We start from the raw sequence: 81,418 nt of genomic DNA on the forward strand, positions 1-81,418 counted from the left end.
CGCGGGCAGATACGTGCAGCCCGAGATCGCCGTCATGGCGAGCAGAGCGAGGGGGAGTTTGCGCATCCAGATGTTGCCCATCGGTTTTGCCGAGCCCGTGCCTAGCCCATAGCGGCTAGGGTGTCCGTAGCGGGTGGGCCACACTTCGCCCGCGACGGGCGAGAGGACGGTTTCATCCTCGCTAAGCACAGCTTTTTCGAGGCGAATCAGGGAAACGTGCCTGGTGCGTTCGGCAAACGGCCCGCCGGCGCGCCGCGGCGGCGACCGATCGAGGCGGCCCCGGATCGCCCCATTCAGTCGGCTTGCGTGACGGTGGCGCTGATCTGGTTGTAGATCGGGATCATCCGGGAGCCGTAATAGCGGATGCTGCCGGCCGCGACGATGAAGATCAGCGCGCCGATCAGCGCGTATTCCATCGCCGTGGAGCCGTTCGCATCGCGGGCGAACCCCATGGCCCGGCCGGTCGCGCGGAGGCGGGATCGTCCGTCGGGCGCCCCAGACCTGTCGCAGCTCGGCTCGCCCATCCGTGACTCCGACATCCGCCGCGTCCGGCCGGCCCTTACGCGCTGGCTTCAAGTCTAGCCCGGTCCCATTGCCGCCGGCTTAATGGAATCTCCGAAACGCGGCGCATGCGGCGCCCGGCCCCGAAGCGGCGAAGGGCCGGAACCTGGACAGGTCCCGACCCTCGCGGATGCATCGGCGTGAACCTAACCCCGCCGAACGGCGAGACCCTGGAGAAACCTCAGGCGTGGCCGGCCTTGTGCCGCAGGTCGTCGATCCGCTTGGAGGCCTCGGCCTTGTCGAGATCGGCGTCGAACGCCTCCGGCTCCTTGGCCTCCTCCGACAGGGTCTTGAGATACGAGGCCTGCGCTCCGGTCATCGGCTCGCCGCCGGTGGTCCACTGATCCGGATCCTTGATCTGGTTCGACACGTCCTTCGGATCGGTCTTCGGGTTCTCCTGGGTGGTGTCGTGCTTGTCGGCTGCCTTGGCCATGGGATTCCCGTTCCTGAAATGTTCCGTCTTCGCTATCGAGAACGCGGCGCCCTCTCCCGGGGTTCCGGGCGATGTCGGGGTGCGGCCCGGTGTTCCCCAGAAACCTTTTCTTCCCGATCCCCGATCCTATTGATGAGGCGCCGGCGCACGGTTGCGCCCCTGAACACGGTGATCCGGATGACCTCGGAGAGGCGGATTCATAAAGGGGCGGGCGCGGCCGCCCGCACGGCGCAGGTGCTTGTGGTGATGGGGGTCTCGGGCTCCGGCAAGAGCACGGTCGGCGCGCTGATCGCCGAACGGCTCGGCTGGATCTTCGTCGACGGCGACAGCTTCCACACCCCCGAGCACATCGCGAAGATGCATGCGGGCCACGCCCTCGACGACGAGGACCGCGCGCCGTGGCTCGCCCGGATCGCGACCTGGATCCAGCACCGGCTCGAGGCCGGGGAATCTGGGGTGGTGGTCTGCTCGGCCCTGCGCCGGGCATACCGGGACGTGCTCACCCGCGGCAGCCGGCGCGTGCGCATCGTCTATCTCGAGGGCGACAGGGCCCTGATCGCCAAGCGCCTCACCGAGCGCCACGGCCATTTCATGTCGCCCCGCCTGCTCGACAGCCAGTTCGCGACCCTCGAAGCCCCCGGCCCCGATGAGCGCCCGATCGTCGTGGGGATCGATGAACCGCCGGACGCGATCGCCGATCGCGTCGTGGCGCAGCTCGCCGAAGAAGCCCGCACCACCGCCGGAAGGACCTGAGCCATGGATGCGGGATCGCGCAAAGCCTCGGGGATCGCCCTGGTGATCTCCGACGTCGACGGCACGCTGGTGACCGACGACAAGAGCCTTGCCGCCTCGACCATCGCGGCGGTGAAGCGGCTGCGGGCGGCCGGGATCGGGTTCAGCATCGCGTCGGCGCGCCCGCCGATCGGCCTGAGGGCCCTCGCCGCCGAACTCGCGCTCGACCTGCCGATGGGGGCGTTCAACGGCGCCAGCGTGGTCCGGCCGGACCTCTCGACGATCGAGGAGCGGCTGATCCCGGAGGCCGCCGCCCGCGAGGCCTTGCAGCGCCTGGAGGCCGAGGGCCTCGACGCCTGGGTCTTCGCCGAGGGGGCCTGGTTCCTGCGTGACCCGGACGGCCCCTACACCGACCTCGAGCGCCGGACGATCGACGCCGAGCCCCGCGTGGTCGCCGATCTCGGCACGCTCATGGGCGCGGCCTCGAAGATCGTCGGGGTCAGCCGCGATCACGCCCATCTCGCCGCCTGCGAGGCGCGGATCGGCGCGGCCCTCGCCGAGCGGGCCACGGTGCACCGCTCCCAGGCCTATTACCTCGACGTGACGCCCCCCGGCCTCGACAAGGGACAGTTCGTGACCTGGATGAGCCGCCATCTCGGCATCCCGCCCGAGCGGATCGCGACCTTCGGGGATGCCGGCAACGACCGGCCGATGTTCGCCCGCAGCGGCTTCTCGGTGGCGATGGGCAATGCCGAGGATGCCGTGAAGGCCGCAGCCAGCGCCGTCACGGAGAGCAACGGTGCCGACGGCTTCGCCCACGGGATCGCGCGATTCATCCTGCCCTGACGGGTCCGACCCCGCAGCGTCCTGTGGATAACCGGGATGGTTAACCGACGGCGCGCGCCTGTGGCCCGCGAGGCACAGATGCGCGCCGGGCGGCGGTCGCCCACAGGCTGCCGAATCCGGGCCGCTTTCCGGCCTCATTTCCCCGCGACCTAGCTTGACCACAGAACAAGCAGGACCGGGTCTCGGAATGCATCGCCTTCTCCTGGCTGCCGCTCTCGCGGTCGCGCCCGTCGCCGCCTTCGGGCAGGCCCCGCGCGACAACATCGACGCGCTGATCGAGCAGCAGGCCAAGGCGAACGGTGTCCCGGCGAGCTTCGTCCACGCGGTGGTCAAGCGCGAGAGCAACTACAACCCGAACGCCAAGGGCGGCAGCGCACTCGGCCTGATGCAGATCAAGCACGCGACGGCGCGCAGCCTCGGCTATACCGGCGACGCCGCCGGGCTCCTCGATCCCGCGACCAACCTGCGCTACGGCGTCGCCTATCTGGCGGGGGCCTATCGCACCGCGCAGGGCAACGTCAGCCAGGCGTACCAGTACTACAACCGCGGCTATTACTACGCCGCCAAGCGCCGGGGCATCTCCAGCGAGGTCGCCTCGGTGGTGGCCCCCGTGGCGGCCTCGGCCAGCGCCCTGGCCAGCCTGTTCAGCGGCGGCGTCACGGATTCCAGCGCCGCCTCGACGGCCCTGGCCTACGCGCCCACCGCCGCCACGGTGGCCGCCGCGCCGACCGAGACGGTCGAGGTTCCGCTGCCGCCCCGGCGTCCCGCCGCCCTCGGCGCGGCGGTCGATTACGCGAGCCTCTCCGTCGAGCCCGCCTCCGCGAGCCCGGCGCCGAGCGCCGCCGCGCAGAGTGCCGCGGTCGAGACCGTGGAGGTGCCGCTGCCGCCGCGTCGCCCGGCCGGCCTCGGCACCGCCGTCGCGGAGGCCGCCCCGGCCCAGCTCGCCGAGCTGCGCCTGACGTCGCAGCCGGAGGCCGCCGCGGCACCGCAGGCCGCCCCGATCTCCGAAACCGTCGAGGTGCCGCTGCCGCCGCGCCGGCCGTCGATCCAGCTGCTCGCCGCCGCCGCGCCGCGCCGGGCCCCGGCGGCCGCGCCGGTCCGCGAGGCCACGGCGATTCCCGTCGAGTGATGCCGCACGCGGCAGATGGGCCATCGGACAACCACCGCTTGTCCAACATCTGCCCACACGAGGATCCTGCTCAAGGCTTGACCACCGGGCCGTTCCGCAACACATAGGCGCCACGCCAGCAACAGGGTTGGATCGCCGCCGCAACGGTCCGTCGATCGGTCGAGGCGGCCGGACACAGGCGGCGCAATACAGACTTCAGGGCAGGACTCGCCAGGCTTCACACGAACGGTCGGGCAAGCACCCGCTCGATCCCAGGTTGCGAAGCAGAATTCATCTTGAAGTGGCAGACATGCAGGGCAAGCACTCTGCTTTCGGGCTGGCAGGAAAGCGGACGACGCCATGACCGGCGTGTTGGAACAGGAATCACTCTTTCTCACGGATCTCGGGCGCCGCGTCAGGCACGCCCGCACCGTGCGCGGTCTGTCGCGCAAGGTCCTGTCCCAGACCTCGGGCCTGTCCGAGCGCTACATCGCGCAGCTCGAGGGCGGTCAGGGCAACGTGTCCATCATCCTGCTCCGGCGGGTCGCCAACGCGATGGGCGTGCGCCTCGACGACCTGATCACCGGCAATGACGGCCTGCCCGACTGGCCGGTGGTGCGCGACCTGCTCGGCCAGGCGACGCCGGCCCAGATCGCCGCCGCCAAGGAAGCTCTGTCCGGCGGCAGCCGACCGGAATCGAGCGGCCGCCTGCGCGTGGCGCTGATCGGCCTGCGCGGCGCCGGCAAGTCGACCCTGGGCAAGCTCGCCGCCGAGCGCCTGGGCTGGACCTTCGTCGAGCTGAACGCCGAGATCGAGCGCGAGAACGCCCTGTCGGTCCAGGAGATCTTCGCGATCTACGGCCAGGAGGGCTACCGCCGGCTGGAGCAGGCGGCCCTGCGCCGCCTCACCGAGCATCCGGGCCCGCTGATCCTGGCGACCAGCGGCGGCATCGTGGCCGAGCCGCTGACCTACGACCTGCTGCTCCAGGCGTTCTACACGATCTGGCTCCGCGCCCGCCCGGAAGAGCATATGAGCCGGGTGCGCGAGCAGGGCCACCTGGCCACCACGGGCGACCATGCCTCGGCGATGCAGGAATTGCGCGCCGTGCTGGCGAGCCGGGAACCGCTCTACGCCCGGGCCTCGGCCACGGTCGACACCTCCGACATCCCGCTCCAGACCATGGTCGACCGGCTCACCGCGGCGATCGAGGCGCGGTTCGGCGAGACGGCGGTCGCGGGCTGAACCGCGCCCGGAACCGGTGACAGCGCCGCCGGTGCGGCATCCCCGGCAGCCCCCCATACCCTTGATCGTCGCATTGCGGCGCACCACGCTATGGCCTCATCCCGACGGGGCCAGCCGGGCTGCGGAACGCACGATGCATGAGACCAAGCGCCTCGCGCATGGCTTCGCGTGTAGGACGATGTGCTAGGATGACCCGCGACGGCGGGGTCCTTCACCTCGCTGGCGGCTGCACCGGAGCTTTGCTGCAGCGCCGGCCGGACCCGTCGTCGGAACAGCGCGGTGCGAGCCCGACAACTCGATCATGAGCCATCGTCCATGAGCGCCAGTCCAGCCCTCAGCCCTGCCTTCAACCACGATTCGGCCGACCTCTCGGTCTGCGATCCGGTCTGGTCGCGGCTGCGCGCCGAGGCCGAGGACGTGCTGCGCACCGAGCCGCAACTCGCCTCCTTCATCGTCGCGACGATCCTCAACCACGCCACTCTCGAGGGCGCGGTCGCCCACCGGGTCGCGGCGCGGCTGGGCCATCCGTCGCTGCCGGCCGAGCTCGTCGCCCACGCGTTCCACGAGGCGATCGGCGCCGATCCTGCCATCGGGCAGGCGTTCCGGGCCGATATCGGCGCGGTGATCGACCGGGATCCCGCGACCCTGCGGGCGCTGGAGCCGGTCCTGTACTTCAAGGGTTTCCACGCGCTCCAGGCCTACCGCCTCGCCCACCACGTCTGGACCCGGGGCCGGCGCGACCTCGCGCTCTACCTGCAGAGCCGGGTCTCCGAGGTGTTCCAGTGCGACATCCACCCGGCCGCCCGCATCGGCCGGGGGGTGTTCCTCGACCACGCCACCGGCCTGGTGGTCGGGTCGACCGCGGTGATCGAGGACGACGTGTCGATCCTCCACGCGGTGACGCTGGGGGGCACCGGCAAGCAGCGCGGCGACCGGCATCCTAAGATCCGCCGGGGCGTGATGATCGGCGCCGGCGCCAAGATCCTGGGCAATATCGAGGTCGGTGCCTGCGCCCGGGTGGCGGCGGGCTCGGTGGTGCTGCGGCCCGTCCCGGCCAACACCACGGTGGTTGGTGTCCCGGCGCGGGTCGTCGGCACCGCGGGCTGCGACGATCCGGCCCGCGCGATGGATCAGCTGGTCGCCCTCGACCAGTTCATCCATGTGGGCGACGGGATCTGACCCCGACGCCGCCGCGCTTGCCGCTCCGCCGTGGGCGTGGCAAGCCCTCCGCCGATCCGGGCGTCAGCGCCGACAGGGGAGGCCAGACAGCGTGACCAAAGCCGAGACCGCGAAGCTGCAGGACTACCTGCGCCGCAAGTTCGCCAACAACAACATCCGCCTGACCGCGATGAAGACCGGCGATTCCGCCGAGGTGTTCATCGGCGAGGAGTCGATCGGCGTCATCGCCGACGACAAGGAGGACGGCGACGATTCCTTCGTCTTCCGCATGGCGATCCTCGACATCGACCTCGAGGAAGAAGCCTGACGCGTTCATCGCGGGCCGGGTTCCGCCGGCCCGCGCCTGTGCACGGGTTAAGGCTAACCGGCGTGATTGCTTAACAACCGGTAAATCGTGTGGCTAAACTGCGCCCAACCTTTTTTGGAGCGCGAATAATGGTCCTCACGCCCGCCGCCCTCGAATCCATCCGGACCCTGTGCATCGGTCTGGCGCTCTCGGGGCTGATCGCCAGCGCGTTCGAGCTGTTCGCCGCGCGCCGCGCGAGCTTCAGCCTGCTGGAGCGGGGCGGCCTGCCGGCGGTGGCGGCCCTGCCGATGCTGGCCTTCTCGGCCCCGTTCATCATCCTGCGCAACACCCTGCGCGGCCGCAAGATCGAGGGCCGCCCGATGCCGTTCGTGATGCTGGCCACCGTCATCGCCTGCGGCTGGGGCCTGCTCTCGGGCCGGGTCGCCCTCGACCTCGCGGCGATGCTGGTCGGCGCCTGACGTCCCATCAGGGCTCCGCGGTCGCCACCTGGGCAGCGCCGTCCCGGCCCTCCAGGGAGACCCAGGCCTGGCCGTCCTGGCCGGCGCGCTTGATGAAGCTGTAGCCGGTGCGCCGCCACGGGCGGATCGCGTCGGTCTTGTTGTCGAGGATGAAGTCGCCATGGTCGGTGCGCACCGTCAGCACCGCGTGGCCGGCATTGGTCTCGTCGATCACGACGGTCATCAGCAGGGCCCGCCGGGGCAGCCCGCGCTCGGCCAGCATCCGGCGCTTGAGCAGCTGGTAATCCTCGCAATCGCCGAACCCGTCATCGGGAAAGTCCCAGCGGTCGACGACGCCCCAATGCGCCTGGTCGGTGATCGGCCGGATGCGGGTGTTGACCCGGTGGTTGACGCTCCGCAGCGTCCGCCACACCGCCACGGTCAGCGGGATCACGGCGGGCTCCGCGACATCGAGCGCGCATTCCTCGGGCATGCGCGCGCAGAACGCGGTCCAGCCGGCAATCGGGCTGATCGGGCCGTTGGCTTCGTGGGCCGGCGCCCCATCGGGCAGGGTCAAGCGGGCATGGGCGTGGGTGTTGGCGCCGCCCAGCATCAGGATCGTGCCGACTAGGGCGAGGCTCGCGGCCTGTCGGGCTCGGCGCAGCGGCGTGGCCCATCCGCGCCAGTGCGGCGCCACGAGCGCGAGAGCCGGAATCCCACCATCCGCGTGCCGCATGGATCACGCCCCATCGACCGATGATGACGGGAAGGTGACACGCAGGCGTGCGACGCACAATGGCACGGAGGGTGGAAGAAACGCCCGAGGCCGCGTATCGGTTCCGCTTTAAAGGAGTGTTGCATCCGCGTTGCTGCCGCTCGGCGTATGCGCTGGCGGAATGCCCGCCCTGCCCGCTCACGGAAGAGCTTGATTCGAACCAGCTTTGCCGGCTTGAGACAGGGGATGCCCGCGCGTGGATTCGCGGGTCGATCGATCATTTCGCAAGAACCCGGCCATCCCCGCGCGGGATTGCCTCAGGCCAGAGAAGGATTTCACGATGCAGCCCGCCATCCAGCAGGTGATCAGAGCGCTCGCCGAGGATGGTCGGGCCGGTGCAATCGGCATCGCCGAGCACGCCGTGGAAGCCTATCTCGCCGGCTCGCCCACCGAGGGCGACCGCGCCCTGTCGCGCGACATCCTGGTCCGCGACCTCGCCAGCCTCCGGGGCATCGCCCCGCACCTCGCCGGCTTCATCGGCCGGGTCGAGACCTTCGTGGCGAACCTCGCGCAGCCGTCGCTGAGCCGCGCCGCCTGAACAGGCTTCGCGGAAGCGGGGTTTCAAGGTCCGGAGCCTGAACCTTTCGAGGTTTTGAGGGAGGCGGCGGGCAGTTCACTGTCCCGCCTGCGCGACGACGCGCGGCCTTCGCGAAGGCTATCTGACACTAATCCCGTCATCCCGGGGCCGCGCAGCGGAGCCCGGGATCCAGAACCACCGTGGCATCAGGATTTTGCGCTGTCGGCGGCTCTGGATCCCGGGCTCGCCTTCAGCGCCCCAGGGTGGAGGCTGCTATGGTGGGAGGATCGCTTTGCGACGCGTCTCCCGCTTCCTCGCCCGCCAAAAGGTCGAGCCTTCTCGAAAACCGTGATCGGTTGAAGATCGAGGACCGGATCAGCGGTTGGCGGTGGTGACCGGCGAGGTGACGCCGCCGAGGGAGACCCAGGCCGTGGCGTCCTGGCTCTCGCGCTTGATGAACACGTAGCCGGTCTTGTGCCAGGCCTCGATCACGTTGGTCTTGTTGTCGAGGATCAGGTCGCCCCGGTCGGTGATCAGGGTCAGCACCGCGTGGCCCTCACCCTTCTCGTCGATCACCACGGTCATGCGCATCGCCCGGCGAGGCAGGCCGGCCTCGGCCAGCAGGTGGCGCTTGAGCAGCTGAAAATCCTCGCAATCGCCGATGCCGTCCTCGGCAAGGTCCCAGCGGTCGGCGACGCGGAGATGCTCCATGTCGGTCATCGGCTCGACCGACTTGTTCACCCGGCGGTTGACCGAGACGATCGTCGCCCAGATCGTGGGGTTGAGGCTGATGCGGGCCGGCTCGCTCCGGTCCACCGCGCATTCGGCCGCGTAGGCCTGGCAGAACGTCACCCAGGCCGCGATCGGGCGGGCATCGCCGAGCACCTTGGCGCCGACCTCGGTGGGCAGGCTCGCCAGGGTCTGGGCCTCGGCGGTCGCCGCGAGGCCGAGCAGCACCAGCGCGCCGGCGAGCGTTACCCGAACCGTCTTGAGAAGCCCCGCGCCCATCGAACCGTCCTCGTTGTTGAGGACAGGATTGCGCCGCAGAGCCTCCGCGGCGCTGAAGCGGATCGGCGCAATTTTATCGATTCGCCGATGGCGGCGGCGTCTAGCGCGACAACGTCGACGGGGGGCTTGGGAACCCCGGCAAATCCGCGGCTTCCGGTTCGGAAACCGGAAACCTTGAGGGCGCCTTACGGGTCCCGAGCCGTCCGGATCACCCCGCCGTCTGATCGAGCTTGCGCTCCGTCTCGCCCTTCAGCTCGGGGAAATCCGACTGCGTGTAGGCCCGGCCCCGGTGCGGATCCTCGGTCACGCCGTCGTGCTCCAGGCGGCGCAGCTGGACCCGGCGGATCTTGCCCGAGATGGTCTTGGGCAGTTCGGTGACGAATTCGAGGCCGCGCAGGCGCTTGAACGTCGCCAGCCGCGCATTGGTGAAGCGGAAGATGTCGAGCGCCGTCTCGGGGCCGGCCGAGGCGCCGGCCACCAGCGAGACATAGGCTTTCGGAATCGTGTGGCGCATCGGATCGGGGATCGGCACCACCGCGGCTTCGGCCACCGCCGGATGCTCGATCAGCACGCTCTCCAGCTCGAACGGGCTGATCCGGTAGCCCGACGACTTGAACACGTCGTCGGCGCGGCCGACGAAGGTGTAGCAACCCTGATCGTCCACGAAGGCGACGTCGCCGGTGTGGTAGAGCGCGCCGTCCGCGCCCGACAGGTTGCCGCTGCCGTCGTCGTAGCCCTGCATCAGGCCGGCGGGGCGGTGGGCGCCGAGTTCGAGGCAGACCTCGCCCTCGCTCGCCGGCTCGCCGTCAGCGTCGAGCACGCGCACGCGATAACCCGGCAGCGGCCGGCCGAGGGCGCCGGGCACCACCGGCTGGCCAGGCGTGTTGGCCATCAGGGCCGTGGTCTCGGTCTGGCCGTAGCCGTCGCGGATCGTGACGCCCCAGGCGTCCTTCACGCGCTCGATCACCTCGGGATTCAGCGGCTCGCCGGCGGCGCAGACCTCGCGCAGAGCCAGCGTCCGGCCGGTCAGGTCCTCCTGGATGATCATCCGCCAGACGGTGGGCGGCGCGCAGAGCGTGGTGGCGCGGGTGCGCTCCAGCTGCGTGAGCAGCGCCGCCGCGTTGAACGGCGCCTGGTTGATCACCAGGATGGTCGCGCCGGCATTCCAGGGGGCGAAGAACGACGACCAGGCGTGCTTGGCCCAGCCGGGCGAGGACACGTTGCAATGCACGTCCCCGGGCTGCAGCCCAAGCCAGTACATGGTCGAGAGCGCCCCCACCGGATAGGAGCGGTGGCTGTGGCGCACCAGCTTCGGCTTCGCGGTCGTGCCGGAGGTGAAGTAGAGGAGCAGCGGGTCGTCGGCCGCGGTCGGCCCGTCGGGCGTGAAGGTCTCGGAGGCGCCGAACGCGTCATCGTAGGCGCTCCAGCCCTCCGTCGCCGGGCCGGTGACGATGCGGATCGCGCCGCCGGTCTCGAGGCCGGAGAAGCGCCCGAGCTGCTCCGGGCCGGCGACGATCGCCCGGGGCCGGCCGCGGGCCAGGCGGTCGCCGAGCTCGTCCGCGGTGAGCAGGGTGGTGGCCGGGATGACCACCGCCCCGAGCTTCATCGCCGCCAGCATGGTCTCCCACAGGGCCGGGACGTTGCCGAGCAGCAGGAGCAGGTGGTCGCCGCGCTTCAGCCCGAGCCCGCGCAGGTGGTTGGCGACCTGGTTGGACCGCCGCGCCATCTGCTCGAAGGTCAGGCTCTGCTCGGCGCCGCTGGCGGCCTCGACGATGTGGAGCGCGGTGCGGTCGCGGCTCTCCGGGCCGGCGAGCTCGGCGTCGAACCAGTCGAGCGCCCAGTTGAACGGCACCGGGTCCGGCCAGGTGAAGGCCGAAACCGCCGCCGCGTAGTCTGTGCGATGGGCCAGCAGCAGATCGCGGGCCTCCCGGAAGCTGGGCATGGTCGTTCCCCCCGTCGTTCTTGTCCGGCCGGAAGACCCGGCCCATCCCGCCCTCAGGCGGGAATCAGATCCTCGCCGGCCGCGCCGCGCGCGAGGCGCTGCACCATGCCGGCGTGGAAATGGCGGATCTCGTCGGCGATCGCCTCCACCGCGCGGCCGTTGCGGGGGAAGTCGTCGGCGTTGAGCCCGATCAGGCCGGCGGTGTAGCCGGTCTCGTTGTTCTCGAATGGGTCGGCGTAGAGCCAGGTCCACCAGTCTCGGGCCGGGACGAGGCTTGCGCCGGGCTTGACCCGCAAAGCCGCCAGGAACCGGACGTGGCGGCGCAATTCCTTGCGCCAGACCGCACGCGTCTCCGGGGCCACGTCGAAGGCCAGCAGCGTCACGAGATGCGCGTTGATGGTCTCCTCTCGGCCGCGCGCCTTCTGGGCCACAATCGCGCGCGGGAAGGCCATCTCGAAGCGGGCTTCGCTATCGCGGTCCAGGACGTCCATCGCCCATGCCCCAGCTCAGGTGTTCTCGAACCGGGCCGGCCGCTTCTCCACGAAAGCGGCCATCCCCTCCTTCTGGTCCTTGGTGGCGAACATCGCGTGGAAGACCCGGCGCTCGAAGCGCACGCCCTCGGCGAGGGTGGTCTCGTAGGAGCGGTTGACCGCCTCCTTGGTCATCATGGCGATCGGCAGCGACATGGACGCGATGGTCTCGGCGGCCTTCAGCGCTTCGTCGAGAAGCTGGTCCGCCGGGATCACCCGGGAGACCAGGCCGGCGCGCTCCGCCTCGGCGGAATCCATCATCCGGCCGGTCAGGCACATCTCCATGGCCTTCGACTTGCCGACGAAACGGGTGAGGCGCTGGCTGCCGCCGATCCCCGGCATGACGCCGAGCTTGATCTCGGGCTGGCCGAACTGCGCCGTGTCGGCGGCCAGGATGAAGTCGCACATCATGGCGAGCTCGCAGCCGCCGCCGAGCGCGTAGCCCGCCACCGCGGCGATGATCGGCGTGCGCACCCCCGTGAACCGCTCCCAGTCGGCGAAGCGGTCTTGCGCATACATCTCCGCGTAGGTCGCGTGCTGCATCTCCTTGATGTCGGCCCCGGCCGCGAAGGCCTTGGCCGAGCCGGTGATGACGATGCAGCCGATGCCCGGATCGGCATCCGCCTCGGTCGCCGCCTGGATCACCTCGCGGGTGAGCTGCGCGTTGATGGCGTTGAGCGCCTTCGGGCGGTTCAGGGTGATCAGCAGGACGCGCCCGCGCGTCTCCGTCAGGATCGTCTCGTACGCATCCATCACGACTCACTCCCTGGGCCGCGAAGCATACGGATGATCGCGGAAAAGTCCTCTCCCCCATGGCCGAGGCCCTCGAACAGCCCGTAGATCTGCGCGGCCTCCGCGCCCAGCGGCGTCGCAGCCCCCGAGGCGAGGGCGGCGGCCTGCGCCAGCCGGAGGTCCTTGAGCATCAGCGCGGCGGCGAAACCCGGCTTGTAGCCGGCATTGGCCGGCGAGGTCGGCACCGGGCCCGGCACCGGGCAGTAGGTGGTGAGCGACCAGCACTGGCCCGAGGAGACCGAGGCGACGTCGTAGAGCGCCTGGTGTGACAGGCCGAGCTTCTCGCCCAGCGCGAAGGCCTCGCTGACGCCGATCATCGAGATCCCGAGGATCATGTTGTTGCAGATCTTGGCCGCCTGCCCGGCACCGGCCGCGCCGCAATGGAACATGTTCTTGCCCATGGCCTTCAGCAGGGGCTCGGCGCGTCCGAAGGCGGCCTCGGTGCCGCCGGCCATGAAGGTCAGCGTCCCGGCCTTGGCGCCGCCGGTTCCGCCGGAGACCGGCGCATCGACCGACAGGCAGCCCCGCGCCTCGGCGAGGTTGTGGGCCTTGCGCGAAGACTCGACATCCACGGTCGAGGAATCGATCAGCAGGGTGCCGGCGGGCAGCGCATCGGCGAGCTGGGTCCAGACCTCGACCACGTGCCGGCCGGCGGGCAGCATGGTGACCACCACCTCCGCGCCCTCGGCCGCCTCAAGGGCCGAGCCCGCCACCGCGACCCCCGCTTCCCGGGCCGCCTCCAGGGAGGCCGGCGCCAGGTCGAACCCGCGCACCGTGTGCCCCGCCTTCACGAGGTTGGCCGCCATGGGGCCGCCCATGTTGCCGAGACCGATGAACCCGATGGTCTGTGCCATCATACCCCTCCCATTCGCTTGTTCGTGCCCCTCCCAACCATCCCCTCATCCTGAGGTGCGGCGAAGCCGCCTCGAAGGAGGGCTCCAGGGATCGCGCGGCGACTGGAGGGCTCCTTCGAGGCCCGCCGATCCTATGGATCGCCGGGCACCTCAGGATGAGGGCGTGGTCGGGAGACGCCGCTCACATCACACCGGCCCCGTTCGGCCTTGCGAGAAAACCGGCTCCGCCCGTGGCTCAAGCCAGCGGGCGATCCTGGCCGGGTCGACAGCGTCGAGGCTCGGCGGGTTCCAGCGCGGGCTCTTGTCCTTGTCGATCACCGCCGCCCGGATGCCCTCGCGGAAATCGCCTTCCTCCAGCAGCGCCAGCGAGGCGTGGAACTCGCGCTCCAGGCAGGCTTCGAGGTTGGGCGAGCGCCGGCCGAGGCGCAGCAGGCACAGGGTCAGGACCAGGCTCGACGGGGATTTCGTCAGCAGCGTCTTGCGGGTCGCCGCCGCGAACTCGGAGCCGTCCGCCGCCAGGGCGGACAGGATCTCGTCGATCATGTCGAAGGCGAAGCAGCGATCGATGGTCTCGCGATGCTGTGCCAGGGGCGGCGCGCCGGGATCGCGCGCCAATCGGTCGATCGCCTCCCGCACGCCGGCATCCCCGGCATCGGGCGGCAGCGCCGAGAGCGCGTCGATCAGGTCCGGCAGGGACTGGGACGGCACCATCACGTCGGCGAGCCCGCAATAGAGCGCGTCGGCGGCGCCGACCGGCTCGCCGGTGAGGCCGAGATAGGTGCCGACCTGGCCGGGCGCCCGCGGCAGCAGCCAGGTGCCGCCGACATCCGGCAGGTAGCCGATGCCGGTCTCCGGCATGGCGACGCGCGAGCGCTCGGTGACGATCCGGTGGGCGGCATGCCCCGCGAGGCCGACGCCGCCGCCCATGGTGATGCCGTCCATCACCGCCACGAACGGTTTTTCGTAAGCCGCGATCCGCGAATCCAGCCGGTACTCGTCCCGCCAGAAGGTTTCCGCGAAGGCGGTGCCGGGGTTGTCGTACAGGCCGCGCAGGTCGCCGCCGGCGCAGAGGCCGCGCTCGCCCTCGCCGGTGAGCAGCACCGCGGCGAGGCCGGGATCGGCGGAGAACTGGTTCAGGGCCGCGTCGATCTCCCGGACCATGCCGTGGGTCAGGGCGTTCAGGGCCTTGGGCCGGTCGAGGCGCAGGCGCCCCAGGGCGCCGACGCGCTCGACGATCACATCCGCCATCAGCGTCCCCCGGTCAGCGCGCGGGCGATGATCACCCGCATGATCTCGTTGGTGCCTTCGAGGATCTGGTGCACGCGCAGGTCGCGGACGATCTTCTCGATCCCGTACTCGGCGAGATAGCCGTAGCCGCCGTGGAGCTGCAGGGCCTGGTTGGCGACCTCGAAGGCGGCGTCGGTGACGTGGCGCTTGGCCATGGCGCAGAGCTGCGTGGCCGCCGGGTCCTTGGCGTCGAGCGCTGACGCGGCGTGGCGCAGGAAGGTGCGCGACACCTCCAAGGACGTGGCCATGTCGGCCAGCCGGAACTGCAGCGCCTGGAAGTCGCTGAGCCGGGACCCGAAGGCGCGCCGATCACCCATATAGGCCAGCGTCTTGTCGAGGGCCGATTGGGCACCGCCCAGCGCGCAGGCGGCGATGTTGAGCCGGCCGCCATCAAGGCCGCTCATGGCGATGCGGAAGCCCTGGCCCTCCTCGCCCAGGCGGTTCGCCACCGGCACACGGCAGCCGTCGAACCGCACGGAGCGGGTCGGCTGCGCGTTCCAGCCCATCTTGCGCTCTTCCGCGCCGAAGGAGAGGCCGGGCGTCCCCTTCTCGACCACGATCGCCGAGATGCCCTTCGGTCCCGCCGCGCCGGTGCGGACCATGCAGACGTAGAGGTCGCTGACGCCGGCGCCGGAGATGAACTGCTTCTCGCCGGTGAGCACGTAATGGTCGCCGTCGCGCTCGGCGCGGGTGCGCAGCGCCGCCGCGTCGGAGCCCGAGCCCGGCTCGGTCAGGCAGTAGCTGGCGATCGTCTCCATGCCCATCAGGGCCGGGATCCAGCGCTGGCGCTGATCCGCGTCACCGTAGGCGTCGATCATCCAGGCGCACATGTTGTGGATCGACAGGAACGCCGCCACGGTCGGGCAGCCGGTGCTCAGCGCCTCGAAGATCAGGGCGGCGTCGAGCCGCGACAGGCCCGAGCCGCCGACATCCTCGCGCACGTAGATGCCGGCCATGCCGAGCGCCGCGGCCGCCCGCAGGGTCTCCACCGGGAAGGTCTTGTCCCGGTCCCAGTCGAGAGCGTGCGGGGCGATATGCTCGGCCGCGAAGCCGAGCGCCATGTCGCGGATCGCGGTTCGATCCTCATCGAGCCCGAAACTCATGGGCGTAGCTCCAATAGATCAGAACTGGCGCGTTCCCTCCCCCCTTTGCGGGGGAGGGTGGCCCCCGAAGGGGGTCGGGAGAGGGGAGCGACGCTTCCGGAAAGGTCGTGATGGGCGCAAGATCCTGCACCGTCGCGCTGCCCCTCTCCCGCCGCGCCCCCGCGCGGCACCCTCCCCCGCAGAGGGGGGAGGGTTGAAAAGGCCCTACCGCATCGTCGGGATGGAGAACTCCGCCCCGCTCTTGATGCCGCTCGGCCAGCGCTGCGTGACGGTCTTGGTCTTGGTGTAGAAGCGGATCGAGTCCGGCCCGTGCTGGTTCAGGTCGCCGAAGCCGGAGCGCTTCCAGCCGCCGAAGGTGTGGTAGGCGATCGGCACCGGGATCGGCACGTTGACGCCGACCATGCCGACATTGACCCGGGCGGTGAAGTCGCGGGCCGCGTCGCCGTCCTGGGTGAAGATCGCGACGCCGTTGCCGTATTGGTGGGTCGAGGGCAGCGCGAGCGCCTCCTCGTAGTTCTGGGCCCGCACCACCGACAGGACGGGGCCAAAAATCTCTTCCTTGTAGATGGTCATGTCGGGGGTCACGCGGTCGAACAGCGAGCCGCCCATGTAGAAGCCGTTCTCGTAGCCCTGGAGCTTGAAGCCGCGGCCGTCGACGGCGAGATGCGCGCCCTCGGCGACACCCTGGTCGATATAGCCCGCGACCTTCCGGACCGCCTCGGCGGTGACCAGCGGCCCGTAATCGGCCGAGCCGTCATGCGACGGGCCGATCTTGAGCGACTCGACCCGCGGGATCAGCTTCTCCATGAGCCGGTCGGCCGTGGCCTCGCCCACCGGCACCGCCACCGAGATCGCCATGCAGCGCTCGCCGGCCGAGCCGTAGCCGGCGCCGATCAGCGCATCGACCGCCTGGCCCATATCGGCGTCCGGCATGATGATCATGTGGTTCTTGGCGCCGCCGAAGCACTGGGCGCGCTTCCCCGTCTGGGCGGCACGCACGTAGATGTACTCGGCGATCTGCGAGGAGCCGACGAAGCCCACCGCCTTGATGTCCTCGTCGTCGAGGATCGCGTCGACCGCTTCCTTGTCGCCGTTGACGACGTTGAGGATGCCCTGCGGCAGGCCGGCCTCGAGAAAGATCTCGGCGATGCGCAGCGGCACGCTCGGGTCTCGCTCGGACGGCTTCAGGATGAAGGCGTTGCCGCAGGCGATGGCCGGGGCGCATTTCCACAGCGGGATCATGGCCGGGAAGTTGAACGGCGTGATGCCGGCGACCACGCCGAGCGGCTGGCGCAGGGAATAGACGTCGATCCCGGGCCCGGCGCCCTCGGTGTACTCGCCCTTGAGCAGGTGCGGGATGCCGCAGGCGAACTCTACCACCTCGACGCCGCGCTGGATGTCGCCCTTGGCGTCCGGCACGGTCTTGCCGTGCTCCGAGGCGAGCAGCTCGGCCAGGGAATCGTTCTCGCCGCGGATGAGCTCGAGGAAGCGCATCATCACCCGGGCGCGCTTCTGCGGATTGGTGGCGGCCCAGGCCGGCTGGGCCGCCGCGGCGTTCTCGACCGCGGCGCGCATCTCGGCCTTGCTGGCGAGCGCGACCTTGGCCTGGACCTCGCCGGTCGAGGGGTGGAACACGTCGGCGAAGCGCCCGCTCTCGCCGCCGACGAGACGGCCGCCGATGAAGTGTCCGATCGTGCGCATGAGCGCCTCCCTGTTGTCGTTATCGATTTGGTTTTGGCGCAGCCTAACAGGATCGCTTGAACGATAAAGCCGGATGCGCTTACAGCCGCCGTGCATCGATGCACAGCGGGTTTGCGATCATGAGCCGGACGGGGCGCAACTGGGACGACCTGCGCTTCTTCCTGGCAGTGGCGCGCACCGGCACCCTGAGCGCCGCGGCAGCGCGGACCGGCACCGAGCACACCACGGTCGGGCGCCGGATCCGCGCCCTGGAGGAGGGGCTCGGCGCCCGCCTGTTCCACCGCAGCAACCTCGGCTACGCGCTCACGGAGGACGGCGCCAACCTGCTGGCCGTGGCCGAGACCATGGAGAGCGCCTTCCTGTCGGCCAGCGCCGCCGCGCAGGCCGGCGCGCAATCCGTCTCCGGCACGGTGCGGATCGGCGCCCCGGACGGGTTCGGCAGCGTGTTCCTGGCCTCGCGGATGCACCGGCTGACCGAGCGCCATCCGGGGCTGGAGGTCGAGATCATGGCGACCGCCCGGATCTTCAGCCTGTCGAAGCGCGAGGCCGACATCGTGATCGGCCTCTCGACCCCGCAGCAGGCCCGGGTGGTGGCGCGCCGGCTCACCGATTACCGGCTGTTCGTCTACGGGGCCGAAGCCTACCTCGCCGCGGCGGCGCCGATCACCGCCGTCTCGGACCTCACGGCGCATCCCTTCGTCGGCTATATCGAGGACATGCTGTTCGCGCGCGAGCTGAACTATCTCGGCGCGCTGGAGCCCGCGGTCTCCGCGCGGCTGCGCTCGACCAACCTGCTGGCCCAGGTCCACGCGACCCTGAACGGCGCCGGCCTGTGCATCCTGCCGGCCTTCATCGCGGCGGCCCATCCCGGGCTGGCGCCGGTCCTGCCCGGGGCGGTGTCGCTGACGCGCTCGTTCCACATGCACATCCACGAGGACCACCGGAAGGCGGCCCATATCCGGGCGGTGGCAGGCTTCATCGCCGGCGAGGTCGAGGCGGCGGGCGCGCTGTTCGCCGGGCCGGCGGTGTAAGCGGCGGCGGTTTCGCGGGCCGGCGCCGTGGCCTAAGATCGGCGGAGACCGGCCGACGAGACAAAGCGCCGGGTGGGAGGATCAACAGATGGTCGCCTCGATCGCCCTGCCCCGGCTGATGCGCATCGGCGCCGGCGCCTCGCGGCTGCTGCCGGAGATCCTGGGCCAGCTCGGCCTGTCGCGCCCCTTCGTGGTCACCGACCCGTACCTGGTCAGCAGCGGCCGCACCGACACATTGCTCGAGCGGCTCAACAGCGCGGGCGCCCGCGGAACAATCTTCTCCGAGACCGTGCCGGACCCGACCGTGGCCTCCGTGGAGGCGGCGCTGGCCGCGCTCCAGGCCGGCGAGTTCGACTGCGTGGTCGGCTTCGGCGGCGGCAGCCCGATGGACACCGCCAAGGCGGTGGCGGTTCTCGCCCGCCACGGCGGCCACATGCGCGACTACAAGGCGCCCCGCCTGCAGGACGAGCCCGGCCTGCCGATCGTGGCGATCCCCACCACCGCCGGCACCGGCTCGGAGGCGACCCGCTTCACCATCGTCACCGACGAGGCCTCGGACGAGAAGATGCTCTGCATCGGGCTGGCCTACCTGCCGGTGGCGGCTCTGGTCGATTACGAGCTGACCTTGACCAAGCCCAAGCGCCTCAGCGCCGATACCGGCATCGATGCGCTCACCCACGCCATCGAGGCCTATGTCTCGCGCAAGTCCAACCTGTTCTCGGACGGGCTCGCCCTCCAGGCGATGCACCTGATCGCCCCGAACCTGCGCCGGGTCTGGACCGATCCCAGCGACCGGGCGGCCCGCGAGGCGATGATGCTGGGGGCGACCCAGGCCGGCATCGCCTTCTCGAACGCTTCGGTGGCGCTGGTCCACGGCATGAGCCGGCCGATCGGCGCGCATTTCCACGTGGCGCACGGGCTCTCGAACGCGATGCTGCTGCCGGTGGTCACCGCCTTCTCGGCCCCCGCCGCGGTGGCGCGCTACGCCGCCTGCGCCCGGGCCATGGGCATCCCCGGCGTCGACGGCGACGACCGGGCCGCCGTCAACGCCCTGGTGGCGGAACTCGAAGCCCTCAACGACGATCTCGACGTGCCCGGCCCCCGGGAATACGGGATCGACCCGGCCCGCTGGGAAGCGCTGCTCCCGACCATGGCCGCCCAGGCTTTGGCCTCCGGGTCCCCGGCCAACAACCCGGTCGAGCCGACGGCCGAGGAGATCCAGGCTTTGTATCGGCGGGTCTGGGCGGCGTAACCATCGCCCGTTAAAGGCGCGGGTCCCCTCTCCCCGTGTGGGAGAGGGAGCGCGTAGCGCGCGGCAAAAGCGATGGCCCTTCAACCCCGTGACAGCCGTCGCCTTGCGAGGCGAGCGCTTGTTACTTCGCCGCCGCCGTCAGCGGGCAGCCGCTCTCGGCCGCGGTGGCGTAGGCTTCCTTGCCCGGGATGGTCGCGAGCTGCCGGTAGAGGTCCCAGGGGCCCTTCGACTCGGCCGGCTTCTTGACCTCGAACAGGTACATGTCGTGCACCATGCGTCCGTTCGGCTGGACGATGCCGCCATGGGCGAAGACGTCGTCCACCGGGAGCGCCTTGAGCTTGGCGTTGACCGCCTCGGTCTCGTCGGTGCCCGCGGCCTTCACGGCCTTCAGGTAGGACAGGACCGCCGAGTAGGTGCCGGCCTGGATCATGTTCGGCATGCGGCCGGTGCGCTTCATGTAGCGCTGCCCGAAAGCCCGGGTCTCGTCGTTGGCGTCCCAGTACCAGCCCTCGGTGAGCGTCAGGCCCTGCGCCACCTTGAGCCCGAGCCCGTGCACCTCCGAGAGGGTGAACAGCAGCGCCGCGAGCTTCTGGCCGCCCTCGACGATGCCGTACTCGGCCGCCTGCTTGATCGAGTTGGAGGTGTCGAGGCCGGCATTGGCGAGCCCGATCACCTTGGCCTTCGAGCCCTGCGCCTGGAGCAGGAACGAGGAGAAGTCCTGGTTCGAGAGCGGGTGGCGGACGCTGCCCAGCACCTTGCCGTTATTGGCGAGCACCACGCGGCTGGTATCGGCCTCGAGGGCCGAGCCGAAGGCGTAGTCGGCGGTGAGGAAGTACCAGGTGTCGCCCCCGGCCCGGGTCAGCGCGCCGCCGGTGCCGACCGCGAGCGCCCGCGTGTCGTAGGCCCAGTGGTAGCCGTAGGGCGTGCAGGCCTTGCCGGTGAGGTCGCTGGAAGCCGCCCCGGTGGTGATCGTGATCTTCTTCTTTTCCTTGGACAGGCCCTGGACCGCCAAAGCCACGGAGGAGGTGGTCAGCTCCATGATCGCGTCGACGCCGTCGCGGTCGTACCATTGCCGGGCGATGGCCGAGGCGATGTCGGGCTTGTTCTGGTGGTCGGCCGAGAGGATCTCGATCGGGACGCCGTCGATCTTGCCGCCCATATCCTCCACCGCCATCTTCGCGGCCTCGATGGAGCCCTGGCCGCCGAACTCGGCATAGAGGCCGGACTGGTCGTTAAGCACGCCGATGCGCAGGGCGTTGCCGGAGAAAGCGCCGGACGCGGCACCTTGGGCGGAGGCCGGGCCCGAGCTCAGCACCGTGCCCGCCAGGGCGGTGGCCAGCACCGCACCGCCAATTCGTCTGATCATGTCACTCCCCGGCATGTTTTGCCCGGATGATCCGAGCACCCGATTCTGACGCGGGTTCGGGGGCAGAATATTGCAGGTGCGGATCCCGCGCCACGGCCAGGATTGGGTCGAGATTGAGAGATTGCGCCGGTTGTGACGCGTCCCGGCAACCGCCCCGTTTCCGGACCGTATCCAGCCGGCGCAGTTATAATACCTTAACCATAAGTACACGAATGGCCGCGCAGGGTCTGGTGATGGACGGCAATTCGGCCGTCTCCGGCGCGTGGCGATGCGATGAATCCAGCCCGTCTCGCCGTCCTCGGCATCGCCCTCGCAGCGGGCGGCGGGGCGGCGTTCCTGATGAGCGGTGGCGATCCGCCCCCGCCGCCGCCGGCCCCCAAGGCCGAGCTGCCGCCGCCTCCGATGACCGAGGTGCTGGTGGCCGCCGCCGACATGCCGATGGGCCAGGTCCTGCGGGCCGCCGACCTGCGCTGGCAGCCCTGGCCGGACGGCGCCATGACGGCGGGCTACATCAGCCGCAAGGACAACGCGAAGGCGCTGGACGAGACCGTCGGCGCCTCCGTGCGCTCGGGCTTCCTCGCGGGCGAGCCGATCCGGGCGCAGAAGCTGGTCCGGCCCGACAGCGGCTTCATGGCCGCGATCCTGCCCGCCGGGATGCGCGCGGTCGCCATCGTCACCGACAGCCGCGGCACCAACTCGGCCGGCGGCTTCATCCTGCCCAACGACCGCGTCGACGTAATCCGCACCTTCCGGGACGATGCCAATTCCCGCGCCAACAACAGCGAGGTGCAGCTCTCCCAGACCATCCTGACCGACATCCGCGTCCTCGCGATCGGTCAGCTGATCCAGGAGAAGAACGGCACCAACGTCGTCACCGGCGAGACCGCGACGCTCGCCGTCACCCCCGCCCAGGCGGAGACCCTAACGCTCGCCCAGAAGGTCGGCTCGCTGTCGCTCTCGCTGCGCAGCCTCGCGGATGCGGGGCGACCGGTCGAGGCCCAGCCGGTCGATGCCGCGATGGCGCAGATGCCCGAACCCGGATTGACCGTCGTGCGCTTCGGCGTCGCGCGGCAGCAGACGCCGTGATCCCCATGATTGCCCTGCCGCGTTTCCTCCGCCCGGCGCGCGCGCTGGCGCTTCTCACGCTGATCCATGCCGGCCCGCTCCTGGCGCAGGAGCGTCCGGCCCTCGGCCCAGCCCCGGTGCTGACGGTGGGCTCGGCGGAAGCCGCCTCGTCCCGCCGGGTCGAGCTGACCGCGGGCCGTTCGGTGATCGTCGACCTGCCGCGGGACGCCAAGGAGGTGTTCGTCGCCAACCCGGCGGTGGCCAACGCGGTGGTCCGCTCGACCCGCAAGGTGTTCGTGATCGGCATGGCGGACGGCGCCACCTCGATCTTCATCATGGATGCCGAAGGCCGCCAGATCGCCGCCCTCGACGTGACCGTGGCCCGGGACCTCAACCTCGGGACGCTGCGCGAGCTGCTCGGCCAGAGCATCCCGGGCGGCCGCTTCGACGTGCGCTCCTCGGGCGCCTCGGTGCTGCTCTCGGGCTCGGTGAACTCGTCCTCCGACGCCCAGCAGGCGATCGACATCGCCAACGCCTTCGTCGGCCTGGGCGGCGGAGCCGCCGCCACCGGTGCGCCGAGCGGTGGCGTCTCGGCCGGCGCACGCGGCGCGGTGATCAACAACCTGACGATCCGCAACAAGGATCAGGTGATGCTCCGCGTCACCGTGGTCGAGGTGTCCCGCAACGTGCTCAAGCAGTTCGGGATCAACATGACCGGCAATTGGTCGGCGTTGAATCCGGTGAGCACGGCGACCGACGCGGTCACCGGTCTCGTGACCTCGCCGGCACTCAACAACACCCTGCCCTTCCCGATCACCGGCGGCGGCACGCCCTCGGGCAACCAGCTCCAGGCCTCCGTCAAGGGAGCCGGATTCTCGCTGCAGGCGACGCTGAAAGCCTTCGAACAGGCGGGCGTGTCGCGCATCCTGGCCGAGCCGACGCTGACCGCGATCTCCGGGGAGGCCGCGAAGTTTCTGGCCGGCGGTGAATTCCCGGTTCCGTCCTCGGCGTCCTGCGTGGTCGGCGGCATCTGCACGCCCGGCATCACCTTCAAGCCCTACGGCGTCTCGCTCTCTTTCACGCCCGTGGTTCTGGCCGACAACCGGATCTCGATCCGCGTAGCCACGGACGTGACCGAGATCGATCCGCAGCAGAGCTTCAACTACACGGTCGGAAACAACACGGTGGCCGTGCCCGGGACGCGCGTGCGCCGCTCCGAGACCACCGTCGAGCTGCCCTCGGGCGGCGTGATGATGACCGCCGGCCTCATTCAACAAGTGAACAAGCAGGCGATTTCCGGCCTGCCCGGCCTGATCAATCTGCCGATCCTCGGCGCGCTGTTCCGGTCCCGGGACTACCAGCGCATGGAGACCGAGCTGATGATCATGTGCACCCCCTACATCGCCCGGGCGATGGAGCCCAAGCAGGTGACCCGGCCCGACGACAACTTCGTCGACGCCACCGACGGGCAGGCGGTGCTGCTCGGGCAGGTCAACCGCCTCTACGGCAAGGTCGGCGCCGCCCCGCTCGGGCGCACCTATCGCGGCCGCGTCGGCTTCATCGTCGAGTAGCGCCGCGCTTCCAGGACCGGATCCATGACCCGACGTCACCCGCCCGCCCCATCCTGCCGGCCAGCCAGCCTCCTGGCCGCCTGCGCGCTCGGCCTGCTGGCCGCTGCCTGCAAGGGCGAGCCCGCCACCACGGGCGGCATCGACCTGTCCGATTACCGCGCCCGGCACCCGATCGTCCTGGCCGACGGCACCCGCAGCCTCGACGTGTTCGCCACCGGCCCGGGCCATCTCGACCCGCGCCAGGCCGGCGACATCGACGCCTTCATGCTGGAATACCGCCGCTACGGCCGCGGCGGCATCCTGATGGAGGTGCCCCAGGGCCTGCCGCCCGCCCAGGCCGCCGCCGTGGCGCGCACCGCCGCGGCCGTGGGCCGGCGCGGCGCCGAGGACGGCGTCGGCGCCCGCGAGATCGCCCAGTCGCCCTACCCGGTGGCGGCACCGGGGCTGGCCGCGCCGATCCGGCTGAGCTTCCAGCGCATGCAGGCCAAGGTCGCCGACCAGTGCGGGCTCTGGCCCCAGGATCTCGGCACCTCGAACTTCGCCTCCGACTACGGCAACCGGCCGAGCTGGAACCTCGGCTGCGCCACCCAGGCGACCGTGGCCGCCCAGGTGGCCGACCCGGTCGACCTCGTGCGCGGCCGGCCCGAGGGCCGGATCGACACGGTCAAGCGCGTCCGGGACATCGGCCAGTTGCGGGACGGCAAGGATCCGTCAACCACATGGCGGCAAGATGGGACCAACGCCGTCAAGTCCCAGGTCAGCAACTAGGACAGGCGGTGCCACTCCCCCCGTCCCCACCATTCACGCCGCGACCCGAGCACGGACCCGAAAGTGTCGTCATGGCGGACCTGTCCGAGACATCCGAGCGTACGATCGCCCCGGTGCCCCGGATCACGATCCAGGCCTTCTGCGAGACCGGCGAGACCGCCACGATGATCGAGGGCGCGTCCCTCGACCGGCGCATGCAGAAGGCGCAGGTCAAGGTCCGGATGGGCGGCGGCGCCGCGGCGATCGAGGCCTACCGCCACGCGCCGACGCCCAACGTCATCGTCATCGAGACGCAGGGCGTCCGCTCGAAGCCGGTCGAGTGCCTGGATGCCCTGGCCGAGGTCTGCGACGAGGGCACCCGCGTCCTGGTGATCGGCCACGTCAACGACGTGACCCTCTACCGGCAGCTGATCCAGCGCGGGGTGTCCGACTACCTGATGGCGCCGGTCGCGCCGCTGACCCTGATCGCGGCGATCTCCGACCTGTTCACCGCGCCCGGCGTCAAGCCGGTGGGCCGCACCGTGGCGGTCTACGGGGTCAAGGGCGGCATCGGCGCCTCGACGGTGGCGCATAACTTCGCCTGGTCGGTGGCCCGGAACCAGGGCGTGCAGACGGTGATCGCCGATCTCGACATCGCCTTCGGCACCGCCTCGCTCAACTTCAACCAGGACCCGCCGCAGGGCATCGCCGAGGCGGTGTTCGCGCCCGAGCGCCTGGATTCGGCCCTGGTCGAGCGGCTGCTGTCAAAATGCAGCGACAACCTCAGCCTGCTCTCGGCCCCGGCGAGCCTCGACCGGACCATCGACCTGTCCGAGCCGGCCTTCGATTCCCTGATCGAGTACCTGCGCGCGAGCGTGCCCTGCGTGGTCCTCGACATTCCGCACCAGTGGAGCGCGTGGTCGAAGCGCGTGCTCACCGCGGCCGACGAGATCCTGATCGTCGCCGGTCCCGACCTCGCCTGCCTGCGCAACGCCAAGAACCTGCTCGGGGCGCTCAAGCACGGCCGCCCGAACGACCAGCCGCCCCGGATCCTGCTCAACGGCGTCGGCATGGCCAAGCGGCCGGAGATCGGCACGGCCGAGTTCGCCAAGGCCCTCGATGCGCCGATCACGGCCACGATCCCGTTCGAGCCGACCCTGTTCGGCACAGCCGCCAATAACGGCCAGATGATCGCCGAGATTCAGGCCGGCTCGAAGGTGGCGGAGCTGTTCAACGACCTGGCGGCGGTCACCCTGGGGCGCCCGGAGACCCGGCGCAGCCGGTCGAGCCTGCTGGAGCCGCTGCTGGCCAAGCTCGCCGGCCGCAAGGCCTCGTGATGCGCGGGACCTTCGCCGGGACGATGCCTCACGCGGGCCGCTGGGATCTGACCCATGTTCGGTAGGCGACAATCCGGAGCCGCCCCGACGGCGCCCGCGCCGGTCCCGCAGATGCGGGCCGCCCTGCCGGCCGCGCCGGTGCTGCGCGACGCCGCGCCGGCACCGAAGCCGCCCAAGCCCGCCGCCCCGGTGGTGGTCGAGAACCTGCGCTCCGAGGATTACTACCGGACCAAGAGCCTGATCTTCGGCGCCCTGATCGAGGCGATCGACCTCACCCAGCTCGCGCGCCTCGACGCCGAGACCGCCCGGGAGGAGATCCGCGACATCGTCACGGAGATCATCGGGCTCAAAAACATCGTCCTGTCGATCGCCGAGCAGGAGGAGCTGCTCGACGACATCTGCAACGACGTGCTGGGCTACGGCCCGCTGGAGCCCCTGCTCGCCCGCGACGACATCGCCGACATCATGGTCAACGGCGCCAACCGGACCTTCATCGAGGTCGACGGCAAGATCCAGCTGACCAATGTCCGCTTCCGCGACAACCAGCAGCTGATGAACATCTGCCAGCGGATCGTCAGCCAGGTCGGGCGACGCGTGGACGACGCCTCGCCGATCTGCGACGCGCGCCTGCCGGACGGCTCCCGCGTCAACGTCATCGCGCCGCCGCTGGCCATCGACGGGCCGGCGCTCACGATCCGCAAGTTCAAGAAGGACAAGCTCACCCTGGAGCAGCTGGTGCGCTTCGGGGCGATCTCCCCCGAGGGTGCCGAGGTCCTGAAGATCATCGGCCAGTCCCGCTGCAACGTCGTCATCTCGGGCGGCACCGGCTCGGGCAAGACCACGCTGCTGAACTGCCTCACCGCCTTCATTGAGCACGACGAGCGGGTCATCACCTGCGAGGATGCGGCCGAGCTGCAGCTCCAGCAGCCCCATGTCGTGCGCCTGGAGACGCGCCCCCCGAACATGGAAGGCCAGGGGCAGGTCACCATGCGCGACCTCGTCAAGAACTGCCTGCGCATGCGGCCCGAGCGGATCATCGTCGGCGAGGTCCGCGGACCCGAGGCCTTCGACCTGCTCCAGGCGATGAATACCGGCCATGACGGCTCGATGGGCACGCTCCACGCCAACAGCCCGCGCGAATGCCTGTCGCGGATCGAGTCGATGATCTCGATGGGCGGCTTCACGCTGCCGTCGAAGACCCTGCGCGAGATGATCTGCGGCTCGATCGACGTGGTGATCCAGGCCATGCGCCTGCGCGACGGCTCCCGGCGCATCACCCACATCACCGAGGTGCTGGGCATGGAGGGCGACGTCATCACCACCCAGGACGTGTTCCTCTACGACATCGTCGGCGAGGATCCGAACGGCAAGCTGATCGGGCGCCATCGCTCGACCGGGGTCGGGCGGCCGAAATTCTGGGAGCGGGCCCGCTATTACGGCCTGGAGCGCCGCCTCGGCGAGGCGCTCGACGCCGCCGAAATCGTCGACGGGGCGTGACCGTGGCGGATGCGTCCCAGATGCCGCTCGCGGCCGGCCTGATCGGCGTCGCGGTGGCGGCCGTCGCCTATGTGGCGGTGCTGCCGCTGCTGGGCGGCCAGCGCCGGGCGAACCGGCGGCTGAAAGCGATCGGCGTCACGGCCTCCGGGGCGGCGGTGCGCGGCGTCGCGGTCAACCGGCGCGAGCAGGTCGCCAAGACGCTGAGCGAGATCGAGGCGAAGGCCAAGAACGCCAACAAGGCCACGCTGGAGCTGAAGCTCGCCCGCGCCGGCCTGAGCTGGACGAAGCGAACCTTCTACACAATCTCGGGCGGCTGCGGCGGCGTCCTCGGCCTGCTGCTGTTCCTGATCACCGACAGCCCGGTGGCGGCGGCCGGCGCCGCCTTCGCGGGCGGCTTCGGCCTGCCCGCCTGGATGCTGCGCCACCTGCGCATCCGGCGCATCGCGAAGTTCAACAAGGAACTGCCCAACGCCGTCGACGTGGTGGTGCGCGGCATCCGCACCGGCATCCCGGTGGGGGACTGCTTCCGCATGGTCTCGCGCGAGGCCGAGGAGCCGGTGCGCAGCGAGTTCAGGACGGTGATCGAGACCCAGGCGATGGGCCTCTCGCTGGGCGAGGCCGTCTCGCGCCTGTTCGAGCGGGTGCCGACCGCCGAGGTGAACTTCTTCGCGATCGTGATCAACATCCAGCAGCAATCGGGCGGCAACCTGTCGGAGGCGCTGAACAACCTCTCGGTCGTGCTGCGCGACCGGGCCAAGATGCGCGGCAAGGTCCAGGCGATGAGCATGGAGGCCAAGGCCTCGGCCTCGATCATCGCGTGCCTCCCCTTCGGCGTCGCCGGCATCACCACGCTGACGAGCCCGGATTACATCTCGCTGCTCTGGACGACGGATGTCGGCACGATCGCCCTCGTCGGGGCGGCGATCTGGATGTCGCTCGGCGTCTTCACGATCCGCAAGATGATCGCCTTCGACTTCTGAGCCCGCCCGGATTCGGACCCCGTTCCATGATCGACGCCATCGCGGAGAAGCTGTTCGATCCCCGCTTCATGGGCACGCTGCTGACCGCCATCGCGGCGGCCGCGACCGCCTTCGCGGTGGCGCAGCCCTTCTTCGAATCGGACAAGCTTTCCAAGCGGATGAAGCTCGTCAGCGACGAGCGCGAGCTCATCCGGCGGCGGGAGCGCCAGGCGGACCGGGCCCGGCCGAACGAGCGGGCGACCCTGCGCGTGGCGCCCAAGGCCTACATGAAGTCGATCGTCGACCGGTACCAGCTGCACCGCTGGCTCGGCACCGATACGGCCAAGCGCAAGCTGATGATGGCGGGTTATCGCGGTCAGGGCGCGGAGACCACGTTCCTGTTCTTCCGCTTCGTCGTCCCGGTCGCGTCGGTGATCGGGTCCGCGTTCTACCTGTTCGTGCTAGAGGTGATCGACGCCTCCTACCTGATGCGGATCGGGATGGTGATCGGCGCGGCCTATACGGGCATCAAGGCGCCGGAGCTGTTCCTGGTCAACACCGCCAAGAAGCGGCAGGCCGAGATCCGCCGGGCCTGGCCGGACGCCCTCGACCTGACGCTGATCTGCGTCGAATCCGGCATGGCGATCGAGAACGCGTTCCGGAAGGTGAGCACCGAGATCGCCGCCTCCTCGGTGGTGCTGGCCGAGGAGCTCGCCCTCATGACCGCCGAGATGTCGTTCCTGCCCGACCGTCGCCAGGCCTACGAGAATCTCGTCATGCGGACCGGGCTCGAGCCGGTGAAATCGGTGGCGACCGCGCTGATCCAGGCCGAGCGCTACGGCACGCCGATCGGCCAGGCGCTCCGGGTGCTGAGCCAGGAGAGCCGCGACCAGCGCATGAACGAGGCGGAGAAGAAGGCGGCCAGCCTGCCGCCCAAGCTGACCGTGCCGATGATCCTGTTCTTCCTGCCGGTGCTGTTCGTCGTCATCATCACGCCGGCCGTCATCCAGGTCATGCGCACGCAGTGACGGCCGTGCGCGCGACCGGGTGACCGCTCAGCGGATGCGGCCGGGACGGGTCGGCTCGAACACGATCCGGCGGTGGAAGGCGCACCAGCTCTTGCCGTCGGAGACCGGCGCACCGCAGCAGATCGCGCGGTCGTTCGGCTCGCCGATGATGTACTTGCACACGAAAGCCCCGGACTGCGCGAAGGGCACGCGCAGGTCCGCCGACGGCTCCTGGACGCCTTCGGCATCGCCGATCTGAGACATGCGGACGAGTTGATTCATGGCGGTGATCGGCTCAATAAGCATCTGCACGGTCGGCGCGGGCGCCTCGGCAGTGAGGGAGGGTTGAACGCCCTGCCTTCAGGCGGCGGCCCCGTCTCGCGTGTCCGGGACTTGCGTCTCGCGGAGCGGCATCGGGGGCGACCCGCCCGAGCCGGCCTCGACGGCTGGCGCGGTGAGCGTCATCGTGTTGTCGTAACTGGGGTTACAACGATTGAAAACAAGACCAGCGTGCATTCGCTGCATCGGACCACGGTGCGGGGTGCGTAGCTGGGCACAGAGTCGCGGCTCTTCGGCCTCGATCCGCAGGGCCTGACAAACCGCCGGAACGCGCCGCCGCAGCCCGCGACCGGGCGTGCAACCGGCCCTAGGCTGTGGTTTGGTGGGCGCTCACGCGAACAGAGCCGGATTGCGGATTATGGCCCACCCGCCCCTCGTGACCCCCGAATGGCTGCACGACCGCCTCGATGCGCCCGACATCGTGGTGCTCGACGCCTCGTGGTACCTGCCGGCCGCCGGTCGCGACCCGGCCGCCGAGTTCCGGGCCGCCCATATCCCCGGGGCGCTGCGCTTCGACCTCGACGCCATGAGCGACACCGAATCGAGCCTGCCGCACATGCTGCCGCGCTCCGACGTGTTCGCCTCGCGGATGCGGGCTTTGGGCATCGGCGACGGCATGCAGATCGTCGTCTATGACGGCCAAGGCCTGTTCTCGGCCCCCCGGGTCTGGTGGATGCTCAAGACCTTCGGGGTCCGCGACGCGCTGGTGCTGGATGGCGGCCTGCCCGCCTGGATCGCGGCCGGCTACCCGACTGAGGACGGCGACCCCGCCCCGCGCGAGCGGCGCCACTTCACCGCCCGCCTCGACCACGGCGCCGTGGCGGACGCCAACGACGTCGCCCGGGCCCTGGAGACCGGCTCGGCCCAGGTGGTCGATGCCCGCTCAGCCACCCGCTTCCGCGGCGAGGAGCCGGAACCGCGCCCGGGCGTGCGGCCGGGGCACATGCCGGGCGCGCGCAACCTGCACTACGCGTCCCTTCAGCGCGACGGCTGCCTGAAGAGTCCGGAGGAGCTGGAGCGTCTGTTCGCGGAGACCGGCATCGACCCCGACCGGCCGGTGGTGACCACCTGCGGCTCGGGCGTGACCGCGGCGATCATCGCCCTGGCGCTGGAGACGATGGGCCGGCCGGCCCGCGGCCTCTACGACGGGTCCTGGTCGGAATGGGGTGCCGACACGGCACGCCCGGTCGCGACGGGCGCTTAGGCGCGCATGTCAGGGCTCCGCCCTGACGACCCGCCAAAGGGCATGCCCTTTGGAAACCCTGACTTAAGCCGTGCGCACCGAGCGGCGCTTGTCGGCGGCGCTCCACTGCATCAGCCCGACCATCACCGCGATGGTGCCGACATAGACCAGTCCTTGCAGGGCTGTCGGCCGGTCGGTGTAGCCAACCAGCGCGTGGAGCACCCGGCCCGGCCAGGAATTCTCGGCGATCACCCCGGAGCTGTTCCACAGGGTCTGGCCGAGGATATCGACGACGCCGGCATTGGACAGGAACTGGGCCGCCTGCGAGGCCAGTCCCGCGGCGAGGAAGATGATCAGCGCGCTGGTGATCGAGAACACGTACCGGCTCGGGATCGCGGCCAGGCCGAAATAGGTCACGGCCGAGAGCAGGATGCCGGCCCCGATGCCCGCGAAGGCGCCGAACTGGATATCCGCGCCCGAAGTGCCCGACGCCACGAGACCGTAGAGGAACAGCACCAGCTCCGCGCCCTCGCGCAGGATCGCGGCGCCGACCACGATCGAGAGGGCGGCGGCCTCGCGCTCGCCCGAGCGCACGGCCTCGCCCGTCGCCCGCAATTCGCCCGCGAGCTCCTTCCCGTGCTTGCTCATCCAGGTGTTGTGCCAGATCAGCAGCAGCACCGCGACGATCAGCACGGCGGCGTTCAGGATGTCCTGACCGCTGCCCTCGAACGCGTCGGAGATCGATTCCGCGAACAGGGCCACGATGCCGGCCCCGGCGAGGCCGCCGGCGACGCCGAGCAGGACCCAGCGCATCCGGCCCGGGATGCCCCGGGTGGCGGCCAGCACGATCGAGATGATCAGGCCCGCCTCGATGACTTCGCGGAAGGCGATGATGAAGGCGCCGATCATGGCGTTCTCCTCAGTTGAACGCGGACCGCGCTACCAGACCCAGAACAGGAGCACCCAGTTGGCGACCGAGAGGGTCACCGCCGAGGCGATGCAGGCCGTGGCGGCGGCCCGCTGCAGGCCGCCCGCCGCCAGGCCGGCGACGCGCCACCCGAGCCACACGCTCCACAGGCCGGAGCCGATCAGCATGGCGGCGCGGATCTCCGACACATACGGGATGTGGATGCCGTCGCCGCGCAGGAACGTGACCGTCAGGGCCGAGAGGCCCAGGAAGACGCCGCAGCCCGCCACCGGGATCAGCGTCTGCGTGAGGTGGTGGAAGCGCGAGAGCGACCAGCCGCCGAGCGCCACGGTCGCCAGCGCCACGATCCCCGACAGGGCGAGCCCCAGGATGACGGTCGCGGCGCCGATGTAGGCCAGCAGCAACCCGCCGTCGAGCAGGGTCATCACGTCGCTGTGGTCGGGATAGTTCGTCAGCACGAACCACGGCGCGGACATCTCCAGCGGCCAGGTGACCCCGTGCTCGATCAGCCAGGTGGCAGCGACCTGCTTGGCCTCGACGAACCAGGGGCTCGACGACCACTGGAACGCGCCCACCGCCAGGGCCAGCATGCCGAACAGGATCAGCACGGTCTGTTCCAGGCTCGGCTCCTGGCCGGCGACGTGGACGATCTCGTGGTTGGGCGAGCGCAACGCGAGGCGCACCGCGCCGCGATGGCCGCTGCAGCGCCCGCACATGTGGCAGCTGCCCGAGCCGCGCATCGCCTTCACCGGCACCAGGGGGGCGCAGTTGAAATGCTCGGTTCCCTGCACGGGCTTGGGCGAGGCGGCCCAGGCGGCGCGGTCCACCTGGAAGCTGATCGGCGCGAGCTTCGAGAGCACCGCGAACACGCCGTTGACCGGGCAGAGATAGCGGCACCAAACCCGCTTGTTGCGCCCGTAGAGCAGGCCGACCACGATCGCCGCGAGGGTCGAGCCGCCGAGCACGGCGAGCACCGGCTTCGGATAGCCGTAGACGCTGGTCATCTGGCCGTAGACCGTGGTGCCGGCAAACGCCAGGAACGGCCAGCCCTGCCAGGTGATCCAGCGCGGTATGGCGTAGCCGCGGCTCCAGCGGCTGGCGAACTCGCTGAGCGCCCCCTCGGGGCAGAGCACGCCGCACCAGGCCCGGCCGACCAGCACCATGCTCAGGAGCACGAACGGCCACCAGATGCCCCAGAACGCGAATTGCGCGGCGAGCGTCAGGTTGGTCCAGATATGCGCGGTGTTGTCGGGCAGCGGCAGCAGCGCGGGCACGATCACCAGCACGCCGTAGATTCCGACGATCACCCATTGCACGGCGCGGATCATCCAGCCGTGCAGCCGGAGCCAGTCGCCGAAGCGGGCGAGCCGCTCGTCGATCATGTCCCGGCGCGAGGGCGCCTCGGCGAGGAAGGTCTGGGACGCCACCGTCAGGACGCGCTCACTTGGCCACCAGGGTGGCTTTCGCCTCGGGATGGAAATCGTCGAACACCTGGTAGGTGCCGGGATCGAGGGTGCGGAACACGATCGCGGAGGTCGAGCCCGCCGCCAGCGCCTTCTCGCGCTTGAGTTCCGTGCTCTCGAACTCCACCGGCGATTGGCCGGTATTCGAGATCTCCAGCTTGAACCGCGTGTTGGCGGGCACTTCGATGACCGCCGGCAGGATCACGCCGTCGCGCATCTCGACCTTGATGACCGGCATGTCGTCCGCACGCGCGGAGGTCGCCGCCCAGGAGGCGACGAGGAGAGCGGCGGCGGCGAGCCGGAGGGGGTGCAACGAGCGTGACACGGATATCCCTTCGGTTCAGTAGGCGCCCTTCTTGCCGACGCCGGCGAAGGTGAAATCCTGGGTGACGTCGAAGGGCTCGAACCACGGGCCGACCCCGGTCTCCTTGTCGACGTGGCGGCCGAAATGGCTGTCCTTGCCGGGCGGTGCGACCGTGACCTTCAGGCGGTAGCGGCCGGGGCCGAACAGCTTGACGTTGTCGCCGTAATGCGGGCCGTCATTGGCGACCATCGGCATCAGCATGCCCGAGACTTTCTGGTCCGTCGGCTTGTCGCCGTCGAGCTTCACCGCCTCGAAACGGACCTCGAGCGCGGGCACCCAATCGCCTTCCGCGAAGCCGTTCCGGTTGTCCTTGGCGGCGCGGATATCCGTCTCGAGATGCAGGTCCGACTGCGCGGCCTCGCGCATCATGCCGGGCGGGTCCATCTCGATCGGCTGGAGGTACACGGCCGCGACCTCCAGGCCGTTCTTGGTCACGTGCGGACCGATCGGCACCTCCTTGGCGGAGGCGGCACCCGCGGTCGCGAGAAGGGCAGCCGCGGCGAGGCCGCGGAGAATCGGGAAGAGAGTCGAAGCGCGCATGGCGTCGCACATAACGCTCTCGGCAGAAGTTTCAAAGAGGCAACCCGCCGCCGATCAAATCATAACAATTCTAAACTAATACCTCTACAGCCTTCGCGAATGGTAGTTCTTGGTCTTTACCTGCCACATTGCCGAGTTGTGGTGTGCGGGCGGAAGTTATTCCGCCCGCTGTGGCCGGGCGTATCTTGACCGGTGGATGGATGTAGGGATCGTCACGTCGTTGCCATGCGAGCCGACGACAAGGTCGCACAGGACGAGAAAACGGTGCGGTCTGTGTTCGAGACGATCTGGAACGGCTTGCGCGTCCGCAACTCCCATTATAGCAAGTGCTATATCTTTTCCGCGAGTCCGATGCCCCTCCGTTTCGCGCCCCTCCTCCGCGCCACAGCCCTCGTCCTGGCCGCGCCCCTGATCCCGTCCGTTCCCGCGACGGCCGCCGACCCCGCGGCGCGGCGCCCCGCGACGGACATCCCCGCCTATACCGACTGGTCGGGGGGCTTCATCGGCCTCGAGGGCAGCGCCAGCGGCTCCTACGGCGCCTATAATTTCGGCCCGACGGCGATCGGCGGCCGCGCGGTCCCCTCGTTCAAGAGCGGCGATTCGACTGGCCGCAGCGACCAGGGAAGCAACGCCACCACGGCGGTCGGGGGCGTGTTCGGCGGCTGGAACTGGCAGGCCGGCCCCTGGGTCTACGGCGTCGAGGCCTCCCTCGACGCGGCGAACCTGAAGCGGCCCGTGCCTTCGACTATCGCGGGCTTCGGCTACGCGGAGGTCGACCCGGCCTTCAACATCGTGCGCGCCAAGACCGACCTGTACGGCACCCTCCGGGCTCGGATCGGCTACAGCTTCGACCGGTACCTGGTCTACGGGGCCTTCGGGCTCGCGGGCGCCAATGCCCGCTTCCTGGCGAACTATCCGGATCTCGACGCCGGCGGCCAGAACACGGCACGGCGCGAGATCGGCTATCTCGGGTTCACCCTCGGCGCGGGCATCCAGTACGCCATCAGCGATTCGCTCGCGCTCGGGATCGACTACCGCTACATCGATCTCGGCGGCAGCCGGCGCTTCTCGCTGGGCAGCGTGCCCGGGGACAATGGCGGCCCGGTCACGTCCCGGGCGAGCTTCACCTCGAACCAGCTGTTCGCGCGGCTGATGTGGTTCCCGGACGGCCTGAAGGTGCCGGCCGATCCGGACGAGACCGCCCCGCACGATCCCGACAACGGCGATACCGGGCGCTTCTCGCTGCACGGGCAGACGACGCTGATCGCCCAGGGCGTGCCGGGCTTCCGCTCGCCCTACGAAGGGGCGCAGAGCCTGATCCCGCACCAGGCCCGGCAGACCACCACGGCCACGATCTTCCTCGGGCTCAAGCTCACCGACAGCACCGAGCTGTACTACAATCCCGAATTCAGCCAGGGCTTCGGCCTGTCGCGGACTTTGGGCGTCGCGGGCTTCGTCAACGGCGAGGCGCAGAAGGCCGGCGCCCCGTTCCCGAAGCTGCGCTCGAACCGCTACTACGTGAAGCAGACGATCGGGCTCGGCGGCGAGACCGTGGAGGTGCCGGACGGGCCGAACCAGGTCGCCACCCGGTACGATGCGGAGCGGATCACCCTGATCGCCGGCAAGTTCGCGCTGGGCGACTTCTTCGACGGCAACGTCTACGCCCACGACCCGCGGGTCGACTTCTTCAACTGGTCGCTCTGGGGCGCCTCGGCCTGGGATTTCCCGGCCAACCTCCCGGGCTTCACCCAGGGCGTCTACGCCGAATACAACCGGCCGGACTTCGCGATCCGCGCCGCCTACACGCAGGTGCCCAAGGAGCCGTCGAGCGACGTGCTCGACCCGCGGGTGTTCCGGCGCGCCGGCCTGAACGCCGAGTTCGAGGAGCGCCACATCCTCCCGTGGCTGGAGCAGCCCGGCAAGATCCGCATCGGCCTGTTCTCGAATGTCGGGGTCTCGGCCAACAACCGGCAGCTCGTCACCCTCACGCAGCTCGGCCTGTTCGACAACGGCAGCGACGCCGCTCTCGCGACCCGCAAGCCGCGCCGCAAGACCGGCGGCTACATCAACCTGGAGCAGGCGCTGACCCCCGAGCTCGGCCTGTTTGCCCGGGCCAGCCTGAACGACGGGCGCACGGAGAACATCTCCTTCACCGATATCGACCAGAGCTTCTCCGGGGGCCTGTCGCTGAAGGGCAAGGCCTGGGACCGCCCGGACGACACGATCGGCCTCGGCGCGGCGATGAACCGGCTCTCGCCCTCGCACCGCGCCGCCTTCGCGGCCGGCTATTACGGCCTGCTGATCGGCGACGGGCGGCTCAATTACGGCAGCGAGCGGGCCGTGGAGACCTACTACGCCCTGAACCTCACGAAGTTCTTGACTCTGACCTTCGATTACCAGTTCGTGGCCAATCCCGGCTACAACCGCGACCGCGGGCCGGCGCATTTCTTCGCGTCGCGGCTGCACGCGGATTTCTGATCGGCCCGAGCGGTCCGGCAGGTCGATCCTGAGCGAGGGCGTCAGCGCCCGTCGTCGGGATAGGCGGTGACGAGGCGGGCACCACGCTCGCCCGTTGGGACGATCCATACCGTCAGGATGCAGGGGTCACGGCCGTCCGGCGTCCGGACGCGACAGCGGACGGTGTATTTCACACCCCAGCGGCTGTGCTCCGTATCGGCAACGGGACTGCGGTCCGGATGAGCGATGAAGGCCGCCGTGATGATGTCCGGACGGTCGAGCGAGAAGCCGAAGGCCTGAAAGAACGCTGCCTTGGACCCGCCCACCGGGTGATCCGGCCGGAGCAGGTAGTCGGTCAGCTTGCTGGGTGGAACGCTACGGGGCGGAACGGTGACGGTCACGCAGCCGAAACCCGGGACAGGCTCGGCGCAGGAACCGTTGCCACGGCGTGGAAGGGGTCGACGAATTCCACCTCATAGGCCTCGCCGTCGCCGTGGACGAACACGACCGCACCCCGGGCACCGACCGGCAGCTTGCGTCCATCCTTCAGAGTCAGGTCGTGGGATAGAGCGACCATGCTGTGCTCGGGATCACGGTCGATGCGCCGGCATCCAGCATGCGCCGCAGATTTTCGACGAACACGGCGGAGAACACGCGCTCATCGATGGCTTTGCGCAGGAGCCGCAGCAGATCGTCCTCCGGCAGATCCAGGGGCCGCGCCTGAAAGCGACCGTCCTTCCACCAGGAGAAGCGTATCTCGTCGGCCCCGGTGGCCCTGATCCTCAGACGCTCGATGCGAGCGCCGCCCTCGTCCGCGCTGGCGATTTCATCGGGTATCTCGTCGAGCGCATTGGCCGCTCCCTCACATAACCGCAGGATACACGATGGCTCCGTTGAGCGTGCAGGTCGCGAGGACGCGCGCTTACGGCTCGGCCTCGATCGCCGTCGCCCCGAAAATCTCCTCGAAGGCGGCGCGCAGCTGCATGTCGACCTCCGCCAGGCTCACCGGCAGGCCGAGATCGACCAGGCTCGTCACCCCGTGCTCGCGCACGCCGCAGGGCACGATGCCGGCGAAATGCGACAGGTCGGGCTCGACGTTCAGGCTGATCCCGTGGAAGCTGACCCAGCGGCGCACCCGGATGCCGATGGCAGCGATCTTGTCCTCCACCCCGGGCCCCTTCTCGGGGCGGCGCACCCAGACGCCGACCCGGTCCTCCCGGCGCTCGGCCCGGACGTTGAAGGCCGCCAGCGTCTCGATCAGCCAGCCTTCGAGGCTCGCCACATAGGCGCGCAGGTCCCGGCTCCGGCGGTCGAGGTCCAGCATCACGTAGGCGACCCGCTGGCCCGGGCCGTGATAGGTGTACTGGCCGCCCCGGCCCGTGGCGTGGACCGGGAAGCGACTGGGGGCCACGAGGTCCTCGGGCTTCGCCGAGGTGCCGGCCGTGTAGAGCGGCGGGTGCTCGAGCAGCCAGACGCATTCGGGTGCCGCGCCGCGCGCGATCCGCTCCACGCGCGCCTCCATCCAGGCCACCGCCTCCGCGTAGCCCACGGGCGTGTCGCTCACGCGCCAGCCCACCGGACCGGCGGCCGGATCCGAGCCGGGCCGCTTCGGAAAGGCGTGGGGCGAGACCGTGAGGCGGGGCGCGTTTACCAAGGGTTCACCATCCTGCGTCGATGGTCGAAGCCTTCAACATCCGCGGCCGGCGGTGGCAAGGTTTTGCGTGCTCCGGGTCGGCTGCGAGACGGGATGGGCAAGCGGTGGCGGTCTTCGAGACCCTGAAGGTCGATCTGACGGTGGTGCTCGGCCGGGCGCGGATGCCGCTGCACATGCTGCTGCGCATGGGCCGCGGCGCTGTGATCGAGCTGGAGGCCAGCGACAGCGACATGGTCGAGATCCTGGCCAACGATCACCCGATCGCCCGCGGGCAGATCGTCGTGACCGGCGACCGCATCTCCGTCGAGGTGACGGAACTGATCCGCAAGGCGGCGGCGATCGTCGAGCCCGGCACCACCATCGGCGACAGCGCGACGCCTTTCCTGGACGACGACTACGCTTCCGTTTGAGCGGGGCGCTTGTCGGCGGCGGATCGATCTGTTATCCGCTGCGCCGCCCGACATGACGACGACCCGAGGGGTTCCCCGGAGGTCGCAGCGTGGGGGCGAACGGGCGGATCTTCGCGTCCGATGCGGCCATGGCGGAATTGGTAGACGCGCTAGCTTGAGGTGCTAGTCCCGCGAGGGGTGGAGGTTCGAGTCCTCTTGGCCGCACCACACGTTCGATGTGGTGCTCTTCCTCAGAAACGGATCGTTGGGCGTGAGGCCGCGATCATCGGTTCGGGAAGCAATCTTCTCTCGATCACACGATATGGAGCCCGGCAGGGCAGCCCCCGAAAGCCGGGGCGGTCAGTCCTTGCGGGTGAACAGGGCTTCGAACAGAGCTTCCGATCGGCGCAAGCCCTCCTCGGTCAGCACCACGGACTTGGCCCGGCCGACCGGATCGCCGATCAGCCCCTTCGCGTGAAGGCGGCCCAGCGTCGCCCAGTCGAACCCTTTCCAGGCCCGACGCTCGCCGTGGAGCGTCAGCCACAGAAGGGCGAGCACCGCCTCGTCAATGCGCTCTTCGTCGATCTGCATCATCGGATATGAGCATCGCGCGCCTGCATCGCCGCCAGCTTGAAGCGCAGGTGGCGAGCCGTGCAAGTTTCACGGCCCGAGATATCCACATCCGAACAACACGATCGTTGAGGTGAGCTTTTCATCCAGAATGCGGATGTCGCGTCGATAGAAACATCGGCCGCAAGCCGACTTAGACCGGGATGATACGCGGGCGCGCCGGTTGTATCCCTCAGCCGCCTATCGATAAACTCGGCGGATGAGGTCCCGGAGCCCGATTCGCATGTCCAGCGGCACCACGCCCGCCGAACTGACCTGGCGCGGCCTCCTGCTCGGCGGCGCGCTGACGCTGCTCTTCACCGCCGCCAACGTCTATCTCGGACTCAAGGTCGGCCTCACCTTCGCGACATCGATCCCGGCCGCGGTGATCTCCATGGCGGTGCTGCGGCACCTGCCCGGCGCCACGGTGCTGGAGAACAACATCGTGCAGACCGTCGCGTCGGCGGCGGGCACACTCTCGGCGATCATCTTCGTGCTGCCCGGCCTGGTGATGATCGGCTGGTGGCACGGCTTCCCCTGGCTCACCACCGCGGGGATCACCGCGACGGGCGGGATCCTGGGCGTGATGTTCTCCGTGCCCCTGCGCCGCGCCCTCGTGGTCGATTCGGACCTGCCCTATCCGGAGGGGCGCGCCGCCGCCGAGGTGCTGGCGCTCGGCACGCAGGGCGCCGCGGGACAGGCCGACAGCGCGCTGGGCCTGCGCATCCTCATCTGGAACAGCCTGGCCTCGGCCGGCTTCGCGATCCTGGCCCAGACCCGGCTGGTGCTCGACAGCGCCGCGACCTGGTTCCGCGTCGGCGCCGGCGCGACCGGCATCGCCGGCAACCTGTCCTTCGCGCTGCTCGGCGTCGGCCATCTGGTCGGCCTGTCGGTGGGAGCCGCCATGGCGCTCGGGCTGGTGATCGCCTGGGTCGTGCTGGCCCCGATCCTGACCGCGCAGCAGCCGATGCCGGACGTGTCGGTCGAGGCCTGGGTCGGCGCCGTGTTCCGGCAGGAGGTGCGGTTCTTCGGCGCCGGCGTGATGGGCGTCGCGGCGATCTGGACGCTGATCCGGATCGCCCGCCCGGTGCTGGGCGGCATCCGCTCGGCCCTCGCGGCCGGGCGGGCGCGTCAGGCCGGCGCGACGCTCGTGCTGGAGGAGCGCGACCTGCCGGTGACGGTGGTCCTCCTGGTCTCGGTGAGCCTGCTCCTGCCGATCGGCTGGCTTCTGTGGGACGTCCTCGCCGGCACGAGCCTGGAGCGTCACGGCGTGCTGCTGGTCGCGGGCGGCCTGCTGTTCGTCGGGGTGATCGGGCTCGTCGTGGCCGCGGTGACCGGCTACATGGCCGGGCTGATCGGCGCCTCCAACTCGCCCGTGTCGGGCATCGGCATCCTGGCCGCGCTGGCGAGTTCGGCGATGCTGCTGGGGCTGCTCGGCCGCGACGCGGATGCGCAGAGCAGCGGGGCGCTCGTCGCCTACGTGCTGACCGTCACCGGCATCGTGTTCAGCATCTGCACCATCGCGAACGACAACCTGCAGGACCTCAAGACCGGCCAGCTCGTCGGGGCGACCCCGTGGAAGCAGCAGACGGCCCTGATCGTCGGCGTGGTGTTCGGCTCGGCGATCATCCCGCCGGTGCTGAACGTGCTGGCGACGAGCTTCGGCTTCGTCGGGACGCCCGGGGCCGGCCCGAACGCCCTGGCCGCCCCGCAGGCGGGCCTGATCTCGACCCTCGCCAAGGGCGTGCTCTCGGGCGAGGGCAACTGGCGCATGCTGGGCTGGGGCGCGGCCGCGGGCGTGGGGCTGGTCGCCCTGGACGAGACCCTCGGCCGGCTGAACCGCCTGCGAATCCCACCGCTGGCCGCCGCCTTCGGGATCTACCTGCCCATGAAGCTGATCGCGCCCCTGGTGGCCGGCGCATTGATCGGCACGGTCTACGAGCGCTGGGCGCGCCGCCAGGCCGACCCGGAGCGTGCGATCCGGCTGGGCACCCTTACGGCCACGGGGCTGATCGTCGGCGAGAGCCTCTGGGGCGTCGCCTTCGCGCTGATCGTCTACGTCTCGGGCGACGATGCCGCCCTGGCACTGGTCGGCGACGGCTTCGGCGGCCCGGCGCTGATCGGCGGTCTGGTCCTGTTCGCGGGCCTGACGGCGGGGCTCTACCGACAGACGCGGCGGTTGGTGGGCTGACGCGAGCCGGGCGCCCCGCTTTCGTATCGCGCGGCGCTAGCGGACCAGTTCGACCGTCAGCCCGGGCACGCCGACCTTGGCCCATGCCCTATCGGTCGTCAGCACCGGCAAACGAAGCTTCACTGCGAGCGCCATGCAGGTTAGGTCACCGATCCCGCTCCCGAACTGTCGCGTGGCGCCCGTCAGCAATGCGGCCGCGAAGGCAGCCTCGCGGTCATGCGCATGTATGTCGAGCCGCAGGTTCTGCAGCAATGTCTCGATGACCGGCAGATCCAGTCCCCGCAGAAGAAGAGCTTTGATGAGCTCTTGAAGGTTCACTGCGGACATCGCCGCCTGGCCGACGTAACGGGCGACCAAATCGGCTCCGGGCTCATCGCGTAGAAGGGCGATGACGGCCGAGGTGTCGAAGACGACGGCGCTCACACGATCGAATCCTGGCTTTCCTCCTCGGCGCGGCGCTCCTTCAGGAAGGCGGAGGAATCGGCATCATGCCGAACGTTCTCGCGGTAGAGAGCCTGAAGCTTCGCGACGGCGCGGCTCACCGGTGAAAGGCGCACCTCGTCGCCGTCGACAGTCACGACGAGCCGGGTCTCGCCCGTGACGCCCAAAGCCTCGCGGACGGATTGCGGGAGAACCATGCGGCCGTCGGCGGCCACCTTCGCGTCGGTCACGAACCGCATCGCAGGATCCTCAGCTTCACAGCTCAATCTACCACACCGGCCCGCGCCCGTCGTCAGGACGTCGCGGACAGAGACGCATCGCCGAGCCGTGCACCCACGCGATCGGTGCCATGTCATCCGGGGCGCAGCCATGCATTGACTTCGCAGCCGCACACCCGCATATCGGCGATGCAGCGTCAGCGGCCGTCATGGCCCGCTTGAGGGGGCTGCGTGACGGATCGGGCGCCTTCCGGCGTGATCCGGCCCCCCTCTTCATAACGTGCATGCACCCGGGCCGCCCCATCACGCGGGCTGCCCCCTGCCAACGGACCGACCTGTATACCGCGCTGCTCGCAAACGACGCGAAGCGCCCGGCCGGCCCTGCTGCATCGGATATCTCTTTGACCCAATTCACCGATTTCGGCCTTGCCCAGCCCGTGCTCCGGGCGCTCGGCGAGGCTGGTTACGTCACGCCGACCCCGATCCAGGCCCAGGCGATCCCGCCGGCCATGGAAGGCCGCGACCTCTGCGGCATCGCCCAGACCGGCACCGGCAAGACCGCGGCCTTCGCGCTGCCGATCCTGCACCGTCTCTCGCTCTCCGATCGCCGGGCCCCGCGCCGCGGCTGCCGGGTGCTGGTGCTCTCGCCGACCCGCGAGCTCGCCAACCAGATCGCCGAGTCCTTCGCGGATTACGGTCGGCACCTGTCCTACACCACCACGGTGGTGTTCGGCGGCGTCACGATCAGCCGCCAGGAGCGGGCCCTGGCCCCCGGCGTCGACATCTTGGTCGCCACCCCGGGCCGGCTCATCGACCTGATCGAGCGCCGCTCGCTGACCCTCGAAGGCGTCGAGATCCTCGTCCTCGACGAGGCCGACCAGATGCTGGATCTTGGCTTCATCCACGCCCTCAAGCGCATCGTGAAGATGCTGCCGGCCCAGCGCCAGAGCCTGTTCTTCTCGGCCACCATGCCGAAGAACATCGCCGGCCTGGCCAGCCAGTACCTGAAGGATCCCGTGCAGGTCGCCGTGACCCCGGTGGCCACCACGGCCGAGCGCGTCGAGCAGAAGGTCATCTTCGCCCATACCGGCGCGAAGCAGGCGTTGCTCGCTCATATCCTGCGGGATCCGGCCATCGACCGCGTCCTGGTCTTCACCCGCACCAAGCACGGGGCGGACCGGGTCGTGCGCGGCCTCGACAAGGTCGGGATCGCCGGTGCCGCGATCCACGGCAACAAGAGCCAGCCGCAGCGCGAGCGGGCGCTCCAGGCCTTCCGCGACGGCGATTGCCGGGTGCTGGTGGCCACCGACATCGCCGCCCGCGGCATCGATGTCGACGGCGTCAGCCACGTGGTCAATTTCGACCTGCCGAACGTGCCGGAGAGCTACGTCCACCGCATCGGCCGCACCGCGCGCGCCGGGGCGACCGGTCTGGCGATCTCGTTCTGCAACGACGAGGAGCGGGCCTACCTGCGCGACATCGAGCGGCTGACCCGCCAGAGCGTGCCGGTGGCGGGCTTCCCGGAGGGCTTCACGCCCCCGTCCCGCCAGGAGGCGGCCGACATCGCCCGCGAGGAGGAGCGCCGGCCCGAGCGCCAGCAGCAGCGTCCGGCCGGCGGCCGTCCCGGCCAGCGGTCCCGTCCGCAGCAGGGCCGTCCCCAGCAGGGACGCCCGGAAGGCGGCCGCGGCTTCGGCGGCGGCCAGGGCCAGGGTGCCCCGCGCCAGGGCCGTCCGCAGGACGGTCGCGGCCCCGCCCCCCAGGGACGCGAGGCCCGGTCGGACCGGCCCGCCCGTCCGCAGGGCGAGCGTCCGGCCCAGCAGCAGGCGCGCCCGGCCCGCGACAGCCGCCCCCAGCGGGCTGATGCCCGCCCGCGCAGCGCCGGCGGCGCCGGCGAGGGCCGCAACATCGGCTGGCTGGAGCGGTCGCCCCGGTCCTGAGGACAAGCAGGGCGCTGCCCTGTACTCGCAAAAGGTCCCGGACCTTTTGAAACCAGGGTTTTTCTGAGAACCTCAAAAAGCCGCCCCGGGAGGAGACTTCCGGGGCGGCTTCTTTTTTGGGCGCGGCATCCCATCTCACCGGATGGTCAGACAGGAGCCTGCCCCATGCGGTTCGAACTCTATCGGGATGCCAAGGGCGAGTGGCGCTGGCGCCTGCGGGCGCAAAACGGCGAGGTGATCGCGGATTCCGGGGAGGGCTACCTCCGCCGCGAGGATTGCGAGCACGGCATCGCCCTCGTCCGCCAGAGCGCGGAGGCGCGCCTCGTCGATATGACCACCCAGATCGCCTGAGCGTCCGCGCGGTTGAGGATCTAAGCTCTTGATGCAGCGCGACGAAGTCCGGCGGGCCGCCAGGCCGGCCGGCGGCCGCTGCCGAAAATAAACCCTTTCGCCTATCCGTAGCGGTTACGCTGCAACGCTTGCCATCGCCCGTGCGTTGCAGCGTTTCGGACCGCCGGGAGGTTGCTCGTGCCTCGCGGTCCGTCGTCCAAGACGTGATCACGCGAAGGGAGTCGAGACCGTGCTGAGGAAATTCCTGCTCGCGGCCCTGCTGGTGCTGGGCTTCGCGGCTGCTGCGCCCCAGGGCGCGTCGGCCGCGCCGGTCGGCCCGGGCATCGCCCTGCCGGCCGATGCCGCGCCGGCCGTGGCCCAGAAGGCCCAGTACTACTACCGCCGTCGGTTCTATGGCCCGCGGCCGTTCTACCGCCGCCCCTACTACCGCCGCCGGTTCTACTACGGCCCGCGGCCGTTCTACCGCCGTCCGTATTACCGCCGTCGGTTCTTCTACTAAGCTCTTCCCGATCCTGACCGGCCCGGCGGCTCACACGAGGCGCCGGGCTTTTTCATGCCCTGATTCGGGATGCGCGGCCGGGCTCCATGCCGTATAATGCAGGAAAGACCGGCGCCTGCGGCGGACCGGCCCGCCCGGGAGGAGTTCCGATGAACGATATCGTGCAGCGCGCCGAGTCCACGGCCGCGACGCCGGACCTCTGGCAATCGATCCCGCTCGAATGCATCCTGGGCGCGGTCACCGTCTTTCTGGCGGCGGGACTGAAGCTCGCCGGCCTCCTTCCCTGACGGCGCGCGAGACAGGCGGATGGACGGCATGCAGCACGTCGGACGCGCGAATGGCGAGGGCGAGCGGGCGCCGGCGCCCGAGGCGGACCTGCCGCGGGGGGATCTGACGGTTCGGACCATCGCGATGCCGGCCGACACCAACGCCAACGGCGACATCTTCGGCGGCTGGGTGCTGACGCAGATGGACCAGGCCGGCGGCATCGCGGGGGTCGACCGGGCCCAGGGCCGGGTCGTCACCGTGGCCCTCGACGCGATGACCTTCATCCGGCCGGTCCGGGTCGGGGACGTCCTGTGCGTCTACACCCGAGTCTCGCATGTGGGCCGGACCTCGATGAAGATCGAGGTCGAGGCCTGGGCGCGGCGGTTCTGCACCCAGGTCCGCGAACGGGTGACGCAGGCCACCCTCACCTTCGTGGCGATCGACGAGGCCGGGCGCCCGCGCCCGATCCCGCCCCTGGTGCCCTCGCCCAACCCGGCCTGACCGACGCTACTTGATCACCGCGCAGGCGACCCGGTCGCCGGCGCCGCCGATCGGCTGGCTGGTGTGGTCGTCCTCGTTGGCGTGGACGATCAGCGCCGAGCCGTCGCCGTCCTTGAGGCCGCCCTCGCCGGTGAGCGGCGTCTCGCTGGTCACCTCGGCATTCGCCGAGCCGTCCTGGTTCGCGTAGAGGTTCGGCAGGTCGCCCTCGTCCGGCCCGTCTGGGTTGAGCAGGCCGTGCTTGCTCTGGTCGTGATTCACATGGGCCTTGGAGTTCAGGAATTTCGGATCCGAGCAATCGCCCACCGCATGGAAATGCATGCCGTGCCAGCCGGGCGGCAATCCGCCGGGCTGGATCGCGACGCGCAGCACCAGGCTGTTGGCGCCGTCGCGGATCGCGATCGTGCCGATCGTGTCGCCCTTGGCGTTCTTCACCGGCGCCTGGAACGTCTCGGTGGGCTTGGCGGCTGCCGGCTCCTGGGCCAGGGCGCCGCTCGCCGCGAAGGGTCCCAGCAGCGCGAGCAGCGGCAGGATGCGTGTCATACGGTGGCTCTCCTCTCCAGCCCGGTCTAGGTAGGATACAGGCCGCCCCTTCGACAGGGCCGGCCCCGAAACCTTTGCCGTATCCCTGCCCCGAGCCCGTAAAGCCTTGATGACCGGAGACCGGCCCATACCGGACGGCGGAGCGTCCGCGCACCGCGCGCCTGCGCCGAAACGGGCCGACCTGTTCCTGGTCGAGCACGGCCATTTCGAGAGCCGGGCGCGGGCGCAGGCCGCGATCCGGGCCGGCCTGGTTCGGGTCGACGGCCGCCTCCTGGCGCGGGCCTCGGAATCGATCCCGCCGGGCGCGCAGGTCGAGGCCGCGCCCGAGCACCCTTACGCCTCCCGGGGCGGGCTCAAGCTCGCGGCGGCGCTCGACGCGTTCGGGTTGGATCCGGCCGGCCTCGCCTGCCTCGATGTCGGCGCCTCGACCGGCGGCTTCACGGACGTCCTGCTCGCCCGGGGCGCGGCCCATGTCCACGCGGTCGATGTCGGCCGGGGCCAGCTGCATCCGCGTCTGGCCGCGGATCCCCGCGTCACCAGCCTGGAGGACACCGATATCCGCGCCCTCGACCCGGCGCGGCTCGTGCCGCGGCCCGCGATGGCGAGCGTCGACGTGAGCTTCATCGGCCTGCGCCTGGTGCTTCCGGCCCTGCCGACGCTGCTCGCGCCCGGCGCCGGGATCGTCGCGCTGATCAAGCCGCAATTCGAGGCCGGGCGCGCGCGCGTCGGGCGCGGCGGCCTCGTGCGCGACCCGGCCGTCCACGCGGAGGTCTGCGCGACCATCCGCGGCGTGCTGGAAGGGCTCGGCGCCACGATCCTCGGCCTGATCGACTCGCCCGTGCCGGGTGGCGACGGCAATTCCGAATTCTTGATCGGCGCAAAGCTACCATGAGCGAAACGGTCACGATCCGGGAGCTCGGCGCCCGCGGCGACGGCATCGCGGAGGACGGGATCCCCGTCCCCTACGCGCTGCCCGGGGAGCGGGCGACGATCCGCCGGGAGGGCAAGCGGGCGGAGCTGCTCGGCATCGAGCAGCCCTCCCCCGACCGGGTCGAGCCGTTCTGCCCCTATTACATGCGCTGCGGCGGCTGCCGGACGCAGCATCTCGCGACGGCCGCGGAACTGTCCTGGAAGCGCGGCCTCGTCGCCCAGGCCCTGTCGCAGGCCCGTCTCGAGGTCGAGCCGGGGCCCACCGTCGACGCGCACGGGGCCGGGCGGCGCCGCATCACCCTGCATGTCCGGGAGATCGACGGACAGGGCGAGGCCGGGCTGATGGCGGCGCGCAGCCACGCGCTGGTGCCGATCGACCATTGCCCGATCACCGTGCCGGCGCTGCATGCGGCGCCCGCCGTGGCGCGGCGCCTCGCGGCTCCGCTGGGCCATGGCCGCAAGCCCCTCGACGTGGCCGTGACCGCCACCGACCAGGGCCTCGACATCGACCTGCGGGGCCACGGGCCGGTGAGCGGCGGCGTCGCCTCCGCGCTGGTGCGGATCGCGGGCGAGCTCGGCCTCGCCCGGCTGTCGCTCCACGGCGAGCGCCTGATGGAGGCCGAGCCGGTCTCGGTGACCTCCGGCGACAGCCGCCTCTATCCGGCCCCCGGCGGCTTCCTGCAGGCGACCGCCGCCGGGCAGGCGACGCTGACGGACCTGACCGTCGCGGCCCTGGGACGCCGTCCGCGGCGGGTCGCCGACCTGTTCTCCGGCTGCGGCCCCCTCGCCCTGGCGATGGCGCGCCACGCCGCCGTCCACGCGGTCGAGGCGGATGCGGGAGCCCTGGCCGGCCTCGACCGGTCGGCCCGGGCGGCCACCGGCCTGCGCCAGATCACCACCGAGCGCCGGGACCTGTTCCGCCGGCCGCTGCTGCCCACGGAGCTCGACGGGTTCGACGCGGTGGTGTTCGATCCGCCCCGGGCCGGCGCGGAGGCCCAGGCCCGCCAGCTCGCCGCCGCGCGCGTCCCGGTGGTGATCGGCGTGGCCTGCGATACCGGCACCTTCGCCCGGGACGCGGCGACGCTCACGGCCGGCGGCTACCGGCTCGAATCGGTGACGCCGGTCGACCAGTTCCGGCACTCGGACCATGTCGAGATGATCGGCGTGTTCCGGCGCGAGGCCGCGCGCCGGCGCTGACGCCTGCAACCTGGAGGCTTGCAACTTTTCGGAGAATCTGACCCTCTTCCACGGACTGGAGGTGTCATGATTGCAGCCTCGATCCGTACGCTCCTCTGCGCCGCGCTGAGCGTCGCCCTGCCCACGGCGCTATCGGCGCAGCCGCGCGCGCCCGATCAGACCGGCACCGGCGGCGGGCCGACCTCGACGATCACGGCGCCGAACACCAACAGCCTCGGCGTGACCAAGCCCCCGGGCACGTCGCTGGGACCGGGCGAGGTCCCGTCGCGGCGGGAGCAGCGCCGTGAGCGGGCCCTGACCGACAAGATCGAGGACAGCGTCTGCGAAGGTTGCAACTGAGCGTGGAACCGCGCGGCGCCCCGCCGCCGAGGCGGGCCGCGATGTCACGGAAGCGTCAGAAAACAACGCCACACCCGCGGCACAGCTTGCGCTTGGAGCCGCCGTGCCGGATGCGGACCGGACCTTGCGCCGACTTGTGACCGTTTCGCACCCGAGACCGCTTCGTGATTTTCATCCACCAGCCCGCAACCGGCGCCGGATCCTCGCTGCTTGAGCGCCGAATCGTCGACCTTCAGGACACGATCCCCGAGGACACCGTCTGGCTCGACCTGATCCGCCCGAGCCGCGAGGAGGAACTCAAGGTCGAGGCCTTCGCGGGCATCGAGGTGCCGACGCGCGAGGAGATGAAGGACATCGAGCCGTCGGAGCTGCTCTATGTCGAGGAGGGCGCCCGCTACATGACCGGGCGCGTGCTCTCGAAGGTCAGCGACGCCGAGGAGCCGGGACTGGCCGGCATCACCTTCATCCTGCGCGGCAGCCGGCTCGTGACCGTGCGCTACGAGGAGCCCCAAGCCTTCCGGATGTACACCCAGCGGGCCGGCCGCACGACGGGCAACGGCAGCGCCTCCGCCGTCTCCGGCGAGACCATCCTGGCCGGGCTGATCGAGGCGGTGATCGACCGGGCGGCGGACGTGCTCCAGCTCCAGGGCGAGCGTATCGACCGCCTGTCGGGCAAGATCTTCGAAGTGCAGGCCGATCCCTCCGCCCGCAACACCGCCCTGCAGGACACGTTGCGGGCGCTCGGGCGCCACGGTGATCTGATCTCGAAGCAGCGCGAGAGCCTGGTCTCGATGGAGCGGATCCTGTTGTCGCTGTCGGCGACCTATCGGACCAACAAGGCACCCCGCGACCTGCGGGAGGATGTGCGCTCGACCCTGCGCGATCTTCAGTCGCTGGAGGAGCACGCCACGTTCCTCTCCACGAAAATTCAATTCCTGCTCGATGCGACACTCGGCTTGGTCAACCTGGAACAGAACAACATCATCAAGCTGTTCTCGGTCATGGCCGTGGTCTTCATGCCGCCCACGCTGATCGCCTCGATCTACGGCATGAATTTTAAGTCCATGCCGGAACTAGAACTCCCGTATGGTTACCCGATGGCGGTAGTCATGATGTTCGTGGCGGCGATCCTGCCCTACGTTTTCTTCCGTTGGAAGAAGTGGCTCTAGTCGTCAATATTTATAGTCGCGCAGCAGAACGTTAAGACCTCTCGTAGAGATGCTGGAGCCTGGAAGCGCGGCCTGTCCGCGACGACGGAAGCTCCGATGCGATTCTCCCTGAAGACGATCCTCTCCGGGGCCATCGGCCTGCTCGCCCTCGCGGCCGCGGGCCAGGGTGTCGTCAGCGTCATGCGACTGACCGAGATCGAGCGGGACGCCAAGACCGTCTCGCAGGTCTGGCTGCCCGCCCAGAATCAGGCCGAGGCGATCGGCATGGCGGTGCGCGACGTGCGGCTGAAGCTCTACAAGCTGGTGGCGGGCTCGCCGGATTTCGCGACCCTCGACAAGAACCAGACGGCGCTGACCGACGGCCTCGGGGCGCTCTCCGAGCTGCGCCAGGCCTATCAGGACCGCCTGTCGACCCCGCGGCAGCGGGACACCTACGAGCGCTTCACCGGCGCCTGGAACGCCTACCAGAACATCCAGCTCCAGGTGGTCGAGCTGATGATCGCCGGCGACACGAGCGGCGCCCTCAAGCTGGTCCTGGATCCGGAGACCGGCGCCCAGAACGAGGCGGCGGTCGCCAGCCTCACCGAGGCGATCGATCTGGCCCGGTCGCAGACCGACGCGAACGTCATGGCCACCGCCGACAACGCGACCTCGGCCAAGCTCACCGCCCTGGTCGCCACCGCGGTGGCGCTGGCGGTCGCGGCCGCCGCGATGCTGTTCGCCCTGTTCGGCATCGCCCGCCCGATCCAGCGGATGACCGGCGCCATGGGCCGCCTGGCCGAGGGCGACGCGACCGTGGCGATCCCCGGCACCGGCCGCCGGGACGAGATCGGCGCCATGGCGGCGGCCGTGCAGGTGTTCAAGGACAACCTGATCCACACCCGCGCGCTGGAAGAGGAGACGGCGCTCGCCCGGGCCGGGGCCGAGGCGCAGCGGCGGCGCGCCGTCCAGGAGATGGCCGACGGATTCGAGGCCGCGATCGGCGGCGTGCTGGCCGCGGTGACGGAGGCGGCCCTCGACCTTCGGGCCAATGCCGAGGCGATGACCAGCACGGCGACCCGCACGGCCGAGCGCTCGGCCGCGGTTGCGAGCGCCGCGCAGGAGGCGGCCGCCCATGTCGGCACGGTGGCGGTGGCGGCCGAGGAACTCGGCGCCTCGGTCCAGGAGATCGGCCGGCAGGTCGACGGTTCCGCCGATCTCGCCCGGGGCGCGGTGGATCAGGCCGGCCGGACCGCGGGCTTGGTCCAGGAGCTGAGCGAGGCCGCCGGCCGGATCGGCGACGTGGTCCGTCTGATCTCCGACATCGCCGGGCAGACGAACCTGCTGGCGCTGAACGCGACGATCGAGGCTGCGCGGGCCGGCGAGGCGGGCCGGGGCTTCGCCGTGGTGGCCTCCGAGGTGAAGGCGCTCGCCGAGCAGACCGCCAAGGCGACCGACGAGATCACCGGACAGGTCGGCCGGATCCAGGGCGCGACCGGCCAGACCGTGGGCGCCATCGACGGCATCACCGGCCGGATCCGCGAGATCGATGGGGTGGCGACCTCGATCGCGGCCGCCGTGGAGCAGCAGGGCGCGGCGACCCAGGAGATCGCCCGCAACATCGCCGACGCGGCCGCCGGGACCGGTTCGGTCACCGGTACGATCGACGCGGTGGCCCGGGCCGCCGAGGAGACCGGCTCGGCCGCCACCAGGATGCTCGCCTCGGCCGAGAGCCTCTCGGCCCAGTCCGAGGCCCTGCGCCGGGAGATCGGCGACTTCCTGCAGACAGTGCGCGCGGCCTGAGCCCGGTGCGGCCGGTCAGGCCACCGCGGCGAGGTGCTTGACCTCGGCGCGGGCGACTACCTTGCCGACCGGCGCGGCCTTGCCGCCGTCGTCCTTGTCGGCGGCCAGGATCGGCGGCATCACCCAGCGGCCGGCCTCGAGTTCGGCGATCCGGCCGTTGATCTCGCGGATCACGTAGCGCGAGAACGGGTAGACGTGCAGGTAGATCACCATGTTGGTGACCACCGCCTCCAGGGCCGCCGGATTGTGGCGGGCGGTCTGGAGGAACGCGCCCCAGAAATGCTTGGCCAGCTCCGGCCGCCGCACGGTCATCCGCCAGCAGATCCGGAGCAGCGACCCCAGATCGCGGGCAACGTGGCGCCAGTTGACTTTGTGCGCGGCGAATTTCGGGCGCTTCACCCGGCGTCCGATCTCGCGGATGCGGGCGAAGAAGTTCGGCGGATCGTAGATCTCGGCCAGCACGTCCCGGTAATCGGCCAGCACGTCCTGCTGCGGGCGCAGGGTCACGAAGTTGAGCCCTTGCGTGCAATGGTCACCCTGCTCGGCGGTGGTGTAGGCAAAGTTCTCGAACAGGCGGCCCTCCTTGCGCAGGCGGCGCGAGAGCTGCGTGTTCGGCATCGCGTAGAGCAGGCCGACCATCGCGATCGGGATGCCGGTCTGGCTGATGCACAGGGACATCGCCTTGGCTATGCTGTCCTTCTCGGTGTCGAAGCCGACGATGAACCCGGCCGTGACGAACATGCCGTGCTCGTAGAGCTTGTGCACGCTGTCGGCGATCGAGCGCTTGGTGTTCTGCTTCTTCTGGGTCTGGATCAGCGTCGCCTCGTCGGGCGTCTCGATCCCGGTGAACAGGGCGAAGAAATTCGCGTCCCGCATCATCCCGAGCAGCTCGTCGTCGTCCGCGAGGTTCAGCGAGGCCTCGGTGGAGAACTTGAACGGGTAGCCGTGCGCCTCCTGCCACTTGATCAGGTGCGGCAGGAACAGCTTGATCGCCTTCTTGTTGCCGATCAGGTTGTCGTCGACGAAGTCGACATGGCCGCGGTAGCCGAGGCCGTAGAGCCGGTCGAGCTCGGCCAGCATCTGCGGCGTGGTCTTGGTCCGCGGCGCGCGACCGTAGAGTTCGATGATGTCGCAGAACTCGCAGGTGAACGGGCAGCCGCGCGAGAACTGGACGCCGATATACAGGTAGTGGCTGAAGGTCAGGAGCTCGAAGCGCGGGATCGGGCTGGTGGTGACGTCCGCCTTGAACTTCTCCGCCGTGAACCGGCCGCGGCGGGCGCCGGATTCCCAGGCCTCCACGAAGGTGGCGAGGATGCCCTCGGCCTCGCCCAGCACGAGGAAATCGGCCTTGTCGTAGATCTCCGGGGTCGAGGTCGGCGCCGGGCCGCCGACGCAGACCGGGACGCCGAGCGCCGCGCACCGGTCGATCACGACCAGGCAATCCGGCTCCTGGGGCAGCATGCCGCCGGTCATCACCAGGTCGGCCGCCAGGATCTGCGCGTCGGTGAGGTCCTCGCAATTGCGGTTGACCAGGGTCACCTGCCAGGCCGGGGGCAGCATCGCGGCGAGCGTGATCAGGCCCAGCGGCGGCGCGGGTGCGCGGGCGCCCTGCAGCTCCATGGCTTCCTTGAAGTTCCACATCGAGTTTTCGTAGAACTTGGGGAATACCATCAGCACGCGCGGGGCCATATTCGCATCCGACATGCTTGTTTTCCTCGTCGCCCATAAGTGAGCCGGCTCAAACACCGTAGAGCCGAGCACACGATTACGGTCCAACCTGCGGGGCAATTAAGGCCGTTTTTCGCTCCCGAAGTGCGCCAAACCGGTTTCCGGCGCGGTCAGGGCCCGACGCGGAAGCGCTCCGGCTGGGTGCCGTCGGCATCGGTGAAGCCGTAGATCCGGGCCAGATCGCCCGCATGCAGCACCGCGCCGGCCCGGGCGGCGACGTTTGGATCGGCGGCCAGCGCGGCGAGCGCCCGGCCGGCGTAGAGCGGCCCCTCGGTGGCCTGCGCGTCCTGCCCGAGATCGCGCGCCCGCTCGGTGGCGACGAAGCCCGGCGAGAGGCCGAGCGCGGTCACGCCGTAGGGCGCGAGTTCCCGCCCGAAGGCCAGCGCCAGCCGGTTGGTGGCGGCCTTGGCGGAATCGTAGAACAGGTCGCCGAGGTAATCCTCGGTCCCGAACGAGACCAGGGCGATCAGGCCGGACCGCGCCGCCACCATGGACGGCGCGACCGCGCGGGCGAGCAGCAGCGCCGGAAGCGGCCCGGCCTGCAGGAAGCCGAGATACGGCTCGGCCGAGCGGCGCCAGAACGGCGTGCCCCAGCCGGCCCCGTCCGGGTAGCGCTCGCCGTCATAGCCCTCGTTGCCGCCCCAGACGCTGCAGGCCGCGACGTCGATCCGCCCGAACCGGCGCAGCACCCAATGGACCAGCGAATCCGTGGCCCGCTCGGAGCGGTGGTCGCAGAGGTAATGGTGGCCGCGCCCCCCAGCCGCGTCGACCAGGCGGGCGGTGTCCTCGATCGATTCCGGCCGCATCTCGGTGCGCGGGCCGGTCTCGCTGGAGCGAGCGGTGACGATCACGGTCGCCCCGGCCTCGCCGAGCGCCCGGGCCAGGCCCCGCCCGACCCCCCGGGAGGCGCCGGCCACCAGGCAGATTTTTTGGGACAGATCGGGGGGGCTGCTCACGCCGAGGAGGCGGGTTTCGAGCGCGCCAGGAAGGCGGCGAGCCGCTCCTGGGATTCGGGCGAGCGCAGCTGCGCGTCGAAGGCCCGCGCCTCCGCCTCCAGGGCCGCCTCGACCTGGGCCTGATCGCCGCGGATCAGCGCCCGGGACGCGGCCAGGGCGCCTCGCGGCAGGGCTGCGAGCTTGGCCGCCTGGGCAATGGCCTGGTCCAGCAGCATGTCGGCCGGCAGCACGGCATTGACGAGGCCCAGGGCCAGCGCCTCGTCGGCGTCGAGGGGCCGCGACAGGAGCAGCAGCTCCGTCGCCTTGAGCCGCCCGACCCGCAGGGGCAGCAGGTAGCTCGACGCCGCCTCGGGCACGAGGCCGAGCTCCACGAAGGGCATGCGCAGCCGCGCCGCCGGGCTGGCATAGACGAGGTCGCAATGCAGGCTCAGCGTCGCCCCGATGCCGACCGCGATCCCGTCGATCGCCGCGACCATCGGGGTGCGGGTCCGGGCGAGCTGGCGGATGAAGGCCAGGGCCGGCGAGGCGCTGAAGCCGCCCGCGGCGCCGCCCATGAAGTCGGCGAGGTCGTTGCCGGCGCTGAACATCCCGGGCTGCCCGGCGAAGACCACGGCACCGGTCCGGTCCGCGGCGTCGGCCCCCGCCAGGGCCGCGCGCATCGCGTCGTACATCGCCCCGGTCAGCGCGTTCTTCTTCTCCGGGCGATTCAGGGTGATCAGGCGGACGCCGCCCTCCAGATCGGTGATCGTGACGGTCTCGGCCATGTCTGCCCCCCTCAAACCGCCAGTGCCAGCGCGGCGTTGTCCGTGAAGGCGCCGCCCGCGACGACGCTCTGTTCCAGCCCGCCCGCGGCCACCAGGAGATTCTCGGCGTAGAACCGGGCCAGCGCGATCCGGGCGGCATGGTCCGGGTCGGTCTCGCCGGCCTTCAGGGCCGCGGAGGCCGCGAGCGCGCCGCGCGCCAGGCAGGCGCCGCCCAGCACGAGGCCGAACAGGCGCAGATACGGGGTCGCGCCGGCGAGCGCGGCGTTCGGGCGGTTCGAGGTCAGCGCCGCCAGCTGGTGGCTGGTCGCCCGATCGAGGTTGCCGATCCCGTCGCGCAGCCGCGCCGCCATATGGCCGAAGGCGGGATCGCCCGCCTTGAGCAGGCCCTCCGCGGCCCGGCGCATCCAGGCGATCTGCGACCGGGCTGTGGCGCCGCCGTTGAGCGGCAGCTTGCGGGCGGTGAGGTCGATGGCCTGGATGCCGTTGGTGCCCTCGTAGATGCCGAGGATGCGGGCATCGCGCATCAGCTGGGCCGCCCCGGTCTCCTCGACGAAGCCCATGCCGCCATGGACCTGCACGCCGAGCGAGGTCACCTCGTTGGCGAGATCCGTGGAGAACGCCTTGGCCACCGGGGTCAGCAGGGAGGCGCGGTCGAGGGCGCCCTGCCCGTCCGGCCCCCGGGACGCGTCGAGGGCGGCCGCCGTGAGGTAGCAGATGCCGCGCGCGGCCGCCGTATAGGCCTTCATGGTCAGCAGCATGCGCTGCACGTCCGGATGCGCGACGATCGAGCTCGTCGCCTCGGCGGCCCCGACCGCCCGGCCCTGCCGGCGTTCCTGCGCGTAGGCCAGCGCCCGCTGGGTCGCGGCCTCGGCGACGCCGACCCCCTGCAGGCCGACATTGAGCCGGGCCGCGTTCATCATCGTGAACATGCAGGCCAGCCCCTTGTTCTCCTGGCCGATCAGCCAGCCGACGGCGCCGCCCTGGTCGCCGAAGGCCATCGAGCAGGTCGGGGAGGCGTGGATGCCGAGCTTGTGCTCGATGCCGGAGCAGCGCAGGTCGTTGGCGGTCCCGTCGGGCAGGACCTTCGGCACCAGGAACAGCGAGATGCCGCGGGTGCCGGCGGGCGCATCGGGCAGGCGCGCCAGCACGAGGTGGACGATGTTGTCCGCCAGATCATGCTCGCCGTAGGTGATGTAGATCTTGGAGCCGGTGATCCGGTAGGTGCCGTCGCCGGCGCGCTCGGCGCGGCTGCGCAGCAGGGCGAGGTCCGAGCCCGCCTGCGGCTCGGTCAGGTTCATGGTGGCGGGCCATTCGCCGGTGACGAGTTTTTCGAGGTAGCGCGCTTTCAAGTCGTCGGAGCCGTGGGCGGCGAGCGCCTCGATGCCGCCCTGGGTCAGAAGCGGACAGAGGCCGAAGGCGAGGTTGGCGCCGTTCCACATCTCGGTGCAGGCGGCCTCGATCAGCTTCGGCAGGCCCTGGCCGCCATGGTCGGATTCGGCCGAGAGGCCGTTCCAGCCGCCTTCGGTGAAGGTGCGATAGGCCTCGCGCCAGCCGGGGGGCGTGGTGACGCGCCCGTCCGCGAACGTGGTGCCGTGCCGGTCGCCGACCCGGTTCAGCGGCGCGAGCACCCCGGCGGCGATCCGTCCGGCCTCGGTGAGGATCGCCTCGGCGTCTTCGGGCTCGACCCCGTCCAGCCCGGTCACGTGCCGGAGGGTGAACAGCATCTCGGGAACGGGGGCGCGGTAGCTCATCGGGTGGTCGCTCCTCTCGGCCCGCCCGCTCGTTCGGCCCGGGGCGGGTTTGACCGCGCCCGGGCACCGGGGCTACGGCGGCCCCAGGATAGGCGCGCGACGGGCGCGCCGCCATCACTTCGCGCGACGGCTTCCCGCATGAACGATCCCGGGTCAACGGTCCCGGCCGCGACCCGGCGGCTCGATCCCGACGCGGCCGGCCTGGCGCAGGCCGCCGCGCTGCTGCGGGCCGGCGCGCTCGTGGCCTTCCCCACCGAGACGGTCTACGGGCTCGGCGCCGACGCCACCGACCCCGCCGCGGTGGCGCGGATCTTCGCCGCCAAGGAGCGGCCGCGCTTCAACCCGCTGATCGCCCACCTGGCCGACAGGGACGCCGCTCGCGCCGAGGGCAGCTTCGACGCGGCCGCCGGTCGCCTCGCCGAGGCGTTCTGGCCGGGCCCCCTGACCCTGGTCGTCCCGGCCCATGCGGGCACCCGCGTTTGCGATCTGGCCCGGGCCGGGCTGCCCAGCGTCGCCCTGCGGGTCCCCGGGCATCCGGTCGCCCGCGCCCTGCTGGAGGCCGTCGGCCGGCCGGTGGCGGCGCCCTCGGCCAACCGGTCGGGCCGGGTCAGCCCGACCCGGGCCGAGCACGTCCTCGACGACCTCGCCGGGCGGATCGCCGGGCTGCTCGACGGCGGCGACACGCCGGTGGGGGTCGAATCGACGGTGGTGGCCTGCCTGGGCGGGCCGCCACGCCTGCTGCGGCCGGGCGGGATCACCCGGGCGGCGCTCGGCGGGGTCCTGGGCTTCGACCCCGCCGCCCCCGAGGCGGCCGATGCCGACAAGCCAGCCGGCCCCGGCATGCTCGCCTCGCATTACGCTCCCCGGGCGCGGGTGCGGCTCGACGTGGAGCGCGTCGAGCCCGGCGAGGCGCTGCTGCTGTTCGGGGGCGGACGGCCCGAGGGTTACGAGGGGGCGCGGGCGGTGCTGAACTTGAGCCCGGCGGGCGATCCGGCCGAGGCGGCGTCCCGCCTGTTCGGGGCGTTGCGCGATCTCGACGCGTCCGGGGCCGCCACGATCGCGGTCGTGCCGATCCGAGCGGAGGGCCTGGGCGAGGCGATTCGGGACCGTCTAGCCCGAGCGGCCGCCCCGCGCTGACAGAAAAGTATTTTTATCATCGCCGTGGAACAGATCCCGGCATGGATCGTTCATTGATCACGAAGGCCTTCTCAGCCCCCAAATGGCCTTTTTCCTTCAAGGCTCGGAGCAATCCGAGCCTTTTTTCTTGTCTTGCGCCGTCCCGAGCTGCGCTGCGACCGGGACGGCCCTCGTTGGCGGATGGCGCGCCGGATCAGGCGAGCTTGGCCGCGATCCCGGCGACATGGCGGCCCTGGAACCGGGCGCCGTCCAGCTCGACCGCGCTCGGCTGGCGCGAGCCGTCGCCATCCGCGATCGTGCTGGCGCCGTAGGGCGTGTTGCCCTTCACCGCCTCGACGCCCGTCTGGCCCGGGAAGGCGTAGGGCAGGCCGACCACCACCATGCCGTGGTGGAACAGCACCGTGTGGAAGCTCGTCAGCGTCGTCTCCTGGCCGCCATGCTGGGAGGCCGTGGAGGTGAAGACCGAGCCGACCTTGCCGGTCAGGGCGCCCTTCATCCACAGGCCGCCGGTCTGGTCGATGAACTGCTTCATCTGCGAGGCCATGTTGCCGTAGCGGGTCGGCGTGCCGAAGATGATGGCGTCGTACTGGGGCAGCTCATCCACGGTGGCGATCGGCGCGGCCTGATCGAGCTTGAAGTGATTCTGCCGGGCGACCTCCTCGGGCACCAGCTCCGGCACGCGCTTGACCACGGCCTCGGCCCCGGCCTCGCGGGCGCCCTCGGCGACGGCATAGGCCATCTGCTCCACATGTCCGTAGGTCGAGTAGTACAGCACCAGAACCTTGGCCATCGCGCGATCTCCCGTCTCGGGTTGCGGAATGCCGCCGGGCTTCCCCGACGGCACGATCGCCTTTCCATCGCGCGTTTTGTGCTTTGCAAAAATGCCCTTCGGCGCAAGAGTGCGCTTGCAGCCATGCAAGAGAGTTCGCGTGTCGCTCGATTGGGACGAGTTCCGCTTCGTGAAGGCGGTCGCCGACCGAGGCGGCCTGACCGCGGCTGCGGCGCAGCTCGGCATCAACCATTCCACGGCGTTCCGGCGCCTCGGATCGATCGAGGCCCGGCTCGATGTGCGCCTGTTCGAGCGCCTGCGCACCGGCTACGTGCCGACCCCGGCCGGGCTGGCGATGATCGAGGCGGCGGCCCGGATCGAGACCGACGTCGCGAGCTTCTCCCGGACGGTCGCCGGCCAGGATCAGACGCCGTCGGGCGAGTTGCGCGTGACCGCGCCGGTCAATCTCGCCTCCACTCTGTTGATGCCGATCCTCGCATCCTTCTGCGACCGCTATCCGCAGATCCGCCTCGACCTGATCCTGGCCGAGGAGGCGCTGAACCTGTCGCGCCGGGACGCCGACGTGGCGATCCGCGCCAGCCGGAACCCGAGCGAGACGCTGGTTGGGCGACGCCTGACCGGGATCGCCTGGGCTGTCTACGGGCAGGCCGGGCAGACCTACGGGGACCTCGCCGACGCGTACTGGGTGGTCCCCGGTTCGGCGGTCGCGGCCTCCCTGTTCACGCCGTTCGTCGCGGCGCGTGCGCCCGTCGAGCGGGTGCGGCTGCGGATCAACACGGTGACGGGCTTGACCGCCGCGGTGGCGGCGGGGATCGGGATCGGCCCGCTGCCCTGCTTCGAGGGCGATGCCGACCCGACGCTGCGCCGGCTGTCGGGCCCGCATCCGGAGATCGGCGCCGACCTGTGGATGCTGACGCATCCCGACCTGCGCCATGCCGGGCGGGTGCGGGCCTTCATGGATCACCTGGCCGAGGCGATCCTGCCCCTGCGGCCGCGCTTCGAGGGCCGGTAGCCGCATTCAGGCGCGGACCTCGACCACCTCGACCTCGTTGCCGTTGACCTCGACGACGTCGCCGACGCTCTTGCCGGTGATCGCCCGAGCCAGGGGTGCCACGTAGGATATCGTGCCCTTGTGCGGGTCGGCCTCATCCTCGCCGACGATGCGGAAGGTCTGGCGGGTCTCCTTGCCGGATTCGTCCTCGCGCAGGATCGTGACGGTGGAACCGAAATGCACGGTGTCGCCGCTCATCGGCTCGACCACCTGGGCGGTGTTCTTGCGCGCCAGCCAGTAGCGCAGGTCCCGGCCGATCCGGGAATCCTCCGCCTTGTCGGCGTGGTCCAGGGTGGACAGTTCCTTCTCCAGGCGCGCGACCTCGGCCTCGATCTGCGCCAGCCCTTCCGGGGTGACGAAGTTCGCGTGCGGCGAGATTGGACGATCGGGCAGGTTCTCGAAGGCTTCCCCACCTTCGGTCTCTTTGACGAATGCGACGCTCATAAGGAATGCAATGCGGCAGGAACGGCGGAGGTTCCAGCCGGCACCGCCCGCGTCTCTGCGAAGACATCGGGCGCGATCCGTCGAAGACGGCGAAGGCTTGGCGTTCCGCGACGCGCGACATTCGTGCACAAGGCCGGCTCTTCGAAGGATCTCCGGAGCAGCCGATGTCGTCCCCACCCTTTTCCGAGGCCATCGCAGCCAACCGCAAGGCCTGGGATGCTTCCGCTCCGCTTCACCGGGCGGATCCCACCTGGGATCGACTGACCCGTCACTTTGCCAGCAACCCGAATTTCTCCTGGTTCGACCCGCCGATGCAGGCTGCCCTGCAGGCGATCGGGCTCGCGGGCAAGACGGTGGCCCATCTCTGCTGCAACAACGGCCGGGAGACCGTGTCGCTGATGAATCTCGGCGCCCGGGCGGCGGTGGGGTTCGACCAGTCGGAGGCGTTCCTGGACCAGGCCCGGGAGCTGGCCCGGATCGCCGGGCGCGCCTGCCAGTTCGTCGCCGGCGACGTGCACGCCATCGACCCGCACTACGACGCCAGCTTCGACCTCGTGGTAATCACGATCGGCGTGTTCGGCTGGATGCCGGACCTCGCCCGGTTCATGGCGGTTCCCGCGCGGCTGCTGCGCCCGGGCGGCCGGATCCTCATCCACGAGGAGCACCCGATCGCGAACGTGTTCGAGCCGAAACAGGAGCCGGCGCTCCTCGTCCGGCACTCCTACTTCCGCGACGCGCCCTTCGTGGGCGAGACCGCCATCGTGTACGGGGACGGCCCGGCACCGGAGGTCGGGCCGCATTACTGGTACGTGCATCCGATGAGCCGTGTGATCGAGAGCCTGATCGGCGCGGGGCTCGCGATCGAGCGGTTCCAGGAATTCCCGGACAACATCAGCACCACCGCCGACGAGCCCCTTTCGGCCGGCCGGCTGCTGCCGCTGAGCTACCTGCTCCAGGCCCGGAAAGGGCCGGAGCATCGAGCGCTCTAGCCGACCTCCACAACGGTGCGGCCCCGGATCCGGCCAGCCAGGATCTCCGGGCCGAGCCGGCCGACCTCCTCCAGGCGGACCCGGCTGGTCATGCGGGCGAGCGTGTCGAGATCGAGTTCCCGGGCGAGGCGCGCCCAGGCCTCGCGGCGCTTGGGCTGCGGGGTGGTGACACTGTTGATCCCGAGCAGCGAGACGCCGCGCAGGATGAACGGCGCCACGGAGGTCGGCAGGTCCATGCCCTGGGCCAGCCCGCAGGCCGCCACCGCGCCGTCGGACCGGGTCTGCGCCAGCACGTTGGCCAGGGTGGTCGAGCCCACCGCGTCGATGCCGGCCGCCCAGCGCTCCTTGCCCAGCGGCTTGCCGGGCTTGGACAACTCCGCCCGGTCGAGGATCTCGGCCGCGCCGAGGCTCTTGAGGTAGCCGGCCTCGCCGTCCCGGCCCGTGGAGGCGATCACGTGCCAGCCGGCCCGGGCCAGCAGCGCCACCGCCACCGAGCCGACGCCGCCGGACGCCCCGGTGACGATCGCGGGCCCCTGCGCCGGCGTCAGCCCGTGCGCGTCGAGGGCCATCCGGGACAGCATCGCGGTGTAGCCCGCCGTGCCGATCGCCATGGCCTGTTCGGCGGTCAGCCCCTCGGGGAGCGGCACCAGCCAGTCGCCCTTGACCCGGGCGCGCTCAGCGTAGGCGCCCAGATGCGTTTCGCCGACGCCCCAGCCGGTGAGCACGACCGCGTCGCCGGGCTTGTAATCCGGGTGATCCGAGGCCTCGACGATCCCGGAGAAATCGATGCCGGGGATCATCGGGAAGCGGCGCACCACGGGCGAGGTGCCGGTGAGCGCGAGCCCGTCCTTGTAGTTCAGGGTCGAGTGCGTCACCCGGACCGTGACGTCGCCCTCCATCAGGTCGGCATCGTCGAAATCCCGGAGGGCGAGGCTCTGCCCGGCCTCGCCCTTGTCGACCACCCAGGCCTTGAACGTCCCCATCACCACCTCCCATGCATGCGCCGTGAGGTGTCGCCGGGACGTCCGGAATCAAGCCGGCCGGATCAGTAGCCGTCGTACCGGCTGCCGGTGGAGAAGCCGAGGCCGACGCCGATATCGGCCGAGCTGGCGCCCGTGATGCCGACGGCGTCCGGGATCGACCCGACCAGGGGCCCGCCATAGGACGCGGCGCGGTAGCCGCCGCCATAGCCGCCGCCGACCGGCACCCAGCCGGCGCGGGCCGGCGCCACCAGGACGCGCCGGGAGACGGTGGCGTATTCCGGCGGGATGGTCTCGGGGATCGACTGGGCGGGCCGAACCAGCACGGTCCGGGTGCGCAGGGCGAAGCGCGGCGGCGTGGTGACCCAGCAGCCGATCAGCTCGCCGCCGGGACCGCGGCTCGTCTGCCAGACGCGACCGCCGGGCGAGACCATCACGCGCTCGGACACGGTGTCGTAGACCGGCGGCGTGGTGCGGTAGACCGTGCGCGGCGGCCGCACCAGCACGTTCTCCTGCACCGTGTCGTAGACCGGCGGGGACGTGACGTGGCGGTAGCATTCGGAGCCGTAGCAACCGCCGGCCTGCGCGGGGGCGGCGAACAGCAGGCCGCCGAAGGCGGCGGCGAGAAGGGTGGAGCGTGCGACCGGCGCGGTCATGGAGGTCCTCTGGTACGCGGTACGGGCGAGATGCTGCGCAAAGGCGGCGCTCGTCTCGACGCACTACAGGCCAGACTCGTTGCCCGGTTCGCAAGCAGAGTTCAAAAGGAAGGTAAAATTAACCCTCGGTTTGGACTGCTTAGCGATCGACTACCTAGGTAAGATTCTATCGAACAGCGTTACCATTCCTTAGTGCCGGTCGCGAAGGCGGCGCTTCGGGGTCCGACAGGGACTCGGAGGGCCCTGATCGGCGCCTCTCCAACCCGCCCCCTCATCCTGAGGTGCCCGGGGATCGAAGATCGCCGGGCCTCGAAGGAGCTCTCCAGAGAGCGCCGTGATCCCTGGAGGACCCCTTCGAGGCCTCCGCTACTCTCCGGCGCCTCAGGATGAGGGCGAGAGTGGGAGAGATCGGTCGAACAGACCCTCAGGTCTGCCCGGGCTTGAGCTGGTAGAAGATGTGCCGCCCGATCACATCCATCTTGCGCAGGCGGCGCGCCCAGCCCGGCCGCACGTAGTCGGCGTGGTAGTGGGTGGCGGCGCCGACCTCGGCCAGGTAGGTCCGGCCCTCGATCACCGAGCGGGCGATCCGGGTCGCCGATTCCCAGGCGCCGGCATCGGTGATGCGCAGGGACTTGCCCTCGCAGGCGAAGGAGAACTGGCAGCCCATGTAATGGTGCCGGTTCTGGTAGACGACGCCGCAGACGCTGCTCGGATAGAGGCCGCTCTTCACGCGGTTGAGCACCACCTGGGCGACGGCGGCCCGGCCGGCCTCGGATTCGCTGCGGGCCTCGAAATACACCGCTTCCGACAGGCAGCGCTGCTCCTTGTCGAGGGATTCCGGATCGATCAGGTCGGCGTAGCGCCGGCGGGCATCCTCGGGGACCGATTGCAGGATCTCCGGGCGATCGGGACGGATCGCGAAATCGGGCAGCGCCAGGCTCGCGGCCGCCACCTCGATCGGGATCGCGTCGGCCGGCGCGGGCGTGGTCGAGGACAGGGCCACGGCCCGGGGCACGGGCGGGGTCGAGCCGTCGAAGCGGCGCTCGGTCTCGCCATCCTCGGTGAGGTCGGCACTGCCCTCCCCCGTGGAGGCGGCGCTGCCGGACCCCGTGGTCAGGCCGAGATCGGGCACCGGCACGAAGCCGGCCTCCGGCTCGGCCTCGGGATCCCAGACCGCCGAGCCCGCGCTCAGCACGCCGCTGACGCTGCCGGTGACGTCGCCGAACACCAGGGCGGCGCCGGTCTCGCGCAACGCGGCGGCACGGCGGGCGAAGCTCGCGGCCGGCGGCTGGGACGGGTCCCCCTTGCCGTCCCGCTGTACCACCGGGAAGACGTGCGCGCCGGTCTTGAGCACCGCCTGGAGCGGCTCGTCGGCGCTGCGCCGCAGGGCGGATCCGATCAGCGCCGTGCCGGGCGGCAGGGCCGGGACCGTGAAGGCGTCGATCGCCCCGAGCCGGCTCGAGCCGATGGCGTTCTCGGTCCCGGCATCGGCCGTGAACGAGACCAGCAGGCCGAGCCCCGCCAGCCAGGGCGTGAAGGCGGCCGAGAGCCAGCGCAGGCTCGATTCCCGTCGTCCTCGTCTCGCACGCACGGCTTCAGACCCGTTCCGACCAACCCATCCGCGATCCTGCGCGCCGAAGACGGCGGTTCCGGTGCGGCCCGGGATTTATCGGCCGGTATGGTTGAGGTCGGGTTAAGCGCGGCCGCGCGGCCACGTCCGAACCGGGACGGTGCTCTCGCTCCAGCGGTTTTCAGCTGTCCGGCGATTCGAGGCGGGGCGCCCAATCCTCGACCACGCCGCGTTCGAGACGCCGCCGGGCGAGCGCCCGCCAGGAGGGGGACAGCGCCTCGAGCGCCGCGATCCCCGCGAGGGCATCCCGATCCAGCCGGTCCACGTAGAAGGCCCGCAGGAGCCGGGCGAGCGGCCATGCCGGGTGGGGCCGTTCCACCAGGCGCAGGCGGTCGCCCGCCGCGATCGTCCCCGGCTCGACCACGCGGTAATACCAGCCGGTCCGCCCGCTCGCCTGGACCCGGCGGGCCATGTCGGCGGCGGCGAACCGGTGATTGAGCTTCCAGCAGGGCTGCCGGGCCTGGCTGACCTGCAGCAGGGCCGAGCCGGCGCGCCACAGGTCGCCGACGCAGATATCATGCTCGGTCAGGCCCAGGGTCGAGAGATTCTCGCCGAAGGCGCCGGGCCGCGCGAGGAGGGATGGGTCGGCCTCCGGCACGTCCCGCCGCCAACCGGCGTAATGATCGAACGCGTAATGGTGCACGGCCTTCTCGGGGCCGCCGTGATGGCGGAGATCCGCCTGCGCGTCGCCGGCGAGCCCGTTGAGGCCGACCGCGACCGGGTGGAGGCAGGGCGTCTTGGCGATGCCGCTGCTTGAGCCCGACAGGCCGAGCGGGGCGACCGGCCCGACCAGCACCGCGTCGATCGCGACCTCCGTCACGGCGTCGGTCATGTGAGCCCGCCCAGCCATTCGGCGAGGCAGCGCCGGCCCGCCTCGGCGGCGCCCGGGCCGAGCCGGCGCGCATCCGCCCGCAGGGCCGGCACCGACGCGCCCGGCGTCGCCGCAATCTCGACCGCGTGGCCGATCAGCCAACGCTCGAAACCCTGCCCGTCCGCCTCCGGGTGGAACTGGAAGCCCAGCGCGTGCCGGCCGAGCGCGAAGGCCTGGTTCGGGCAGAGCGCCGTCGCCGCCAGACGCTCGGCGCCGGGCGGTAGATCGAAGGCGTCGCCGTGCCAGTGCAGCACGGGCACATGGTCGAGATGCCGCAACGGGCCGGCGCGGCCGCGATCGGTCAGCGCCACCGGCGCCCAGCCGATCTCCTTGCCCGGGCCGGGGGCGACCCGGGCCCCGAGGGCGGCGGCCATGAGCTGCGCGCCGAGGCAGATCCCGAGGGTCGGTGCGCCGGCGGCGAGCCGGACCCGCAGGGCTTCCCGCTCGGCGCGCAGGAACGGGTAGATGTCATCCTGGTCGACACCGATCGGACCGCCGAGCACGACGAGGAGGTCGGCGCTGCCGGCTTGCTCGGGGGTGAGATCGTCGATCCCGGCATCCCGGTAGCGGATCGCGTAGCCGGCCTGCTCGATGCGGTCCGCGAAGGCGGCGAGATCCTCGAACGCCACGTAGCGGATGACGACGGCTTCGCGCATGGCCCCACCCGGTTCGCGACCGACCCGGAACGTCCCGACTCGGACAACCTGTTGTCCAGAGGCATAAAGGTTGCCCGTATCGGGGGCAAGCGGCATGGTCCCGCCATGTCGATCCTCGCCGGCCGCATCCGTGCCTTCCGCCACCGCCGCGGCCTGACCCTCGAAGCGCTCGCGGCCGCCGCCGGCATCCACAAGGGGCACCTGTCCCGGATCGAGCGGGGCGAGAAGGCGCCCTCGGTCGGCACCCTGGAGGCGATCGCGCAGGCGCTGGGCGCCCAGATGGCGGAGCTGTTCGGGGAATCGGCCGGGGCCGCCGACCTGATCGTGGTGCGGCGGGAAGACCGGGCGGTGGTCCAGGACCCGGCCTACGGGGTGCAGGCGCTGATACCCGGGGCCGACGGCCGGGCCGGCTCGCTCTACATCGTCGAGCCGGGGGACGCGTTCCTCACCCAGGACCGGCCGAGCCATGCCGGCCAGGAGATCGCCTACGTGCTGGAGGGCGCGGTCGAGCTGGCGGTGGCGGATCGGCTCATCACGCTGCGGGCCGGCGATTGCGCCACCTACGCGGCCGGGCTGCCGCACCGGTTGCGCCGGCTCGACGGGTGCAAGGCCGCCGTGCTGGTCTTCGTCGCCGGCTGACCGGAGCCGGCAAAAAGAAAGGGCGGCCTCACGGCCGCCCCTCCTGCGTCTGTCGCTCCCGATCCGATCACTCGGCGGCGGGGGGCAGCTCCTCGATCGGATCCGCGGCGCTGCCGGCCTGCTTCTGCTGCAGGATCATCGCGTCGCGACGGCGCGCCACGGCGCGGATGTCGGCCACCATCGAGCCCGTGCCCGCCGGGATGAGCGAGCCGACGATGACGTTCTCCTTGAGGCCTTCCAGATGGTCGACCTTGCCGTTGACCGCGGCCTCGGTGAGCACCCGGGTCGTCTCCTGGAACGAGGCCGCCGAGATGAACGACTTCGTCTGCAGCGACGCCTTGGTGATGCCGAGCAGAACCGGCACGCCCTGGATCGGCTTCTTGCCCTCGGCAAGCAGCTTCTCGTTGTACTCGGTCAGCTCCGTCCGATCGATCTGGTCACCCGCGAGGATGTCCGAATCGCCACCGTCGGTGACTTCGACCTTCTGCAGCATCTGCCGGACGATGACCTCGATGTGCTTGTCGTTGATCGACACGCCCTGCAGCCGGTAGACCTCCTGGATCTCGTTGACGAGGTAGGCCGCGAGTTCCTCCACGCCCTTGATCGCCAGGATGTCGTGCGGGGCCGGGTTTCCGTCGACGATGTAATCGCCGAGTTCCACCACGTCGCCGTCCTGCAGGTGGATGTGCTTGCCCTTCGGGATCAAGTACTCCACCGCCTCGGAGCCGTCATGCGGCGTCAGCGTGAGCCGACGCTTGTTCTTGTAGTCGCGGCCGAACGCGATGGTGCCCGACTTCTCGGCGATGATCGCCGCGTCCTTCGGGCGCCGGGCCTCGAACAGCTCCGCCACCCGCGGCAGACCGCCGGTGATGTCGCGGGTCTTGGCCGAGTCGGTCGAGACACGGGCCAGGATGTCGCCGGCATTGACCTTGGCCCCGGGATCGAAGCCGATGATGGCGTCGACCGGCAGGAAGTAACGGGCGTCCGAGCCGCGCGGCAGCTTGAGCGCCTTGCCCTCCTTGTCGACCACGACCATCGCGGGCTTCAGATCCGAGGTCCGGGCCGAGCCGCGCCAATCGACCACCACGCGCTTGGCGATGCCGGTCGATTCGTCGGTGGTCTCGGTCATGGACTGGCCGTCGACCAGATCCTCGTAGGCCACGATCCCGTCGACCTCGGTGAGGATCGGACGGGTGTAGGGGTCCCACTCGGCGATCCGCTGGCCGCGCTTGATCTTGTCGCCCTCGTCGACCCGGAGCTTGGCGCCGTATTGCAGGCGGTGGACCGCCCGCTCGACCCCGTCCGACCCGACGATCACGACCGCCACGTTCCGGCCGGTGGCGATCAGATCCCCGTCCGAGTTCTTGGCGATGGCCCGGTTGCGGATCTTGATCGTGCCCTCGAAGCTCGACTCGATGAACGACGAGTCGGCGATCTGCGCGGCGCCGCCGATGTGGAAGGTGCGCATGGTGAGCTGGGTGCCCGGCTCGCCGATCGACTGCGCCGCGATGACGCCGACCGCCTCGCCCATGTTGACGGGCGTGCCGCGGGCGAGATCGCGCCCGTAGCAGGTGGCGCAGACGCCGCTCTTGGTGGCGCAGACCAGCACGGAGCGGATCTTCACCTCCTGGATGCCCGCCGCCTGGATGGCCGGCAGGTGCCGCTCCTCGATGGTCTCGCCGGTCTTGACGATCACCGTGCCGTCGGCCGCGACCAGATCCTCGGCCGTGGCGCGGCCGAGAATGCGGGTCGCCAGCGTCGCCACGACCTGGCCGGCATCCACGATGGCGCGCATCTTGATGCCGTTGGTCGTGCCGCAATCGACCTCGCGGATCACGGCGTCCTGGGCCACGTCGACGAGGCGGCGGGTCAGGTAGCCGGAGTTCGCGGTCTTCAGGGCGGTGTCGGCGAGGCCCTTACGGGCACCGTGCGTGGAGTTGAAGTACTCCAGCACGTCCAGACCTTCCTTGAAGTTCGAGATGATCGGCGTCTCGATGATCTCGCCCGAGGGCTTGGCCATCAGGCCGCGCATGGCGGCGAGCTGCTTCATCTGGGCGGGCGAGCCACGGGCACCCGAGTGGCTCATCATGTAGATCGAGTTGACCTGCTTGTCGGCGCCGTGCTCGTCCTTCTGCACGCTCGAGATGCGGTTCATCATCTCGGCGGCCAGCTTGTCCGAGCACTTGGCCCAGGCGTCCACGACCTTGTTGTACTTCTCGCCCTGGGTGATCAGTCCGTCGTTGTACTGCTGCTCGTAGTCCTTCACGAGCGTACGCGTGGTGTCGACGATCGACCACTTGTTGTCCGGCACGACCATGTCGTCCTTGCCGAACGAGATGCCGGCCTTGAACGCGTGGTTGAAGCCGAGCGCCATGATCCGATCACAGAAGATCACCGACTCCTTCTGACCGCAGTGGCGGTAGACGGTGTCGATCATCGCCGAGATCTCCTTCTTGGTCATCAGCTTGTTGACGACGTCGAAGGGAACCTTGGCGTGCTTCGGCAGGGCGCCGGACAGGATGACCCGGCCCGGGGTGGTGTCGTAGGTCTTGGTCAGCGGCTCGCCGTCCGGGCCGATGCCGGTCCAGCGCCACTTGATCTTGGTGTGCAGCGACACGGTCTTGGCCGCGAGCGCGTGCTCGAGCTCGCCCATGTCACCGAAGACGCCCTGCATCGGGTTCTTGGCGTTGTCGGCCTTGAACTCACCCGGCGCGCCGTCGGCCACGATCGACAGGTAGTAGAGGCCGAGCACGATATCCTGCGACGGCACGATGATCGGCTGACCATTGGCCGGGTGCAGGATGTTGTTGGTCGACATCATGAGGACGCGCGCTTCCAGCTGCGCCTCGAGCGACAGCGGGACGTGCACGGCCATCTGGTCGCCGTCGAAGTCGGCGTTGAACGCGGCGCAGACCAGCGGGTGCAGCTGGATCGCCTTGCCCTCGATCAGCTTCGGCTCGAAGGCCTGGATGCCGAGGCGGTGCAGCGTCGGCGCGCGGTTCAGCATCACCGGGTGCTCGCGGATCACCTCGTCGAGGATATCCCAGACCTCCGGCTTTTCTTTCTCGACCAGTTTCTTGGCCTGCTTCACCGTCGCCGAGAAGCCCTTGGCGTCGAGGCGCGCGTAGATGAACGGCTTGAACAGCTCGAGCGCCATCTTCTTCGGCAGGCCGCACTGGTGCAGCTTCAGCTCGGGGCCGACCACGATGACCGAACGGCCCGAGTAATCGACGCGCTTGCCGAGCAGGTTCTGGCGGAACCGGCCCTGCTTGCCCTTCAGCATGTCGGCGAGCGACTTCAGCGGGCGCTTGTTGGCACCCGTGATGACGCGGCCGCGGCGGCCGTTGTCGAACAGCGCGTCGACGGCTTCCTGCAGCATCCGCTTCTCGTTGCGGATGATGATGTCGGGCGCGCGCAGCTCGATCAGCCGCTTGAGGCGGTTGTTGCGGTTGATGACGCGGCGGTAGAGGTCGTTCAGGTCGGAGGTCGCGAAGCGGCCGCCATCCAGCGGGACCAGCGGGCGCAGGTCCGGCGGGATCACCGGGACGACGGTCAGGATCATCCATTCCGGCTTGTTGCCGGACATCTGGAACGCCTCGATGATCTTGAGGCGCTTCAGCAGCTTCTTCGGCTTCAGCTCAGAGGTGGTGACCGCGATCTCCTCGCGCAGATCGTTGGCGATCTTGTCGAGGTCGAGCTCCTGCAGGATGCGCCGGATGGCCTCGGCGCCGATCATGGCGGTGAACGAATCCTCGCCGTACTCCTCCTGGGCGCGCAGGTACTCCTCCTCCGACAGGAGCTGACGCTCCTTCAGGGGGGTGAGGCCCGGCTCGATGACGCAGTAGGACTCGAAGTACAGGATGCGCTCGAGGTCCTTGAGGGCCATGTCGAGCAGCAGGCCGATGCGCGAGGGCAGCGACTTCAGGAACCAGATATGCGCGACCGGGGCGGCCAGCTCGATATGGCCCATGCGGTCGCGCCGGACGCGCGCGAGGGTGACTTCGACGCCGCACTTCTCACAGATGACGCCCTTGTACTTCATGCGCTTGTACTTGCCGCACAAGCACTCGTAATCCTTGATCGGCCCGAAGATGCGCGCGCAGAACAAGCCGTCGCGCTCGGGCTTGAAGGTCCGGTAGTTGATGGTCTCGGGCTTCTTGATCTCACCGTACGACCAGGAGAGAATCTTCTCCGGCGACGAGATTGAAATCTTGATCTGATCGAAGCTGACCGGCGTGGCCTGCTGGTTGAAAAGGTTCATGACCTCTTGGTTCATGATCCGCTCCTTGTTGACGCCGGTTGCCCCGCGCCGGGCCCCCGTGTCCTGAAAAAGATCCGGCGCCGCGCCCCGTTCGAGCGCCGCTGACCGTCGTCACCGGAGGCCCCGCCCCTCCCCGCTCGACCGTGGCGACCCGAGGCCGCCACGGGAGGTGTTCGCGACGCCGCTACTCGGCGGCGTCGGCGGGCGGCTCGAGCTGGTCGTTGGCGGCCTTCTTGGAGGACGTCAGCTCGACGTTGAGGCCGAGCGAGCGCATCTCCTTGACGAGCACGTTAAACGATTCGGGGATGCCGGCCTCGAACGTGTCGTCGCCGCGGACGATCGCCTCGTAGACCTTGGTGCGGCCGGCCACGTCGTCCGACTTCACCGTGAGCATCTCCTGTAGCGTGTAGGCCGCGCCGTAGGCCTCCAGCGCCCAGACCTCCATCTCGCCGAAGCGCTGACCGCCGAACTGCGCCTTGCCGCCCAGCGGCTGCTGGGTGACGAGCGAGTACGGGCCGATCGACCGGGCGTGGATCTTGTCGTCCACCAGGTGGTGCAGCTTCAGCATGTAGATGTAGCCCATCGTCACCTTGCGGTCGAAAGGCTCACCGGTCCGCCCGTCGTAGAGCGTCGACTGCGCCGAGCGGTCGAGGCCGGCCATCTCGAGCATCTGCTCGATGTCGGCCTCCTTGGCGCCGTTGAAGACCGGCGTGGCCATCGGCACGCCGCGACGGACGTTGTTGCCGGCCTCGGCCAGCTCCTCGTCGGTCAGGCCATCGAGCTCGCCCGGAGAGTAGATCGCCGTCATCTCCTCCCGCAGCGGGGTGATGTCCTGGGTCTTCAGATAGGCATCCACCGCCTTGGAGACCTTGCGACCCAGGCCCGCAGCCGCCCAGCCCAGATGGGTCTCCAGGATCTGGCCGACATTCATGCGTGAGGGCACGCCCAGCGGGTTGAGCACGATGTCGGCATGGGTCCCGTCTTCCAGGAACGGCATGTCCTCGATCGGCACGATCCGCGACACGACACCCTTGTTGCCGTGACGGCCGGCCATCTTGTCGCCCGGCTGGATCTTGCGCTTCACCGCCACGAAGACCTTGACCATCTTCATGACGCCGGGCGGCAGCTCATCGCCGCGCTGCAGCTTCTCGACCTTGTCGAGGAAGCGCTGCTCGAGGCGCTTCTTCGACTCGTCGTACTGCTTCTGCATCGCCTCCATCTCGGTCATGAGACGGTCGTCAATGACGGCGAACTGCCACCATTGCGAGCGCGGGTAGTCGTTGATCAGCTCGCGGGTGAGCGTGGTGTCCTTCTTGAAGCCCTTCGGGCCGGCCACCGGCGCCTGACCGATCAGCACATCCGCCAGGCGGGCGTAGGTGTTGCGGTCGAGGATCGCCTGCTCGTCGTCGCGGTCCTTGGCGAGCCGCTCGATCTCCTCGCGCTCGATCGCCTGGGCGCGCTCGTCCTTGTCGACGCCGTGGCGGTTGAACACCCGGACCTCGACGATCGTGCCGGTGACGCCCGGCGGCACCCGCAGGGAGGTGTCGCGCACGTCCGAGGCCTTCTCGCCGAAGATGGCGCGCAGGAGCTTCTCCTCCGGCGTCATCGGGCTCTCGCCCTTCGGGGTGATCTTGCCGACCAGGATGTCGCCGGCATTCACCTCGGCACCGATATAGACGATGCCGGCCTCGTCGAGGTTCTTGAGCGCTTCCTCGGAGACGTTCGGGATGTCGCGGGTGATCTCCTCCGGCCCGAGCTTGGTGTCGCGGGCCATCACCTCGAACTCCTCGATGTGGATCGAGGTGAACACGTCATCCTTCACGATCCGCTCGGAGAGCAGGATCGAGTCTTCGAAGTTGTAGCCGTTCCACGGCATGAACGCGACGAGCACGTTCCGGCCGAGGGCCAGCTCGCCGAATTCCGTCGACGGACCGTCGGCGATGATCTCGCCCTTCTTCACCGGCTCGCCGACGCGGACCAGCGGCTTCTGCGTGATGCAGGTCGACTGGTTGGAGCGCTGGAACTTCTGCAGGCGGTAGATGTCGACGCCCGGCTTGGTGGCGTCGGCCTCCTCGGTGGCCCGGATGACGATACGGGTGGCATCCACCTGATCGACGATGCCGGAGCGGCGCGCCGCGATGGCCGCGCCGGAATCGCGGGCGACCACGGCCTCCATGCCGGTGCCGACGAACGGCGCGTCGGCGCGCACCAGCGGCACGGCCTGCCGCTGCATGTTCGAGCCCATGAGGGCGCGGTTGGCGTCGTCGTTCTCGAGGAACGGGATCAGCGCCGCGGCTACCGACACGAGCTGCTTGGGCGAGACGTCCATGAGGTCGACGCGCTCCGGACCCACGACGATCACGTCGCCGGCCCGGCGGCAGACCACGAGGTCTTCCGTCAGCTTCTTGTTCTCGTCCATCTGCGCGTTGGCCTGGGCGACGTAGTACTTCGCCTCCTCCATGGCCGAGAGGTAGGCGACCTCGTCGGTGACCACGCCGTTGCGCACGCGGCGGAACGGGGTCTCGATGAAGCCGTACTTGTTCACCCGGGCGAAGGTCGCCAGCGAGTTGATCAGGCCGATATTCGGGCCTTCCGGCGTCTCGATCGGGCAGATGCGGCCGTAATGGGTCGGGTGCACGTCGCGCACCTCGAACCCGGCGCGCTCGCGGGTCAGACCGCCCGGGCCAAGCGCCGAGAGGCGGCGCTTGTGCGTCACCTCGGAGAGCGGGTTGGTCTGGTCCATGAACTGCGAGAGCTGCGACGAGCCGAAGAACTCGCGCACCGCCGCCGCCGCCGGCTTGGCGTTGATCAGGTCCTGCGGCATCACCGTGTCGATATCGACCTGGCTCATGCGCTCGCGGATCGCGCGCTCCATGCGGAGCAGCCCGAGGCGGTACTGGTTCTCCATGAGCTCGCCGACCGAGCGCACCCGGCGGTTGCCGAGGTGGTCGATGTCGTCGATCTCGCCCTTGCCGTCGCGCAGCTCGACCAGCGCCTTGACGACCGCCAGCATGTCCTCCTTGCGGAGGGTGCGGACCGTGTCGGCGGCGTCGAGGTCGAGGCGCATGTTCATCTTCACGCGGCCGACCGCGGAGAGGTCGTAGCGCTCGGAATCGAAGAACAGCGAGTGGAACATCGCCTCGGCGGTGTCGAGCGTCGGCGGCTCGCCGGGCCGCATGACCCGGTAGATGTCGAACAGCGCGCCTTCGCGGTTGGAGTTCTTGTCCACCGCCAGCGTGTTGCGGATGTAGGGGCCGACATTGACGTGGTCGATGTCGAGCACCGGCAGCTCGGTGATGCCGACCTCTTCGAGGCTCTTCAGGAGCTTCTCGGAGATCTCCTCGCCGGCCTCGGCCCAGATCTCGCCGGTCTCGGTGTTGACCAGGTCCTCGGCGATGTACTGGCCGACGAGATCCTCGTCGGTGGCCTTGAGGAACTTGGTGCCCTTCTCGGTGATCTGCCGGGCGTTGCGGGCGTTGAGCTTCTTGCCGGCCTCGAGCACGACCTCGCCGGAATCGGCGTCGATCAGGTCGACGGTGGCCTTCATGCCCTTCATCCGCTCGGGGTCGAACGGCACGCGCCACTCGGCGCCGTCGCGGTCGTAGACCACGCGGTTGTAGAAGGTCGACAGGATCTCCTCGCCGTCGAGGCCGAGCGCGTAGAGCAGCGACGTCGCCGGCAGCTTGCGCTTGCGGTCGATGCGGACGTGCACGATGTCCTTGGCGTCGAACTCGACGTCGAGCCAGGAGCCGCGATACGGGATGATGCGGGCGGCGAACAGGAGCTTGCCCGAGGAGTGGGTCTTGCCCTTGTCGTGGTCGAAGAACACGCCCGGCGAGCGGTGCATCTGCGAGACGATGACGCGCTCGGTGCCGTTGACGATGAAGGTGCCGTTCTCCGTCATCAGGGGCATGTCGCCCATGTAGACGTCCTGCTCCTTGATGTCCTTGACCGACTTGGCCTGGGTGTCCGGATCGACGTCGAACACGATCAGCCGCAAGGTCACCTTCAGCGGGGCCGCGAAGGTGATGCCGCGCTGGCGGCACTCGTCGACGTCGTATTTCGGCTGCTCGAACGTGTAGCGCACGAATTCGAGCAGGGCCGTCGAGGCGAAGTCCGAGATCGGGAACACCGACTTGAACACGCTCTGGAGGCCCTCATCGCCGCGGCCGCCCTCCGGCTCGTCGACCATGAGGAACTGGTCGTAGGATGCCTTTTGAACCTCGATGAGGTTCGGCATCTCGGCGACTTCCTTGATCTTGCCGAAGAACTTCCGAATGCGCTTGCGACCGACCAGCGTGTTGGCCATGTGAACTCGCTCCATCCCGCGTGCCTCGCGCCCGGGGAAGCGTTCCCGAAAGGGACCTCCCGCGCCGGGCCGTAACGCGCGCCCCGCCGGACCGCGCCACCGAACCGAATCTCTCTGGCCCGTTTCAGGGCCCTCCGCCGAAGCGGCCTAAAGCCCGCGGGTGCTGCACCCGCGGGCTCCAGTCACGACAGGCCCGAAGCGGACCTCCGTGGGGTGATGGGCCGGAACCGGCCCATCGTCGACTTACTTGAGCTCGACCTTGGCGCCAGCCTTCTCGAGCTGGGCCTTGAGCTTCTCGGCCTCGTCCTTGGCGACGCCTTCCTTGACCGGCTTCGGAGCGCCCTCGACCAGGTCCTTGGCCTCCTTCAGGCCGAGGCCGGTGATCGCGCGGACCTCCTTGATGACCTCGATCTTCTTGTCGCCGGCGGCGGCGAGCACGACGGTGAACTCGGTCTGCTCCTCGACGGCGGCGGCGGCGCCACCGGCGGCCGGGCCAGCGGCGACGGCGACGGCGGCAGCAGCCGAGACGCCCCACTTCTCTTCGAGCATCTTGGCCAGGTCGGCGGCCTCGAGAACGGTCAGCGAGGACAGGTCGTCGACGAGCTTGGCAAGATCAGCCATTTTCAATTCCTCTCAGATATCGGTTCGAACGATTGGTTTTTGAAGGGCCTCAAGCGGCCTCGTCCTTGGTGGCGTAGGCCCCGAACACGCGGGCGAGCTTGGCCGCCGGCGCATTGACGACCTGAGCGATCTTGGTCGCGGGCGCCTGTACGAGGCCCACGATCTTGGCGCGCAGTTCGTCGAGGGACGGGAGCGAGGCGAGCGCCTTCACGCCGTCCGGGTTCAGGGTTGTCTTCCCCATCGCGCCGCCGAGAATCACGAGCTTGTCGTTCGTCTTGGCGAAATCGACCGCGACCTTCGCGGCTGCGACCGGGTCGCCGGAATAGGCGAGCAGGGTCGGGCCCTTCAGGAGCGGCTTGATGGAGGCGACGTCCGTACCATCGAGTGCGATGCCGGCGAGGCTGTTCTTGGCGACCTTCACGGTGGCGCCGGCCTGCTTCATCTGCGAACGCAGCTTCTGCATGTCGGCCACCGTGAGGCCCTTGTAGTGGGCCACGACGACGACGGCGCTCTGATTGAACACGCCGTTGAGCGTCGAGACGAGGTCAGCTTTTGCTGTCCGGTCCACTGGGCTCTCTCCGGTTGGCGGAACCCGGTCTCGGGTCCGCCGGTTGCACATGCCGCCCGGACGTCGTCTCGGCCTTCAAGAGACCGGGAACGTCCGAACGACGCTTCGCGGCCCTGTCCCCGCACGTGCCCCTGGGGGCCGCTTCGGGCGAGTTGGTTCAAACCGACACCTCTCTACGGCGTTTGCCGGAGCGAGGCTTTTCCTAAGTTCGGTCTTCCCCGTCTGTGCAGGCTGGTCTTTGATTAAGCCGGCGAACCGGCACCTGCAGTCTCGGACAGGACATGGCCGGACAAGGCTCCGCAGGGCTTGGCGCCCTCTGGATCCTGCCGGCCTTTGCCACCCGGTTGCCCGGGCGACATTTCATGCGGAAACCGGCCGATTGGCCGTCTCCTTCCGTGAGGATGAAATGCGTAAGGCGCGGTGTATAGAGGCTAGGACGCCGCCTGCCAAGGGCCGAAGCGCGACTTTTCCGCCGCAGGCAAGCGCCCGTGGGGGAGATCGGCTTCGGATGCAGGGTCAGTCGGGTTCAGCGCGGCCCCGCATCCTGGGCAAAGGCCCGATCCTGGGGCGCCGGCGCTCCAGGATCGAATCGAGATCGAGGTGGGTGGGGCTTTGCCCGGCCCCGCACAGGCGACCCGTTACGCTAGGCCGCCTCACGCTCCGGTGCCAGCTTGCGCCGGGCATTCTCCCACCACGAGCGCCGCCGCGCATCCTCAGCCTCGGCGGCCTTGGCGGCGTAGAACGAGGCGTTGTGCTCGCCCCGCAGGGCCTCGCGGGTGAAGCGGATCAGGTGGTGGGCGACGAAGCCCATGTTGAACACCGCCTCGATCTGCCCGCGCTTGAGCGCGTAGCCGGCGGCGCTCCAGAACGGCTTGCGGTAATCCGAGAGCAGCCCGACCCGCGTGATGATGTTGAATCCGAGGATCAGGCCGCGGCGCAGGTTCGTGAAGGTGAGCTTGCCCTTGGTCGGCGTCTTGATCCGGTTCGGGTAGGTGGTCTGGCACTGGTGCTTGAACCGGGAGAAGAGCTGCTCCGGCTCGTAGGCGTGGGCGATCGCCCGGCGCCAGCTCGCCACGACGGTGTCGTGCGGGCGCTTGAACAGCACGTTGGATTCCAGCGCCGCGTCGTGAACCAGCCGGCCCTCGCGCTCCAGCCGGTCCCAGAGCGGGGTCTTGGGCAGGGCCTGGAGCAAGTTGATGGTCAGCACCGGGATCGCCGACTTGTCGATGAAGTCGATCAGGTTCTGCTCCGACTTGTCGCTGTCGGAATCGAGGCCCAGGATGATGCCCGAGGTGACTTCGAGGCCGTAGGAATTGAGGGTCTCGATCGCCTCGTACATCGGCACGGCGGCGTTGTGGGTCTTGTCGATGCCCTTGAGCGCGTCCGCCTCCGGCGTCTCGATGCCGACGAACACGGTCATGAAGTTGGCCTGGCGCATCAGCTCGAGGATCTCGGGCTGCTTGGCCATGTTGAGCGTCGCCTCGCAGGCGAACTGGAGCGGGTAGTTGTTCTTCTTCTGCCACTCCACGAGATGGGGCAGCATCTCGCGCGTCGCCTTGCGGTTGGCGATGAAGTTGTCGTCGACGAAGTAGACCACCGCCGGATGCCCGGGCTGGCTGATGATCGCGTCGAGCTCGGCGCACATCTGCTCGGGGGTCTTCAGCCGCGGCTGGCGGCCGTAGAGCTGCGGAATGTCGCAGAACTCGCAGCGATACGGGCAGCCGGAGGAGAACTGGAGCGAGCCGATCAGGTAGCGCTTAAGCGGGGCCGCCTCGTAGGCCGGGGCCGGGAAGTCCGAGAGCGCCAGCCGCTCACCGGTCTCGAACACGACCTGCTGGGTCGGCCGGGCGACGTCGGCATCGAGCCGTTCGATCAGCCGGTCGGTGGCGTCGCCGATCTCGCCGACATGGAGATAGTCGAAATCCGGGTATTTCTCGCGCGCCCCGGATACCGAGGGGCCGCCCAGCACCGCGACTTTGCCGGCCGCATGGGCGCGGCGGCCGATATCGTGGATCTGGCCCTCCTGGATATGCATCCCGGAGACGAACACGGCGTCGGCCCAGGCGAAATCCTGGGCGGAGGCGCGCCGGATGTTCTCGTCGATGAAGCGGTACTCCCAGCTCTCGGGCATGTAGGCCGCGATCACCAGGAGGCCCTGCGGGGGCATGAACGCCTTGACGCCGCCCATCAGCGGGTAGGCGTGCGAGAATGTCCCGAACGAGGGCGTGTAGGCGGGGAAGACGCACAGGATGCGTCGGCGGGTCGTGACGGAGACAGTGCTGCGCATGGCGCCTATCTAGCACAGCCGTGCGGGATGGCGCCCCCCTTCAATGCTGAGAATAACGTGATGGATCGAACCATCGCGGGGAGACAGGGCCGCCGCGTCGCGCACGAAAAACGCCCGGCCGTTTCCGGCCGGGCGCTTCGTAATAACGATGAGTCGAGGTTCAGGCGGTCAGGACCGTGTTCGGCTCGACCTTCACGCCCGGGCCCATCGTCGAGGTGACGGCGATGCGCTGGACATAGGTGCCCTTGGCGCCCGCGGGCTTCGCCTTGGCGACCGCGTCGGCAAACGCCTTGATGTTCTCGACGAGCTTGTCGGCGTCGAACGAGACCTTGCCGACGCCGGCATGGACGATGCCGGCCTTCTCGACGCGGAACTCCACCGAGCCGCCCTTGGCGCCGGCGACGGCGCTCTTCACGTCCATGGTGACGGTGCCGACCTTCGGGTTCGGCATCAGGCCGCGCGGGCCCAGCACCTTACCGAGACGGCCGACCAGCGGCATCATGTCCGGGGTGGCGATGCAGCGATCGAACTCGATCTTGCCGCTCTGGACGATCTCGAGGAGATCCTCGGCGCCCACGATGTCGGCACCCGCCGCCTTGGCGTCGTCCGCCTTGGCGCCGCGGGCGAAGACCGCCACGCGGACCGTCCGGCCGGAGCCGTTCGGCAGGTTGCAGACGCCGCGGACCATCTGGTCGGCGTGGCGCGGATCGACGCCGAGATTCATCGAGACCTCGACGGTCTCGTCGAACTTCGCGGTCGCCCGCTCCTTGACCAGCTTGATCGCCTCGTCGAGCGGGTAGAGCTTGGTCACCTCGATGCCCTCGCGGGCGGCGCGGATGCGCTTTCCTTCGCGTGCCATGATGTCCTCCCTCAGGCCGTGATTTCGAGGCCCATGGCCCGGGCAGAGCCGCGGATCATGGCGACGGCCGCTTCGACCGAGTCGCAATTGAGGTCGGGCATCTTCTTCTCGGCGATCTCGCGCAGCTGCGCCTCGGAGATCTTGCCGACGGACGGACCCTTACCGGGGGTCTTCGAGCCCGAAGCCGGCTTCTTGCCGATCTTCAGACCGACGGCCTTCTTCAGGAAGAAGGTGACCGGCGGCTGCTTCATCTCGAAGGTGAAGGAGCGGTCCTGATACGCGGTGATGATCACCGGGATCGGGGTGCCCTTCTCCATCTGCGCGGTCTTCGCGTTGAAGGCCTTGCAGAATTCCATGATGTTGAGACCGCGCTGACCGAGCGCGGGGCCGATCGGGGGCGACGGGTTCGCCGCGCCGGCCGGGACCTGAAGCTTCACGTAACCCGTGATCTTCTTCGCCATGGGATGACTCCCAAACTGCGTCCGCCGCCGGGCTGCCTAAGCGCGGGCGGGTCGGACGATTGCAGGTCGCGGTGCGATCCGTGGATCCCGGAGGCGAGGCCGGGCGGATCTTCCGCGGGTGAGACCGCCCCCGCGCGGGGTGCGGCCGCTTCGCGGCCGATGCTCAGCGCCGGCCGGAAGAGGATGGGCGGCCGGAGACCGACCGCCGAATTCCGATGTCGCTCAGGCCTTCTCGACCTGGGCGTATTCCAGCTCCACCGGGGTGGCGCGGCCGAAGATCGACACGGCTACCTTGAGGCGGGAGCGGGCCTCGTCGATCTCCTCGACGGTGCCGTTGAAGCTCGCGAACGGGCCGTCGGCGACCCGGACGGTCTCGCCGATCTCGAACGCGATCGACGGCTTGGGCCGGTCGACGCCCTCGGCGACCTGGCCCTTGATCCGCTCGGCCTCGGCGTCGGGGATCGGAACCGGCTTCGACTTGTCGGCGCCGAGGAAGCCCGTGACCTTCGGGGTGTTCTTGATGAGGTGGTAGACCTCGTCGGTCAGGTCGCACTTCACCAGGACGTAGCCGGGGAAGAACTTGCGCTCGGCATCGACCTTCCGGCCGCGGCGCACCTCGACGACCTTCTCGGTCGGGACCATCACCTCATCGAACAGCTCGGTCAGCCCGCGCTGGGCCGCCTGGTCCTTGATGGACTGCGCGACCTTGTTCTCGAAGTTCGAGTAGGCGTGGACGATGTACCAGCGCTTCGACACGGTTCCGTTCAACTCCGACAAGTCCGCGAGGTCTCCCCCGATCGATATCGCCCCTCAGAGGCCGAGCACGAGGCCGACCACGAAGCGCAGGGCCTGGTCGACCACCGTGAAGAACAGGCTGGTGACCACGACCATCACGAACACCATGATGGTGGTGATCGTGGTCTCCCGGCGGGACGGCCAGGTGACCTTGCGGGCCTCGTCGCGGACCTGGGAGAAGAACTCGCCCGGGGTCACGCGCTTCTGCGGTACCTTGGCGGGCGTGGCCGGGCGGGCCGGCGGCGTGTTCGCGGGACCGCGAGCTGCGCCGCGCGCCACATCCACCTTCTTGGTCGCTTCGTTCGATGCCATGGCGCCAGTGTTTTTTGCGTGCGCGAGCCCGAGGCAGGGCCTGCTTCCGGGAACGCGAACATCCGGCGCCGAGGGCCTGGACGGGCCCGCACCGACGGTCGCTTCAGATCTCGGATTGCGCCCGCTCTAGCGCAACTCCGCCGGCTTGTCGACCGGGGCGACCGCGCGGGGTTGGGTGAGATATCTGGCAGGAGTGGAGGGACTCGAACCCGCAACCTCCGGTTTTGGAGACCGGCGCTCTGACCAGTTGAGCTACACTCCTAGCGTCCCGCCAAATGCCCGATCGCGGCGCCGCTTGCAAGAGGTTTGCGATCGCTTTGGCAGGACTTTCAGGGGGCTGAGGCCCGAAACCGGTGGCCAAACCGGCGGCGATGACGGGCTCGGCGGGCGAGTGCCCGACGCGACGACGCCGGCCTCCGCGGGGACGGA

The 81,418-nt window shown here is 69.9% G+C and carries 79 protein-coding genes, 2 tRNA genes and 1 pseudogene; 36 read left to right on the forward strand and 46 right to left on the reverse strand.

The features are described from left to right. The 3 genes from WYO_RS32035 to WYO_RS20205 all read right to left on the reverse strand — a co-directional run. Positions 1 to 189: hypothetical protein (locus WYO_RS32035; protein WP_210160732.1), on the reverse strand; the 189-nt coding region annotated here is incomplete at its 3' end. A gap of 104 nt (positions 190 to 293) precedes the next feature. Beyond that, positions 294 to 452 (reverse strand): hypothetical protein, encoded by a 159-nt coding sequence (locus tag WYO_RS32220; protein WP_244424238.1) that lies wholly within the window; start codon positions 450 to 452, stop codon positions 294 to 296. A 290-nt stretch (positions 453 to 742) separates the two neighbouring features. Continuing rightward, positions 743 to 994, reverse strand: coding sequence for a DUF3072 domain-containing protein (locus WYO_RS20205; protein ID WP_007565930.1), 252 nt, complete (start codon positions 992 to 994; stop codon positions 743 to 745). Positions 995 to 1,171: 177 nt separating this feature from the next. Here WYO_RS20205 and WYO_RS20210 point away from each other — a divergent pair, with 177 nt between their 5' ends. The 7 genes and pseudogenes from WYO_RS20210 to WYO_RS20240 all read left to right on the forward strand — a co-directional run bounded on the left by WYO_RS20210 (position 1,172) and on the right by WYO_RS20240 (position 6,866). Beyond that, positions 1,172 to 1,747 (forward strand): gluconokinase, encoded by a 576-nt coding sequence (locus WYO_RS20210; protein WP_047170892.1) that lies wholly within the window; start codon positions 1,172 to 1,174, stop codon positions 1,745 to 1,747. Positions 1,748 to 1,750: 3 nt separating this feature from the next. After that, positions 1,751 to 2,572: a Cof-type HAD-IIB family hydrolase gene (locus WYO_RS20215; protein WP_007565933.1), complete on the forward strand. Its 822-nt coding sequence runs from the start codon at positions 1,751 to 1,753 to the stop codon at positions 2,570 to 2,572. Positions 2,573 to 2,759: 187 nt separating this feature from the next. Next, complete coding sequence (locus WYO_RS20220; RefSeq protein WP_007565934.1) at positions 2,760 to 3,701, forward strand: transglycosylase SLT domain-containing protein; 942 nt, start codon at positions 2,760 to 2,762, stop codon at positions 3,699 to 3,701. 336 nt (positions 3,702 to 4,037) lie between these two features. Then, positions 4,038 to 4,922 (forward strand): annotated as a pseudogene (locus WYO_RS20225) (helix-turn-helix transcriptional regulator); the annotation flags it as partial. 315 nt (positions 4,923 to 5,237) lie between these two features. After that, on the forward strand, positions 5,238 to 6,101 hold the full coding sequence (gene cysE / locus WYO_RS20230) for a serine O-acetyltransferase (RefSeq protein ID WP_007565938.1): 864 nt from the start codon (positions 5,238 to 5,240) through the stop codon (positions 6,099 to 6,101). 91 nt (positions 6,102 to 6,192) lie between these two features. After that, the gene (locus WYO_RS20235) at positions 6,193 to 6,408 is read left to right on the forward strand and encodes a DUF3126 family protein (RefSeq protein WP_007565940.1); all 216 of its coding nucleotides are present in this window, start codon (positions 6,193 to 6,195) and stop codon (positions 6,406 to 6,408) included. A 128-nt stretch (positions 6,409 to 6,536) separates the two neighbouring features. Further along, positions 6,537 to 6,866 (forward strand): hypothetical protein, encoded by a 330-nt coding sequence (locus tag WYO_RS20240; protein ID WP_007565941.1) that lies wholly within the window; start codon positions 6,537 to 6,539, stop codon positions 6,864 to 6,866. Positions 6,867 to 6,873: 7 nt separating this feature from the next. Here WYO_RS20240 and WYO_RS20245 read toward each other — a convergent pair whose 3' ends face one another. Next, a complete protein-coding gene (locus tag WYO_RS20245; RefSeq protein ID WP_007565943.1) occupies positions 6,874 to 7,581 on the reverse strand; it encodes a transglutaminase-like cysteine peptidase in 708 nt (235 codons plus the stop codon). Positions 7,582 to 7,900: 319 nt separating this feature from the next. Here WYO_RS20245 and WYO_RS20250 point away from each other — a divergent pair, with 319 nt between their 5' ends. Further along, on the forward strand, positions 7,901 to 8,158 hold the full coding sequence (locus WYO_RS20250; RefSeq protein WP_007565945.1) for a hypothetical protein: 258 nt from the start codon (positions 7,901 to 7,903) through the stop codon (positions 8,156 to 8,158). Positions 8,159 to 8,512: 354 nt separating this feature from the next. Here WYO_RS20250 and WYO_RS20255 read toward each other — a convergent pair whose 3' ends face one another. The 8 genes from WYO_RS20255 to WYO_RS20290 all read right to left on the reverse strand — a co-directional run bounded on the left by WYO_RS20255 (position 8,513) and on the right by WYO_RS20290 (position 17,354). Continuing rightward, positions 8,513 to 9,145, reverse strand: coding sequence for a transglutaminase-like cysteine peptidase (locus tag WYO_RS20255; protein WP_007565947.1), 633 nt, complete (start codon positions 9,143 to 9,145; stop codon positions 8,513 to 8,515). Positions 9,146 to 9,353: 208 nt separating this feature from the next. Continuing rightward, positions 9,354 to 11,087: an AMP-binding protein gene (locus WYO_RS20260; protein ID WP_007565949.1), complete on the reverse strand. Its 1,734-nt coding sequence runs from the start codon at positions 11,085 to 11,087 to the stop codon at positions 9,354 to 9,356. Between the two features lie 53 nt (positions 11,088 to 11,140). Next, positions 11,141 to 11,578, reverse strand: coding sequence for a hypothetical protein (locus tag WYO_RS20265; RefSeq protein ID WP_007565952.1), 438 nt, complete (start codon positions 11,576 to 11,578; stop codon positions 11,141 to 11,143). A 15-nt stretch (positions 11,579 to 11,593) separates the two neighbouring features. Next, the gene (locus WYO_RS20270) at positions 11,594 to 12,370 is read right to left on the reverse strand and encodes an enoyl-CoA hydratase (protein WP_007565954.1); all 777 of its coding nucleotides are present in this window, start codon (positions 12,368 to 12,370) and stop codon (positions 11,594 to 11,596) included. After that, a complete protein-coding gene (mmsB, locus tag WYO_RS20275; RefSeq protein WP_007565956.1) occupies positions 12,370 to 13,263 on the reverse strand; it encodes a 3-hydroxyisobutyrate dehydrogenase in 894 nt (297 codons plus the stop codon). Before mmsB ends, WYO_RS20270 begins: the two co-directional genes overlap by 1 nt. Positions 13,264 to 13,449: 186 nt before the next feature. Further along, the gene (locus WYO_RS20280; protein WP_007565958.1) at positions 13,450 to 14,511 is read right to left on the reverse strand and encodes an enoyl-CoA hydratase/isomerase family protein; all 1,062 of its coding nucleotides are present in this window, start codon (positions 14,509 to 14,511) and stop codon (positions 13,450 to 13,452) included. Then, entirely contained in the window at positions 14,511 to 15,653 is a 1,143-nt protein-coding gene (locus tag WYO_RS20285; RefSeq protein ID WP_007565959.1) for an isobutyryl-CoA dehydrogenase, read from the reverse strand. Before WYO_RS20285 ends, WYO_RS20280 begins: the two co-directional genes overlap by 1 nt. Positions 15,654 to 15,857: 204 nt before the next feature. Beyond that, positions 15,858 to 17,354, reverse strand: a complete 1,497-nt coding sequence (locus WYO_RS20290; RefSeq protein WP_007565961.1) for a CoA-acylating methylmalonate-semialdehyde dehydrogenase — start codon at positions 17,352 to 17,354, stop codon at positions 15,858 to 15,860. Positions 17,355 to 17,473: 119 nt separating this feature from the next. On the opposite strand from WYO_RS20290, the gene WYO_RS20295 reads away from it, so the two are divergent. Continuing rightward, entirely contained in the window at positions 17,474 to 18,385 is a 912-nt protein-coding gene (locus WYO_RS20295; protein ID WP_039903546.1) for a LysR family transcriptional regulator, read from the forward strand. A gap of 88 nt (positions 18,386 to 18,473) precedes the next feature. Then, positions 18,474 to 19,637: an iron-containing alcohol dehydrogenase gene (locus tag WYO_RS20300; protein ID WP_007565966.1), complete on the forward strand. Its 1,164-nt coding sequence runs from the start codon at positions 18,474 to 18,476 to the stop codon at positions 19,635 to 19,637. Positions 19,638 to 19,758: 121 nt separating this feature from the next. Here the strand turns inward: WYO_RS20300 and WYO_RS20305 are convergent, their stop codons facing one another. Beyond that, the gene (locus WYO_RS20305; RefSeq protein WP_007565968.1) at positions 19,759 to 21,003 is read right to left on the reverse strand and encodes an ABC transporter substrate-binding protein; all 1,245 of its coding nucleotides are present in this window, start codon (positions 21,001 to 21,003) and stop codon (positions 19,759 to 19,761) included. Positions 21,004 to 21,276: 273 nt separating this feature from the next. Between WYO_RS20305 and cpaB the strand changes: the two genes are divergently transcribed. The 7 genes from cpaB to WYO_RS20340 all read left to right on the forward strand — a co-directional run bounded on the left by cpaB (position 21,277) and on the right by WYO_RS20340 (position 29,207). Continuing rightward, positions 21,277 to 22,089 carry a Flp pilus assembly protein CpaB gene (gene cpaB, locus WYO_RS20310; protein WP_007565969.1) on the forward strand — a complete coding sequence of 271 codons (813 nt, stop codon included), beginning with the start codon at positions 21,277 to 21,279 and terminating at the stop codon, positions 22,087 to 22,089. A gap of 5 nt (positions 22,090 to 22,094) precedes the next feature. After that, positions 22,095 to 23,639, forward strand: coding sequence for a type II and III secretion system protein family protein (locus WYO_RS20315; RefSeq protein WP_007565971.1), 1,545 nt, complete (start codon positions 22,095 to 22,097; stop codon positions 23,637 to 23,639). A 24-nt stretch (positions 23,640 to 23,663) separates the two neighbouring features. Further along, positions 23,664 to 24,407 (forward strand): CpaD family pilus assembly protein, encoded by a 744-nt coding sequence (locus WYO_RS20320; protein WP_007565973.1) that lies wholly within the window; start codon positions 23,664 to 23,666, stop codon positions 24,405 to 24,407. 71 nt (positions 24,408 to 24,478) lie between these two features. After that, positions 24,479 to 25,723 carry an AAA family ATPase gene (locus tag WYO_RS20325; protein WP_007565974.1) on the forward strand — a complete coding sequence of 415 codons (1,245 nt, stop codon included), beginning with the start codon at positions 24,479 to 24,481 and terminating at the stop codon, positions 25,721 to 25,723. 54 nt (positions 25,724 to 25,777) lie between these two features. Further along, positions 25,778 to 27,220, forward strand: a complete 1,443-nt coding sequence (locus WYO_RS20330) for a CpaF family protein (RefSeq protein WP_007565975.1) — start codon at positions 25,778 to 25,780, stop codon at positions 27,218 to 27,220. Positions 27,221 to 27,240: 20 nt separating this feature from the next. Next, entirely contained in the window at positions 27,241 to 28,200 is a 960-nt protein-coding gene (locus tag WYO_RS20335; RefSeq protein WP_007565976.1) for a type II secretion system F family protein, read from the forward strand. A 26-nt stretch (positions 28,201 to 28,226) separates the two neighbouring features. After that, positions 28,227 to 29,207 carry a type II secretion system F family protein gene (locus WYO_RS20340; RefSeq protein WP_007565977.1) on the forward strand — a complete coding sequence of 327 codons (981 nt, stop codon included), beginning with the start codon at positions 28,227 to 28,229 and terminating at the stop codon, positions 29,205 to 29,207. Positions 29,208 to 29,234: 27 nt separating this feature from the next. Here the strand turns inward: WYO_RS20340 and WYO_RS20345 are convergent, their stop codons facing one another. After that, positions 29,235 to 29,468 (reverse strand): GcrA family cell cycle regulator, encoded by a 234-nt coding sequence (locus WYO_RS20345; RefSeq protein ID WP_039903524.1) that lies wholly within the window; start codon positions 29,466 to 29,468, stop codon positions 29,235 to 29,237. A 415-nt stretch (positions 29,469 to 29,883) separates the two neighbouring features. On the opposite strand from WYO_RS20345, the gene sseA reads away from it, so the two are divergent. Beyond that, on the forward strand, positions 29,884 to 30,729 hold the full coding sequence (gene sseA, locus WYO_RS20350; RefSeq protein ID WP_007565979.1) for a 3-mercaptopyruvate sulfurtransferase: 846 nt from the start codon (positions 29,884 to 29,886) through the stop codon (positions 30,727 to 30,729). A gap of 63 nt (positions 30,730 to 30,792) precedes the next feature. Here sseA and WYO_RS20355 read toward each other — a convergent pair whose 3' ends face one another. From WYO_RS20355 to WYO_RS20370, 4 genes are read right to left on the reverse strand one after another with little or no spacing between them, the layout of a single operon-like run. Then, entirely contained in the window at positions 30,793 to 31,617 is an 825-nt protein-coding gene (locus WYO_RS20355; RefSeq protein ID WP_007565980.1) for an FTR1 family protein, read from the reverse strand. Positions 31,618 to 31,647: 30 nt separating this feature from the next. Next, positions 31,648 to 33,018 (reverse strand): 4Fe-4S binding protein, encoded by a 1,371-nt coding sequence (locus WYO_RS20360; RefSeq protein ID WP_047170894.1) that lies wholly within the window; start codon positions 33,016 to 33,018, stop codon positions 31,648 to 31,650. A gap of 58 nt (positions 33,019 to 33,076) precedes the next feature. Beyond that, positions 33,077 to 33,424, reverse strand: a complete 348-nt coding sequence (locus WYO_RS20365; protein WP_007565983.1) for a cupredoxin domain-containing protein — start codon at positions 33,422 to 33,424, stop codon at positions 33,077 to 33,079. 15 nt (positions 33,425 to 33,439) lie between these two features. Further along, the gene (locus WYO_RS20370; RefSeq protein WP_039903552.1) at positions 33,440 to 34,003 is read right to left on the reverse strand and encodes an iron transporter; all 564 of its coding nucleotides are present in this window, start codon (positions 34,001 to 34,003) and stop codon (positions 33,440 to 33,442) included. 351 nt (positions 34,004 to 34,354) lie between these two features. Here WYO_RS20370 and WYO_RS20375 point away from each other — a divergent pair, with 351 nt between their 5' ends. Further along, positions 34,355 to 36,481 (forward strand): carbohydrate porin, encoded by a 2,127-nt coding sequence (locus WYO_RS20375; RefSeq protein WP_039903554.1) that lies wholly within the window; start codon positions 34,355 to 34,357, stop codon positions 36,479 to 36,481. 41 nt (positions 36,482 to 36,522) lie between these two features. Here WYO_RS20375 and WYO_RS20380 read toward each other — a convergent pair whose 3' ends face one another. From WYO_RS20380 to lipB, 3 genes are all read right to left on the reverse strand, one after another. Next, entirely contained in the window at positions 36,523 to 36,861 is a 339-nt protein-coding gene (locus tag WYO_RS20380; RefSeq protein ID WP_007565988.1) for a DUF6883 domain-containing protein, read from the reverse strand. After that, on the reverse strand, positions 36,858 to 37,037 hold the full coding sequence (locus tag WYO_RS20385; protein ID WP_007565990.1) for a DUF4926 domain-containing protein: 180 nt from the start codon (positions 37,035 to 37,037) through the stop codon (positions 36,858 to 36,860). The genes WYO_RS20380 and WYO_RS20385 overlap by 4 nt, the downstream gene beginning before the upstream one ends. A 345-nt stretch (positions 37,038 to 37,382) precedes the next feature. Then, positions 37,383 to 38,114, reverse strand: coding sequence for a lipoyl(octanoyl) transferase LipB (gene lipB / locus WYO_RS20390; RefSeq protein WP_007565992.1), 732 nt, complete (start codon positions 38,112 to 38,114; stop codon positions 37,383 to 37,385). A gap of 104 nt (positions 38,115 to 38,218) precedes the next feature. On the opposite strand from lipB, the gene WYO_RS20395 reads away from it, so the two are divergent. Both WYO_RS20395 and WYO_RS20400 read left to right on the forward strand, forming a co-directional pair. Continuing rightward, positions 38,219 to 38,524 (forward strand): FliM/FliN family flagellar motor switch protein, encoded by a 306-nt coding sequence (locus WYO_RS20395; protein WP_007565993.1) that lies wholly within the window; start codon positions 38,219 to 38,221, stop codon positions 38,522 to 38,524. Positions 38,525 to 38,646: 122 nt separating this feature from the next. Then, positions 38,647 to 38,731 (forward strand) — tRNA-Leu (locus tag WYO_RS20400). A 132-nt stretch (positions 38,732 to 38,863) separates the two neighbouring features. Here the strand turns inward: WYO_RS20400 and WYO_RS20405 are convergent. Further along, positions 38,864 to 39,094, reverse strand: coding sequence for a DUF6429 family protein (locus WYO_RS20405; RefSeq protein WP_039903558.1), 231 nt, complete (start codon positions 39,092 to 39,094; stop codon positions 38,864 to 38,866). 262 nt (positions 39,095 to 39,356) lie between these two features. Here WYO_RS20405 and WYO_RS20410 point away from each other — a divergent pair, with 262 nt between their 5' ends. After that, on the forward strand, positions 39,357 to 41,303 hold the full coding sequence (locus WYO_RS20410; protein ID WP_007565997.1) for an oligopeptide transporter, OPT family: 1,947 nt from the start codon (positions 39,357 to 39,359) through the stop codon (positions 41,301 to 41,303). Positions 41,304 to 41,339: 36 nt separating this feature from the next. On the opposite strand, the gene WYO_RS20415 is transcribed toward WYO_RS20410, so the two are convergent. After that, positions 41,340 to 41,726: a type II toxin-antitoxin system VapC family toxin gene (locus WYO_RS20415; protein WP_007565999.1), complete on the reverse strand. Its 387-nt coding sequence runs from the start codon at positions 41,724 to 41,726 to the stop codon at positions 41,340 to 41,342. Beyond that, positions 41,723 to 41,983, reverse strand: a complete 261-nt coding sequence (locus tag WYO_RS20420) for an AbrB/MazE/SpoVT family DNA-binding domain-containing protein (RefSeq protein WP_007566001.1) — start codon at positions 41,981 to 41,983, stop codon at positions 41,723 to 41,725. Before WYO_RS20420 ends, WYO_RS20415 begins: the two co-directional genes overlap by 4 nt. A gap of 380 nt (positions 41,984 to 42,363) precedes the next feature. Between WYO_RS20420 and WYO_RS20425 the strand changes: the two genes are divergently transcribed. The 5 genes from WYO_RS20425 to WYO_RS20440 all read left to right on the forward strand — a co-directional run bounded on the left by WYO_RS20425 (position 42,364) and on the right by WYO_RS20440 (position 45,517). Next, positions 42,364 to 43,899: a DEAD/DEAH box helicase gene (locus tag WYO_RS20425; RefSeq protein WP_039903529.1), complete on the forward strand. Its 1,536-nt coding sequence runs from the start codon at positions 42,364 to 42,366 to the stop codon at positions 43,897 to 43,899. 165 nt (positions 43,900 to 44,064) lie between these two features. Further along, a complete protein-coding gene (locus WYO_RS20430) occupies positions 44,065 to 44,250 on the forward strand; it encodes a DUF1508 domain-containing protein (RefSeq protein WP_007566003.1) in 186 nt (61 codons plus the stop codon). 229 nt (positions 44,251 to 44,479) lie between these two features. After that, positions 44,480 to 44,749: a hypothetical protein gene (locus WYO_RS20435; protein WP_007566004.1), complete on the forward strand. Its 270-nt coding sequence runs from the start codon at positions 44,480 to 44,482 to the stop codon at positions 44,747 to 44,749. A 149-nt stretch (positions 44,750 to 44,898) separates the two neighbouring features. Further along, positions 44,899 to 45,036: a hypothetical protein gene (locus WYO_RS31710; RefSeq protein ID WP_007566005.1), complete on the forward strand. Its 138-nt coding sequence runs from the start codon at positions 44,899 to 44,901 to the stop codon at positions 45,034 to 45,036. Between the two features lie 124 nt (positions 45,037 to 45,160). Continuing rightward, on the forward strand, positions 45,161 to 45,517 hold the full coding sequence (locus WYO_RS20440) for an acyl-CoA thioesterase (protein ID WP_244424239.1): 357 nt from the start codon (positions 45,161 to 45,163) through the stop codon (positions 45,515 to 45,517). A gap of 6 nt (positions 45,518 to 45,523) precedes the next feature. Here WYO_RS20440 and WYO_RS20445 read toward each other — a convergent pair whose 3' ends face one another. Continuing rightward, positions 45,524 to 46,057 (reverse strand): superoxide dismutase family protein, encoded by a 534-nt coding sequence (locus tag WYO_RS20445; RefSeq protein ID WP_007566007.1) that lies wholly within the window; start codon positions 46,055 to 46,057, stop codon positions 45,524 to 45,526. 109 nt (positions 46,058 to 46,166) lie between these two features. On the opposite strand from WYO_RS20445, the gene WYO_RS20450 reads away from it, so the two are divergent. The 5 genes from WYO_RS20450 to WYO_RS20470 all read left to right on the forward strand — a co-directional run bounded on the left by WYO_RS20450 (position 46,167) and on the right by WYO_RS20470 (position 51,474). After that, positions 46,167 to 46,949, forward strand: coding sequence for a TlyA family RNA methyltransferase (locus WYO_RS20450; protein ID WP_007566008.1), 783 nt, complete (start codon positions 46,167 to 46,169; stop codon positions 46,947 to 46,949). Next, the gene (locus tag WYO_RS20455) at positions 46,946 to 48,184 is read left to right on the forward strand and encodes a class I SAM-dependent RNA methyltransferase (RefSeq protein WP_007566009.1); all 1,239 of its coding nucleotides are present in this window, start codon (positions 46,946 to 46,948) and stop codon (positions 48,182 to 48,184) included. The genes WYO_RS20450 and WYO_RS20455 overlap by 4 nt, the downstream gene beginning before the upstream one ends. A 66-nt stretch (positions 48,185 to 48,250) precedes the next feature. Further along, the gene (locus WYO_RS20460) at positions 48,251 to 48,523 is read left to right on the forward strand and encodes a hypothetical protein (protein ID WP_007566011.1); all 273 of its coding nucleotides are present in this window, start codon (positions 48,251 to 48,253) and stop codon (positions 48,521 to 48,523) included. Positions 48,524 to 48,687: 164 nt separating this feature from the next. Continuing rightward, the gene (locus WYO_RS20465; protein WP_007566012.1) at positions 48,688 to 49,692 is read left to right on the forward strand and encodes a magnesium transporter CorA family protein; all 1,005 of its coding nucleotides are present in this window, start codon (positions 48,688 to 48,690) and stop codon (positions 49,690 to 49,692) included. A gap of 96 nt (positions 49,693 to 49,788) precedes the next feature. Then, positions 49,789 to 51,474 (forward strand): methyl-accepting chemotaxis protein, encoded by a 1,686-nt coding sequence (locus WYO_RS20470; protein ID WP_007566014.1) that lies wholly within the window; start codon positions 49,789 to 49,791, stop codon positions 51,472 to 51,474. A gap of 15 nt (positions 51,475 to 51,489) precedes the next feature. Here WYO_RS20470 and WYO_RS20475 read toward each other — a convergent pair whose 3' ends face one another. From WYO_RS20475 to WYO_RS20490, 4 genes are all read right to left on the reverse strand, one after another. Next, positions 51,490 to 53,178 (reverse strand): B12-binding domain-containing radical SAM protein, encoded by a 1,689-nt coding sequence (locus WYO_RS20475; protein ID WP_007566017.1) that lies wholly within the window; start codon positions 53,176 to 53,178, stop codon positions 51,490 to 51,492. A 134-nt stretch (positions 53,179 to 53,312) separates the two neighbouring features. Beyond that, positions 53,313 to 54,119 (reverse strand): SDR family NAD(P)-dependent oxidoreductase, encoded by an 807-nt coding sequence (locus tag WYO_RS20480; protein WP_039903533.1) that lies wholly within the window; start codon positions 54,117 to 54,119, stop codon positions 53,313 to 53,315. Positions 54,120 to 54,154: 35 nt separating this feature from the next. Then, positions 54,155 to 54,922, reverse strand: a complete 768-nt coding sequence (locus tag WYO_RS20485; RefSeq protein ID WP_007566021.1) for an enoyl-CoA hydratase-related protein — start codon at positions 54,920 to 54,922, stop codon at positions 54,155 to 54,157. Positions 54,923 to 54,933: 11 nt separating this feature from the next. Beyond that, entirely contained in the window at positions 54,934 to 56,673 is a 1,740-nt protein-coding gene (locus tag WYO_RS20490; protein WP_007566022.1) for an acyl-CoA dehydrogenase, read from the reverse strand. Between the two features lie 138 nt (positions 56,674 to 56,811). Between WYO_RS20490 and WYO_RS20495 the strand changes: the two genes are divergently transcribed. Beyond that, a complete protein-coding gene (locus WYO_RS20495) occupies positions 56,812 to 57,810 on the forward strand; it encodes an L-threonylcarbamoyladenylate synthase (protein WP_007566023.1) in 999 nt (332 codons plus the stop codon). A 193-nt stretch (positions 57,811 to 58,003) separates the two neighbouring features. On the opposite strand, the gene wrbA is transcribed toward WYO_RS20495, so the two are convergent. Next, positions 58,004 to 58,600 carry an NAD(P)H:quinone oxidoreductase gene (gene wrbA, locus WYO_RS20500; RefSeq protein WP_007566024.1) on the reverse strand — a complete coding sequence of 199 codons (597 nt, stop codon included), beginning with the start codon at positions 58,598 to 58,600 and terminating at the stop codon, positions 58,004 to 58,006. Between the two features lie 139 nt (positions 58,601 to 58,739). Between wrbA and WYO_RS20505 the strand changes: the two genes are divergently transcribed. Beyond that, the gene (locus WYO_RS20505) at positions 58,740 to 59,612 is read left to right on the forward strand and encodes a LysR family transcriptional regulator (protein WP_007566025.1); all 873 of its coding nucleotides are present in this window, start codon (positions 58,740 to 58,742) and stop codon (positions 59,610 to 59,612) included. 6 nt (positions 59,613 to 59,618) lie between these two features. Here the strand turns inward: WYO_RS20505 and greA are convergent, their stop codons facing one another. After that, positions 59,619 to 60,095, reverse strand: a complete 477-nt coding sequence (gene greA / locus WYO_RS20510; RefSeq protein WP_007566026.1) for a transcription elongation factor GreA — start codon at positions 60,093 to 60,095, stop codon at positions 59,619 to 59,621. 164 nt (positions 60,096 to 60,259) lie between these two features. Here greA and WYO_RS20515 point away from each other — a divergent pair, with 164 nt between their 5' ends. Next, entirely contained in the window at positions 60,260 to 61,084 is an 825-nt protein-coding gene (locus tag WYO_RS20515; RefSeq protein WP_007566027.1) for a class I SAM-dependent methyltransferase, read from the forward strand. On the opposite strand, the gene WYO_RS20520 is transcribed toward WYO_RS20515, so the two are convergent. The 5 genes from WYO_RS20520 to WYO_RS20540 all read right to left on the reverse strand — a co-directional run bounded on the left by WYO_RS20520 (position 61,081) and on the right by WYO_RS20540 (position 65,877). Further along, positions 61,081 to 62,067, reverse strand: a complete 987-nt coding sequence (locus tag WYO_RS20520) for an MDR family oxidoreductase (protein WP_007566029.1) — start codon at positions 62,065 to 62,067, stop codon at positions 61,081 to 61,083. The two genes, WYO_RS20515 and WYO_RS20520, sit on opposite strands and share 4 nt — an antisense overlap. A 62-nt stretch (positions 62,068 to 62,129) precedes the next feature. After that, complete coding sequence (locus tag WYO_RS20525; protein WP_007566031.1) at positions 62,130 to 62,720, reverse strand: hypothetical protein; 591 nt, start codon at positions 62,718 to 62,720, stop codon at positions 62,130 to 62,132. A gap of 424 nt (positions 62,721 to 63,144) precedes the next feature. Then, a complete protein-coding gene (locus tag WYO_RS20530; protein WP_039903565.1) occupies positions 63,145 to 64,245 on the reverse strand; it encodes a cell wall hydrolase in 1,101 nt (366 codons plus the stop codon). Between the two features lie 226 nt (positions 64,246 to 64,471). Next, positions 64,472 to 65,182 (reverse strand): MOSC domain-containing protein, encoded by a 711-nt coding sequence (locus tag WYO_RS20535; protein WP_007566036.1) that lies wholly within the window; start codon positions 65,180 to 65,182, stop codon positions 64,472 to 64,474. After that, positions 65,179 to 65,877: a glutamine amidotransferase gene (locus WYO_RS20540; protein WP_007566038.1), complete on the reverse strand. Its 699-nt coding sequence runs from the start codon at positions 65,875 to 65,877 to the stop codon at positions 65,179 to 65,181. Before WYO_RS20540 ends, WYO_RS20535 begins: the two co-directional genes overlap by 4 nt. A 105-nt stretch (positions 65,878 to 65,982) precedes the next feature. Here WYO_RS20540 and WYO_RS20545 point away from each other — a divergent pair, with 105 nt between their 5' ends. Next, positions 65,983 to 66,516 (forward strand): helix-turn-helix domain-containing protein, encoded by a 534-nt coding sequence (locus tag WYO_RS20545; RefSeq protein WP_007566040.1) that lies wholly within the window; start codon positions 65,983 to 65,985, stop codon positions 66,514 to 66,516. Between the two features lie 67 nt (positions 66,517 to 66,583). On the opposite strand, the gene rpoC is transcribed toward WYO_RS20545, so the two are convergent. The 10 genes from rpoC to WYO_RS20595 form a co-directional block, all read right to left on the reverse strand. Further along, positions 66,584 to 70,792, reverse strand: a complete 4,209-nt coding sequence (gene rpoC, locus WYO_RS20550; RefSeq protein WP_007566042.1) for a DNA-directed RNA polymerase subunit beta' — start codon at positions 70,790 to 70,792, stop codon at positions 66,584 to 66,586. A 169-nt stretch (positions 70,793 to 70,961) separates the two neighbouring features. Further along, positions 70,962 to 75,086 (reverse strand): DNA-directed RNA polymerase subunit beta, encoded by a 4,125-nt coding sequence (gene rpoB, locus WYO_RS20555; RefSeq protein WP_007566044.1) that lies wholly within the window; start codon positions 75,084 to 75,086, stop codon positions 70,962 to 70,964. 243 nt (positions 75,087 to 75,329) lie between these two features. Further along, positions 75,330 to 75,707, reverse strand: coding sequence for a 50S ribosomal protein L7/L12 (gene rplL, locus WYO_RS20560; RefSeq protein WP_007566046.1), 378 nt, complete (start codon positions 75,705 to 75,707; stop codon positions 75,330 to 75,332). A gap of 49 nt (positions 75,708 to 75,756) precedes the next feature. After that, positions 75,757 to 76,275 (reverse strand): 50S ribosomal protein L10, encoded by a 519-nt coding sequence (gene rplJ, locus WYO_RS20565; RefSeq protein WP_007566048.1) that lies wholly within the window; start codon positions 76,273 to 76,275, stop codon positions 75,757 to 75,759. A gap of 643 nt (positions 76,276 to 76,918) precedes the next feature. Next, complete coding sequence (locus WYO_RS20570) at positions 76,919 to 78,562, reverse strand: DUF4070 domain-containing protein (protein WP_007566051.1); 1,644 nt, start codon at positions 78,560 to 78,562, stop codon at positions 76,919 to 76,921. Positions 78,563 to 78,722: 160 nt separating this feature from the next. Further along, positions 78,723 to 79,421, reverse strand: a complete 699-nt coding sequence (gene rplA, locus WYO_RS20575) for a 50S ribosomal protein L1 (RefSeq protein WP_007566052.1) — start codon at positions 79,419 to 79,421, stop codon at positions 78,723 to 78,725. An 11-nt stretch (positions 79,422 to 79,432) separates the two neighbouring features. Continuing rightward, positions 79,433 to 79,882, reverse strand: a complete 450-nt coding sequence (gene rplK / locus WYO_RS20580; protein WP_007566054.1) for a 50S ribosomal protein L11 — start codon at positions 79,880 to 79,882, stop codon at positions 79,433 to 79,435. Positions 79,883 to 80,104: 222 nt separating this feature from the next. Beyond that, positions 80,105 to 80,638 (reverse strand): transcription termination/antitermination protein NusG, encoded by a 534-nt coding sequence (gene nusG, locus WYO_RS20585; RefSeq protein WP_007566056.1) that lies wholly within the window; start codon positions 80,636 to 80,638, stop codon positions 80,105 to 80,107. Positions 80,639 to 80,692: 54 nt separating this feature from the next. Next, positions 80,693 to 80,989 carry a preprotein translocase subunit SecE gene (gene secE, locus WYO_RS20590; protein WP_007566058.1) on the reverse strand — a complete coding sequence of 99 codons (297 nt, stop codon included), beginning with the start codon at positions 80,987 to 80,989 and terminating at the stop codon, positions 80,693 to 80,695. 185 nt (positions 80,990 to 81,174) lie between these two features. Further along, positions 81,175 to 81,251: transfer RNA gene (locus WYO_RS20595), tRNA-Trp, on the reverse strand. Positions 81,252 to 81,418 lie beyond the last annotated feature (167 nt).

Source organism: Methylobacterium sp. GXF4 (assembly GCF_000272495.1).
GTDB classification, from domain to species: domain Bacteria; phylum Pseudomonadota; class Alphaproteobacteria; order Rhizobiales; family Beijerinckiaceae; genus Methylobacterium; species Methylobacterium brachiatum.

Excerpts from the sequence above, each read along its gene's own strand:
- secE (WP_007566058.1), bottom strand. The coding sequence starts at position 80,989 with ATGGCATCGAACGAAGCGACCAAGAAGGTGGATGTGGCGCGCGGCGCA.
- WYO_RS20410 (WP_007565997.1), top strand. The coding sequence starts at position 39,357 with ATGTCCAGCGGCACCACGCCCGCCGAACTGACCTGGCGCGGCCTCCTG.
- WYO_RS20430 (WP_007566003.1), top strand. The coding sequence starts at position 44,065 with ATGCGGTTCGAACTCTATCGGGATGCCAAGGGCGAGTGGCGCTGGCGC.
- WYO_RS20485 (WP_007566021.1), bottom strand. The coding sequence starts at position 54,922 with ATGGCCGAGACCGTCACGATCACCGATCTGGAGGGCGGCGTCCGCCTG.
- WYO_RS20250 (WP_007565945.1), top strand. The coding sequence starts at position 7,901 with ATGCAGCCCGCCATCCAGCAGGTGATCAGAGCGCTCGCCGAGGATGGT.
- WYO_RS20495 (WP_007566023.1), top strand. The coding sequence starts at position 56,812 with ATGAACGATCCCGGGTCAACGGTCCCGGCCGCGACCCGGCGGCTCGAT.
- WYO_RS20450 (WP_007566008.1), top strand. The coding sequence starts at position 46,167 with ATGACCGGAGACCGGCCCATACCGGACGGCGGAGCGTCCGCGCACCGC.
- WYO_RS20360 (WP_047170894.1), bottom strand. The coding sequence starts at position 33,018 with ATGATCGACGAGCGGCTCGCCCGCTTCGGCGACTGGCTCCGGCTGCAC.
- WYO_RS20440 (WP_244424239.1), top strand. The coding sequence starts at position 45,161 with ATGCCGGCCGACACCAACGCCAACGGCGACATCTTCGGCGGCTGGGTG.
- WYO_RS20240 (WP_007565941.1), top strand. The coding sequence starts at position 6,537 with ATGGTCCTCACGCCCGCCGCCCTCGAATCCATCCGGACCCTGTGCATC.
- WYO_RS20470 (WP_007566014.1), top strand. The coding sequence starts at position 49,789 with ATGCGATTCTCCCTGAAGACGATCCTCTCCGGGGCCATCGGCCTGCTC.
- WYO_RS20520 (WP_007566029.1), bottom strand. The coding sequence starts at position 62,067 with ATGGGGACGTTCAAGGCCTGGGTGGTCGACAAGGGCGAGGCCGGGCAG.
- WYO_RS20535 (WP_007566036.1), bottom strand. The coding sequence starts at position 65,182 with ATGACCGACGCCGTGACGGAGGTCGCGATCGACGCGGTGCTGGTCGGG.
- WYO_RS20330 (WP_007565975.1), top strand. The coding sequence starts at position 25,778 with ATGTTCGGTAGGCGACAATCCGGAGCCGCCCCGACGGCGCCCGCGCCG.
- WYO_RS20475 (WP_007566017.1), bottom strand. The coding sequence starts at position 53,178 with ATGTCGGATGCGAATATGGCCCCGCGCGTGCTGATGGTATTCCCCAAG.
- rplL (WP_007566046.1), bottom strand. The coding sequence starts at position 75,707 with ATGGCTGATCTTGCCAAGCTCGTCGACGACCTGTCCTCGCTGACCGTT.
- WYO_RS20295 (WP_039903546.1), top strand. The coding sequence starts at position 17,474 with ATGAGCCGGACGGGGCGCAACTGGGACGACCTGCGCTTCTTCCTGGCA.
- rplA (WP_007566052.1), bottom strand. The coding sequence starts at position 79,421 with ATGGCACGCGAAGGAAAGCGCATCCGCGCCGCCCGCGAGGGCATCGAG.
- WYO_RS20205 (WP_007565930.1), bottom strand. The coding sequence starts at position 994 with ATGGCCAAGGCAGCCGACAAGCACGACACCACCCAGGAGAACCCGAAG.
- cpaB (WP_007565969.1), top strand. The coding sequence starts at position 21,277 with ATGAATCCAGCCCGTCTCGCCGTCCTCGGCATCGCCCTCGCAGCGGGC.
- WYO_RS20490 (WP_007566022.1), bottom strand. The coding sequence starts at position 56,673 with ATGAGCTACCGCGCCCCCGTTCCCGAGATGCTGTTCACCCTCCGGCAC.
- WYO_RS20340 (WP_007565977.1), top strand. The coding sequence starts at position 28,227 with ATGATCGACGCCATCGCGGAGAAGCTGTTCGATCCCCGCTTCATGGGC.
- greA (WP_007566026.1), bottom strand. The coding sequence starts at position 60,095 with ATGAGCGTCGCATTCGTCAAAGAGACCGAAGGTGGGGAAGCCTTCGAG.
- WYO_RS20385 (WP_007565990.1), bottom strand. The coding sequence starts at position 37,037 with ATGGTCGCTCTATCCCACGACCTGACTCTGAAGGATGGACGCAAGCTG.
- WYO_RS20210 (WP_047170892.1), top strand. The coding sequence starts at position 1,172 with ATGACCTCGGAGAGGCGGATTCATAAAGGGGCGGGCGCGGCCGCCCGC.
- WYO_RS20255 (WP_007565947.1), bottom strand. The coding sequence starts at position 9,145 with ATGGGCGCGGGGCTTCTCAAGACGGTTCGGGTAACGCTCGCCGGCGCG.
- mmsB (WP_007565956.1), bottom strand. The coding sequence starts at position 13,263 with ATGGCACAGACCATCGGGTTCATCGGTCTCGGCAACATGGGCGGCCCC.
- WYO_RS20215 (WP_007565933.1), top strand. The coding sequence starts at position 1,751 with ATGGATGCGGGATCGCGCAAAGCCTCGGGGATCGCCCTGGTGATCTCC.
- WYO_RS20370 (WP_039903552.1), bottom strand. The coding sequence starts at position 34,003 with ATGCGCGCTTCGACTCTCTTCCCGATTCTCCGCGGCCTCGCCGCGGCT.
- rpoB (WP_007566044.1), bottom strand. The coding sequence starts at position 75,086 with ATGGCCAACACGCTGGTCGGTCGCAAGCGCATTCGGAAGTTCTTCGGC.
- WYO_RS20420 (WP_007566001.1), bottom strand. The coding sequence starts at position 41,983 with ATGCGGTTCGTGACCGACGCGAAGGTGGCCGCCGACGGCCGCATGGTT.
- WYO_RS20455 (WP_007566009.1), top strand. The coding sequence starts at position 46,946 with ATGAGCGAAACGGTCACGATCCGGGAGCTCGGCGCCCGCGGCGACGGC.
- WYO_RS20280 (WP_007565958.1), bottom strand. The coding sequence starts at position 14,511 with ATGGCGGATGTGATCGTCGAGCGCGTCGGCGCCCTGGGGCGCCTGCGC.
- rplK (WP_007566054.1), bottom strand. The coding sequence starts at position 79,882 with ATGGCGAAGAAGATCACGGGTTACGTGAAGCTTCAGGTCCCGGCCGGC.
- WYO_RS20460 (WP_007566011.1), top strand. The coding sequence starts at position 48,251 with ATGATTGCAGCCTCGATCCGTACGCTCCTCTGCGCCGCGCTGAGCGTC.
- rpoC (WP_007566042.1), bottom strand. The coding sequence starts at position 70,792 with ATGAACCAAGAGGTCATGAACCTTTTCAACCAGCAGGCCACGCCGGTC.
- WYO_RS20445 (WP_007566007.1), bottom strand. The coding sequence starts at position 46,057 with ATGACACGCATCCTGCCGCTGCTCGCGCTGCTGGGACCCTTCGCGGCG.
- WYO_RS20290 (WP_007565961.1), bottom strand. The coding sequence starts at position 17,354 with ATGCGCACGATCGGACACTTCATCGGCGGCCGTCTCGTCGGCGGCGAG.
- cysE (WP_007565938.1), top strand. The coding sequence starts at position 5,238 with ATGAGCGCCAGTCCAGCCCTCAGCCCTGCCTTCAACCACGATTCGGCC.
- WYO_RS20260 (WP_007565949.1), bottom strand. The coding sequence starts at position 11,087 with ATGCCCAGCTTCCGGGAGGCCCGCGATCTGCTGCTGGCCCATCGCACA.
- WYO_RS20525 (WP_007566031.1), bottom strand. The coding sequence starts at position 62,720 with ATGACCGCGCCGGTCGCACGCTCCACCCTTCTCGCCGCCGCCTTCGGC.
- sseA (WP_007565979.1), top strand. The coding sequence starts at position 29,884 with ATGGCCCACCCGCCCCTCGTGACCCCCGAATGGCTGCACGACCGCCTC.
- WYO_RS20375 (WP_039903554.1), top strand. The coding sequence starts at position 34,355 with ATGCCCCTCCGTTTCGCGCCCCTCCTCCGCGCCACAGCCCTCGTCCTG.
- wrbA (WP_007566024.1), bottom strand. The coding sequence starts at position 58,600 with ATGGCCAAGGTTCTGGTGCTGTACTACTCGACCTACGGACATGTGGAG.
- WYO_RS20285 (WP_007565959.1), bottom strand. The coding sequence starts at position 15,653 with ATGAGTTTCGGGCTCGATGAGGATCGAACCGCGATCCGCGACATGGCG.
- WYO_RS20335 (WP_007565976.1), top strand. The coding sequence starts at position 27,241 with ATGCCGCTCGCGGCCGGCCTGATCGGCGTCGCGGTGGCGGCCGTCGCC.
- WYO_RS20355 (WP_007565980.1), bottom strand. The coding sequence starts at position 31,617 with ATGATCGGCGCCTTCATCATCGCCTTCCGCGAAGTCATCGAGGCGGGC.
- WYO_RS20405 (WP_039903558.1), bottom strand. The coding sequence starts at position 39,094 with ATGCAGATCGACGAAGAGCGCATTGACGAGGCGGTGCTCGCCCTTCTG.
- WYO_RS20320 (WP_007565973.1), top strand. The coding sequence starts at position 23,664 with ATGACCCGACGTCACCCGCCCGCCCCATCCTGCCGGCCAGCCAGCCTC.
- WYO_RS20325 (WP_007565974.1), top strand. The coding sequence starts at position 24,479 with ATGGCGGACCTGTCCGAGACATCCGAGCGTACGATCGCCCCGGTGCCC.
- WYO_RS20270 (WP_007565954.1), bottom strand. The coding sequence starts at position 12,370 with ATGGATGCGTACGAGACGATCCTGACGGAGACGCGCGGGCGCGTCCTG.
- WYO_RS20345 (WP_039903524.1), bottom strand. The coding sequence starts at position 29,468 with ATGAATCAACTCGTCCGCATGTCTCAGATCGGCGATGCCGAAGGCGTC.
- WYO_RS20220 (WP_007565934.1), top strand. The coding sequence starts at position 2,760 with ATGCATCGCCTTCTCCTGGCTGCCGCTCTCGCGGTCGCGCCCGTCGCC.
- WYO_RS32220 (WP_244424238.1), bottom strand. The coding sequence starts at position 452 with ATGGGGTTCGCCCGCGATGCGAACGGCTCCACGGCGATGGAATACGCG.
- WYO_RS20265 (WP_007565952.1), bottom strand. The coding sequence starts at position 11,578 with ATGGACGTCCTGGACCGCGATAGCGAAGCCCGCTTCGAGATGGCCTTC.
- WYO_RS20515 (WP_007566027.1), top strand. The coding sequence starts at position 60,260 with ATGTCGTCCCCACCCTTTTCCGAGGCCATCGCAGCCAACCGCAAGGCC.
- WYO_RS31710 (WP_007566005.1), top strand. The coding sequence starts at position 44,899 with ATGAACGATATCGTGCAGCGCGCCGAGTCCACGGCCGCGACGCCGGAC.
- WYO_RS20570 (WP_007566051.1), bottom strand. The coding sequence starts at position 78,562 with ATGCGCAGCACTGTCTCCGTCACGACCCGCCGACGCATCCTGTGCGTC.
- WYO_RS20245 (WP_007565943.1), bottom strand. The coding sequence starts at position 7,581 with ATGCGGCACGCGGATGGTGGGATTCCGGCTCTCGCGCTCGTGGCGCCG.
- WYO_RS20300 (WP_007565966.1), top strand. The coding sequence starts at position 18,474 with ATGGTCGCCTCGATCGCCCTGCCCCGGCTGATGCGCATCGGCGCCGGC.
- WYO_RS20540 (WP_007566038.1), bottom strand. The coding sequence starts at position 65,877 with ATGCGCGAAGCCGTCGTCATCCGCTACGTGGCGTTCGAGGATCTCGCC.
- WYO_RS20305 (WP_007565968.1), bottom strand. The coding sequence starts at position 21,003 with ATGATCAGACGAATTGGCGGTGCGGTGCTGGCCACCGCCCTGGCGGGC.
- WYO_RS20545 (WP_007566040.1), top strand. The coding sequence starts at position 65,983 with ATGTCGATCCTCGCCGGCCGCATCCGTGCCTTCCGCCACCGCCGCGGC.
- WYO_RS20315 (WP_007565971.1), top strand. The coding sequence starts at position 22,095 with ATGATTGCCCTGCCGCGTTTCCTCCGCCCGGCGCGCGCGCTGGCGCTT.